General features: G+C 71.3%; 110 protein-coding genes (1 of these 110 running past the window's edge). 92 read left to right on the top strand and 18 right to left on the bottom strand.

Annotated features, from left to right (window positions below; all coding sequences use genetic code 11):
* A protein-coding gene (locus tag B7K22_RS11570) for an adenine phosphoribosyltransferase (protein ID WP_159448859.1) crosses the window boundary here: on the bottom strand, positions 1–266 show its 5' portion. It extends 241 nt beyond the left edge of the window; 266 of the gene's 507 nt are visible here — the first part of the coding sequence; the start codon lies at positions 264–266; the stop codon falls past the left edge of the window.
* Between the two features lie 68 nt (positions 267–334).
* Here B7K22_RS11570 and ndk point away from each other — a divergent pair, with 68 nt between their 5' ends.
* The 3 genes from ndk to smc all read left to right on the top strand — a co-directional run bounded on the left by ndk (position 335) and on the right by smc (position 4,992).
* Positions 335–757, top strand: coding sequence for a nucleoside-diphosphate kinase (gene ndk / locus B7K22_RS11565; RefSeq protein ID WP_084040425.1), 423 nt, complete (start codon positions 335–337; stop codon positions 755–757).
* Entirely contained in the window at positions 754–1,365 is a 612-nt protein-coding gene (locus B7K22_RS11560; protein ID WP_084040424.1) for a YqhA family protein, read from the top strand. Before ndk ends, B7K22_RS11560 begins: the two co-directional genes overlap by 4 nt.
* A 66-nt stretch (positions 1,366–1,431) precedes the next feature.
* A complete protein-coding gene (gene smc, locus B7K22_RS11555; RefSeq protein ID WP_084040423.1) occupies positions 1,432–4,992 on the top strand; it encodes a chromosome segregation protein SMC in 3,561 nt (1,186 codons plus the stop codon).
* A 19-nt stretch (positions 4,993–5,011) separates the two neighbouring features.
* Here the strand turns inward: smc and B7K22_RS11550 are convergent, their stop codons facing one another.
* A complete protein-coding gene (locus B7K22_RS11550; RefSeq protein ID WP_144276412.1) occupies positions 5,012–6,280 on the bottom strand; it encodes a hypothetical protein in 1,269 nt (422 codons plus the stop codon).
* Positions 6,281–6,429: 149 nt separating this feature from the next.
* Here B7K22_RS11550 and B7K22_RS11985 point away from each other — a divergent pair, with 149 nt between their 5' ends.
* The 13 genes from B7K22_RS11985 to B7K22_RS11485 all read left to right on the top strand — a co-directional run bounded on the left by B7K22_RS11985 (position 6,430) and on the right by B7K22_RS11485 (position 19,305).
* Positions 6,430–6,798, top strand: coding sequence for a hypothetical protein (locus B7K22_RS11985; RefSeq protein ID WP_144276411.1), 369 nt, complete (start codon positions 6,430–6,432; stop codon positions 6,796–6,798).
* 216 nt (positions 6,799–7,014) lie between these two features.
* Entirely contained in the window at positions 7,015–8,118 is a 1,104-nt protein-coding gene (ftsY, locus tag B7K22_RS11540) for a signal recognition particle-docking protein FtsY (protein WP_084040420.1), read from the top strand.
* 163 nt (positions 8,119–8,281) lie between these two features.
* Positions 8,282–9,529: an ammonium transporter gene (locus B7K22_RS11535; protein WP_084040419.1), complete on the top strand. Its 1,248-nt coding sequence runs from the start codon at positions 8,282–8,284 to the stop codon at positions 9,527–9,529.
* Between the two features lie 2 nt (positions 9,530–9,531).
* On the top strand, positions 9,532–9,870 hold the full coding sequence (locus B7K22_RS11530) for a P-II family nitrogen regulator (RefSeq protein WP_084040418.1): 339 nt from the start codon (positions 9,532–9,534) through the stop codon (positions 9,868–9,870).
* A 79-nt stretch (positions 9,871–9,949) separates the two neighbouring features.
* Positions 9,950–11,659 (top strand): HD domain-containing protein, encoded by a 1,710-nt coding sequence (locus tag B7K22_RS11525; protein WP_371327677.1) that lies wholly within the window; start codon positions 9,950–9,952, stop codon positions 11,657–11,659.
* A 216-nt stretch (positions 11,660–11,875) separates the two neighbouring features.
* Positions 11,876–13,480, top strand: a complete 1,605-nt coding sequence (gene ffh, locus B7K22_RS11520) for a signal recognition particle protein (protein ID WP_084040416.1) — start codon at positions 11,876–11,878, stop codon at positions 13,478–13,480.
* Positions 13,481–13,622: 142 nt separating this feature from the next.
* Entirely contained in the window at positions 13,623–14,723 is a 1,101-nt protein-coding gene (locus B7K22_RS11515) for an amidohydrolase family protein (protein ID WP_144276410.1), read from the top strand.
* Between the two features lie 120 nt (positions 14,724–14,843).
* Complete coding sequence (locus tag B7K22_RS11510) at positions 14,844–16,205, top strand: ferredoxin reductase family protein (RefSeq protein ID WP_159448858.1); 1,362 nt, start codon at positions 14,844–14,846, stop codon at positions 16,203–16,205.
* Positions 16,206–16,209: 4 nt separating this feature from the next.
* Positions 16,210–16,797 carry an FMN-binding protein gene (locus B7K22_RS11505; protein ID WP_144276409.1) on the top strand — a complete coding sequence of 196 codons (588 nt, stop codon included), beginning with the start codon at positions 16,210–16,212 and terminating at the stop codon, positions 16,795–16,797.
* A 24-nt stretch (positions 16,798–16,821) separates the two neighbouring features.
* Entirely contained in the window at positions 16,822–17,625 is an 804-nt protein-coding gene (locus B7K22_RS11500) for an FAD:protein FMN transferase (RefSeq protein WP_084040413.1), read from the top strand.
* Positions 17,626–17,727: 102 nt separating this feature from the next.
* Positions 17,728–18,351 (top strand): hypothetical protein, encoded by a 624-nt coding sequence (locus B7K22_RS11495; RefSeq protein WP_144276408.1) that lies wholly within the window; start codon positions 17,728–17,730, stop codon positions 18,349–18,351.
* A 184-nt stretch (positions 18,352–18,535) separates the two neighbouring features.
* Positions 18,536–19,072, top strand: a complete 537-nt coding sequence (gene rpsP / locus B7K22_RS11490) for a 30S ribosomal protein S16 (RefSeq protein WP_084040411.1) — start codon at positions 18,536–18,538, stop codon at positions 19,070–19,072.
* 2 nt (positions 19,073–19,074) lie between these two features.
* Positions 19,075–19,305: a KH domain-containing protein gene (locus B7K22_RS11485; protein ID WP_084040410.1), complete on the top strand. Its 231-nt coding sequence runs from the start codon at positions 19,075–19,077 to the stop codon at positions 19,303–19,305.
* Positions 19,306–19,440: 135 nt separating this feature from the next.
* Here B7K22_RS11485 and B7K22_RS11480 read toward each other — a convergent pair whose 3' ends face one another.
* Positions 19,441–19,863 (bottom strand): hypothetical protein, encoded by a 423-nt coding sequence (locus tag B7K22_RS11480; protein WP_084040409.1) that lies wholly within the window; start codon positions 19,861–19,863, stop codon positions 19,441–19,443.
* Between the two features lie 84 nt (positions 19,864–19,947).
* On the opposite strand from B7K22_RS11480, the gene rimM reads away from it, so the two are divergent.
* The 15 genes from rimM to B7K22_RS11405 all read left to right on the top strand — a co-directional run bounded on the left by rimM (position 19,948) and on the right by B7K22_RS11405 (position 33,458).
* A complete protein-coding gene (gene rimM, locus B7K22_RS11475; RefSeq protein WP_084040408.1) occupies positions 19,948–20,478 on the top strand; it encodes a ribosome maturation factor RimM in 531 nt (176 codons plus the stop codon).
* Positions 20,478–21,185: a tRNA (guanosine(37)-N1)-methyltransferase TrmD gene (gene trmD / locus B7K22_RS11470; protein WP_084040407.1), complete on the top strand. Its 708-nt coding sequence runs from the start codon at positions 20,478–20,480 to the stop codon at positions 21,183–21,185. Before rimM ends, trmD begins: the two co-directional genes overlap by 1 nt.
* A 323-nt stretch (positions 21,186–21,508) precedes the next feature.
* Entirely contained in the window at positions 21,509–21,856 is a 348-nt protein-coding gene (gene rplS / locus B7K22_RS11465; protein WP_084040518.1) for a 50S ribosomal protein L19, read from the top strand.
* A 91-nt stretch (positions 21,857–21,947) separates the two neighbouring features.
* Positions 21,948–22,574, top strand: a complete 627-nt coding sequence (lepB, locus tag B7K22_RS11460; protein ID WP_234983476.1) for a signal peptidase I — start codon at positions 21,948–21,950, stop codon at positions 22,572–22,574.
* A gap of 3 nt (positions 22,575–22,577) precedes the next feature.
* On the top strand, positions 22,578–23,258 hold the full coding sequence (locus B7K22_RS11455) for a ribonuclease HII (protein WP_084040406.1): 681 nt from the start codon (positions 22,578–22,580) through the stop codon (positions 23,256–23,258).
* A gap of 53 nt (positions 23,259–23,311) precedes the next feature.
* Positions 23,312–23,638, top strand: coding sequence for a DUF2469 domain-containing protein (locus B7K22_RS11450; RefSeq protein ID WP_084040405.1), 327 nt, complete (start codon positions 23,312–23,314; stop codon positions 23,636–23,638).
* A gap of 100 nt (positions 23,639–23,738) precedes the next feature.
* Positions 23,739–24,377, top strand: a complete 639-nt coding sequence (locus tag B7K22_RS11445; RefSeq protein WP_159448857.1) for a TetR/AcrR family transcriptional regulator — start codon at positions 23,739–23,741, stop codon at positions 24,375–24,377.
* A gap of 35 nt (positions 24,378–24,412) precedes the next feature.
* Complete coding sequence (locus B7K22_RS11440) at positions 24,413–26,074, top strand: MDR family MFS transporter (RefSeq protein WP_084040403.1); 1,662 nt, start codon at positions 24,413–24,415, stop codon at positions 26,072–26,074.
* A gap of 121 nt (positions 26,075–26,195) precedes the next feature.
* Entirely contained in the window at positions 26,196–26,810 is a 615-nt protein-coding gene (locus B7K22_RS11435) for a helix-turn-helix transcriptional regulator (protein ID WP_084040402.1), read from the top strand.
* Positions 26,807–28,222, top strand: a complete 1,416-nt coding sequence (locus B7K22_RS11430) for an MFS transporter (RefSeq protein WP_234983475.1) — start codon at positions 26,807–26,809, stop codon at positions 28,220–28,222. Before B7K22_RS11435 ends, B7K22_RS11430 begins: the two co-directional genes overlap by 4 nt.
* Before the next feature lie 158 nt (positions 28,223–28,380).
* Entirely contained in the window at positions 28,381–28,737 is a 357-nt protein-coding gene (locus B7K22_RS11425; RefSeq protein ID WP_084040401.1) for a YraN family protein, read from the top strand.
* Entirely contained in the window at positions 28,734–30,251 is a 1,518-nt protein-coding gene (locus B7K22_RS11420) for a YifB family Mg chelatase-like AAA ATPase (protein WP_084040400.1), read from the top strand. The genes B7K22_RS11425 and B7K22_RS11420 overlap by 4 nt, the downstream gene beginning before the upstream one ends.
* Entirely contained in the window at positions 30,248–31,495 is a 1,248-nt protein-coding gene (locus B7K22_RS11415) for a DNA-processing protein DprA (RefSeq protein WP_144276407.1), read from the top strand. Before B7K22_RS11420 ends, B7K22_RS11415 begins: the two co-directional genes overlap by 4 nt.
* A 65-nt stretch (positions 31,496–31,560) precedes the next feature.
* The gene (locus B7K22_RS11410; RefSeq protein ID WP_159448856.1) at positions 31,561–32,613 is read left to right on the top strand and encodes a tyrosine recombinase XerC; all 1,053 of its coding nucleotides are present in this window, start codon (positions 31,561–31,563) and stop codon (positions 32,611–32,613) included.
* Positions 32,614–32,624: 11 nt separating this feature from the next.
* A complete protein-coding gene (locus B7K22_RS11405) occupies positions 32,625–33,458 on the top strand; it encodes a FliA/WhiG family RNA polymerase sigma factor (protein ID WP_084040398.1) in 834 nt (277 codons plus the stop codon).
* On the opposite strand, the gene B7K22_RS11400 is transcribed toward B7K22_RS11405, so the two are convergent.
* Complete coding sequence (locus tag B7K22_RS11400) at positions 33,451–33,915, bottom strand: M23 family metallopeptidase (RefSeq protein ID WP_234983474.1); 465 nt, start codon at positions 33,913–33,915, stop codon at positions 33,451–33,453. The two genes, B7K22_RS11405 and B7K22_RS11400, sit on opposite strands and share 8 nt — an antisense overlap.
* A 579-nt stretch (positions 33,916–34,494) precedes the next feature.
* Between B7K22_RS11400 and rpsB the strand changes: the two genes are divergently transcribed.
* The 16 genes from rpsB to B7K22_RS11320 all read left to right on the top strand — a co-directional run bounded on the left by rpsB (position 34,495) and on the right by B7K22_RS11320 (position 52,327).
* Complete coding sequence (gene rpsB, locus B7K22_RS11395) at positions 34,495–35,643, top strand: 30S ribosomal protein S2 (protein ID WP_084040396.1); 1,149 nt, start codon at positions 34,495–34,497, stop codon at positions 35,641–35,643.
* An 8-nt stretch (positions 35,644–35,651) separates the two neighbouring features.
* Positions 35,652–36,491: a translation elongation factor Ts gene (gene tsf / locus B7K22_RS11390; RefSeq protein WP_084040395.1), complete on the top strand. Its 840-nt coding sequence runs from the start codon at positions 35,652–35,654 to the stop codon at positions 36,489–36,491.
* Between the two features lie 57 nt (positions 36,492–36,548).
* A complete protein-coding gene (gene pyrH / locus B7K22_RS11385) occupies positions 36,549–37,298 on the top strand; it encodes a UMP kinase (protein ID WP_084040394.1) in 750 nt (249 codons plus the stop codon).
* 33 nt (positions 37,299–37,331) lie between these two features.
* Positions 37,332–37,889 carry a ribosome recycling factor gene (gene frr, locus B7K22_RS11380; RefSeq protein ID WP_084040392.1) on the top strand — a complete coding sequence of 186 codons (558 nt, stop codon included), beginning with the start codon at positions 37,332–37,334 and terminating at the stop codon, positions 37,887–37,889.
* A 24-nt stretch (positions 37,890–37,913) separates the two neighbouring features.
* Complete coding sequence (locus B7K22_RS11375; RefSeq protein WP_084040390.1) at positions 37,914–39,278, top strand: phosphatidate cytidylyltransferase; 1,365 nt, start codon at positions 37,914–37,916, stop codon at positions 39,276–39,278.
* Positions 39,275–40,384, top strand: coding sequence for a 23S rRNA (adenine(2503)-C(2))-methyltransferase RlmN (gene rlmN, locus B7K22_RS11370; RefSeq protein ID WP_084040388.1), 1,110 nt, complete (start codon positions 39,275–39,277; stop codon positions 40,382–40,384). The genes B7K22_RS11375 and rlmN overlap by 4 nt, the downstream gene beginning before the upstream one ends.
* Complete coding sequence (locus B7K22_RS11365; RefSeq protein WP_084040386.1) at positions 40,384–40,938, top strand: hypothetical protein; 555 nt, start codon at positions 40,384–40,386, stop codon at positions 40,936–40,938. The genes rlmN and B7K22_RS11365 overlap by 1 nt, the downstream gene beginning before the upstream one ends.
* Positions 40,935–42,086: a 1-deoxy-D-xylulose-5-phosphate reductoisomerase gene (dxr, locus tag B7K22_RS11360; protein ID WP_084040384.1), complete on the top strand. Its 1,152-nt coding sequence runs from the start codon at positions 40,935–40,937 to the stop codon at positions 42,084–42,086. Before B7K22_RS11365 ends, dxr begins: the two co-directional genes overlap by 4 nt.
* Before the next feature lie 25 nt (positions 42,087–42,111).
* A complete protein-coding gene (locus tag B7K22_RS11355) occupies positions 42,112–43,422 on the top strand; it encodes an RIP metalloprotease (RefSeq protein ID WP_084040382.1) in 1,311 nt (436 codons plus the stop codon).
* A 48-nt stretch (positions 43,423–43,470) separates the two neighbouring features.
* Complete coding sequence (ispG, locus tag B7K22_RS11350; RefSeq protein WP_200807435.1) at positions 43,471–44,625, top strand: flavodoxin-dependent (E)-4-hydroxy-3-methylbut-2-enyl-diphosphate synthase; 1,155 nt, start codon at positions 43,471–43,473, stop codon at positions 44,623–44,625.
* Complete coding sequence (locus tag B7K22_RS11345) at positions 44,622–45,545, top strand: GNAT family N-acetyltransferase (protein ID WP_084040379.1); 924 nt, start codon at positions 44,622–44,624, stop codon at positions 45,543–45,545. Before ispG ends, B7K22_RS11345 begins: the two co-directional genes overlap by 4 nt.
* Before the next feature lie 171 nt (positions 45,546–45,716).
* A complete protein-coding gene (locus tag B7K22_RS11340; RefSeq protein ID WP_084040377.1) occupies positions 45,717–47,663 on the top strand; it encodes an S-layer homology domain-containing protein in 1,947 nt (648 codons plus the stop codon).
* 159 nt (positions 47,664–47,822) lie between these two features.
* Complete coding sequence (locus B7K22_RS11335; RefSeq protein ID WP_084040516.1) at positions 47,823–49,613, top strand: proline--tRNA ligase; 1,791 nt, start codon at positions 47,823–47,825, stop codon at positions 49,611–49,613.
* 83 nt (positions 49,614–49,696) lie between these two features.
* Positions 49,697–50,839, top strand: a complete 1,143-nt coding sequence (locus tag B7K22_RS11330) for a sensor histidine kinase (RefSeq protein ID WP_084040375.1) — start codon at positions 49,697–49,699, stop codon at positions 50,837–50,839.
* Positions 50,836–51,522: a response regulator transcription factor gene (locus B7K22_RS11325; protein WP_084040373.1), complete on the top strand. Its 687-nt coding sequence runs from the start codon at positions 50,836–50,838 to the stop codon at positions 51,520–51,522. Before B7K22_RS11330 ends, B7K22_RS11325 begins: the two co-directional genes overlap by 4 nt.
* A 118-nt stretch (positions 51,523–51,640) precedes the next feature.
* The gene (locus B7K22_RS11320; protein ID WP_084040371.1) at positions 51,641–52,327 is read left to right on the top strand and encodes a hypothetical protein; all 687 of its coding nucleotides are present in this window, start codon (positions 51,641–51,643) and stop codon (positions 52,325–52,327) included.
* Between the two features lie 120 nt (positions 52,328–52,447).
* Here B7K22_RS11320 and B7K22_RS11315 read toward each other — a convergent pair whose 3' ends face one another.
* A complete protein-coding gene (locus B7K22_RS11315) occupies positions 52,448–53,443 on the bottom strand; it encodes a hypothetical protein (protein ID WP_144276406.1) in 996 nt (331 codons plus the stop codon).
* 122 nt (positions 53,444–53,565) lie between these two features.
* Here B7K22_RS11315 and rimP point away from each other — a divergent pair, with 122 nt between their 5' ends.
* The 20 genes from rimP to B7K22_RS11215 all read left to right on the top strand — a co-directional run bounded on the left by rimP (position 53,566) and on the right by B7K22_RS11215 (position 74,842).
* A complete protein-coding gene (rimP, locus tag B7K22_RS11310; RefSeq protein ID WP_084040368.1) occupies positions 53,566–54,039 on the top strand; it encodes a ribosome maturation factor RimP in 474 nt (157 codons plus the stop codon).
* The gene (nusA, locus tag B7K22_RS11305) at positions 54,039–55,055 is read left to right on the top strand and encodes a transcription termination factor NusA (RefSeq protein ID WP_084040366.1); all 1,017 of its coding nucleotides are present in this window, start codon (positions 54,039–54,041) and stop codon (positions 55,053–55,055) included. Before rimP ends, nusA begins: the two co-directional genes overlap by 1 nt.
* Positions 55,056–55,079: 24 nt before the next feature.
* Positions 55,080–55,403, top strand: a complete 324-nt coding sequence (locus tag B7K22_RS11300; protein ID WP_084040364.1) for a YlxR family protein — start codon at positions 55,080–55,082, stop codon at positions 55,401–55,403.
* 92 nt (positions 55,404–55,495) lie between these two features.
* Positions 55,496–58,141, top strand: a complete 2,646-nt coding sequence (infB, locus tag B7K22_RS11295) for a translation initiation factor IF-2 (RefSeq protein ID WP_084040362.1) — start codon at positions 55,496–55,498, stop codon at positions 58,139–58,141.
* The gene (gene rbfA, locus B7K22_RS11290) at positions 58,141–58,605 is read left to right on the top strand and encodes a 30S ribosome-binding factor RbfA (protein ID WP_084040361.1); all 465 of its coding nucleotides are present in this window, start codon (positions 58,141–58,143) and stop codon (positions 58,603–58,605) included. Before infB ends, rbfA begins: the two co-directional genes overlap by 1 nt.
* Positions 58,589–59,536 carry a tRNA pseudouridine(55) synthase TruB gene (gene truB, locus B7K22_RS11285; protein WP_084040359.1) on the top strand — a complete coding sequence of 316 codons (948 nt, stop codon included), beginning with the start codon at positions 58,589–58,591 and terminating at the stop codon, positions 59,534–59,536. The genes rbfA and truB overlap by 17 nt, the downstream gene beginning before the upstream one ends.
* An 8-nt stretch (positions 59,537–59,544) precedes the next feature.
* Positions 59,545–60,519, top strand: coding sequence for a bifunctional riboflavin kinase/FAD synthetase (locus B7K22_RS11280; protein ID WP_084040515.1), 975 nt, complete (start codon positions 59,545–59,547; stop codon positions 60,517–60,519).
* A 39-nt stretch (positions 60,520–60,558) separates the two neighbouring features.
* Complete coding sequence (locus B7K22_RS11275; RefSeq protein ID WP_084040357.1) at positions 60,559–61,332, top strand: amino acid ABC transporter ATP-binding protein; 774 nt, start codon at positions 60,559–60,561, stop codon at positions 61,330–61,332.
* A 48-nt stretch (positions 61,333–61,380) separates the two neighbouring features.
* Positions 61,381–62,244 (top strand): glutamate ABC transporter substrate-binding protein, encoded by an 864-nt coding sequence (locus B7K22_RS11270; protein ID WP_084040355.1) that lies wholly within the window; start codon positions 61,381–61,383, stop codon positions 62,242–62,244.
* Between the two features lie 67 nt (positions 62,245–62,311).
* The gene (locus B7K22_RS11265) at positions 62,312–62,965 is read left to right on the top strand and encodes an amino acid ABC transporter permease (protein WP_084040354.1); all 654 of its coding nucleotides are present in this window, start codon (positions 62,312–62,314) and stop codon (positions 62,963–62,965) included.
* A complete protein-coding gene (locus tag B7K22_RS11260; RefSeq protein ID WP_084040352.1) occupies positions 62,962–63,888 on the top strand; it encodes an amino acid ABC transporter permease in 927 nt (308 codons plus the stop codon). Before B7K22_RS11265 ends, B7K22_RS11260 begins: the two co-directional genes overlap by 4 nt.
* A gap of 189 nt (positions 63,889–64,077) precedes the next feature.
* Positions 64,078–65,193: an alcohol dehydrogenase catalytic domain-containing protein gene (locus B7K22_RS11255; protein ID WP_084040350.1), complete on the top strand. Its 1,116-nt coding sequence runs from the start codon at positions 64,078–64,080 to the stop codon at positions 65,191–65,193.
* Positions 65,194–65,342: 149 nt separating this feature from the next.
* A complete protein-coding gene (rpsO, locus tag B7K22_RS11250) occupies positions 65,343–65,612 on the top strand; it encodes a 30S ribosomal protein S15 (protein ID WP_084040348.1) in 270 nt (89 codons plus the stop codon).
* A 313-nt stretch (positions 65,613–65,925) separates the two neighbouring features.
* On the top strand, positions 65,926–68,139 hold the full coding sequence (locus B7K22_RS11245) for a polyribonucleotide nucleotidyltransferase (protein ID WP_084040346.1): 2,214 nt from the start codon (positions 65,926–65,928) through the stop codon (positions 68,137–68,139).
* Positions 68,140–68,418: 279 nt separating this feature from the next.
* Complete coding sequence (locus B7K22_RS11240; protein ID WP_084040344.1) at positions 68,419–68,805, top strand: SMR family transporter; 387 nt, start codon at positions 68,419–68,421, stop codon at positions 68,803–68,805.
* A 127-nt stretch (positions 68,806–68,932) separates the two neighbouring features.
* Complete coding sequence (locus B7K22_RS11235) at positions 68,933–70,384, top strand: UbiA family prenyltransferase (RefSeq protein WP_084040342.1); 1,452 nt, start codon at positions 68,933–68,935, stop codon at positions 70,382–70,384.
* A 174-nt stretch (positions 70,385–70,558) separates the two neighbouring features.
* The gene (locus B7K22_RS11230; RefSeq protein WP_144276405.1) at positions 70,559–72,079 is read left to right on the top strand and encodes a hypothetical protein; all 1,521 of its coding nucleotides are present in this window, start codon (positions 70,559–70,561) and stop codon (positions 72,077–72,079) included.
* A gap of 21 nt (positions 72,080–72,100) precedes the next feature.
* Positions 72,101–73,420 carry a pitrilysin family protein gene (locus B7K22_RS11225; protein WP_084040339.1) on the top strand — a complete coding sequence of 440 codons (1,320 nt, stop codon included), beginning with the start codon at positions 72,101–72,103 and terminating at the stop codon, positions 73,418–73,420.
* A gap of 204 nt (positions 73,421–73,624) precedes the next feature.
* A complete protein-coding gene (gene dapB / locus B7K22_RS11220) occupies positions 73,625–74,368 on the top strand; it encodes a 4-hydroxy-tetrahydrodipicolinate reductase (RefSeq protein ID WP_084040514.1) in 744 nt (247 codons plus the stop codon).
* The gene (locus tag B7K22_RS11215; RefSeq protein WP_084040337.1) at positions 74,369–74,842 is read left to right on the top strand and encodes a hypothetical protein; all 474 of its coding nucleotides are present in this window, start codon (positions 74,369–74,371) and stop codon (positions 74,840–74,842) included.
* A gap of 2 nt (positions 74,843–74,844) precedes the next feature.
* On the opposite strand, the gene B7K22_RS11210 is transcribed toward B7K22_RS11215, so the two are convergent.
* A complete protein-coding gene (locus tag B7K22_RS11210) occupies positions 74,845–75,339 on the bottom strand; it encodes a GNAT family N-acetyltransferase (RefSeq protein ID WP_084040335.1) in 495 nt (164 codons plus the stop codon).
* 44 nt (positions 75,340–75,383) lie between these two features.
* Between B7K22_RS11210 and B7K22_RS11205 the strand changes: the two genes are divergently transcribed.
* Positions 75,384–76,151: a ZIP family metal transporter gene (locus tag B7K22_RS11205; RefSeq protein ID WP_084040333.1), complete on the top strand. Its 768-nt coding sequence runs from the start codon at positions 75,384–75,386 to the stop codon at positions 76,149–76,151.
* A gap of 18 nt (positions 76,152–76,169) precedes the next feature.
* Here the strand turns inward: B7K22_RS11205 and B7K22_RS11200 are convergent, their stop codons facing one another.
* The 6 genes from B7K22_RS11200 to B7K22_RS11175 all read right to left on the bottom strand — a co-directional run bounded on the left by B7K22_RS11200 (position 76,170) and on the right by B7K22_RS11175 (position 80,092).
* A complete protein-coding gene (locus B7K22_RS11200) occupies positions 76,170–76,493 on the bottom strand; it encodes an AzlD domain-containing protein (RefSeq protein ID WP_084040331.1) in 324 nt (107 codons plus the stop codon).
* Positions 76,490–77,179, bottom strand: a complete 690-nt coding sequence (locus B7K22_RS11195) for an AzlC family ABC transporter permease (RefSeq protein ID WP_084040329.1) — start codon at positions 77,177–77,179, stop codon at positions 76,490–76,492. Before B7K22_RS11195 ends, B7K22_RS11200 begins: the two co-directional genes overlap by 4 nt.
* A 205-nt stretch (positions 77,180–77,384) precedes the next feature.
* Positions 77,385–77,954, bottom strand: a complete 570-nt coding sequence (locus B7K22_RS11190) for a GNAT family N-acetyltransferase (protein ID WP_084040327.1) — start codon at positions 77,952–77,954, stop codon at positions 77,385–77,387.
* Complete coding sequence (locus tag B7K22_RS11185) at positions 77,951–78,622, bottom strand: GNAT family N-acetyltransferase (protein ID WP_159448855.1); 672 nt, start codon at positions 78,620–78,622, stop codon at positions 77,951–77,953. Before B7K22_RS11185 ends, B7K22_RS11190 begins: the two co-directional genes overlap by 4 nt.
* A 155-nt stretch (positions 78,623–78,777) precedes the next feature.
* Positions 78,778–79,284 carry a dihydrofolate reductase gene (locus B7K22_RS11180; protein ID WP_084040324.1) on the bottom strand — a complete coding sequence of 169 codons (507 nt, stop codon included), beginning with the start codon at positions 79,282–79,284 and terminating at the stop codon, positions 78,778–78,780.
* Positions 79,285–79,288: 4 nt separating this feature from the next.
* The gene (locus B7K22_RS11175; protein ID WP_084040513.1) at positions 79,289–80,092 is read right to left on the bottom strand and encodes a thymidylate synthase; all 804 of its coding nucleotides are present in this window, start codon (positions 80,090–80,092) and stop codon (positions 79,289–79,291) included.
* 137 nt (positions 80,093–80,229) lie between these two features.
* Between B7K22_RS11175 and B7K22_RS11170 the strand changes: the two genes are divergently transcribed.
* The 7 genes from B7K22_RS11170 to B7K22_RS11140 all read left to right on the top strand — a co-directional run bounded on the left by B7K22_RS11170 (position 80,230) and on the right by B7K22_RS11140 (position 89,508).
* Positions 80,230–80,781: a hypothetical protein gene (locus B7K22_RS11170; RefSeq protein WP_084040322.1), complete on the top strand. Its 552-nt coding sequence runs from the start codon at positions 80,230–80,232 to the stop codon at positions 80,779–80,781.
* Positions 80,782–80,820: 39 nt separating this feature from the next.
* On the top strand, positions 80,821–81,159 hold the full coding sequence (locus B7K22_RS11165) for a cupin domain-containing protein (protein WP_084040320.1): 339 nt from the start codon (positions 80,821–80,823) through the stop codon (positions 81,157–81,159).
* 174 nt (positions 81,160–81,333) lie between these two features.
* Positions 81,334–82,227 (top strand): 4-hydroxy-tetrahydrodipicolinate synthase, encoded by an 894-nt coding sequence (gene dapA, locus B7K22_RS11160; protein WP_371327676.1) that lies wholly within the window; start codon positions 81,334–81,336, stop codon positions 82,225–82,227.
* 103 nt (positions 82,228–82,330) lie between these two features.
* Positions 82,331–83,917, top strand: a complete 1,587-nt coding sequence (locus B7K22_RS11155) for a ribonuclease J (protein ID WP_234983485.1) — start codon at positions 82,331–82,333, stop codon at positions 83,915–83,917.
* Between the two features lie 29 nt (positions 83,918–83,946).
* Positions 83,947–84,516, top strand: a complete 570-nt coding sequence (locus tag B7K22_RS11150) for a hypothetical protein (protein WP_084040316.1) — start codon at positions 83,947–83,949, stop codon at positions 84,514–84,516.
* A gap of 100 nt (positions 84,517–84,616) precedes the next feature.
* Positions 84,617–87,253, top strand: coding sequence for a DNA translocase FtsK 4TM domain-containing protein (locus B7K22_RS11145; RefSeq protein WP_371327675.1), 2,637 nt, complete (start codon positions 84,617–84,619; stop codon positions 87,251–87,253).
* Positions 87,238–89,508: a bifunctional diguanylate cyclase/phosphodiesterase gene (locus tag B7K22_RS11140; protein ID WP_084040312.1), complete on the top strand. Its 2,271-nt coding sequence runs from the start codon at positions 87,238–87,240 to the stop codon at positions 89,506–89,508. Before B7K22_RS11145 ends, B7K22_RS11140 begins: the two co-directional genes overlap by 16 nt.
* Positions 89,509–89,536: 28 nt before the next feature.
* Here B7K22_RS11140 and B7K22_RS11135 read toward each other — a convergent pair whose 3' ends face one another.
* On the bottom strand, positions 89,537–90,898 hold the full coding sequence (locus tag B7K22_RS11135) for a CapA family protein (RefSeq protein WP_084040511.1): 1,362 nt from the start codon (positions 90,896–90,898) through the stop codon (positions 89,537–89,539).
* 48 nt (positions 90,899–90,946) lie between these two features.
* On the opposite strand from B7K22_RS11135, the gene pgsA reads away from it, so the two are divergent.
* From pgsA to B7K22_RS11080, 11 genes are all read left to right on the top strand, one after another.
* On the top strand, positions 90,947–91,537 hold the full coding sequence (gene pgsA, locus B7K22_RS11130) for a CDP-diacylglycerol--glycerol-3-phosphate 3-phosphatidyltransferase (protein ID WP_234983473.1): 591 nt from the start codon (positions 90,947–90,949) through the stop codon (positions 91,535–91,537).
* Positions 91,524–92,039, top strand: coding sequence for a CinA family protein (locus B7K22_RS11125; protein ID WP_084040309.1), 516 nt, complete (start codon positions 91,524–91,526; stop codon positions 92,037–92,039). Before pgsA ends, B7K22_RS11125 begins: the two co-directional genes overlap by 14 nt.
* Positions 92,040–92,130: 91 nt before the next feature.
* Positions 92,131–92,442 (top strand): helix-turn-helix domain-containing protein, encoded by a 312-nt coding sequence (locus tag B7K22_RS11120; protein WP_084040307.1) that lies wholly within the window; start codon positions 92,131–92,133, stop codon positions 92,440–92,442.
* A 16-nt stretch (positions 92,443–92,458) separates the two neighbouring features.
* Entirely contained in the window at positions 92,459–92,692 is a 234-nt protein-coding gene (locus B7K22_RS11115; RefSeq protein WP_084040305.1) for a DUF3046 domain-containing protein, read from the top strand.
* A 234-nt stretch (positions 92,693–92,926) separates the two neighbouring features.
* Positions 92,927–94,015, top strand: coding sequence for a recombinase RecA (gene recA, locus B7K22_RS11110; RefSeq protein WP_084040510.1), 1,089 nt, complete (start codon positions 92,927–92,929; stop codon positions 94,013–94,015).
* 17 nt (positions 94,016–94,032) lie between these two features.
* A complete protein-coding gene (locus B7K22_RS11105; protein ID WP_084040303.1) occupies positions 94,033–94,551 on the top strand; it encodes a regulatory protein RecX in 519 nt (172 codons plus the stop codon).
* 30 nt (positions 94,552–94,581) lie between these two features.
* Positions 94,582–96,042, top strand: coding sequence for a ribonuclease Y (gene rny, locus B7K22_RS11100; RefSeq protein ID WP_084040301.1), 1,461 nt, complete (start codon positions 94,582–94,584; stop codon positions 96,040–96,042).
* A gap of 2 nt (positions 96,043–96,044) precedes the next feature.
* Positions 96,045–97,586 (top strand): tRNA (N6-isopentenyl adenosine(37)-C2)-methylthiotransferase MiaB, encoded by a 1,542-nt coding sequence (gene miaB / locus B7K22_RS11095; RefSeq protein WP_084040299.1) that lies wholly within the window; start codon positions 96,045–96,047, stop codon positions 97,584–97,586.
* A 123-nt stretch (positions 97,587–97,709) separates the two neighbouring features.
* On the top strand, positions 97,710–98,630 hold the full coding sequence (gene miaA, locus B7K22_RS11090; RefSeq protein WP_200807433.1) for a tRNA (adenosine(37)-N6)-dimethylallyltransferase MiaA: 921 nt from the start codon (positions 97,710–97,712) through the stop codon (positions 98,628–98,630).
* 101 nt (positions 98,631–98,731) lie between these two features.
* Positions 98,732–99,625: a diaminopimelate epimerase gene (dapF, locus tag B7K22_RS11085; protein WP_084040297.1), complete on the top strand. Its 894-nt coding sequence runs from the start codon at positions 98,732–98,734 to the stop codon at positions 99,623–99,625.
* Between the two features lie 2 nt (positions 99,626–99,627).
* Positions 99,628–100,212, top strand: a complete 585-nt coding sequence (locus B7K22_RS11080; RefSeq protein ID WP_234983472.1) for a YdeI family protein — start codon at positions 99,628–99,630, stop codon at positions 100,210–100,212.
* A gap of 131 nt (positions 100,213–100,343) precedes the next feature.
* Here B7K22_RS11080 and B7K22_RS11075 read toward each other — a convergent pair whose 3' ends face one another.
* The gene (locus B7K22_RS11075; protein WP_234983471.1) at positions 100,344–100,952 is read right to left on the bottom strand and encodes a class I SAM-dependent methyltransferase; all 609 of its coding nucleotides are present in this window, start codon (positions 100,950–100,952) and stop codon (positions 100,344–100,346) included.
* A 58-nt stretch (positions 100,953–101,010) separates the two neighbouring features.
* Here B7K22_RS11075 and hflX point away from each other — a divergent pair, with 58 nt between their 5' ends.
* The 3 genes from hflX to B7K22_RS11060 are packed head-to-tail and all read left to right on the top strand — an operon-like array spanning position 101,011 to position 104,836.
* Positions 101,011–102,513 (top strand): GTPase HflX, encoded by a 1,503-nt coding sequence (gene hflX / locus B7K22_RS11070; RefSeq protein WP_084040295.1) that lies wholly within the window; start codon positions 101,011–101,013, stop codon positions 102,511–102,513.
* On the top strand, positions 102,510–104,600 hold the full coding sequence (locus B7K22_RS11065) for an ATP-dependent DNA helicase (RefSeq protein ID WP_234983470.1): 2,091 nt from the start codon (positions 102,510–102,512) through the stop codon (positions 104,598–104,600). The genes hflX and B7K22_RS11065 overlap by 4 nt, the downstream gene beginning before the upstream one ends.
* A 17-nt stretch (positions 104,601–104,617) precedes the next feature.
* Positions 104,618–104,836, top strand: a complete 219-nt coding sequence (locus tag B7K22_RS11060; protein ID WP_084040294.1) for a hypothetical protein — start codon at positions 104,618–104,620, stop codon at positions 104,834–104,836.
* Between the two features lie 18 nt (positions 104,837–104,854).
* Here the strand turns inward: B7K22_RS11060 and lexA are convergent, their stop codons facing one another.
* A complete protein-coding gene (lexA, locus tag B7K22_RS11055) occupies positions 104,855–105,577 on the bottom strand; it encodes a transcriptional repressor LexA (protein WP_084040293.1) in 723 nt (240 codons plus the stop codon).
* A gap of 205 nt (positions 105,578–105,782) precedes the next feature.
* Here lexA and B7K22_RS11050 point away from each other — a divergent pair, with 205 nt between their 5' ends.
* Together B7K22_RS11050 and nrdR are read left to right on the top strand one after the other, a co-directional pair.
* On the top strand, positions 105,783–106,253 hold the full coding sequence (locus tag B7K22_RS11050; RefSeq protein WP_159448854.1) for a LysM peptidoglycan-binding domain-containing protein: 471 nt from the start codon (positions 105,783–105,785) through the stop codon (positions 106,251–106,253).
* 312 nt (positions 106,254–106,565) lie between these two features.
* Positions 106,566–107,024, top strand: coding sequence for a transcriptional regulator NrdR (nrdR, locus tag B7K22_RS11045; protein WP_084040291.1), 459 nt, complete (start codon positions 106,566–106,568; stop codon positions 107,022–107,024).
* A 264-nt stretch (positions 107,025–107,288) separates the two neighbouring features.
* On the opposite strand, the gene B7K22_RS11040 is transcribed toward nrdR, so the two are convergent.
* The 3 genes from B7K22_RS11040 to B7K22_RS11030 form a co-directional block, all read right to left on the bottom strand.
* The gene (locus B7K22_RS11040) at positions 107,289–109,232 is read right to left on the bottom strand and encodes a DEAD/DEAH box helicase (RefSeq protein ID WP_255372185.1); all 1,944 of its coding nucleotides are present in this window, start codon (positions 109,230–109,232) and stop codon (positions 107,289–107,291) included.
* 113 nt (positions 109,233–109,345) lie between these two features.
* Positions 109,346–110,542, bottom strand: coding sequence for a phosphoglycerate dehydrogenase (serA, locus tag B7K22_RS11035; protein ID WP_371327674.1), 1,197 nt, complete (start codon positions 110,540–110,542; stop codon positions 109,346–109,348).
* Between the two features lie 131 nt (positions 110,543–110,673).
* A complete protein-coding gene (locus B7K22_RS11030) occupies positions 110,674–112,887 on the bottom strand; it encodes a PhoH family protein (RefSeq protein ID WP_084040288.1) in 2,214 nt (737 codons plus the stop codon).
* A 189-nt stretch (positions 112,888–113,076) separates the two neighbouring features.
* Between B7K22_RS11030 and B7K22_RS11025 the strand changes: the two genes are divergently transcribed.
* Positions 113,077–114,000: a proteasome assembly chaperone family protein gene (locus tag B7K22_RS11025; protein ID WP_084040287.1), complete on the top strand. Its 924-nt coding sequence runs from the start codon at positions 113,077–113,079 to the stop codon at positions 113,998–114,000.
* The last annotated feature ends 84 nt before the right edge of the window (positions 114,001–114,084 follow it).

The raw sequence follows: 114,084 nt of genomic DNA, 5'->3' as shown, positions 1-114,084 counted from the left end.
GCCGAGGACTCGAGCAGCTCGCCTGGCATCTTGCCCTTCTTGCGCACCATCGACATGCCCACGTCGAGACGCTGAGCGACCACGGGCGCGAAGATGAAGCCGCGCGCGTCCACGCCCACCACCAGGTCGACGGGGCGCGCCGGCATGAGCGCGGCGCACGCCGTGGCGAACCTCGCAGGGTCGGCGAGGATGGGGCTGATGTCGTAGAAGAGGATCCCGGGCACGGGAAAGTCCGGGTAGGTGTCGAAGTCGGCGAGCGTGATCACGGCGACCATTCTCCCATCGGCTCGTCATCCGGCCCGCGCATCGGCCTCTCCCCATTAGGCTGTGCGCCATGACGGAACGCACCCTCATCCTCGTCAAGCCCGACGGCGTCCAGCGTGGACTGTCGGGGGAGATCCTGCGCCGCGTGGAGGCCAAGGGCTACACGCTCGTGGCCGTCGAGCTGCGCACCGCGACCCCGGAGCTGCTCGAGCAGCACTACGCCGAGCACGTGGGCAAGCCCTTCTACGAGCCGCTCGTCGAGTTCATGCTCTCCGGCCCCACGCTCGCCGTGGTCGCCGAGGGCGAGCGCGTGATCGAGGGCTTCCGCTCCCTCGCCGGCGCCACCGACCCCACCACGGCCGCGCCGGGCACCATTCGCGGCGACCTGGGACGCCAGTGGCCCACGAAGGTGCTGCAGAACCTCGTGCACGGCTCCGACTCCGAGGAGTCCGCCGCCCGCGAGATCGCCATCTGGTTCCCGGGGCTCGCGTGAGCAGGTTCGAGGACGGGCTCGAAAGGAGCCTGTTCGCGAGCCGGTGGCTGCTCGCGCCGCTGTACGTGGGGCTGCTCGCCGGCCTCGTGATGGTCGGTGTGAAGTTCTTCGCCCATCTGGCCTACGTGATCGAGGACTTCACGCTGGACAAGTCCGCTGACGCGGTCACGGTGGAGATCCTGACGCTGATCGACATCGCCCTGCTGGGCAACCTCATCCTCATCGTGATCTTCGCCGGCTACGAGAACTTCGTGTCCAAGATCAAGGTCGCCGAGGGCTCCGAGGACCGCCCGTCCTGGATGGGCACCGTCGACTTCTCCGGACTGAAGATGAAGTTGATCGGGTCACTGGTCGCGATCTCCGTGATCCTGCTGCTCAAGGACTTCGTCGCCGCGGCAGAGCCGGGTAAGACCATGGACTACGAGGCCGTCGCGTGGCGGATCGGCCTGCACTTCACGTTCGTCATCTCGGGCGTTCTGTTCGCGGTCATGGACTACTGGGGCGCCAAGCGTCTGGCGCTGCTCACCGAGACCAAGCTCAAGGCCAAGGGCCTCAACCCGGAGACCATCACCGAGGACGCGCCGGTGTCCGCCTCTGACAACACGTAGCGCCGATGCGCGGGCTGGCAGGGGAGCCTCGCTCACCTTTCGCCGCGCAGCCCCTAGGCTGAGCGCGTGCATCTCAAGACGCTGACGCTGCGCGGCTTCAAGTCGTTCGCCTCGGCGACCACGCTCGAGTTCGAGCCGGGCGTCACCTGCGTCGTGGGGCCCAATGGCTCCGGCAAGTCCAACGTCGTGGACGCGCTCGCGTGGGTGATGGGCGAGCAGGGCGCCAAGACGCTGCGCGGCGGCAAGATGGACGACGTCATCTTCGCGGGCACCTCGGGCCGCGCGCCGCTGGGCCGCGCCGAGGTGTCGCTGACCATCGACAACACCGACGGCGCCCTGCCCATCGACTACACCGAGGTGACGATCACCCGCACCCTGTTCAGGTCGGGCGGGTCGGAGTACGCGATCAACGGCTCGAACTGCCGCCTGCTCGACATCCAGGAGTTGCTGAGCGACTCCGGGCTGGGCCGCGAGATGCATGTGATCGTCGGCCAGGGCCAGCTCGACGCCGTCCTGCGCGCGACGCCGGAGGATCGCCGCCATTTCATCGAGGAGGCCGCGGGCATCCTCAAGCACCGCCGCCGCAAGGACAAGGCGCTGCGCAAGCTCGACGCGATGCAGGGCAACCTCACGCGCGTCCAGGACCTCACCGCCGAGATCCGCCGCCAGCTGGGCCCGCTCGGCAAGCAGGCCGAGGTGGCGCGCGCCGCCCAGCGCATCCAGATCGACCTGCGCGACGCCCGTGCGCGTCTGCTCGCCGACGATCTGGCCCAGCTGCAGGCGCAGCTCGCCCAGGAGCAGGCGGACGAGACGGCGCTCAACCAGCGCAAGGCGGAGGTGGAGAAGGCGCTCGCCGAAGCCCGTGCGCGCCTCGCCGACCTCGAGCGCGCATCGGCCGAGGCCACCCCGGCCCTCACCAAGGCCAACGACACGTACTACCGGCTGAGCGCGATCAGGGAGCGGCTGCGCAACCTCTCCGGGCTGGCCGAGGAGCGGCTGCGGATGCTCGGCGGCGTCGCCGACGAGGCGCCGCCCACCGATCTGGTGGACCTCGACGAGCAGCTCGAGCGGGCGCGCGACGCCAAGGCCGAGCTCGACGCGGAGGTCGCGCAGGCGGCCACGGCGCTCGAGTCCGCCGAGGAGGCCAGGCGCGAGGCGGAGGAGGTCGCCCAGGAGTCGGAGAGGCACCTCGCGAATCTGCTGCGCTCGGTGGCAGACCGCCGGGAGGGCGTCGCGCGGCTGGCGGGCGACGTTGCCGCGAGGCGCTCGCGCGTCGAGGCCGCCGAGGCGGAGATCGGTCGCCTGCGCGAGGCCTTGGCCGACGCGGAGAGGCGCGCGCACGAGGCGACGGCCGAGTTCCGGCACCTCGAGACGCAGGTCGCGACGGTCGAGGAGGGCGAGGAGGACCTCGACGACGCCCATGAGGCCGCGACCGAGGAGTGGGACGAGGCGAAGGCCGCGCTCGAGACCCTGAAGGCCGCCCTCAACGACGCCATGCGCGAACGGGACACGTGGGCCGCCAAGGTCGAGGCGCTGGACATGTCGCTCGCCCGCAAGGACGGCGCCGGCGCGCTGCTCGCCGCCGGCTCGAGGAACGTCAGAGGCACGGTCGCCGCGCTCATCGAGGTCAGCGCTGACGCGGAGGACGCGATCGCGGCCGCGCTCGGAGCGCTCGCCGACGCGCTCGCGGTCGACTCGGTCGAGGATGCGGTCGACGCGATCCGCTGGCTGCGAGACGAGGACGCCGGCCGGGCGCGGTTCGTCGTGGCCGACCCAGGGGCGAGCGTCGTCAACCCGTCCCTCGACCTTCCTGCAGGAGCGGCCTGGGCCTCTGACCTCGTGTCCGGTCCCGCCGGCATCGTCGACACGGTCCGTGCCTCGCTGTCTGGCGTCGCCGTGGTCGACGACCTCGCCGCGGCGCGCGCGCTGGTGAACGCGCACCGCGAAGTCGTGGCCGTGACCCGCCGCGGCGACCTGCTCAGCGGGCAGAGCGCGTCAGGTGGCGCGGGCGACGCGCCCAGCGTGCTTCACATGCAGGCCGCGCACGACGAGGCCAAGGCCAAGCGCGATGCGGCGACCGCCGCCGTCGAGTCCACGACGTTCGAGATCCGCGCCGCCGAGGAGCGCGCCGCCGCCGCGCGCACGCGATTCGAGACCACGCTCGAGCGGCTCAACGAGTCGGACGCGCGCATGTCCGCCGTGGCGGAGCAGCTAGGGCACCTCGGCGCCTCGGCCCGGGCCGCGAAGGCCGACGGCGAGCGCATCGAGACGCAGATCGCGGCCGCGCAGGAGCGCATGGCCGAGCAGTCGGACGAGCTCGCGAGCCTCGCCGAGCGGCTCGCGGCGGCGCAGGCCGAGCCCGAGCAGACCGAGTCGGACACGAAGGACGCCCAGGCCCGCCGCGACGATGACGAGGCCGAGGCGCGGGCCTCTCGCGCCCGCGAGACGGAGGCGCGGCTCGCGCTGCGCACCGCGGAGGAGCGGGCACGGGCGCTGGCCGCCCGCGCCGAGTCCCTCGAGCGGGCGGTGGTCGCCGAGCGCGACGCTCGCGCGCGCGCCGAGGAGGCCGCGAGGCGTCGCGAGCGCCAGGCCCAGGCCGCGCGCGAGGTCATCGCCGGCGCGGCGGATGCGCTCGCCGCGATCGACGTCTCCGTCGCCAAGGCCGACGATGCCCGCGCCGCAGCAGAGGAGGCGCGATCCGAGCGCACCTCCGAGCTGTCCGGAGTGCGCCAGGAGGTCGAGCAGCACGCTGACGAGCAGCGCCGCCTCACCGACGACGCACACCGGGACGAGGTGGCGCGCGCGCAGCAGCAGGTGCGCCTCGAGCAGCTCGAGCAGCGCACTGTCGACGAGCTGTCGATGGACCCGGCGCAGCTGGTCGACGAGTACGGTCCGCACCTGCCCGTCCCGCTCACGGCCGAGGAGCCCGACCCCGAGACGGGCGAGCAGCCCACCGAGCCGTACGCGCGCGAGCGCCAGGAGAAGCGCCTGCGCACCGCCGAGCGCGAGATGCGCCAGCTGGGCCAGGTCAACCCGCTCGCGCTCGAGGAGTTCGCCGCTCTCGAGGAGCGCCACACCTTCCTGCAGACCCAGCTGACCGACATCAAGAGGTCGCGTGAGGACCTGCTCGAGATCGTGCGCGAGATCGACGAGCGGGTCGAGAAGATCTTCGTCGAGGCCTTCGAGGACACCAAGCGTGAGTTCGACCGCATCTTCCCGCGGCTGTTCCCCGGCGGCGAGGGCAAGCTCGTGCTCACGGATCCGAGCAACATGCTCGAGACGGGCATCGAGGTCGAGGCGCGCCCCGCTGGCAAGAAGGTCAAGCGGCTGTCGCTGCTGAGCGGCGGCGAGCGCTCGCTCACGGCGGTCGCCCTCCTGGTCGCGATCTTCAAGGCCCGCCCGAGCCCCTTCTACGTCATGGACGAGGTCGAGGCCGCGCTCGACGACGCGAACCTGGGTCGCCTGCTCGAGATCTTCACGGAGCTCCAGGAGGACAGCCAGCTCATCGTCATCACGCACCAGAAGCGGACCATGGAGATCGCCGATGCGCTCTACGGGGTGACGATGCGCGGCGACGGCGTGACGACGGTCATCAGCCAGCGCCTCAAGGAGGAGGGCGCGGCCTGAGGTCGTGCTCGCCCGCCTGTCAGGGTGCGCTGACGCGCACGTCGTAGTCGGCCCCTCCATCTCCGTAGTAGGTGGTGACGGCGACCAGCCATGTGCCCGCAGGGAGCACCCTGTCGATGCGGGGGTCGACGTTCACGAGGGAGTCCACCTGCGGGTTCTCGTCGGCCCAGGCCAGCCGGTACGGCGACCCGTCCTGCTCGAAGCCGATCACCTCGAGCACGAGGTCCTGATCGGTGAGCGTGGCCGCCTCGATCGCGAGCCGCCCTGACCCCGGAGCCGTCAGGCACAGGTACGGCACGGGACCCTCCGCCGTCACCGCCTCGCCGGGCGCGATGGCCGGCGCGTCCTCGCAGTCCGCGGCGCTGACCTGCGCATGCAGCGTGGAGACCTCTCCCTGGCGGAACAGGTCGCCATCGGTGTCGACGTAGAGCTCGAAGGCGCCGGTGGGCTGATCGAGGAACCAGGCCGTGATCTCGATGACGTACGTGCCGGGTTCGAGGTCGACGGACACCTCGGGATCGGTGCCGAAGGCGTCGTCGCCGCTCGCGACCAACACCGGTGCGTCGCCGTCGCGGTAGACGCCGAGCTGGAGGTCCGCTCCCTCCTCGGCACCGGAGCGTCCGCTGTCGACGCCGATGGTCGCGAGCACCGGCTCATCGACCGTGAGGCACGCGTAGCGCGCGGCCGGCTCAGCGTCCTCCGCGTCGTCGGCCTCGAAGGCGACCGGCGCGTCGTCGGCCACCTCCGGGATCTGCGAGCCGCACTGGTCGGCGCCCGGGATGGCGCCGGGGTCGGTCGCGGCAACCCCCGGCCCGCCCGCGTCTCCCGGCGCGAAGGTCGCGGTGTAGACGAGGAAGGCATCGCTTTCCTCCGCGGGGCCGTCGACCTCGACCACGTACGCACCAGGGTCGAGCGTGAGGGTGACGGCAGGGTCCCACTCGGGTTCGCTGCGGGCGCTCGCAAGCTCCGTGGCCTCGGCGTCGAGCACCATGAGCGAGATCTCGAGGTCGGGCTCGAGGGCGGCGGCGCCCACGGTCACCCGCATGCGCTGCGCCAGCTCGAAGCACGTGCGCGCCTCCGGCTGCACCACCTGGGTGTCGAGTTGGATAGACTGAGCGTCGGTGCCGGCGCAGGCGCCATCCGCCACGGGCGTGACGGTCGGACTCGCCGCGACATCCCCCTCGAAGGGGCGCGCGACGAGCCACACGAGCGCCACCGCAGCCGCTGCGGCGACCGCCCCCACGGCCCACCAGACTCCCCGTCCCGGGCCGCGCCGCGCGTTGTCCATGGTGGGAGGGTAGCCGCTGATCGCGGCCCCTCGGCTGAGGCTGGCGCAGGTCGGTGTCGAGGGTCCGTGCTCGCGGCTGTCTGAGTTGAATCTGAGTCCGGCAGCGGGTCAGACTCTGTCCGTATTGTCTCGTTCTTGGGAGGAGCCCCGTGTTCTCGTCCGTGTCCGGCATCCTGGTCGTCACCGTCGTGCTCGCCGTCGTGGTCATGGGCGTCGCGGCGCTCGCGGAGGGGCGCGGCAGGCACCTCGCGCGCCTGGTCCTCGGCGTCCGCCCCCGCACCAACGCGGAGGAGATCCTCGCTCCCGTTCCGCGCGCCGAGTCCGACTGGGCGCTGGTCGAGGCGGTGGCCTCAGTGCCCGACCGTCCCGCGCCCGGAACGCGCGCGGGGGTCTGGGCGGCGGACGCGACGGTCCACGCCATCGACGCCGCGAACGAGCGCGCCGCCGCGTTGCGCGCCCAGCGCGAGGACGCCGCGAGCGCGCCACGCACGGGAGAGCTGGGTCTCATCACCCGCTAGCGCCACCCGCCCCACTGGTCGTCGCGGCTCGCCCCAGCCCGAGCGCTCCCTCGCACGTCGCTCCGCCGCGATGCGGCCGGTCGAGCGCCACGCGCCGCCCCGACCGTGCGGCGGGTGTCAGGCGCGACGCTGCACGCAGCGGCGCGACCCGACCCGTCGCGCGTCGGGGGCCGCACTGCGCGCAGCCATGCCGCCCCACCTGACAGACTGGATGACATGGACGTCTCCTGGATCCCCGGCTCAGCCGACCTCGTCGTCGTCATCGTCGCCGCCATCGCCGTCGTCGGCGGTGCGGGCGCCGCTCTCGCCGCCCGGCGTCGCGGCCCGTCCGCGCGCGTCGACGAGCCAGCCCGCGCATCGGCCCCCACGACCGAGCCGGCGACGGCGCCCGAGACGACGACAGCCCCCGAGGCGCCCGAGTCGCGGCTGTCGCGCCTGCGGGGCCGGCTGGGCGGGGGCCTCGGTGCGAGCCTGCTCGCCCTGCTGTCCAAGGGCACGCTGAGCGACGACGACTGGGACGAGCTCGAGGAGACGCTGCTGCTCGCCGACGTGGGCGCGTCCGCGACGGACGACATCCTCGCGGCCCTCAAGGCGCGCCTGCGCGCGAACCCCGATGCCGATCCCCGTGCCGTGCTGCGCGAGGTGCTGATCGAGATCGTCGACCCCTCGCTGGATCGCGCGCTCGCGCTCGGCCCCGCCGGGCAGGCCGCACATGAGCCGATCATCGTGGTGGGCGTCAACGGCGTGGGCAAGACCACGACCGTCGGCAAGATCGCCCGCGTCCTCGTGGCCGAGGACCGCTCGGTCGTGCTCGCCGCCGCCGACACGTTCCGCGCGGCCGCCGCCGACCAGCTCGAGACCTGGGGCGCGCGCGTGGGCGTGCCCGTGGTGCGCTCCGAGCGCGAGGGCGCGGATCCCGCCTCGGTCGCCTTCGAGGCTGCCGACCGCGCGCGCGAGGGCGGTGCTGACGTGCTGCTCGTCGACACGGCCGGCCGCCTGCAGAACAAGGCCGGCCTCATGGACGAGCTGGGCAAGATCGTGCGGGTCGTGTCCAAGGTGACGCCGCCTGTCGAGGTGCTGCTCGTGCTCGACGCGACGACCGGGCAGAACGGCCTGACGCAGGCGCGGGTGTTCGCCGAGGTCGCGAACGTGACCGGCATCGTCCTCACCAAGATGGACGGCACCGCCAAGGGCGGCATCGTGGTCGCCGTGCAGCGCGAGCTGGGCGTGCCGGTCAAGCTGATCGGGCTCGGGGAGGGCGCCGATGACCTCGCGCCGTTCGACGCCGAGCAGTTCGTCGACGGGCTGCTGGGCTCCTGACGTGAGCGAGCGCGCCGTCGATGCGCCTCGCAACACACCTTTTACTCGGGCGCGCTCCTTGTAACCGTCCCGAAACACGGGGGCATCTCAGGGGCAACATACCTGCGGGAGGGTGACTGGTGACTCGCCGAGGGGGCGAGGGAACCAATCAAGGAGAAGCAGAATGGATAGCCCAAACGTTGCGTGGCTCCTGACCTCTGCCTCGCTCGTGCTCCTGATGACGCCTGGACTGGCGTTCTTCTACGGTGGCATGGCGCGTCGCAAGTCGGTCCTCAACATGATGATGATGTCCTTCAGCGCCATCGGCGTCGTTGGAGTGCTCTGGGTCCTGATCGGATTCTCAGTCTCCGCGGGCGACACCGTGGGCGGCTGGTTCGGCAGCCCGCTGGCGGACTTCGGCATGTCGTCGGTGTTCCAGGCCGGCGTCGATGAGAACCCCGATGACGCGGCGACGCTGATCCTGGCCGCGTTCGGCGCGACCTTCGCGATCATCACCGTCGCGCTGATCTCGGGCGCCGTCGCCGACCGCATGAAGTTCAGCGCGTGGCTCGTGTTCGCCGGCCTGTGGGCCGTGATCGTGTACTCGCCCGTCTCGCACTGGGTGTGGGGCGGCGGCCTCCTGTCCAGCGACTACCTGTTCGCTGACATGACGGCACCGCAGGACATCGCCGGTGGAACCGTGGTGCACATCAACGCCGGTGTCGCCGCGCTGGTGCTCGCGCTGCTGATCGGCAAGCGCAAGGGCTTCGGCAAGGAGCCCATGCGTCCGCACAACCTCACCCTCGTGATGATCGGCGCCGCGCTCCTGTGGTTCGGCTGGTTCGGATTCAACGCCGGTTCGTGGTGGGAGGCGGACAACTTCGCCGCCCAGATCTGGCTCAACACCCTCGTCGCTCCCGCGGCCGCCATGCTCAGCTGGCTGCTGGTCGAGAAGATCCGCGACGGCAAGGCCACCTCGCTCGGCGCCGCCTCCGGTGTTGTCGCCGGTCTGGTCGCGATCACCCCGGCTGGCCTGTCGGTCTCGCCGCTCGGCGCGGTCGCGCTCGGCCTCGTCGCCGGTGTGGTCTCCGCTCTCGCGGTGGGCCTCAAGTACAAGTTCGGCTACGACGACTCGCTCGACGTCGTCGGCGTCCACCTGGTCGCCGGCCTGTGGGGCACCATCGCTGTGGGCCTGTTCGCCACCGACACCAACGCCTTCGGGGACGCTGGCCTGTTCTACGGCGGCGGCGGCAGCCTGCTGGTCTCGCAGATCATCGCTGCTGTCGTCGTGATGGCGTACTCCGCGATTGCTACGCTGATCATCGGTCTGGCGATCAAGTACACGATCGGACTGCGGGTGTCCGAAGAGGACGAGGTCAGCGGCATCGACCTCGCATCGCACGGTGAGACTGCCTACGAGGAGGCGATCTAGTCATGAAGCTGGTCACTGCCATCATTCAGCCCCACCGCGTGGACGAGGTCCGTGCAGCGCTCGAGGCCGCAGGCGTCAAGGGCGTCACGGTCTCCGAGGCCGCCGGGTACGGCCGCCAGAAGGGCCACACCGAGGTCTACCGCGGTGCGGAGTACACCGTGGACCTGGTGCCCAAGACCCGTCTCGAGATCCTCGTCGACGACGCGGACGCCGCGACCGTGACCGAGGCGATCGTCTCCGCCGCGCAGACCGGCAAGATCGGCGACGGCAAGGTCTGGACGGTCCCCGTGGACGACGTCGCTCGGGTTCGCACGGGCGAGCACGGCGCCGACGCGCTGTAAGGGACACCGCACATCAATGGAGGGCCCGACGGGCACTGCCCCTGACGGCCCCCGCGCTGAGGTCCCGCATCCCCCCGGGGTGCGGGACCTCAAGCGCGAGCGGGCGGAGCTGGCGGCCCGACTCACCGCCGACGATGTGCCGGGTGCGCAGCGGCGCAAGCAGATCTCCGACCTCATGCTCGACCGGCTGCGCGAGCACTGGCGGGCGTCCGATCCTCTCGCGGAAGGCGTCGCGCTCGGCGCCGTCGGGTCGCTGGGGCGTGGCGACGCCGGTCCCGCCTCCGACCTCGACCTGGTGCTGATCCACGACGGCCGCACCCACACGACCCAGCAGGTCGCGGACCTCGCGCAGCGGCTGTGGTATCCGATATGGGACGCAGGCCTCGAGCTGGACTACTCGATGCGCTCCATCTCGGAGTGCCGCCAGGTCGCCTCGAAGGACCTCGCCGCCGCTGCTGGCCTGCTCGACCTGCATCCCGTGGCGGGCGACGCGCAGCTCATCCAGCAGGCGCGCGCCGCGATCTATCACGACTGGCGCGGCGCGGCCCGCAAGCGGCTGCCGGAGCTGCTCGCCGCGTCCCGCGCCCGCGCCGAGCGCCATGGCGAGCTCGCCTACCTCATCGAGCCCAACCTCAAGGAGGCCAGGGGAGGGCTGCGCGACCACATGAGCCTGTCCGCCCTCTCGGCGACCTGGCTGACCGACCGACCGCACGGCGCCGTCGACGCGGCGGGCGATCATCTCAAGGACGTGCGCGACGCGCTGCACCTGGTGGCGGGACGCTCCACCAACGTCCTGGGCCGGCACGTCGCCGACGAGGTCGCGCACGTGCTCGGCTTCGACGAGGCGGATGACCTGCTCGCCTCGCTCGCGGAGGCGGGACGCACCGTCGCATACGCGCTCGCCACCACCGAGCGCGGCGCGCGCCGGTCGCTCGAGCGCGCCGGCATCGGCTCGCGCGCGTGGAAGGCCAGGCGCCTGCGCGCGGCACCCCGGCACATCGACGTCGCTGACGGCCTCATCGACGTGGACGGCGAGCTCGCGCTCGCGAGCGACGCCGACCCCGACGGCGACGCGCTGCTGCCGCTGCGGGCGGCCGCCACCGCGGCGAGCACCGGGCTGACGTTCACGCCCGAGCTGCTGCTCGCGATGCAGCGCGCGCCCGAGCTGCCCGATCCGTGGCCCGCCGCCGCGCTCGCTCACCTGCGCGAGCTGCTGCGGGGCAGCCAGCACCTGGTCTACGTGTGGGAGGCCGTCGACCTGCACGGCATGGCCGTGCGGTGGGTTCCCGAGTGGGAGGGGGTGCGCAACCGGCCCCAGCGCAGCCCCGTGCATCGGTTCACCGTGGACCGGCACATGCTGGAGGCCGTGGTGCTCGCCGGCAAGCTGCGCCGCCACGTGCCCGACGGCGACCTGCTGCTCATGACCGCGTGGCTGCACGACATCGGCAAGCGCCCTGGAGCGACGGACCACTCGATCGACGGTGCGGCCCTGATCCCGCGCATCGGCGCGCGCCTGGGACTGGCGGAGCAGGCCGTCGCGGACGTGACGCTGCTCGTGCGCGAGCACCTGACGCTCGCCGCGCTCGCCACCAAGGAGGACCCCTCCGACCCGGCGACCGTCGCGCGCCTGATCGAAGCGGTCGACGGACGGCGCGACCTGCTCGAGACGCTGCGAGCACTCACCGAGGCGGACGCCCGCGCCGCCGGCCCCAAGGCATGGACCACGTGGAGGGCGAGCCTCATCGACACCCTCATGGCGAATGCCCTGCCAGAGCTCCCGCCTCGCTGAGCACTGGACCCGGCCAGCGCATCGGCGCTCGCCACCCGTCCGCCCCAGGTGAGCGAATGGGGCCCAACTCGTGCACTCAAGCGCTGAGACGAGCGAGTTGGGCCCAACTCGCGCACTCTGCGAGACGCGGGTGAACTGAGGCGGATGGGGAGCGCGCGAGAGCCGCCCGAGGACCGCCGGTAGGCTAGAGGCCAAGCTTCACCCGAAGGGACACCTGTGTTCGCCAACCTCTCCGACCGCCTGACAGCCACGTTCAAGGGCCTGCGCGGCAAGGGCCGCCTGAGCGAGGCGGACATCGACGGCACCATCCGCGAGATCCGCCGCGCCCTGCTCGACGCCGACGTCGCCGTGCCCGTCGTCAAGACCTTCACCGGCAACATCCGCGAGCGCGCTCTCGGCGCCGAGGTCTCCGGCGCCCTCAACCCCGGCCAGCAGGTCGTCAAGATCGTCAACGAGGAGCTCGTGTCGATCCTCGGCGGCGAGGCGCGCCAGCTGCGCCACGCGAAGACCGGCCCCACCGTCATCATGCTCGCCGGTCTTCAGGGAGCGGGCAAGACCACCCTGGCAGGCAAGCTCGCGCACCACCTCAAGGGCCAGGGCCACACCCCGCTGCTGGTCGCAGCCGACCTCCAGCGCCCGAACGCCGTGAACCAGCTGCAGGTGGTCGGCGAGCGCGCAGGCGTGCCCGTGTTCGCGCCGGAGCCGGGCATCACCCGCGACGGCGAGCGGGTCAAGGGCAACCCGGTCAAGGTGGCCAAGAAGGGCGTCAAGGAGGCCGAGCAGCGCCAGCACTCCGTGGTGATCGTCGACACCGCCGGCCGTCTGGGCGTCGACCAGGAGCTGATGAGGCAGGCCGCGGACATCCGCAAGGCCGTGGAGCCCGACGAGATCCTGTTCGTCATCGACGCGATGATCGGCCAGGACGCGGTCGCCACCGCGCAGGCCTTCCAGCAGGGCGTCGACGTCACGGGCGTGGTGCTCACCAAGCTCGACGGCGACACCCGCGGCGGCGCCGCCCTTTCCGTGCGCGAGGTCACGGGCCGGCCCATCCTGTTCGCGTCCACGGGCGAGAAGCTCGACGACTTCGAGGTGTTCCACCCGGATCGCATGGCCAGCCGCATCCTCGACATGGGCGACATCCTCACCCTCATCGAGAAGGCCGAGAAGTCCTTCGACCAGGCCGAGGCCGCCCGCATGGCGGACAAGGTCTCCAAGGGCGAGGACTTCACCCTCGCGGACTTCCTGGTCCAGATGCAGCAGCTCAAGAACATGGGCTCCATGAAGAAGATGCTCGGCATGCTGCCCGGCATGGGCCAGATGCGTGAGCAGATCGAGAACTTCGACGAGCGCGAGCTGACCCGCATCGAGGCCATCGTCCAGTCGATGACCCCGTCCGAGCGCGACAACCCCAAGATCCTCAACGGCTCGCGCCGCTCGCGCATCGCTGCCGGCTCGGGCACGCAGGTGTCCGACGTCAACTCGCTGGTCAAGCGGTTCGAGGACGCGCAGAAGATGATGCGCGCGATGTCCAAGGGAGGCGGCATGCCGCAGCTGCCCGGCCAGGGCGGCGGCGCCCCGGGAGCGTGGGGCGGCATGCCTGGCGGCAAGAAGTCCAAGGGCAAGCAGGCGCCTCAGCGCAAGGTCAAGGGCAAGTCGGGCAACCCCGCCAAGCGCGCCCAGCAGGAGGCGGCCGCGAGGAACCGCGCCGCGACCGGCCCCCAGGCGCCCGCTGGCAGCGCCTTCGGGCTGGGACAGCAGCAGCAGGAGGACTTCGATCCTTCGCAGCTGCAGCAGGACCTGGGCAAGTACCTGGGGCGCTAGTGCGCAGGGGGGCTGAGGTCGCCGCGCCGATGCGCGTGCTGGGCTCGGGTCACATCGCGCCCGTGCGCGCCGCGCCGGGCGAGGCGCCGATCCGCCGGACGGGCTCCCGGCCCCACGCGCCGCGGCGAGGGTGGGACGAGCGATGAGCGACCCCGCTGGCGTGCTCCACCTGACCGGCCCCGTGCTGGTGGACGATGCGCGGGTCGAGCCCGAGGGCTGGGTGGTGGGCGGCCGCATCACCTTCGAGCGGCCCCGGCACAGCGGCGAGGTCACGGAGGTCGCCGGCATCGTCGTGCCGGGCCTGGTCGACGTCCACTGCCATGTGGGAATCGACTCGGGCGGCGCGACGGAGTCGGACATCGCGGTCAAGCAGGCGGAGATCGACCGCGATGCGGGCACGCTGCTCATCCGGGACGCCGGCTCGGCGCTCGACACGTCGTTCGTGCACGACCGTGGCGACCTCCCGCGACTCATCCGCGCGGCTCGGTTCATCGCGAGGCCGCGCCGCTACCTGCGGCACTTCGCCCGCGAGATCGAGCCGGACCAGCTCACCTCGGTCGCCGTCGAGGAGGCCCGCAAGGGTGACGGCTGGATCAAGCTCATCGCCGACTGGATCGACCGGGACCTCGGCGACCTCGCGCCGCTGTGGACCCCCTCGCAGCTGACGGACGCACTCGCCGCCGTCCACCGCACAGGCGCTCGCGCGACGGCCCACACGTTCGCCGAGGAGGCGGTGCAGCCCCTGCTCGACGCCGGCATCGACTGCATCGAGCATGGCACCGGCATGACGGAGGCGCACATGCGCGTCGCCGCCGAGCGCGGCATCCCCGTCGTCCCCACGCTGCTGCAGGTCGACAACTTCGTCGCGCACGCGGCCGCGGCGGAGGCGAAGTTCCCCGCCTACGCTGCTCGCATGCGCGCCATGCATGAGCGCCGATACGACCAGGTGCGCGCCTTCCACGAGGCTGGCGTCCCGCTGCTGGTCGGCACCGATGCCGGCGGGACGCTCGGTCACGGGCTGCTGCCGGTCGAGGCTGCCGAGATGGTGCGCGCCGGCGTGCCTCCGGCGGAGGTCGTGGCCGCCGCGTCGTGGCGGGCGCGGGCGTTTCTGGGAGCGGACACGCTGACCGAGGGAGCGAGAGCTGACCTGGTGGCCTACGACGCCGACCCGCGTGAGGACATCGCCGCGCTGGCGCACCCGGCGCACGTGGTGCTGCGTGGTCGGCGCGTCGCAGGCTCCTGAGAGCATTCAGGGAGAATGTCGCGGAGCAGTGACAGGCGGCGTGAGCTCGCGCGATACTGGCAGGGCACCTGAGCGATGCCGACCCCCATCCTCGACCCGCTCCCACGCGAACGGAGTACTGTGACCACCGCCCCGACGCCTGCGGCCGCGCGTGCGCGCGCCGCCGCTCGGAGGAGCTGGTGGGCGGACGGGCTTGAGGCCGCGATGTGGCTCGCGGCGGTCGCCGGAGTCGCGCTCATGATCGCCTCCGGCGGGCTGCAGGCCGCGAGCGCGACGGACGGCGTGTACGCCGTCGGGCGCGCGCTCGGCATCGTCGCCGCCGTGCTGATGATGACGCAGGTGCTGCTCGCCTCGCGCGCGCCGTGGGTCGAGCGGGCGATCGGCCACGACCGGGCCATCGCCCAGCACACGCGGGTCGGCAAGGTCGCGATCATCCTCATGCTGCTCCATGCCGTCCTGCTGACGACCGCCTCGGGCACCTACGACGGCCGCGACCCCGTGAGCCAGTTCCTGGCTTGGCCCCAGTACGGGTGGTTCATGCTGGTCGCACAGATCGCGCTCGGAACCTTTCTCATCGTGCTGATCACGTCGCTCACTGCCGTGCGGCTGCGGTGGCCGTACGAGCGTTGGCACGCCGTGCATCTGCTGGTCTACGTGGGCGTCGCGTTCGCGGTGCCGCATCAGTTCCTCGAAGGCTCGACGTTCCGCACCGGCGGACTGTCGTGGTGGTTCTGGGCCGCGCTGTGGACGCTGTCGATCGGCTCGTTCGTGGTCTACCGGCTGATCCGACCGCTGGTGCTTCTGGCGCGCCACGACCTCCGCGTGGCGGCCGTCGCCACGCTTCCCGACGGGTCGACGTCCGTCACCCTCGAGGGTCGCGACCTCGCGCGTCTGCGTGCGAGCGCGGGCCAGTTCTTCCTGTGGCGCTTCCTCTCGCCAGGGCTGCGCACCCAGAGCCACCCGTACTCGCTGTCGGCCGCGCCCGGCGACACGCTGCGCATCACGGTCAAGCCGTCGGGAACCGGGTCATCCGCGGTCCGCTCGCTCGCGCCAGGAACGCGCGTGCTCATCGAGGGCCCGCTCGGCGTCTTCACCCACGGCTCGCGCACCGCGGACCACCTCGTGCTCATCTGCGCCGGGATCGGCGTCACGCCCGTGCGGTCCATGCTTGAGGGCGCGGCTCCCGGTGACCGGATCACGGTGATCATGCGCGCCCGGACGCGCGACGAGGCGCCGCTGCTCGACGAGGTCGAGGCGCTCGCGGCCGAGCGCGGCGCGGACCTCCACGTGCTGGTCGGCCATCGCGGCGAGACCTGGGGCACCCGCGAGACGCCCGCGCTCATCAAGGACTTCGTGGACGACCCGCGCGGAGCGGACGTGTACATCTGCGGGCCGCGCGCCTGGGCAGCGGCCGTGGAGGCCGATGCGCTGGCGGCCGGCGTGCCGCGGGACAGCGTGCATCGGGAGGAGTTCGGGTGGTGACGGCATGAGGACATCGCGCGCCCTGATGGTGACCGGCGCCTCGGCGGCGCTGCTGACGGCTGGCGTGATCGCGGCTCCCGACCCCCTCGCGGACGCGGTCGCCGCGCCCGGCGGCGACCCCGCTGGCTCGCCGGCCGACGACGACTGCGAGCGCGAGATCGACCCGAGCTCGAACTCCGGCCGCGGCAACACCGAGGACCCCATCGAGGAACGCGAGCGCGACGACGACCCCTCGGGCGACGACTGCGACCAGGGGCCCGCTGCCGGCGGCCAGGACTCCGCGGCGGGAGGCGATCAGGGGGCGGCGCCGGCGGGGGCGACCACAGTGGACGGCCCCGTGGTCACCAACGTCCGCGGCGACTATCAGGCGCGCCTGATCATCGTGGACGGCGCGGTGGTGGACGTCGAGTTCCCGGTGGCGGGCACCTCGGCCGCGGAGTCGCGCCGCGTCAACGAGATGGCGCTGCCGGTGCTCGAGGAGCGCATCCTGGAGGCGCAGTCAGGCGACGTCGAGTACGTCTCGGGCGCGAGCTACACCTCCCCGGCGATCACGGAGTCCGCGCAGGCCGCGTTCGCCGAGGCCGGCCTGTGACACGGGCATGATCGAGCGCACGAGATGAGCGAGACCGCCGCGGTGCGTCGCGCCATCACCGCGATGGCGATGGACTTCACCCTCGAGGCGTGGGGAGCCGAGCAGGACGCCGTCGACGCGGTCGTCGAGCACGCGTCCTCCGACCTGCGCTGGGCGGATGAGGTCTTCTCGACCTGGCGCGAGGACTCGTGGATCTCTCGCCTGGGACGTGGCGAGGCAAGCATCGCCGATGCGCCGCCCGCGGTCGCCGAGGTGCTCGACCTGTGCGAGCGCTTCCGCGAGGAGACGGGCGGCGCGTTCGACGCGAGGACTCCCCACGGACGTCTGGATCCCACCGGGATCGTCAAGACCTGGGCGATGGAGCGGGCGCGCTGGCGGCTGGAACTGATGGGAGCCTCCGGCTGGCTGTGGGGCTGCGGCGGAGACGTCACGGTCGCCGGCCGTGGCCCGGCTGACGGTCGCTGGCGGGTGGGCATCGCTGACCCACGCGCGCGTGCGGGAGCCGCCGCGGCGCCCGTGCGGCGCATCGAGCTGGGCGGCGCGGCGACCGGCCGCCGCGGTGTCACGGCCGTCGCCACGAGCGGCGAGTCCCACCGGCCCGGCCACGTCTGGGACCCCCGGACGGGCGCATCGGCGCGCCACTATGCCCAGGTGAGCGTCGCAGGCACGGAGCTCATTGCATGCGATGCGTGGGCGACGGCGATCCTCGCGGGGGGACAGCGCACGCTGCGCCGGGCGGATGCGGCCGGGCTCGCGGCGCTGGCGCTCAGGGTGGTCGACGGCACGGTGCGCGCGACGGCGACCTCGGCGTGGGCCGATCGCGCGTGAGCGGCACGCAGCGGGACGAAGCGGACAAAGTCACACGCGACTCCCAGGGGCGTCGCGAGGTGCGCTACTGTGGCGCGAAATGGCCCAGCTGAGGGGACATCGATGGCACCGATGTGGTTTCCCCGGCGAGCAGTGGCGCTCGTCGGCGCAGTGACGATGGCAGGGTGCGCTGCCTCCGCGGACTCCGGGGCGCGCGCCGATGCGTCCGCCTCACCCGAGCAGGCTCTCGCTGCAGCGTCCTCGGCGGCGTCCTCGGTGGCGCCCTCGGCCGAGCCGACGATCATCGACGTCGAGCACCTCGTGGACGTCGACGAGCCCGGCCCCGACGGCGCGCTGGGCGCCGGGTGCGACGTCCCGGAGGACGGGGTCCTGTCCGACGGCTCCTGGTACGGGTTCGTGGTCAAGTACGCCGTGAGCTCGGTGACGCTCGACATCGCGTGCGCCTACGGACCCGGCACGGACCAGTTCCAGGCCTTCGCCGCGGCCGGGGACGGCGCGGAGTACGTGGTCGTGAACGACGTCGTCGACGAGCACTCGGTGCGGCTCACGAGCGACACCGAGGTGATGCTCGACGAGGACGGGTGGGAGCCGCTCGTGCCGAACGAGGCCCGTCACGCCCTCGACCCCCAGCTCGCCGGCGAGCAGGTCGCCGTGTGGGTGTGCGTCGAGGACGGCGAGGTCGCGAGGGTGGTCCAGGCCGCGCGACTGGAGACGCTGGAGGGCTGACGGCGGGCCGCCGCCGCTGCTCGCCCCCGCGGCGCTTTGCCCGCACCGCCGAGTGTCTGGCACAATGGGTCGCTGGCTGAAGCGGCCCTCTACCCGCGTCGGCTATTCGTCTTGCCAGTGACCGCCGCCCGATGTCCCCGGACGGCGCGACCCGGCTCACACCGAATACACAAGGAGTACAGCCATGGCTGTGAAGATTCGTCTCAAGCGCTTCGGCAAGAAGAAGGCGCCGTTCTACCGCGTGGTCGTCATCGACGGCCGCGCCAAGCGTGATGGTCGCGCGATCGAGGAGATCGGCAAGTACCACCCGCTGTCCAACCCTTCGCTCATCGAGATCGACTCGGAGCGTGCGCAGTACTGGCTCAGCGTGGGCGCCCAGCCTTCCGAGCAGGTGCAGAAGCTGCTGACGCTCACGGGCGACTGGGGCACCTTCAAGGGTGAGAAGGGTGCCACGAGCACCGTCGAGGTCCCCGCGGGCAAGCTGGCCGCCGAGGACCAGATCAAGGCCACCGCGGACGCCGCCGAGAAGCTCAAGGCGGAGAAGGCGGCCGAGGCCGAGAAGGCAAAGAAGGAGGCCCAGGAGGCGTCCGAGTCGCCCGCCGAGGAGGCTGCCGACGCCGTCGCCGAGGCCGCTCCTGGCGAGGATGCGGCTGCCGCCGCGCCCGCGTCAGACGAGCCCACCGGCCCGGCCGAGCCGGAGCCCGCTCCCGAGGACAAGTAACGATGGTCGTCGACGCGCTGGAGTTCCTGGTCAAGAGCATCGTCCGCAACCCGGACGATGTGACCGTCACGGAGCGTTCCGGGCGTCGTGGCATCACCCTCAACGTGGTGGTGCACCCGGATGACCTGCCGCGCGTGATCGGCCGCCGCGGCCGCACCGCCACGGCGATCCGCACGGTGATCGACGCCATCTCGCGCGATGACGTGCGGGTCAACATCGTCGACGTGGCCTAGGCCGCACGTCACAGCGCAGCGCCCCGTGCCATCTGGCACGGGGCGCTGTCGCGTGTCGGGGCCCCGGTGCCCGGCGGAGCGCGGGAGCGTCGCGCTGGGCGCCGATGCGCGCGCTCGGCCGGCGCGCTGGCCGCCTCAGCGCTGGTGGAAGAACGCGCTCGCGCGCGACGTGGTCAGCATGATGATGATCAGCGCCGCCCATGCGATCGAGATCGCGCCCTGGATCCACGGGTAGCCGTCGATCGCCAGCAGTGCGAACACGTCGAGCCCGATGCGGATCACCATGAGCGTGATGACCAGGAACCGCGCGAAGCGCGACCCGCGGAACAGCCCGATGCCCACGAGCAGCGTGATCGCGCCCACGACGAGCGCGCTCCAGCCGAAGATCTGCGCGTCGTCGGCGGTGAGGTCCACCTCACCGAGCACCTCCGCGTCGCCCGATGCCCACAGGAGGAGACCTCCGAGCACCATCGTCGCGACGGCGTTGAGAAGGGTGAGCACCCCCACGAAGGCGACCCCCGCGGGCATGTTCCCGACGCCCTGCTTCTCAACCATCATGGCTCCCTCCATCGCCGCTGGTAGACCGTAGCCCCACCGTACTGCGCTGCTTCGTCGTGCGCGCGCTGGCCGTACCCTGGACGCATGAAGCTGACTGTCGCGCGCATCGGTCGCGCCCACGGGCTGAAGGGCGAGGTGACCGTCGAGGTCCGCACCGACATCCCCGAGGACCGCCTGCTTCCTGGCGAGGAGTACGAGACCGAACCCGCATCGGCCGGCCCGCTCACCATCGCCGGAGTGCGCACCCAGGCTGGTCGCTGGTACCTGCGGTTCGACCAGATCGCGAGCCGAGAGGCCGCCGAGGCGGCGCGCGGCGTGGAGCTCGTGATCGATGGCGACGAGTCCGACGAGGAGGACGCCTGGTACGTTCACGAGCTCGTGGGCCTGGCCGCGGTGCGGTCGTCCGGGGAGGCGATCGGCGAGGTGATCGACCTGCTGTCCATGCCCGCCCAGGACATCCTCGTGGTGAAGGAGCCGAATGGCCACCGCGCCATGATCCCGTTCGTCGAGGACTTCGTGGTCGAGGTGGACGTCGAGGCCGGCACGGTCGTCGTCGAGCCGCCGTACGGGCTGCTGTCGGGCGAGGAGCCCGAGGCGACGGGCGAGACCCGCTGATGCGCATCGACGTCGTCACGATCTTCCCCGAGTTCTTCCAGGTCCTCGACGTGTCGCTGCTGGGCAAGGCGCGCGCCCGCGAGCTCGTGGCCGCCCACGTGCACGACCTGCGGGACTGGACCAGCGACGTGCATGGCACGGTCGATGATGCGCCGTTCGGCGGCGGCGCCGGCATGGTCATGAAGCCCGACGTGTGGGGCCGCGCCCTCGACGAGGTGATGCTGCCGGGCGCGCATCTCGTGATCCCGAGCCCGGCGGGCGTGCCGTTCACGCAGGCGATGGCGGCGTCGCTGGCGGGCGAGGAGCAGCTCGTGTTCGCGTGCGGCCGCTATGAGGGCATCGACGCACGGGTGGCGGAGCACTACGCGGACGCCGGCTTCCGCGTCAGCGAGGTGTCGCTCGGCGACTACGTCCTCAACGGGGGAGAGGTGGCGGCGTACGCGATGATCGAGGCCGTCACGCGCCTGATCCCCGGGTTCATGGGCAACGCCCAGTCGATCGTCGAGGAGTCGCACTCCGACGGCCTGCTCGAGTACCCGTCGTACACCCGCCCGTCCTCGTGGCGCGGTCTGGAGGTGCCCGACGTGCTGCTGAGCGGCCACCACGGCCGCGTCCAGGAGTGGCGGAGGGAGCAGCAGCTGGAGCGCACCCGCGAGCGGCGCCCCGATCTCCTCACCGGGCGCGAGGGCACGGACCAGGGCGACTGACCGCGTGGCGCCTCCGGGACCGCGGGCGTCGCGCACGTGGATGCCCGCGCCCCTGTGCTCCCGAGCGAATCTGCGGGCGATCCCGGACACCGCGCCCGCCCCTGGGCGCACCACCCCGCGATGATGAGCCGCGAAGATGAGCCGCGAAGATGAGCGACTGGCGCGGGAACGCGCGCCCGGCTGTGGCATAATTGCTCCTCGGTGCGCGCGGCGCTCACGCCTGCCACAGGGGGCTCGAGCACAGTCCGCAGCGCATCGTCACCACCGAATGCCGTGAGGCAGATATCGTGCAGGACCTGTGGCGTGCGCGAGGAGAAAGAGTCATGCAGAAGCTTGACCACATCACTGCGGGCCAGATCCGCGATGACGTCCCCGACTTCCGGGCCGGCGACACCGTCAAGGTGCACGTCAAGGTCATCGAGGGCAACCGCTCCCGCATCCAGGTGTTCCAGGGCGTCGTGCTCGGCCGTCAGGGCCAGGGCATCGGCGAGACCTTCACCGTCCGCAAGATCTCGTTCGGCGTGGGCGTCGAGCGCACCTACCCGGTGCACGCTCCCACGATCGACCACATCGAGCTGGTCAGCCGCGGCGACGTCCGTCGCGCGAAGCTGTACTACCTCCGCGAGCGCCGCGGCAAGGCCGCGCGCATCCGCGAGAAGCGCGAGAGCTGAGATCAGCGACACCTCGCAGGCACCGGCGGATGGCTCCAGGCCGTCCGCCGGTGCTCGTGTCTGGGGCTACACCAAGGAGCTGCTGATCATCGTGGTCAGCGCCCTCGCGCTGTCGCTGATCATCAAGACCTTCTTCTTCCAGTCGTTCTGGATCCCGTCGGGCTCGATGGAGCCCACGCTGCAGCTCAACGACCGCATCCTCGTCACCAAGTGGCGCCCGGGCCCGCTCGACCTGCGGCGAGGGGACATCGTGGTCTTCAAGGATCCCGGCGGCTGGCTCGGCCCGGTCGACACCTCGGAGGACACCCCGCTCGAGACGGCCGGCAAGACCGTCCTGACCTTCACCGGCCTGCTGCCGGAGGATGCGGGCACGCACCTGGTCAAGCGCGTGGTCGGCCTGCCGGGTGAGACCGTGGTGTGCTGTGACGCGAACGGCCAGATCACCGTCGACGGCGACGCGCTCGACGAGGTCTACCTGCCCGACGGCATCGACCCGTCGCTCACCGCCTTCGAGACCACCGTCCCCGACGACTACGTGTGGGTCATGGGCGACAACCGTCCGCACAGCGCGGACTCGCGCGCCCACATGGGCAACCCTGGCGGAGGCTCGGTCCCGATCGACTCGGTCGTCGGCACTGCCTTCGCGACCGTGTGGCCGCTCGACCACTTCCACGGGATCGGCAACCCCTACGAGAGCCCGGACGCGGTCGAGGACTGACCCGTGCCCGTGTCGCTGATCCACGAGACGGCCCTGTGGGACTCAGGCGCGCGCGTGGTCGCGGGCATCGACGAGGTCGGCAGGGGAGCCCTCGCCGGTCCGGTCACGGTCGGCGTCTGCGCCGTCGCCCGGTGCGACGCATGGCCCGATGGCCTCGCGGACTCCAAGGAGCTCACCGCTGTCAACCGCGTGCGGATGGCCGATGCGCTGGCGGGCTTCGGGCTCGCGCGTGCGGTCGCGCACGCATCGCCCGGGGAGATCGACGAGCTCGGCATCATCGGCGCGCTGAGGCTCGCGGGGACGCGCGCGCTGGAGCGGATCGCCGCCGAGGGCCTGGCCGTCGACGCGGTGCTCCTCGACGGCAAGCACGACTGGCTCACGCCGCCCCCGGCGACGATCTTCGAGGACCCGGCCCCCGCATCGGCGCTCCCCGATGTCCCCGTGACCATGGTGGTCAAGGGCGACTCCTTGTGCGCCTCCATCGCTGCGGGCTCGGTGCTCGCGAAGGTGGAGCGCGATGCGCTCATGTCCGCCGCCCACGAGCGCCATCCCGCCTACGGCTGGGCCGGCAACAAGGGGTACGGCGCTGCCGCCCACCTGGCTGCGCTGCGCACGCTGGGCGCGACGGACGAGCACCGCCGGTCGTGGTCCCTGCCGCTTCACGAGGTCGCCGGCGACGCCTGACGCGGCGGCGCGCCGATTCGCCGCCGCGGCCCATCAGTGGCCATGATGGTGCGGTGAGCAGTGAGGACCTGGAGAACTACGAGACCGACGCTGAGCTGGCGCTGTACCGCGAGTACCGCGACGTGGTGGGCCTGTTCCAGTACGTGGTCGAGACCGAGCGACGCTTCTACCTGTGCAACAAGGTCGACCTGCAGGTGAAGGCCTCGGGTGGCGACGTGTACTTCGAGGTCACGATGGCCGATGCGTGGGTGTGGGACGTGTATCGGTCGGCCAGGCTCGTCAAGCACGTGAGGGTGGTGACGTTCAAGGACGTCAACATCGAGGAGCTGTCGCAGGACGACGACGCGATGCCCGACATCCGCCAGCTGCGGGCGCGCTGACGGCCTCGCCGCGCTTCTCGGACGCGTGACGCGCGGACCCCGATGGCCGCCGGGATCGCGTGACTTGACTCTCGTTGCAGAGTCTGCAACATTACAGAGTGTGCAACAAGGTGAGTCTCTCCGTGACCGCAAGCGTCGGCTCGCGCGTAACGCCACGCAGAAGGCGGCAATCGAGCTGAGCCTCGAGCACGGCGTCGACGCAGTGACCGTCGACATGATCTGCGATCGCGTCGGGATCTCGCCGCGCACCTTCTACAACTACTTCCCGGCCCGCGAGCACGCGCTGCTGGGCGACCCCAAGCCGCAGCCGACGCAGGAGGCCATCGACGCGTTCCTCGCGGCCCAGGGCGTCTCCGACGTCGAGGCGTGCGCGACGCTGGTGGCGGAGACCTGGCTCGCTGCCGAGCCTGACCGCGAGCTGTTCCGCATGCGGCGCAGGCTCCTCGACACCCATCCCGACCTCGCCGCGATCGACTGGGGCCGCCGGCTCGAGGCCAGAGCCCACTACGCGTCGATCGTGCGTGAGCGACTCGCGCTGCGCGAACCCGACCGTGAGGCGGCTGAGCTCGCGACGGATGCGCAGCTGGTCGTCAGCCTTGCCGTCGGCATGCTCCAGGTGTTCGCCCATCAGTGGGCGCAGTCCGAGCCCGAGCAGCCGATGGGCGTGCTCGTGCGCGAGCTCTTCCCCCGCGTCCGCCGCCTCACCCAGGCCACGGACGCCCCCACCCCCGCCGTCTGACCGACGACGGTCCTGTCCCTTTGGAGGGCACCACCATGTCCCGCACCGCCACGACCTCGCCTGTGCCAGCGAGCGCATCGGCCGCTCCCCAGCCCCAGCAGCGCTCGGTCATCCCTGTGTTCATCGGCCTCATGACCGCGATGCTGCTCGCGTCGCTCAGCCAGATGATCTTCGCCACCGCCCTGCCGACCATCGTGGGCGAGCTCGACGGCGTGGACCTCATGCTGTGGGTGACGACCGCCTACATCCTCGCGTCGACGGTGATGATGCCCATCTACGGCAAGCTCGGCGATCTCATCGGGCGCAAGGGCCTGTTCATCTCCGCGATCGTGATCTTCATGGCGGGGTCGGTCCTCGGCGGCCTCGCGGAGTCCATGCCCGTGCTGATCGCTGCCCGCGCCATCCAGGGCCTGGGCGGTGGCGGGCTCATCATCCTGGCGCAGGCGATCATCGCTGACCTCGTCTCGGCCCGCGAGCGCGGCAAGTACATGGGGCTCATGGGCGCGGCCTTCGCGGTCTCGTCCGTCGCTGGACCCCTGCTCGGCGGGTGGTTCACCGAGGGACCCGGATGGCGCTGGGGACTGTGGATCAACATCCCGCTGGGCATCGCGGCGATCGTCGTCGCCGCCCTGTTCCTCCACCCGTCGCCGCGACGCGGTCAGCGCCCGCGCATCGACACCGCTGGCATGGTGCTGCTCACCATCGCCACCACCGCCGTGGTGCTCGTGACCTCGTTCGGGGGGCACACGTACGCCTGGGGCTCGGCGCAGATCATCGGCCTCATCGCGATCGCCGCCATCGCCGCCGTCGCGTTCGTGCTCGTGGAGCGCCGGGCCCCCGAGCCCGTGATGCCGCTCGCGCTGTTCCGCTCGCGAACCTTCAACCTCACCACCGCCGCGGGCATGCTCACGGGCGTCGGCATGTTCGGCGTCATCGCCTACATGCCCACCTACCTGCAGATGGTCGCGAACGTCGATGCGACCGAGGCGGGGCTCCTGACGGCGCCGATGATGCTCGTGATGCTCATCACCTCGACCATCACGGGCTTCATCGTGTCGCGCTCGGGCCGCTACAAGTGGTACCCGGTCGCGGGCGCGGTGATCGTCGCCGGCGCGCTGTTCCTGCTGTCGACGCTGCAGTTCGACACCCCGGTCGGGGTGACGTGCGGCTACCTGGTGCTGATGGGCCTGGGGCTCGGCCTCTCGATGCAGATCCTGGTGCTCGCCGTGCAGAACGCCTTCCCCCTCCGCATGGTGGGCACGGCGACCGCGTCGAACAACTACTTCCGCCAGGTGGGCGCGTCGCTCGGCACCGCCGTCGTCGGCTCGCTGTTCACGTCGCGGCTTCTCGAGCTGCTGGGCGAGCGCCTGCCCGCGCAGGCTCTCGATGGATCCGGGGGCACCCATTCGCTCACGCCTGCCACCGTCGCATCCCTGCCTGCCCAGATCCACGACATCGTGGTCGCCTCGTACAACGACGCCCTCACCCCGGTGTTCGCGCTGATGGTGCCGCTGTCCGCGCTCGGAGCGATCCTGCTGCTGCTCGTGAAGGAGAAGCCGCTGCGCACCACGGTCGGACGGGACGCGGTCCAGGAGGCGGTCGAGATCGACGGCGCGACGCGCGACTACCTGGAGCCCGGGGAGGGCGACCGAGCGGCGCGCGTGCCGGCCCGCGCAGGAGCCGGCACGGCAGGCTAGCGCCGCGCGCCTGCGCGGGACCTGCGCGAGCGGGGCCGCCTCCGAGGCGGGTCGCCTGTGCGACGCAAGGGTTGCAAAGAAACTCTTGCAAAGAATCCTTTGCAAGAGTACGGTCGGTCGCATGGAACGACGGGACCGGCGCATCGACGCCACGGCGCTGAAGGCGCTCGCGCATCCGCTCAGGGTGGACCTCCTCGACCAGCTCGTCATGGGAGGCTCGGCCACCGCGAGCGTGCTGGCCGAACGCCTGGGGGAGTCATCGGGCGCCACGAGCTACCACCTGCGCCAGCTCGCGCGCCACGGCCTTGTCGAGGAGGACACCGGCCGCGGCACCGCTCGTGAGCGCTGGTGGCGCGTGGTCCCAGGCGGACTCACGCTGGCCGCCGAGGACGTGCGCGACGACGCCGTCGCTCATGACGCGGCGCTGCACGTCGCTCGCCAGATGGCCGACCTCCGGGCACGGCACATCGACGCCTTCCTGCGCCGTGGCGAGACCGAGCTCGGCGACGACTGGGTCGATTCGTCACGCATGATGTCCGCGCGGCTGCGCCTCACGCGCGACGAGCTGCTCGAGATCGGCGACCGCATCGAACAGGTGATCCAGGACGTCATCGTCCCCACGCGAGACCGGGAGGAGCCAGCTGGCGCGCGCACCGTGGCGCTCCATTTCAACATGTTCCCGGTGGTCGGCGTGGACGGCCCGGCGGACGCCGGCCACGACGGGAACCGCTCATGAGCGCGGCACGTGCGCGCACGGGAGAAGGCTTCGGGCGCCTGTGGTCCGCCGCGCTCGGCTCCAACCTCGCGGACGGCGTCGCGCGCATCGCCATCCCGCTCACGGCCGTCACCCTCACGCGCGATCCCATCGCCATCTCGATCCTCACGGCGCTCGCCTACGTCCCCTGGCTGCTCTTCGGCATCCCCGCCGGCATGGTGGTCGACCGCATCGATCGCCGCTACGCCATGGCCGCCGCCAACGCGATGCGGGTGACGTCGGCGGCAGGCGTCGCGCTCGCGATCGCCACCGACCACATCAGCGTTCTCGTGCTGGCGATCGCGACGCTCGTGTTCGGCATGGGCGAGACGCTGTTCGACAATGCCACCAATGCGGTGCTGCCGGCGCTGGTGCCCCGCTCGCGGCTCGACCGCGCCAATGGGCGCATCCAGGCGGCCCAGGTGGGCGTCGACATGTTCATCGCCACCCCGATCTCCGGCGTGCTGTTCGCGGCCGCCGTCGTGCTGCCGATGGTGGTGGGCGGACTGGGCTATCTCATCGCCGGCGCGCTCGCGCTGTCGCTGCCCGTCGCGGCCGCACGCGCGAGAGATCGGGACACTGGCGAGCGTCCGGCCCCCGTGCCGCTCAGCGTCGCGATGCGCTTCCTGTGGAACCACCGCTACCTGCGATCGATGGTGATCGTGACGTCTCTCGTGGGCTCGTGCCTGGCGCTCGCGCAGGCCATCACAGTGCTGCTGTTCGTCGACAGGTTCGGCGTGACGCCGCAGCTGGTGGGGGTGGTGACGGCGGGCATCGGGCTGGGGGGCCTGGCGGGGGCGCTCACGGCTGGCCGGCTGGTCGCATCCCTCGGACGCGGGCGCGTGCTTCTCGGGGCGTCCGCACTGGGCGGCGCCGGCCTGGTGGGCGTAGGCGTCGCGCCCAACGCATGGCTCGCCGTGGCCGCCTATGCGGTGGGCTCGTACGGCGTCGCATGCTGGAACGTCCCGTGGGGCTCGCTGCGTCAGGCGATCGTCCCCGGCAAGCTGCTGGGTCGCGTGATCGGAGCCGCGCGCACGGTGTCGTGGGGAATGTTTCCCCTCGCGTCAGTCGCCGGGGGAGCGCTCGCACGCGTCGACCTGCAGGTGCCGTACCTGGTCGGAGGCGCCGGCGCGCTGCTCGTGACGGTCGTCGCCGCGCGCCTGCTGCTGTCCGCCGATGCGCACATGCCCGCCGATGAGGACGAGGAGGCGGCCGGTGGCGCAGTCGCGAGCGGAGTGGCGTCCATCGCGCCTGGCCCCGACGCAAACGGTGCGCCCGTCCCCGGCGGCGCTCCCACTGCCGGCGGCGCTCGCGCTGCTGGCGGCGCTCCCGATGCAGGCGCCGCCCAGGGCGCGCTCGTGTCGGCGCCCGCTCGACGCGCCAGGCGTCCCTGACGGCGGTGCCGCGGCTCGGTCGAGCAGCGCGCCTGCACCGCTCGTCGCCCTCCTGGCATCGTCCCCAGGCAGGGCTGATGCGCCCGTCTCCCCAGCATCGGCCCTCACCGCTTGAGTGAGTCAGGAGTCGCCGCGACCGTGGTCCGCGGAGGTGGCACGTGGACGCGAGACGTCAGGTGGGGCGGCACGGCGAGGACGTCGTGGCACGGCGGCTCGCGGAGCTCGGCTGGGAGGTGCTCGATCGCAACTGGCGGTGCGCGCGAGGGGAGCTCGACATCGTCGCGCGAGACGGCGGCTGCGCCGTGGCGGTCGAGGTCAAGACCCGTCGCACGGGTGCGTGCGGGAGCGGCCTCGAGGCCGTCACCCCAGCGAAGGTCGCGCGTCTGCGCCGGCTGCTGGCCGCGTGGCTCGACACGCGCGACGAGCGCTTCGAGGAGGTGCGGATCGACGCCGTCGCGGTGACGCTGCCGCGCGCTGGCGCCGCGCAGCTCGACCACGTGCGGGGCATCGGATGATCGGCCGGACCAGTGCCGTGGTGCTGGCCGGGCTCACGGGCCACCTGGTCGATGTCGAGGCGCACATCGGGTCGAGCCTGCCGGGTTTCACGATCGTCGGGCTCCCCGATACCTCGTTGTCCGAGGCGCGTGACCGCGTCCGTGCCGCTATTGCGAGCTCGGGCCTCGACTGGCCGCAGCGCCGCGTCACGGTGAATCTGTCTCCGGCATCGCTGCCCAAGAGCGGTGCGAGCACCGATCTCGCCATCGCCATCGCCGTGCTGGCGGCCTCCTCCTCCGTCGACGCCCATCAGGCAGGCCGAGCCGCGCACCTGGGTGAGCTCGGGCTCGACGGCCGCGTGCGGCCGGTGGCGGGGGTGCTGCCTGCCGTGTCCGCCGCGGTCGCGCGAGGCATCGATCGCGTCGCCGTCCCTGCGGCGAATGCCGAGGAGGCTCGCCTGGTTCCGGGCGTCCAGGTGGTGCCGGTCGCAACGCTCGCCGAGCTCGCGCGCGCATACGGGGCGATGCACGCCGTCGCGACCTCGACGACGCCCGTCGCGCTGCCGGTGCGACCCCTCGCCCTCGTCGAGGACGTCGACCTCTCCGAGGTCCAGGGCCAGGAGGAGGCGCGGTGGGCGCTGGAGGTCGCTGCCGCGGGCGGACATCACCTGCTGATGTCGGGCCCACCCGGCGCTGGCAAGACCATGCTCGCGCGCCGGCTCACGACAATACTGCCGGACCTCGCGGACGAGGACGCGGTGACGGCGACGGGCATCCATTCGCTCGCGGGCACGCTCGACCCGAGCGAGGGGCTCTTGCGCACGCCTCCCTTCGAGGCGCCGCATCACAGCGCCTCGGCCGCGGCGATCGTCGGGGGCGGGTCCGGGCTCGCTCGCCCAGGTGCGATCTCCCGCGCTCACGCCGGTGTGCTGTTCCTCGACGAGGCCCCCGAGTTCCCGGCGCGCGTGCTGCAGACCCTGCGCCAGCCCCTCGAGCACGGCGAGATCGTGCTGCACCGAGCCCAGGGAGCCACGCGTTACCCTGCTCGCTTCCAGCTGGTGCTCGCGGCGAACCCGTGCCCGTGCGGCCAGTACTTCGGCACCGGCGAGCGATGCGACTGCTCGTCGATCGCGCGCCGCCGGTACTTCGGCCGGCTGTCCGGTCCGCTGCTGGACCGCGTCGATCTGCAGGTCACGGTGAACCCGGTGCGTGGAGCGAGCGCCGAGCCCGCGGAGGCGTCCGCCACGGTCGCTGCCCGAGTGGCGAGCGCCCGCGCGCGGGCGGCGGCCCGTCTCGCCGGCACGCCGTGGAGACTCAACTCGCAGGTCTCGGGCGCGTGGCTGCGCCGGCATACCCACCGCGACGCGGCCCAGCTGGTGTGGCAGGCAATCGAGCAGGGTGTCATCACGGCGCGCGGCGCCGACCGCGCCATGCGAGTCGCGTGGACGCTCGCCGACCTCGAAAGCGCGGCCGCGCCGACGGCGGACCACGTCGCTCAGGCGATGACGCTGCGGTCCAGGGGAGGGGCGCCGTGACTGACGACCTGACCTCGCGGATCGCGCGCGCGAGCGCGAGCGACGCCGACGCCTGCGTCGCATGGAGCGCCGTCGCCGAGCCCGCCGACCAGGCCGCGGGCTGGCTCGTCGCGCAGCTCGGCCCGGCAGAGGCCCTTCGGTGGGTGGCGATCGCGCGCGCGAACCCCGTGCGCGCATCGATGGAGCTCGCCCCGTACGGCGCGGGCGCTGACGTGGATCACGTCGTGCGCGCGAGCGAACGGTGGGCACTGCGGTGCTCCGATCTGGACGTCAAGGAGCTGCGGGAGCGCGCGAGCCGGTGCGGTGCGCGGATCGTGGTGCGAGGCTCGGGCGAGTGGCCGGGAGCGGTGGGCGACCTCGGATGGACGGCACCCTTCGCGCTGTGGGCGCGCGGCGAGGGGGACCTGCGTGCGCTCGGTGAGGGGATCGCCGTCGTCGGAGCGCGATCGTCCACGGCATACGGAGACCATGTGGCCGCGACGATGGCGGGCGACCTCGTCCGCGCGGGTCGGACGGTCGTCTCCGGGGGCGCGTACGGCATCGATGCCGCGGCGCACCGGGGGGCGCTCGGGGCGGGGGGCGCCACCGTGGCGGTGATGGCGGGCGGGGTGGACCGGCCCTATCCCGCCGGGAACGTGGACATGCTGACTCGCGTCATGCGCGACGGCGTGCTGGTGAGCGAGGTCCCGCCGGGGTGGGCCCCTCACCGATCGCGTTTCCTCACCCGCAACCGGCTGATCGCGTGCGCGGCCGCGACCGTGGTCGTCGAGGCTGCCCACCGCTCGGGAGCCCTCAGCACCGCGACGCACGCGCAGCGGCTGGTGCGGCCGGTCGCCGCGGTTCCCGGACCCGTCACCAGCGCGGGCTCGGCGGGCGCCAACCGCCTCATTCGCGATGGCGAGGCCGTGCTCGTCACTGGGTGCGCGGAGCTTCTCGAACTGGTCAGCCCGCTGGATCCGAGCATGGGGGCGACGCCCGTTGGAGTGGCGGGTGTCGACTTCGCGGCGCCCGAAGATCGCGCGGTCTACGACGCGCTCGGCACGCGCCGCGCCATCGAGGTGGACGTCGCTCGCACGGCCGGCCTGACGCATGCCCAGGTGAGGGCGTCGCTGGGCCGCATGGAGGCGGGCGGGCTCATCGAGCGGGACGTCGGCGGCTGGCGCCGGCGACGTCAGGGTGCCGCCGCGAGTGGTGCTCGCGCCTCGAAATCGGACAAAACAGGGCAAAGCGGGGGTGAAACGTGAGATTGAAGTGACCAATGTGACAGAAGGGGTTGATTTGACAGGTGTGACGGTGCCACAGTGTCAGCATGTCTACGAGGGGCGACGCAGGCCAGGGTGACCTGGTCGCGAGGTTCGAGGGCTACCTGCGCCACGAGCGCGGGCTGTCCGAGAACACCGTGCGCGCCTACTCCGGAGACCTCACGCACCTGGCGGCCCACGTCATGCGGGGCGGCGCGTCCCAGCCCGTCGGCGCGAGCGACGCTGCCGATCAGCGTGGCGCGGCAACCGCGTCCGAGCCGGACGGTGCGGACGACGCTCGCGCTCGGCACGGTGCGGCAGCCGCGTCGACGGTGGATGCTGGGCGGGCTGCGCGGGTGCTGCGCGACGTGACTCTCGCGGATCTGCGCTCATGGCTCGCGACGATGGCCGCCGCTGGGCTGTCGCGACCCACGATGGCGAGGCGGGGCGCGGCCGTGCGCACCTTCTACGCCTGGGCTCACGATGCCGGCCACCTCGACGCGAACCCCGCCTTGCGCCTCGCGTCCGCGCGCCCAGCGTCGACGCTCCCTTCCGTCCTGACGGCCGCCGAGGTCGTGACGCTGCTGACCGCAGCGCAGACCCGCTGCGACGACGGCGACCCCCTTCACGTGCGTGACTGGGCGATGGCGGAGCTGCTGTACGCGACGGGCATGCGCGTGGGCGAGCTCGTGGGCATCGACCTGCGCGACGTCGACCTCGACGAGCGCCTGGTGCGCGTGGTCGGCAAGGGTGACAAGGAGCGCACGGTGCCGTTCGGCGTGCCCGCCGCTCAGGCCCTGCGCGAGTGGCTTGGGGTCCGCCACCTGCTGGTGAGCGAAACGACCGGCGCGGCCCTCTTCCTCGGCTCTCGGGGAGCGAGGGTCGGTCAGCGCCAGGTGCGCGAGAGCGTCCACGAGCTGTGCAGGCTCGCCCAGGTCCCCGAGGTCGCGCCCCACGCCCTGCGGCACAGCGCCGCCACGCACCTGCTCACCGGCGGCTCCGACCTGCGCTCGGTCCAGGAGGTCCTGGGCCACGCGAGCCTGAACACCACGCAGCGGTACACCCACGTCTCAGCAGAACGCCTCCGGGCCACCTACCAGCTCGCGCACCCGCGCGCCTAGGGAGAGAAGACATGTCGAGTCTCAACGCCGCGCCATCGGCGGCACCTGACGGAGGAGCGGTTCAGGGTGTCGCGCCCCGTGCCGAGTCTGCGAGGCTCGAGGCCTGGTGGAAGCAGCTCGGCGACGAAGGGGAGGCGCGCCAGCTCGCTCGCGAGGCGCTCATCACCCACTACGCGCCCCTCGTGACCCACGTGGCGACCCGCATGATCGGGCGCCTGCCCGACACCGTGGAGCTCGCCGACCTCGTGTCGTACGGCATGTTCGGCCTGATCGATGCGGTCGAGAAGTTCGAGCCTGCACGCGGGTTCAAGTTCGAGACCTACGCGAGCCAGCGCGTCCGAGGAGCCATCATCGACGAGCTCAGGGCAGCCGACTGGGTGCCGCGGTCCGTCCGCACGAAGGCCCGCGTTCTCGAGCACGCGCAGCGCAGCCTCGAGCAGACGCTGCTGCGCCGAGTGGACGACGACGACGTCGCCTCGCACCTGGGGTGGGAGACCGCAGACGTGCGCACCGTGCGCGCCCAGGTCGCGCTGTCCCACATCGCCGCCCTCGACGGGATGGTCGCGGCAGGGCAGACGCACGCGATCGACGGAGCGCTCGACAACGCGGCTCCGGAGGCGTCCGTCTCGGTGGAGGCTCAAGAGACCTCCGCGCTGCTCGCCACCGCGATCCAAGGCGTGCGGGAGCGGGAGCAGGAGGTGCTGCGCCTGTACTACTTCGAAAACCTCACGCTCGCGCAGATCGGGGAGATCCTCGGCGTCACCGAGTCGCGCGTGTCCCAGATCCATTCGGGAGCCGTGAAGAAGCTGCGCGTGCTGCTGGTGCGCACGGGCGCGTTCAGCTGACGAAGGCGCCGCGATCGGCTGGCAGCAGCCGCACGGGGCCGAAGCCCTCGACCAGATCGAGCGGGTCCAGGTACCGTCCGTCCTGCCGCACGCCCCAGTGAACGCAGGCCGTCTCGCAGTGGGCGGAGCCCGGTGCGACGGTGCCGACGGGCTCGCCGGCCGCCACGCGTGACCCGACCTCGACCAGGGCGTCGACGGGCTCGAAGCTCGACAGCCTCCCATCGTCGTGCGTGATCGTGAGGACGGCGCGGTCCACCACGACACCGGCGAAGCTGACGACGCCGCGTGCGGGCGCGACGACGGTGTCACCCGCCGCCGCGTGGAGGTCGATGCCGCGATGCCCTGGCAGCCAGTCGCGCACGGGGATCCGTGCGAGCGCGACGGCTCGAAACGGAGAGACGGGCGCCGTGTACGGCGCGAGATCGAGGGGGTGAGCCGCCGCCAGGTGCGCTGGCACGTCAACGACGTGCCCAGGGGGCCACTGCGGAGAGGGGAGCGCGGGCGGCGTCCCGGGGGCCGGTGAGACGCCGGCGAGCACGAGGAGCGCGACGGCGCCGATGGCGGGCGTCAGGGCCCGCCGAGCGGCGTCGCTCCGTCGTCTCCCGCGTCGCCGGGGCGAGCCCCTGGGCTCGCTCGGCAAGCGTAGGGTCAGGCTGAGAAGGCGGAAGGGCGAGCCTGTGCGCATGGCTCGATCTCACACGCGGCGGAGGCGCTGAGCGAGCCGGCCACGCCGGCGCCGTGGACCGCCGCACCTCGGGCATGGCCTGGGGACGCTTGAGGTCGCGCGCGGGCGCCGCCGTCGGGTATCATCGTCCGTGCATCCGGCATGCCCGGATGACATCGCGTGCCATTCGCGTCACCCACCGCTCACGCGGCAGGGAACGCGCCGGGAAGGCGTGGTCCGAGCCAAGGCTCGGTGCTGACCCGCGTTGGTGCCAGGGATGCGGCCCGCGGTGGGCCGGATCGACAACTCAAACCGCGGGACCAACCCGCCCAAGCACCATGCACGCGCGAGCGCGTGCGGAACAGGACAGCCATGGCCGTCGTGACCATGCGCCAGCTGCTCGACTCCGGTGTCCACTTCGGACACCAGACCAGCCGCTGGAACCCCAAGATGAAGCGCTTCATCTTCACCGAGCGCAATGGCATCTACATCATCGACCTGCAGCAGTCGCTGTCGAAGATCGACGCCGCCTACGAGTTCGTGCGCGACACCGTCGCCCACGGCGGCACGGTGCTCTTCGTTGGCACCAAGCGCCAGGCCCAGGAGCAGATCGCCGAGCAGGCCGCTCGCGTGGGCATGCCCTACGTCAACGAGCGCTGGCTGGGCGGCATGCTCACCAACTTCCAGACCGTGAGCAAGCGTGTCGCGCGCCTCAAGGAGCTCGAGGAGATCGACTTCGACGACGTCGCCGGCTCGGGCCGCACCAAGAAGGAGCTGCTGGGCCTTCGCCGCGAGAAGGACAAGCTCGACAAGACCCTCGGCGGCATCCGCGACATGGCTAAGACCCCCTCGGTGGTGTGGATCGTCGACACCAACAAGGAGCACCTCGCCGTGGATGAGGCCCGCAAGCTGGGCATCCCCGTCGTCGGCATCCTGGACTCCAACTGCGACCCCGACGAGGTCGCCTACGGCATCCCCGGCAACGACGACGCGATCCGCGCCGTCGGCCTGCTCACCCGCGTGATCGCCGATGCGGTCGCCGAGGGCGTGCGGATCCGCCACACACCCAAGGGAGACGAGGCGGACGCCGAGGGCACCGAGGAGCCGCTCGCCGAGTGGGAGCAGGAGCTGCTCGACGGCGCCAAGGCCGAGGAGGCCCCCGCGGCCGACGCGAAGGCCGACGAGAATGCAGAGGAGCCCATCGCCAAGACCGCCGCCCCGATCATGGACGAGGCCGAGACGGCCGAGGTCCTCGCGGAGCAGGACGGCGACGACACGACCGCTCAGGTGACCAAGCCTGCCGAGAAGAAGGCCGCCGAGGGCGCCGAGGAGGGCGCCGGCGAGAAGAAGGCGTCGACCGCTGCGGACAAGGCCGCCAAGAACCCGAAGACCGAGGCTGCGGCGAGCACGGACGCGGACACGAAGCCCGCCGACGAGAACGTCCCGGACACCAAGAAGAAGGCGCCCGCCAAGAAGCCCGCCGCCAAGAAGCCCGCCGCGGCCAAGGCTGACGAGAAGTAAGGACAGACATGGCGAACTACACCGTTGCCGACATCCAGGCACTGCGTGAGCGCACCGGCGCTGGCATGCTCGACGTCAAGAAGGCTCTCGACGAGGCGGAGGGCGACCTGGACAAGGCCGTCGACATCCTGCGCGTCAAGGGACTGAAGGGCGTGACCAAGCGCGAGGGCCGCTCGGCCTCCGAGGGCCTGGTCGCCGCCTCGATCCAGGACGCCGACGGCGGCCAGGTGGGCACCCTGATCGAGCTCAACTCCGAGACCGACTTCGTGGCCAAGAACTCCACGTTCGTCGCCCTCGCGGACAAGGTGCTCGCGGCGGTCGTCGCGGCGGGCGCCGACTCCGCCGAGTCGGCTCTTGCGGCTCCGCTGGACGGCAAGACCGTCCAGGAGGTCATCGACGCCGAGGCCGGCATCCTGGGCGAGAAGGTGGTCCTGCGCCGCGTCGCCCGCGTTGCCGCGCCCGTCGTGACCGAGTACCTGCACCGCACCAACAAGGACCTCCCCGCGCAGGTGGGCGTCCTCGTGGGCACGGACGCCAAGGCCGGGGACGTGGCTCGTGACATCGCGATGCACATCGCCGCCTACTCGCCCTCGTACCTCGTGCGCGAGGACGTCCCCGAGGACGTCGTCGCCAACGAGCGTCGCGTGGCGGAGGAGACCGCGAAGGGCGAGGGCAAGCCCGAGGGCGCGCTGCCGAAGATCGTCGAGGGTCGCCTGAACGGGTTCTTCAAGGAGAACACCCTGGTCGACCAGGCATTCGCGAAGGACCCGAAGACCACCGTCGGCAAGGTCGTCGAGGCGACCGGCGGCTCCCTCGAGGCCTTCGCCCGGTTCCGCGTGGGAGCGTAGGCTTCCAGCCAGGAGATCATCAGTCACAGCACGCGCCGCAACCCCAGGAGGCACCCGATGTCCGAGTCCACCACCGTGAACCCTGACACCGGGACCTCCGAGGGGGTGCGGCGCGTTCTGCTGAAGCTGTCGGGCGAGATGTTCGGCGGCGGCTCCGTCGGCCTCGACGCCGACGTGATCAACCGCATCGCCCGGGAGATCGCCGCCGCGGTCGCGGAGGGCGTGCAGGTCTGCATCGTCGTCGGCGGCGGCAACTTCTTCCGCGGTGCGGAGCTGTCCCAGCGCGGCATGGAACGCGCCCGAGCGGACTACATGGGCATGCTGGGCACCGTCATGAACGCCCTCGCCCTCCAGGACTTCCTCGAGCAGGCGGGCGTCGCCACACGCGTGCAGACGGCCATCACCATGGGCCAGGTCGCGGAGCCCTACATCCCGTTGCGTGCCGTCCGGCACCTCGAGAAGGGCCGCGTGGTGATCTTCGCCGCGGGCGCTGGCATGCCCTACTTCTCGACGGACACCGTGAGCCTCCAGCGCGCCCTCGAGGTGGGATGTACGCAGGTGCTGATGGGCAAGAATGGTGTGGACGGGGTGTACACGGCGGATCCGCGCAAGGATCCGCACGCGACGCTCCTTGAGCACGTGACCTACGCCGACGCCCTGCGCGACGATCTCAACGTCATGGACGCCGCCGCATTCTCGTTGGCGAAGGACAACGCGATGCCCATGCGCGTGTTCGGGCTCGAAGAGCATGGCAACGTGACCAGGGCCCTGGTCGGTGAGACAATCGGCACGCTGGTCACCGCCTGAGGGCGCCGGCGCGACGACGTTAAAGGAGCACAGGTGATTGACGAGATCCTCCTCGAGGCAGAGGAGCACATGGACAACGCGGTCGAGGTCGCCAAGGGCAACTTCGCCGGCATCCGCAGCGGGCAGGCCTCCGCCGCGATGTTCGCCAACATCTCCGTGGACTACTACGGTGCCCCCACGCCCCTGCAGCAGCTCGCGGCGATCACGGTCCCGGAGGCGCGCATGGTCCTGATCTCCCCCTACGACGCGTCCGCGAAGAAGGAGATCGAGTCCGCGCTCCGCGCGTCGGACCTGGGAGTCAACCCCTCGGACGACGGCAACGTGCTGCGCATCGTCATGCCGCAGCTGACGGAGGAGCGCCGCCGCGACTACGTCAAGCTCGCCAAGACGAAGGCCGAGGAGGCTCGAGTCACCATCCGCAACATGCGTCGCAAGGGCATGGATCAGATCGACGCAGCGGTGAAGGACGGCGAGGTGGGCGAGGACGAGGGCAGCCGCGCCGAGAAGGAGCTCGACTCCCTCACCAAGAAGCACGTCGACGCCGTCGACGCGCTCCTCGCACACAAGGAGGGCGAGCTGCTCGAGGTCTGACCTCGGGCCGCTCGCGGCCGCCTTATGAGCATCTTCCGTCGCCGCTCCGGCTCCTCGCCTGAGCCCGAGTCCGCGACGCCTGCGCCCACGCCTCCGCAGGCGCGCGCCGACGGAGCGCGGCCGGCGTGGCTGCCGACCAGCACCGCGTCGCCCGCAGGGGTCGACGGCGATCGCGCCATGGACATCCAGCCGGCGCCGTACTACGCGCCCGGCATGCCGTCCCTGCACCCGAGTGACCCCGAGCCGCCGCGGCCCGCCGGGGACGTCCGCGCCGCACCCGGGGCACCTGGGCGCCCCCAGCCTGCCGCCGCGGCAGCGCCAGCCGCGCCCGCATCGGCGCCGAGCGTGCCTGCGTCGCATCCGGCCGACCCCCACCCTGCCGTGCGCCTGCACGAGCCCGCGGCCGAGACCTGGGCCGCGATCCACAGCGAAGCCGCCCAGGCCGCCCAGCGCGATGCCACGCGGCTCGCGACGGGCGCTGACGCGGAGGACGTCGCCGACGCGGTCGACGACGTCCGGGTGGACCCGGCGACCGTCGTCGCCGTCGAGGAGCCGCTGCCGCAGATCGCTCCGGTGTCGCGCTCGGGGCGCAACATGTCTCTCGCGAGCGCCGTGGGCGTCGCTCTGCTGGTCCTCGTGATGGCGGCGGCGTGGTGGCATCCGCTCGCGTTCGTCGCGCTCGCCGGTCTCGCGTGCGTGGTCGCCGTCGTCGAGTGGCGCGGCGCGCTGGCCAAGCACGGGCGGCGCGTGCCGCTGGTCCCGGTGACCCTCGTCACCGCCGGGCTGCTGGTCGCGACGTGGTTCGGAGGGCCGGAAGGCCTCGTCGTCGCGCTCATGGTGGGACTGGCGGGGACCGTGGCATGGCGCGTGGTGGACGAGCGCATCGAGAACACCCTCGCGGATTCGCTGGCGGCGATGCTGACGATCCTGTGGATCCCGTTCCTCGCGTCGTTCCTCGTGCTTCTCGAGCTGGCCGACGACGGCTGGCAGAGGGTCGTCGTGGTGATCCTCGCCGTGGTCGGCTCTGACACGGGCGGGCTGTTCGCGGGGATGCTCGCAGGCAAGCATCCGATGGCGCCGCGCGTGAGCCCCAAGAAGACCTGGGAGGGCTTCGCGGGTGGGCTGCTGCTCGGCACGGCCGCCGCGTCCGTGGCCGCATACGTGTTCTTCGACGGCGACTGGTGGGTGGGTGCGCTCGTGGGTCTCGCGAGCGCGCTCGCGGGCGTCCTGGGGGACCTCGCGGAGTCCGCGATCAAGAGGGACATCCGCGTCAAGGACATGAGCTCGTTCCTGCCGGGTCACGGGGGGATCATGGATCGTGTCGACTCGTTGTTGATGGCCGCGCCCGTGGCCTACGTGGTGTTCGGGCTTCTGTTGGGAGTGTCATGACTGATCGTCCGTTGCTGCAGATGGCGGCGCCGCGGCGAGGCAAGCCGCCGCGCCACTTCGCGGACCTCACCCACGACGAGCGCGTCGAGACCATGCGCGAGCTGGGGCTGCCGGCGTTCAGGGCCAAGCAGCTCGCGACGCACTACTACGCGCACCTCACGGTGGACCCCGCCGACATGACGGACCTCCCGGCGGGCGCGCGCGACGAGCTGGCGAATCAGATGTTCCCCACGCTCATGACGCCCGTCACGTCGCTCGTCGCCGATGGCGGAGCGACCCGCAAGACGCTGTGGAACCTCCACGACGGGGTGAAGGTCGAGTCCGTGCTCATGAAGTACCCGGAGCGCGCGACGCTGTGCGTCACGAGCCAGGCGGGCTGCGGCATGGCGTGCCCGTTCTGCGCGACGGGCCAGATGGGCCTCACCCGCAACCTGTCGGCCGCGGAGATCATCGAGCAGGTGCGCCTCGCCGCGCGCGCGTCGCGCGACGGCGACCTGGGCGAGAACGTGCGCCTGTCGAACGTCGTGTTCATGGGCATGGGGGAGCCGCTCGCCAACTACAAGGCAGTCATGCAGACGGTGCGCGCGCTGGTGGCGCCCGAGCCTCATGGCTTCGGCCTGTCCGCCCGTCACGTGACCGTCTCCACCGTGGGACTGGTGCCGGCGATCGACAAGCTGTGCAAGGAGGGCATCCCGGTGACCCTCGCGCTCAGCCTGCACGCGCCCGACGACGAGCTGCGCAACGAGCTGGTGCCCATCAACACCCGCTGGACGGTCGACGAGGCCCTCGACGCCGCTCGCCGCTACTTCGACGCCACCGGCCGCCGCGTGAGCATCGAGTACGCGCTCATCCGCGACATGAACGACCATGCGCACCGGGCGGACCTGCTGGGGCGCAAGCTCAAGGACCGCGGCGATGGCTGGGTCCATGTGAACCCCATCCCGCTCAACCCCACGCCCGGTTCGAAGTGGACGGCGTCCGACCCGCGCGTGGAGGAAGAGTTCGTCCACACCCTGCGCGCTCACGGGATTCCGACGACGATCCGCGATACTCGAGGCAGTGACATCGACGGCGCGTGCGGACAGCTCGCGATCAAGGAGGCGTGATGGCTGACCTGTTCCCCCGCGCGGGATCCACCAAGCTGGGCTATAGCACTGCGGACGTGGATGCCTACTTCGGCAAGGCCCGCCACCTGTACGAGCAGACCCAGGGGGCCGAGGAGCTCGAGCAGTTCGACGTGCGGCGCGCGAGCTTTGGCCTCAAGCGCGGCGGCTACGCCACCGGCGCGGTCGACTCCGCGCTGGACCGGCTGGAGGTCGCCTTCTCCTCGCGCATCAAGGACCGGTATGTCGCCGAGCGCGGGCAGGACGCGTGGATGCAGCATCTCGCCGAGCGCGCCCAGACTCTCTACCCGCGCCTGCGGCGTCCGGCAGGGGAGCGGTTCGCCAAGCCGGCAGGGCTGAGCTCGGGATACTCCGCGGCCGAGGTCGACGCTCTCCTCGACCGTCTGACCGCGTTCTTCGACCAGGGGACGCCTCTCACCCCTGATGAGGTGCGATCGGCGACGTTCCGACGCCGCGCGTCGTGGAACGCCTACGACGAGCGCGTGGTCGACGCGTACCTGTCCCGCGCGCTCGACATCCTGCTCGGGGCGGCGTGAGCCAGGAGCCCCGCTCCGTAGCGCTGCTGGGGTCCACCGGGTCGATCGGCACCCAGGCGCTCGACGTGATCGCCCGCAACCCGGGCCGCTTCGAGGTGACGGCGCTCGCCGCGGGCGGCTCCGACCCCGAGGCCGTGATCGCGCAGGCGCGCGCCACCGGCGCGCGCCTGGTCGCCGTGGCGAGGGACGATGCGGTGGCTGGCGTCGCACGCGAGCTTCCGGGCGTCGAGGTCCTGGGTGGGGCCGATGCGGTCGTCGCCGCCGCGGCCAGCGGCGCGGACGTGGTCCTCAACGGCATCACGGGTTCGGTGGGGCTACGCCCGACGCTCGCCGCGCTCGAGTCCGGCAGCACCCTCGCGCTCGCGAACAAGGAGTCGCTGGTCGCGGGCGGCGCGCTCGTCAAGGCAGCGGTGCGCAGGGACGGGCAGATCGTGCCGGTCGACTCGGAGCACTCCGCGCTCGCGCAGGCGCTGCGCGGCGGGTCGGCGGAGGAGGTGCGCAGGCTGGTCGTGACGGCGTCGGGCGGCGCGTTCCGCGGCCGCTCGCGCGGGGAGCTCGGTGACGTGACCGCGGCCGATGCGCTGCGCCATCCGACGTGGGACATGGGCCCGGTGGTGACCATCAACTCCGCGTCGATGATGAACAAGGCGCTCGAGGTGATCGAGGCGCACCTGCTGTTCGACATCCCCATGGATCGCATCGAGGTGGTGGTCCACGCGCAGTCGGTGATCCACTCCATGGTCGAGTTCATCGACGGCTCGACCCTGGCCCAGGCGAGCCCGCCCGACATGCGGCTGCCCATCGCTCTCGGCCTGTCATGGCCGGAGAGGGTCGCCGACGTCGCGCCGGCGTGCGATTGGACCCGAGCCGCCACGTGGACGTTCGAGCCGCTCGACGAGGATGCCTTCCCCGCGATCCGCGTCGCGCGGGAGGCGGTCGCCGCATCGGCGCTGCACCCTGCCGTGCTCAACGCGGCCAACGAGGAGTGCGTCGCCGCCTTCGTGGACGGGCGTCTGCCCTTCCTCGGGATCGTGGACACGGTCAGGAGCGTTGTGGAGGAGTACGCGGCCCCGGCGCAGCTCTCGCTCGAGGCCGTGGACGAGGCAGAGCGGTGGGCGCGGGAGCGCGCGGCCGCTCTCATCGGCTGAGGAATCGGATACGTAGGGTAGGCACATGGCGACATTGCTGGGGATCGTGGTGCTCGTGATCGGGCTGCTGGTCTCGATCGCGCTGCACGAGCTGGGGCACATGATCCCCGCCAAGCGGTTCGGCGTCCGGGTGAGCGAGTACTTCGTGGGCTTCGGCCCGCGCGTGTGGTCACGCGTCAAGGGCGAGACCGAGTACGGGCTCAAGGCCATTCCGCTGGGCGGCTACGTGCGGATGGTCGGCATGATCCCCCCGGAGGAGCGGGTCAGGCCGGTGCGCGTGCGTGGCTGGGCCGGCAGGCTCATCGCCGATGCGCGCGAGGCGGCCGTGGAGGAGATCCAGCCCGGGGAGGACGCGCGCGCCTTCTATCACCTGGCGTGGTGGAAGAAGGTCATCGTGATGATGGGCGGCCCGCTCGTCAACCTGGTGCTCGCCATCGTGATCTTCACGGCCGTGCTGTCGACCGTGGGGTCGCCCGTCCCGTCGCTGACCGTGGGCGCCGTGGTGCCGTGCGTGCCAGCCGCGGGAGCCGCGGCGTGCACGGACGCCGACCCCGCCTCGCCAGCCGCGCAGGCGGGTCTGCAGGAGGGGGACACCATCGTGGCCGTGGACGGCACGTCGGTCGAGGACTGGGACGAGGCGACGGCGATCATCGCCGCCGCGCCTGGCGAGACCATGCCACTCGAGGTAGTGCGCGGGGGCGAGCCGATCACCCTGTCGATCACGCCCATCGCGCGCGAGCGGGTGGTGTACGACGAGTCGGGTGAGCCGGTGCTGGACGCCGCCGGCGAGCCCGTCCTCGAGACCGTGGGCTACCTGGGCGTGTCGCCCGAGTTCGTCGCGGAGCCTCAACCCCTCACCGCGGGCGCGGTGCAGACGTGGGACTACCTCGTCGCCACCACCGAGGTGGTGCTGACCCTTCCCGCACATCTGTGGGACGTGACCCAGGCCGCGCTCGGCATGGAGGAGCGCCGTGCGGACTCGATCATGGGCGTCGTGGGCGTGGGGCGCGTCGCAGGTGACATCTCGTCGGCGCAGGTGGAGGGCTACGGCCCCACCGAGCGCGTGGGCGACATGCTCATGCTCCTGGGCGGGCTCAACCTCGCGCTGTTCGTCTTCAACATGATCCCGCTCGTCCCGCTGGACGGCGGGCACGTCGCATCGGCGCTGTGGCAGGGGATCAAGAACGGGTGGGCGCGGCTGCGCCGCCTGCCGGCGCCCGCGCCCGTCGACGTCGCCCGCATGATGCCGCTCGCCTACGGCGTGTTCGGAATTCTGCTGGTGATGGGCGTCGTTCTGATCTATGCCGACATCGTCGCGCCGGTCGAGCTCATCTGAGCACCCGTGAGCGACGGAATCACTGGTGCGTGAGGAGATAATGAAGCTGTGACTGCCATCGGACTCGGAATGCCTGCCATGCCTGCCCCCGTGCTGGCGCCCCGCCGCAAGACCCGCAAGATCAAGGTCGGTGACGTGTACGTCGGGGGAGACGCGCCGGTGTCGGTGCAGTCGATGACCACCACCAAGACCACGGACATCAATGCCACGCTGCAGCAGATCGCGGAGCTCACGGCCTCCGGCTGCGACATCGTGCGCGTCGCGTGCCCCACGCAGGACGATGCCGACGCGTTGCCCATCATCGCGAAGAAGTCGCAGATCCCGGTGATCGCTGACATCCACTTCCAGCCCAAGTACGTGTTCGCGGCCATCGAGGCCGGCTGCGCTGCGGTGCGCGTCAACCCCGGCAACATCAAGAAGTTCGACGACCAGGTCAAGGAGATCGCTCAGGCGGCCAAGGACCACGGCACGTCGATCCGCATCGGCGTCAACGCGGGTTCGCTCGACAAGCGCCTGCTCGAGAAGTACGGCAAGCCCACCCCCGAGGCGCTCGTCGAGTCCGCAGTGTGGGAGGCGAGCCTGTTCGAGGAGCACGGCTTCCACGACTTCAAGATCTCGGTCAAGCACAACGACCCCGTCGTCATGGTGGAGGCCTACAAGCAGCTCTCCGAGCGCGGCGACTGGCCGCTGCACCTGGGCGTGACCGAGGCCGGTCCGGCGTTCCAGGGCACCATCAAGTCCGCGACCGCGTTCGGCGCGCTGCTGAGCCAGGGCATCGGCGACACCATTCGCGTGTCGCTCTCGGCGCCCCCCGTCGAGGAGGTCAAGGTCGGCATCCAGATCCTGCAGGCGCTCAACCTCCGCGAGCGCAAGCTCGAGATCGTGTCCTGCCCGTCGTGCGGTCGCGCCCAGGTGGACGTCTACGAGCTCGCGGAGAAGGTCACCGCGGGCCTGGAGGGCATGGAGGTGCCGCTGCGCGTCGCCGTCATGGGCTGCGTCGTGAACGGTCCAGGTGAGGCTCGCGAGGCGGATCTAGGCGTAGCCTCCGGCAACGGCAAGGGGCAGATCTTCGTCAAGGGCGAGGTCATCAAGACCGTCCCCGAGTCGCAGATCGTCGAGACGCTGATCGAAGAGGCGATGCGGATCGCCGAGACCATGGAGCCCGAGGAGGGTGCGTCCCCGCAGGTGGTCGCCACGTCATGACCGACTCGCTGCTCCGGCGCGCACAGCACTCGCTGGCGCCGGCGCAGCGCCGTGATCTCGCGGGCCTGCGCGAGCTGTGCGCGGCGGATCCGGTCTCGCATGTGGTGCCGGCCATGCACCTCGACGCCGCGATCGCCTCGGGCGTGGTCCCCGGCGGGTTGTGGCTGGTGCGGCGCCGTGCCGGCTGGGGCCGCGAGACCGCGGGCCTCATCTGGGCAGGCGCCAACCTGTGCGCCGTGCTCCCGAGCGCGGGGGATCCCGACGCCGACGAGGACACCCGCGCTGACGTCGCCGCCGCGCTCGTGGGTCGCCTGTCGCGCCCGGCGGCGATGGTCGGGGTGGCGGAGCTCACGCTCGACCTCTGGGGGCGGGTCGAGCCGTGGTGGGGACCCGCTCGCGAGCTCAGGCCGCGGCAGGCCTCCATGGTGATCGACCGCGCGGCGCGCACGGTGGCGCCGCTCGCGGTGGCCGACCTCGAGCTTGAGGCCGTGCGCCTCGCGCGGGAGGGCGACTACGATGCGCTGCTGCCCGCGTGCGTGCACATGTTCATCGGGGAGGTGGGCTACGACCCCCTGCGCCACGGGCGTGCCGCGTATGAGCAGCGTCTCCACTCGCTGGTGCGCGCGGGCCGCGCCTATGTCCAGTTCGGGGTCGCCCAGGGGCGCCGCCAGGTGGTCTTCAAGGCGGAGGTGGGCGCGCTGGGCGGGGGCGTCGCGCAGCTGCAGGGTGTGTGGGTGCACCCCGAGCTGCGCGGCCGCGGGCTCGCCCGCTCGGGCCTCGCGGCGGTCATCGAGGGCGTGCGTGCCAGCCACGCGCCCACGGTGTCGCTCTACGTGAACGACTTCAACGCCGCCGCCCTGGCCGCGTATCACGCGGTCGGGTTCCGCCGCGTGGGTGAGTTTGCCACCGTGATGTTCTGAACCCCCTGGAAAACGGACATTCGAGCCGTAGCGCCCCCGGTGCGGGTGATCTTCGCCACATCGACGGCCGAATCGTCTTGCGCTCGTTCTCAGCATCGATAACGTTAGCGCGCTGACACCAGTCGGCACCGCAACGAAGCGACAGCGGTGCCACGAGAAATAGGGGACCATATGACCACCGACCCGCGCGCGCATCGCGTGCTCGACAGCCGCCGAGGCACGACCCTCGCGGCGCTCACCGCCTTCGGCGTCGCCGCCATGGGCCTGACCGCCGTGGCGGCACCAGCCAGCGCTGCCGACGAGGCCCCGGCACCTGCCACCTGCACCGATGTCGACACGGTCCACCTGACCGACCGCAACACGGTGAGCGGCCACCACCAGTGGACGCTCTCCGACGGTTCGTCGCGCGCGTTCACGCCGGACGGGCTCAGCATCGACTCCACCGGCAAGGTGGGTCACATGAACTACGCCATCGAGCAGTTCAAGGTGGCCGACGCCGGCGAGCCGACCTTCGCGTACCAGCGCACGTCCGGTGACTATGACATCAGCCTCAATCTCGCGTACTCGGAGGACAGCGCGGGAACCTGGGCCGGCACGCTCGTCTACGAGCCCGGCGTCTATGGCGCGGGCGAGTGGTGGAGCACCAAGGACAACAAGAACGGCAATTGGCGCCTGTTCACCCTCGAGGAGTTCGCGGAGGAGTTCCCTGACGCGCTCGTCCTGGGCGTGGGCTTTTCGCTCGGCTCCACGGCCGAGGGCAGCGGCACCGTCGAGTCCGTGACCGCCGGGTGCACGGAGTACCGCTACGTCGACGCTGACTCGGTTCCGCTGGGCGCGGAACTGCCGAGCACGACCATCGGCTTCGAGGACGCCGCGGATGCCGCCACCTCCGACGGCGGTCTGTCCGGCGTGACCATCGCCGGCGCCGACGCGAGCATGTCGGCTGCCGCTGGCTGCTTCTTCGCCCAGGCGCCGGTCGTGCAGTACAACACGAGCGTCTTCACCAGGTACGGCGGCTACTCCGCGGTCTTCCCCGAGGGCGGCTACACCGCATCGGCCGACTTCTACCTCGACGCCGACGCGTCGGCCGGACAGTTCGAGTGGTCGCACGCGGCCAACGGCTCCGACGGCGTGCACCAGCGCGACTTCGTGTTCCACGTCGGCGCGGATGGCGCAGGCACGTGGACCATCGGTGCCTCGAACAACTCGGCGAACTCAGCGCCGTACATGTCCGGCTACGGCGACAGCCCGGCGACCGTGACCGAGTCGGGCTGGTACACGTTCCAGCACCGCCTCTACCGCCAGGATGGCCTGCTCCACGTCGACATGAGCGTGCTCGACGCGGACGGCGCGACCGTCGCGACCTGGACCCTCGGAGGTCAGCAGGACGACGTGGTGCCGGACGCTGTGGGCGGCAACCGCTACGGCTGGCTCGTGAACAACTCGTACGAGGGCCTGCCCATCGACAACGTCCTGCTCAACGCGGAGCGCCCCACCACCACCTGCTCGCCGTTCCCCGACGTCTCCTCGGTCGAGGGCGCCGACCACTACAGCGAGCACTGGACCTCCATCGCTTGGGCGCGGCACACCGGCCTGGCGAACGGCTTCAAGGACGGCACCTACCGTCCTGAGGCGAACACCACGCGCGACGCGGTCGCTGCGTTCCTGTACCGGTGGGCGGGCGAGCCCGCGCTCGAGGACGAGGACGCCACCCCGTTCGTCGACGTCTCCTCGGATGTGGACTCCGACCACTACAGCGAGCACTGGAAGGCCATCTACTGGATGGCCGAGGAGGGCTTCGCCACGGGCTGGACCGACGGCGACGGGGCGGAGTTCCGACCGGAGTCGACCGTGACGCGCGATGCGGTCGCGGCATTCCTCTTCCGCCTGAACGACGAGCCCACCTACGTGCTCGACGGGGAGGGCTTCCTCGACGTGAGCGACGTCGCAGGCTCGGACACCTGGTCGGAGCACGCCGACGCGATCGAGTGGCTGGGTCAGGCGGGCCTGTCGAAGGGCTACGCCGTCGACGGCGGAGCCGAGTACCGCCCGACCGCCGACATCACGCGAGACGCCATCGCGGTGTTCCTGCACGGCGTGTCGACCAAGCTGAGCTGAGGCTCGGTCGCGCAACGACGGCGCCGGTCCCCTCGCGAGGGGCCGGCGCCGTCGTCGTTCCCCGCCCGGGAATTCGGTCGCCTCCCGATGCCGGGCGCGGGCTCGGCGAGGGCGGCGAGGGCGGGCGCGTGGGACCTATACGCTGAAGCCATGCTCCGCATGTCCACCCTGTTTCTCCGCACCCTTCGCGAGGATCCCGCCGACGCCGAGGTCGCCTCCCACAAGCTGCTGGTGCGTGCCGGCTACATCCGGCGCGCCGCGCCCGGCATCTACTCGTGGATGCCGCTGGGCCTGAGGGTCCTCGCCAAGGTCGAGGCGGTGATCCGGGAGGAGATGGTGACGGCGGGCAGCCAGGAGGTGCACTTCCCCGCGCTGCTGGGCAAGGAGCCCTACGAGGCCTCGGGGCGATGGGACGAGTACGGACCCAACCTCTTCCGCCTCCAGGACCGCAAGGGCGCGGACATGCTGCTCGCTCCGACGCACGAGGAGATGTTCACGCTGCTCGTGAAGGATCTCTACAGCAGCTACAAGGACCTTCCGCTGTCGCTGTTCCAGATCCAGACCAAGTACCGCGACGAGGCGCGCCCGCGCGCCGGGCTGCTGCGCGGCCGCGAGTTCATCATGAAGGACGCCTACACGTTCGACGTCGACGACGCCGGACTCGAGGAGGCGTACCAGCGCCAGCGCGCGGCCTACGTGCGCATCTTCGACAGGCTGGGGCTCGAGTACGTCATCGTCGACGCGATGTCTGGAGCGATGGGCGGCTCTAAGTCGGAGGAGTTCCTGGCGCCCACGGCGATCGGCGAGGACACCTTCGTGCGGTCGCCCGGCGGCTACGCGGCCAACGTCGAGGCCGTGACCACGCCGGTGCCCGACGAGATTCCGTATGACGATGCGCCCGTCGCGCACGTGGAGGACACCCCCGACACGCCGACCATCGAGACGCTCGTCGCCGCCGCCAACGCGAACCACCCGCGCGCCGACCGTGAGTGGACCGCTGCGGACACGCTCAAGAACGTGGTCATGGTCGCCGTCGACCCGTCGGGTGCGCGAGCAGTGTTCGTCGTGGGCGTGCCCGGCGACCGCGAGGTCGACCTGATGCGCCTGGAGGCGGCGCTCGCCCCGGCGACGGTGGAGCCCGCCACCGACGACGACCTGAGGTCTCGCCCCGAGCTGGTGAAAGGCTACATCGGCCCCGGCGTGCTCGGCCCGCAGGCGCGCGACGAGGGCGTCGAGTACCTGTCCGAGGGCGACACCGCGATCCCGTACCTGCTCGATCCGCGCGTCGTCTCCGGCACGCGGTGGATCACCGGCGCCAACGAGCACGGCAAGCACGTGTTCGACCTCGTGGCCGGCCGCGACTTCGCGGGCGACGGGGTGATCGAGGCCGCAGCCGTGCGAGCGGGCGACCCGGCTCCCGACGGCTCCGGTCCGCTCGAGCTCGCGCGCGGCGTCGAGATCGGCCACATCTTCCAGCTCGGCCGCAAGTACGCCGAGGCGCTCGACCTCAAGGTGCTCGACGTCAACGGCAAGCAGCAGGTCGTGACGATGGGTTCGTACGGCATCGGCGTGACGCGCGTGATGGCGCTGCTGGCCGAACTCAACAACGACGAGCTGGGGCTGAGATGGCCAGCGCACGTCGCGCCGTACCACGTGCACGTGGTCGCGACCGGCAAGGACCAGGACGTCTTCGACGCTGCGGAGTCGCTCGCGGCGGGGCTCGAGGAGTCCGGCGTCGAGGTGCTGTACGACGATCGCCCCAAGGTCTCTCCCGGTGTGAAGTTCAAGGATGCCGAGCTGCTCGGGGCGCCGTTCACCCTGGTCGCGGGCCGCGGGCTCGCCGGGGGCGAGGTCGAGCTCAAGGACCGCCGCGCCGGCACGAGCGAGGCACTGCCCGTGGCCGATGCGGTGGCTGAGGTCGCGCGGCGCGTCCGCTCCGCTCTCGCCTGACGTGCGGGAGCGCGCTCGTCGCGCGCTCTCGCGGGGGCGGCGCATCTTCCGCCCGCCCGTGTCGAGGGCATAGATTTCCCCACGTGAGCGCACCCGCGCGGCGCGTTCGCCGCAGCCTTCGGCCCCCGACGATCGACATCGCCATCGCCGCGGTGTTCATCGCGCTCACGGTTGCTGAGGCGCTGTCGGCGAGCGACGATCGGGAGGGCTGGCGGCTGGGCGTCGCGCTCATCGGGGTCGCGGCGCTCGCGTGGCGGCGCAAGGCGCCGCTCGCGGCGGCCGCGGTGCTGGTGCTCGCGGACCTCGCCTCCAATCCCGAGGGCCGCTTCTCGACCATCCTCGCGCTCGTCGTCGCGTCCTACTCGGTGGGCTTCGAGGCGCCTGCGCCTCGCCGCTACTGGGGTCTCGCGCTGATGGTCGTCCCGTTCACGACGGTCGCGGTGACGCGCAGCGCATTCGAGTTCTCCGACCTCGCGGCCTCGGTGGTGTTCCTTGCCGGTCCCTGGCTCGTCGGCGTCGGCACCGCGGCTCGCGCCGAGCGCTCCGCTGAGGCGATCGCGCTCGCCGACCGGCTCGAGCGGGAGCAGGCCGCACGGGAGGCCGATGCGGTGGCGGAGGAGCGCGCCCGCATCGCGCGCGAGCTGCACGACGTCGTGGCGCACTCGCTCACGGTGGTGACGATCCAGCTGCAGGCCGTGCGCCGCAGGCTCGGCGAGGACCACGTGGCCGAGGCGCGAGACCTGTCCGCCGCCGAGTCCGTGACGCGAGAGGCGATGGGAGAGATGCGCAGGCTCCTCGGGGTGCTGCGCGGCGGCGGCGACGCCGAGCTCGAGCCGCAGCCTGGAACCGCGGAGCTCGCGCGACTCGTCGAGCGCGCGAGCTCGGCCGCCACCCCCGTCGTGCTCGCGATCGAAGGCGAGCCCCGTCCGCTGTCGCCGGGGATGGACCTCGCGGTCTACCGGGTGGCGCAGGAGGCCATCACCAACGCCGTCAGGCACGCCGACGCACGTCGCATCGCGGTGACGCTGCGGTGGACCGCACGAGAGCTGGTGGTGACGGTGAGCGACGACGGTCGCGGCCTGCCGGGTGAGGGCGCGGATGGCGGGCACGGCCTGGTGGGGATGCGTGAGAGGGCCGCGCTCTACGGCGGCAGCGTCGCCCTGCGGTCCGAGCGTGGCCGCGGGCTCGCCGTCACGGCGTCCTTCCCCTTGGACGGTCGCTCATGAGCGCCGGCGAGATCAGGATCGTGATCGCGGACGACCAGGCAATGGTGCGCGCGGGCTTCCGCTCGCTCCTCGCGGCCGAGCCGGACATCGACGTGGTGGGTGAGGCCGGCGACGGCGAGTCTGCCACGGCGGCAGTGCGTCGCGAGCGGCCCGACGTGGTGCTCATGGACATCCGCATGCCCGTCCTCGACGGCATCGAGGCGACGCGCAGGCTCGTGTCGAGCGGCAGCTCCACTCGCGTGCTCGTGCTGACGACGTTCGATCTCGACGAGTACGTGTTCGCGGCCCTGCGGGCGGGCGCCTCCGGGTTCATGCTGAAGGACGCGCCGGCGGAGGAGCTCGCCGCTGCGATCCGCGTGGTGGCGGCTGGCGAGGCACTGCTCGCGCCGCGCATCACGGCGCGCGTCATCGATGCCTTCGTGACCCGCTCGGCAGTGCAGCGTCCGACCCCGGGCCGCGAGCTCGACCTGCTCACCGCGCGCGAGCGGGAGGTGCTCCACCTGCTCGCGCGCGGCGCCTCCAACGCTGGCATCGCCGAGCGCCTCTACGTCTCGGAGGCGACGGTAAAGACTCACGTCTCCAACCTGCTCGCCAAGCTGGGCCTGACGGATCGCGTGCAGGCCGTCATCTACGCATATGAGCACGGGCTCGTGACCCCGGGCGAGGAGGACGCTCCACCCTGAGACGGAGAGCGAGTTCCGTCCACCGGGTGAGATGAAGTTCGCGCCCACGGCCGATCCGCCGGAGCTCCCGAGCCGCCATCGTGGTGTGGTCCGCTCCTCCAGAAAGGGTTCCACACTCATGTCCACCACGATTCCCGCATCGGCTGGCCACCAGCTCGACGCGCTCACACCACCGCCGGCGGTGCGCGTGCGCCGCTGGGCGCTCATCGCGATGCCCGTGCTCGCTGGGGTGCTCAGCACCGTCGCGACGCTCGCCGACCCCGCCGCAGGCGCCAACGGCGCCGCCATGCACGAGGCCTACACCGACGGCATGCAGGCCCTCCAGATCAAGTCGTTCAGCTTCCACTGGGCGTACGCGTTCTGGGTCGCTCCCGCCGTGCTCCTCGCCTCTTCGGTCATCGGCCGCGGACGCGCCATCGCGAACGTCGCGGCCGTCCTCGGCTTCTTCGCCCTCGCCACGATGCCAGGGATGCTGATGGTCGACTGGATTCAGTCGGCGATCGGCCAGCACTACGGTCCCGAGGCGATCGAGACCGTGTTCGCCACGGTCGAGGAGCAGGCGTGGGCATTCCCGCTCCTGCAGGTCCCTGCCATGCTCGGTCTCTTCCTGGCGCTGCCGGTCGCGATGGTCGCGCTGTGGCGCGCCGGACGTGCACGGTGGTGGGCTCCGGCAGCGGCGCTGCTCGCGTTCGTCGCGTTCATGGTGTCCGCGGCCACGTGGCCGGGGACCGTCATCGCGACGATCCTCCTCACGGTCGTCGCCGTGGCGCTGGAGCGGGCCACGCGACCGGGCATCGGCTCCTAGCCGACGCCCCGCGCCGCCCGCCGGGTCCACCGGCGGGCGGCGTCGTCCGCCCCTCGCGCCCGCGTGTCGCACGGAAAGTGGTGCGCAGCTCAGGGGAGGGAGGGCCGATGCGCTCGCCGGCTATCCGCCCGGGGTCGCCGAGGTTCCGGCAAGACCGGGAAGAGCGGGGATGACCCGCGCGCCATCCCAGCCGTCGCCGAACGCGGCTGCCTGGGCGTAGGCGTCGAAGGCGGCGCACCACAGCCACGGCTTGTCCGCGGGCGCGTTGACCGCCGCGAGCGCCGCATACCAGTCGGCCAGCGCCACCTCCATCGCGACGGCTGCGGTCAGCCGCGCCGGGGCATCGCCGCTGGCATCGGCTGGCGCCACGTAGACCGCCTCGCGCCGGTCCTCGACGCCGGACGCATCGATGATCGCGCTCGCACGCGCGGCCTGGAGGTCCCGGCGCGCGAGCCACTGATCGCGCTCCGTGCCCTCCGAGCGCGCCGCGAGCACCTCGTAGGTGTACCGGGCCTGGTCATGGGCGAGTGCGAGGTCGGCGAGCGTCTCCGGCGGGATCGCGGTGGCCTCATCGGGCAGCACCGTCGGCTCGGGAACGGCTGTCGATGACAGCAGCCGCTGCTCGACCACCGGGGCGGCGGCGTCTGCCACCGCGTTGTCGACCCACACCGCGAACCACGACGTGAGCGCGAGCGACAGCCCCGACGCTCCGCTCAGGGCCTCCAGATCGGGGTCGGTCATGTCCAGCGCCGCGGCGAGGTGGGCGTCGCGCGCCTCGGTGACGGCGGACTCGAGGTCGGCCTCCGGCCCTGGCGACGCCGACGGCGAAGGCGACGCGCTGGGGTACGCGACATAGAGGCCTCCGAACGCGTCGAGCCTCTCAGGGGCGCGCGCGCTCTCGAGACCCTGGAGCACCGCGGCCTGCGCGGACGCCTCCGGGCCCACGGCCTCCGCGGCATCGATGATGGCCTGCTCGAGCTCGGCGGCGGCGTCGCGCTGCTGGGTGACAGCGTCAGGAGAGGGCCAGTCGGGTGGTGGCGTCTCCGCGCGCCACGAGCAGGCTGCGAGCGCCAGCGCCGCGACCGCCGCGACGGCCCAGCTCGAGCGCACCCTCATGGCGGCCATCATCCCACGGCGCCTGGCCGCGGCAGCACCTCCACCGCGCCCATGCCGCAGGTACACTGTCCTGCGACCGAATTTCAGGAACGGATGCGCCCCGCGCGCAGGAGGCTGGGCCCATGGACCTCACGACCAGGATCGCCGAGCTTGCCGCACCCGGCGCCGAGCAGGCGGGACTCGTCCTCGATGGGGTGACCGTCTCGCCTGCTGGCAAGCGCACCAAGGTCACGGTGACGGTCGACCTTCCCGAGACCGAGACCGGCAGCGCGGACCTGGACCGGATCGCCGCGGCCTCGCGCGCCATCGGCGCCGCTCTCGACGAGGCGAACGTGCCGTCGACCCCCTACGTGCTCGAGATCGGCACTCCCGGCACCGACCGTCCTCTCACGGAGCGCCGCCACTTCCTGCGCGCCCGCACCCGCAAGGTGGCCCTCGCGCTCGTCGACGGCACGGAGACGGTGGCGCGCCTCGCGGATGTCGAGGGCGACACGCTCGTGCTCGACGCCCCGCACGGAATCGAGCGGATCGACATCGCGGACGTGGCCGAGGGGCGCATCGAGGTCGAGCTCAAGCGACTGGACGAGGAGGCCTGATGGACATCGACATGTACGCGCTCAAGAGCCTCGAGAAGGAGCGCGAGATTCGACTCGACGTCCTGGTCGACGCGATCGAGCAGGCCCTCGTGTCCGCGTATCACAAGACTCCCGGCGCGTTCCGCCATGCTCGAGCCCATGTGGATCGTGACACGGGCAAGGTGACCATCTACGCGCGGGAGGACCCCGAGCCCGAGTCAGAGGCGTCGATCGAGGATCTGCCCGAGTTCGACGACACCCCCGAGAACTTCGGCCGCATCGCGACGGCCACCGCTCGCCAGGTCATCGTGCAGCGCCTGCGCCAGGTGGGCGACGACGCCGTGCTGGGCTCCTATGCAGGCAAGGAGGGCCAGCTCGTCTCGGGAGTCATCCAGCAGAGCGCCGATCCGCGCAACGTGCACGTGGACATCGGCGAGACGGAGGCGCTGCTCCCGCCGCACGAGCAGGTGCCCACGGAGACCTACGAGCACGGCCAGCGTCTGCGGGGCTACGTGCTCGACGTCTCGCGCGGCCAGAAGGGGCCCTCCATCACGCTGTCTCGCACGCATCCTGGCCTGGTGCGCAAGCTCTTCGAGCTCGAGGTGCCCGAGATCGCGGACGGCACGGTCGAGATCATGAGCCTCGCGCGCGAGGCGGGCCACCGGACCAAGATGGCGGTGCGAGCCACGCAGCCCGGCGTGAACGCGAAGGGAGCGTGCATCGGGCCCATGGGATCGCGCGTGCGAGCCGTGATGAGCGAGCTGCGGGGAGAGAAGATCGACATCGTCGACTGGGACGAGGACCCCGCGACGTTCGTCGGCAACGCCCTGTCCCCGTCGCGAGTGGTGTCCGTCACCGTGGTGGACGAGGAGGCCCGCGCCGCCCGCGTGGTCGTGCCCGACTTCCACCTGTCCCTCGCGATCGGCAAGGAGGGCCAGAACGCCCGCCTGGCCGCGCGACTCACGGGGTGGAGGATCGACATCCGGTCGGACGAGGCGCCCGACACTCCGGGGCGCGCTGACGCCGCCCGTTCCTAGTCCGCGCGGCGAGACGCTAGACTGATGAAGCCGAGTTCGCCTTCCGGTGACATCGACGCGCGTCCGCACCAGCCGGTGCGCACCTGCGTGGGATGCCGCAGCAAGGCGCCTCGGTCGGCTCTGGTGCGTCTCGCGCTCGAGGGCGGCCGCGTGGTCGTCGACGAACGAGGAACGCTTCCGGGACGGGGTGCGTGGCTGCATCCCGAGTCCGATTGTCTCGCGCAGGCACTGCGTCGTCACAGCATCGGGAGGGCATTGCGCTCTCCCGGCGCGGATGCGACCGGTGTGGCCCTTCCAGGAAGCGCGAGTCCCGGAGCCGCCCTGCCCACCATCGAAGTCAAGGGATGAAAGCCCATGAGCGACCGATGAGTACCTCACGATGAGTACCCACTCGTAACGATGGTTCGACCCTGCCTCGGTCGGACCGAGACAGGAGAATTGTGGCAAAGCCCCGCGTTCATGAGATCGCGAAAGAGCTCGGAGTCTCGAGCAAGGATCTGATCACCAAGCTCAACGAGCTTGGCGAGTACGTCAAGGGAGCGTCCTCCGCTCTCGAGGCGCCCGTCGTGCGCAAGGCCCGCGAGGCCTTCCCCGCGAACACTGGCGCGTCCGACGCCCCCAAGGGCGCGGACGCACCCCAGGCGCCCGCCAAGCCCGCCGCCAAGCCGGGCCCCAAGCCAGGCCCCAAGCAGGCTGCACCTGGTGCGGAGGCGGAGCCCGCCAGCCCGGCCCCGGCGCCCCAGGCGACCCCGGAGGCCGCCAAGCCTGCCGCCCCAGCACCGGGCGCATCGGCCGGCGCCACGCCAGCCGACATGCCCAAGCCGCGGCCCCGTCCGGGCGGCAACAACCCGTTCTCGGACCGCGCCGCCGGACCTCGTCCGCGCCCCCGGCCGGGCGGCAACAACCCCTTCCAGACCAATCGTCCGGGCCCGCGTCCCGGCGGCGCAGGCGGCCCTGGTGGCCCCGGTCGCGGCCCCCGCCCGACCCCCGGCCAGATGCCCAACCGGACGCCGGGCGGCCCCGGCGCACCCGCGGGGCGCGGCGGCCCCGGCGGCCGTCCCGGTGGTCGTGGCCCCGGCGGTCCTGGCGGTCCCGGTGGATTCGGCGGTCCCGGTGGCCGTCCCGCACCCGGAGGCCGCGGTCGCGGCGGCGGCACGGCCGGCGCGTTCGGTCGCCAGGGCGGCAAGCCCGCGCGCTCGCGCAAGTCGAAGCGCGCCAAGCGGGCCGAGTACGAGCAGCAGCAGGCACCCGCCATCGGCGGCGTCAACATTCCCCGCGGTGACGGCGAGACGCTGATCCGGCTGCGCCGCGGCGCGACGCTGACGGACTTCGCCGAGCGCATCGACGTCAATCCCGCCTCGCTGGTCACGGTGCTGTTCCACCTGGGCGAGATGGCCACGGCCACGCAGTCGCTGGACGAGGACACGTTCGAGACCCTGGGCGCCGAGCTGGGCTACAAGATCCAGATCGTGTCGCCCGAGGAGGAGGACCGCGAGCTGCTGGAGGACTTCGGGCTCGACCTGGAGGCCGAGCTCGAGGCCGAGACCGACGAGGACCTCGAGGACCGCCCGCCGGTCGTCACCGTCATGGGTCACGTCGACCACGGAAAGACGCGCCTGCTCGACTCGATCCGCAAGGCTGACGTCATCTCGGGCGAGGCCGGCGGCATCACCCAGCACATCGGCGCCTACCAGGTGCACCACGAGCACGACGGCGTCACCCGCGCCATCACCTTCATCGACACCCCCGGTCACGAGGCGTTCACCGCCATGCGTGCCCGCGGTGCGCAGGTGACGGACATCGCGATCCTCGTGGTCGCGGCCGACGACGGCGTGATGCCCCAGACCATTGAGGCGCTCAACCACGCCCAGGCGGCGAACGTGCCGATCGTGGTCGCGGTCAACAAGGTGGACAAGGAGGGGGCCAACCCCGACAAGATCCGCCAGCAGCTCACCGAGTACAACCTGGTCGACGAGGAGTGGGGCGGCGACACGATGTTCGTCAACGTCTCCGCGCTCAAGAACCAGGGCATCGACGACTTGCTCGAGGCGGTGCTGCTGACCGCTGACGCCGGCCTGGAGCTGCGCGCGAACCCCAACAAGGATGCGCGTGGTGTGGCCGTCGAGGCGCACCTCGACAAGGGCCGCGGCGCCGTCGCGACGGTGCTGGTCAACTCGGGAACGCTGCGGGTGGGCGACTCGATCGTCGCCGGCACGGCCTACGGCCGCGTGCGTGCGATGTTCGACGAGCACGACCAGCCCGTCGACGAGGCCACTCCCGCCCGTCCCGTCCTGGTCATCGGCCTCACGTCGGTGCCCGGCGCCGGCGACACCTTCCTGGTGGCAGAGGACGATCGCACCGCCCGCCAGATCGCGGAGAAGCGCGAGGCCGCCGAGCGTGCCGCTCAGCTCGCCAAGCGCCGCAAGCGCATCAGCCTCGAGGACTTCACGAAGGCCATCGAGGAGGGCAAGGTCGACACCCTCAACCTCATCATCAAGGGTGACGTGTCCGGTGCCGTCGAGGCGCTCGAGGACGCGCTGCTCCAGATCGACGTGGGCGACGAGGTCGACCTGCGCATCATCCACCGCGGCGTGGGTGCGGTGACGCAGAACGACGTGAATCTCGCGACGGTCGACAACGCGATCATCCTGGGCTTCAACGTCCGCCCCGCGGAGCGCGTCCAGGACCTCGCGGACCGCGAAGGCGTGGACATGCGCTTCTACTCGGTCATCTACCGGGCGATCGAGGACGTCGAGGCGTCGCTCAAGGGCATGCTCAAGCCGGAGTTCGAGGAGCGTCAGGTGGGCGCCGCGGAGATCCAGGAGATCTTCCGCAGCTCCAAGTTCGGCAACATCGCCGGCTGCCTGGTCCGCTCGGGCACCATCACCCGCAACGCCAAGGCGAAGGTCGTCCGCGAGGGCGTCGTCATCGGCGAGCCGACCATCGACACGCTGCGTCGCTTCAAGGACGACGTCACCGAGGTCAAGGACGGCTACGAGTGCGGCATCGGCCTGGGCAAGTTCAACGACATCCAGGTCGGTGACATCATCGAGACGTTCGAGATGGTCGAGATTCCGAGGTCCTGATGGCTGACTCTGCACGCGCCCTGAAGCTCGCGGGCACCATCAAGAAGCTGGTGGCCCGCGCGCTCGAGACGGAGATCAAGGACCCGCGCCTGGGGTTCGTCACGGTGACCGACGTTCGCGTCACCGGCGACCTGCAGCAGGCGTCCGTGTTCTACACCGTGTACGGCGGGGAGGAGGAGCGCGCGGCCACGGCCGCCGCCCTCGCCTCGGCCAAGGGGCGCCTGCGCTCGCTGGTGGGGGGTGAGCTGGGCATCCGGCTCACCCCCACCCTCGAGTTCCACCTCGACGCGGTTCCCGAGACCGCGGCGAGCCTGGACAAGGCGCTCCACGAGGCGCAGCAGCGTGACGCTGAGCTCGCGAAGCTGAGGGAGAACGCGCAGTACGCGGGAGAGGCGGACCCGTACCGCCGTCCGGACGAGCCCGCCGAGTCCGACGACGCGGACGCCGATGGGTCGGAGCGCTAAGGACGAGCCCGCCCCCGGGCTGGTCCTCGTCGACAAGCCCGCGGGCTGGACCTCGCACGACGTGGTCGGCCGCATGCGCCGGCTGGCCGGCACGCGCAAGGTCGGACACGCGGGCACGCTCGACCCGATGGCCACCGGCCTGCTCGTGATCGGCATCGGGCGCGCGACCAAGCTGCTCACCTACGTGGTGGGCCACGACAAGGTGTACGAGGCGACCATCCGGCTGGGCCAGAGCACGGTCACGGACGACGCCGAGGGCGACGTGACGGCGACGGCCGACGCCACTGCCGTCACGTCACCGCAGATCGCCGATGCGATCGCCGGGCTGACCGGCGACATCCAGCAGGTGCCGAGCGCCGTCAGCGCCATCAAGATCGACGGCCAGCGCGCCTACAAGCGGGTGCGCGAGGGCGAGGACGTCGAGCTGCCAGCGCGGCCCGTGACGGTGCACGCGTTCTCGGTGCTGGGTGCCCGCCGCGAGGGCTCCTTCATCGATCTCGATGTCCGCGTCGACGTGTCCTCCGGGACCTACGTGCGCGCCCTCGCGCGCGACCTGGGCGCAGCACTGCAGGTCGACGGCGTGAGCGTCGGGGGGCATCTCACGTCGCTGCGGCGCACCTCGGTGGGCGACCTCGAGATCAAGGACGCGCACACGCTCGACGAGCTCGGCGCGCTGGTGGAGGCCGGGGGAGAGGTGCCGCGGCTGTCGCTGGGCGCCGCGGCGGCCGACATCCTGCCCGTCCACGCGCTCTCCGAGGCCGATGCGCTCGCGCTCGGATACGGTCAGCACCTGGTCGCCGACGCTGACCTCGCGTACGACGGACCGCTCGCGGCGCTCGACGCGGCCGGCGAGCTCGTGGCCATCGTTCGCCCCGAGAACGGCCGCTTGAGGCCCGAGGTCGTCTTTCGGCCCGCGAACGCTCAGGCATGATGGGCGCCATGCAGATCTGGCACAGCCTCGACGAGGTGCCGGGCGACCTCGGACCCACCGCCGTCACGCTCGGCAACTTCGACGGCGTCCATCGCGGTCACCAGGCAGTGCTCGAGCAGATGGTGTCCGACGCGCGCGCGCGCGGGCACGCGGCCGTCGCGATGACCTTCGAGCCCCACCCCAAGCTCGTGCACGACCCGGAGCACCCGCCCGTTCTGATCATGGGCATCGAGGACAAGCTCGAGGGGCTGGCCCAGACCGGCCTCGACGGGACGATCGTCGTGCCCTACTCGCTCGAGTTCGCGGACCAGACCCCCGAGGAGTTCGTGCAGTCCTGGCTCGTGGACGGACTGAACGCCGCATGCATCGTGGTCGGCAAGGACACCAAGTTCGGACGCGGCAACGCCGGCGACGTCGACACGCTCCGAGCGCTCGGCGAGGCCTACGGTTTCGAGGTGGACGTCATCGACGACGCATGCGCCGTGTCGGAGTCCGGGCGGCGGTGGTCCTCGACCTGGGTCAGGGAGCTGCTCGAGAACGGCAAGCTCGTCGAGGCCGCCGAGGTGCTCGGCAGGCCGCACCGGCTCCGGGGAGTCGTGGTGGACGGCGACAAGCTCGGCAGGGAGATCGGGTTCCCGACAGCCAACCTGGAGGTCTCCGCCGGCATGATCCCGCGCCACGGCGTGTACGCAGGATGGCTGACGGTGCTCGCGGCCGGCCACGGAGCGAACGCGACAGGCCCCGAGGTGGGACGCCTGCCCGCCGCCATCAGCATCGGCATCAACTACACCGTGGGCTCGGAGGGACTGCGCGTCGAGGGGTTCGCCATCGACCGCACCGGCCTCGACCTCTACGGCGCCGAGGTCGCCTTCGATCTGGTCGAGTGGCGCCGGCCGATGCTGGACTTCGGCTCCCTGGATGCGCTGATCGAGGCGCTCGCCGAGGATGTCGCATGGAGCCGCGCCGTGTTACATCTCGATTAAGCCGGGCGAATTCCCGGTGAAGGCGGCTATGGTCAAGGGATGGACGAAAGCCCTGGAAGCGCCGGAGTGGCGGACAGCACGCACCTGGTCGTTCTCGAAGCGGTGAACAAGCACTTCGGCGATCTGCATGTCCTCAAGGACATCGACCTGACGGTCGCCAAGGGCGAGGTCGTGATCGTGATCGGTCCCTCGGGCTCGGGCAAGTCCACGCTGTGCCGGGCCATCAACCGCCTCGAGACCATCGACTCCGGCACGATCAAGATCGATGGCGTCACCCTGCCTGACGAGGGCAAGCCGCTCGCGCGCCTGCGTGCGGACGTGGGCATGGTCTTCCAGTCCTTCAACCTGTTCGCGCACAAGACCATCCTCGAGAACGTGACGCTCGGGCCCATCAAGGTCAAGGGCACGCCCAAGGCGCAGGCCCGCGAGGAGGCGATGGCCCTGCTCGAGCGCGTCGGAGTCGCGAACCAGGCCGACAAGTATCCGGCACAGCTGTCCGGGGGCCAGCAGCAGCGCGTCGCCATCGCCCGGTCTCTCGCGATGAAGCCCAAGGTGATGCTCTTCGACGAGCCCACGTCGGCCCTGGATCCCGAGATGATCAACGAGGTCCTCGACGTGATGACGGACCTGGCCAAGGAGGGCATGACGATGATCGTCGTGACACACGAGATGGGCTTCGCGCGCAAGGCCGCGAATCGCGTGGTGTTCATGGCCGACGGCGCCATTCAGGAGGAGGCGACGCCCGAGGAGTTCTTCACGAACCCCCAGTCGGAGCGGGCCAAGGACTTCCTGTCCAAGATCTTGACGCACTAGTGCGTGAGGGCCCCGGGCGATCCTCGGGGCGGGAGAAGAGGAGAGACAATGCTGAAGAAGACCAGGATGGCCGCGCTGGGCGCGGCGGCCGCGATCGTGCTGGCGGCGTGCTCGTCCGGCGACGGCGAGACCGAGGACGTCGAGGCGGGGGACTTCCCCGAAGGCTCGACCATGGCCGAGCTCGCCGAGGCCGGCTCGATCACGATCGGCACCAAGTTCGACCAGCCGCTGTTCGGTCTGCTCGCGCCCAGCGGAGACCCGGAGGGCTTCGATGTGGAGATCGGCACGATCATCGCCGGCGAGCTCGGCATCTCCGAGGACAACATCGAGTGGGTCGAGACCGTGTCCGCCAACCGCGAGCAGTTCATCGAGGACGGCACCGTCGACATCGTCGTGGCGACGTACACGATCAACGATGAGCGCAAGGAGCGCATCAGCTTCGCGGGCCCGTACTACAACGCCGGCCAGGCGCTGATGGTGCTCGCGGACAACGAGGACATCACCTCGCCCGACGACCTCGCCGGCAAGAACGTGTGCTCCGTCGAGGGGTCGACGCCCGCGCAGAACATCGCGGACAACTACCCGGAGGCGGAGCTCTCGCTGTTCGCGGCGTACACGGACTGCCTCGAGCCCCTGCGCAACGGGCAGGTCGACGTGGTGACGACCGACAACGTGATCCTCGCTGGCTACGTCGCGGAGGACGACGCCTTCAAGGTCGCAGGCGAGCCCTTCACCGAGGAGCCGTACGGCATCGGCCTCGAGCGCGAGGACACCGAGTTCCGCAACTGGATCAACGACGTGCTCGAGGAGATCTTCGAGGACGGTCGCTGGCTCGAGGCGTGGAACGAGACCGCCGGCACCGTGCTGCCCGAGCCGGAGGCCCCCACCGTCGATCGGTACGAGGTCAGCTGACCGTCGTCCTGTGCGTGGCCCCTCGGCCTGAGGGGCCACGCACAGTCATCACCTGTCAGGAGAGCGCGTGCAGACGTTCATCGCCGAGTTCGGCTTCATCTGGGGAGCCTTCCTCGCGACCCTGTCGCTGACGGCGCTGTCGGGCGCGCTCGCGCTGCTGGGAGGGATCGTCCTCGCCGCCTTTCGGGTGTCGCCCATCGGCCCGCTGCGCACCTTCGCCACCGTGTACGTCGAGATCGTCCGCAACACGCCGCTCACCCTGATGTTCTTCTTCTGGGTGTTCGTGGCGCCTGCCTTCGGGTTCGTCTTCCCGCAGCTCGGCTTCTGGCCGGCCATCGTGTCGCTCAGCATCTACACGAGCGCCTTCGTGTGCGAGGCGATGCGCTCGGGCATCAACTCGGTGGGGATCGGGCAGGCCGAGGCGGCCAGGTCCATCGGGTTCACCTTCGGGCAGACCCTGTCGCAGGTGGTGCTGCCGCAGGCGTGGAGGTCGGCGATCCCGCCGCTCATCTCGGTGCTCATCGCGCTCACGAAGAACACCTCTGTTGCGGCGGGGTTCGCCTTCACTGAGCTCACGGCATCGTCGCAGCGCCTCATCAATGCGAATCCGGTCGACGGCATGTGGATCTTCTTCGGCATCGGCCTCATGTACCTGGTCATCACCATCCCGCTGGGAGTGCTCGCTGGCAGCATCGAGAAGAAGGTGGCGTTCGCGCGATGAAGTCTGAAGCCTCCGTCCTCTACGACGCGCCCGGCCCCAAGGCGATCCGACGCGACCGCGTGTACAACGTGGTCTTCTCGCTCGCGTTCCTCGTACTGTTCGGCTACCTCGCGTACCGGATGTACCGCAACGGCATCTTCGACGAGCGCTGGCTCATCTTCATCGACCCGCCCAAGGGCCAGGACGCCGTCGACGTCTGGCTGTCGCTGTGGCGCGGTCTCCTCGCGACGCTCACCGCCGCAGCGATCGCCGCGCCCATCGCGCTGCTGTTCGGCGGGCTCGTCGCGGTGCTGCGCCGAGGCGCGCGCCGGCGCCTGCTCAGCGGATCGGCGGCGGTCACGACCGAGCTCGCGCGCGGCCTGCCCGTGCTGCTGCTGATGTTCCTCGCCAAGCTCGTGTTCGGCTGGTCGCCGTTGTGGTCCGTGGTCTTCGGGCTGGTGGTCTACAACGCCGCCGTCGTCGCCGAGATCCTGCGCGCCGGCCTCGCGGCGCTGCCGAAGGGCCAGCGCGAGGCGGGGCTCAGCGTGGGCCTCTCATCCATGCGGACGACCGTGCTCATCGAGATGCCGCAGGCGGTCCGCATCATGCTGCCCGCCCTGGTGAGCCAGATCGTGGTGCTGCTCAAGGACACCTCGCTGGGCTACATCGTCGGCTACCAGGAGCTGCTGCGGGTGGTGAAGCTCAACCGTGACTACTTCGGCGACTACTACACGGTGCCGCTGTTCATCGCCGGGGCGCTGGTGTACATCCTGATCAACCTGTCGATCTCGCGCCTCGCGATCTGGCTCGAGGGCCGCATGCGCCGGTCGAAGCACACCGTGAGGAACGGCGACGACTCGGCCGCCATGCACGAGGGCGGTGCCGAGGCCAGCCGCCTGGCCGCGAACACCGGCCGGGCCGCCGAGGGCAGGCTCGGACCCTAGGGGCGGACGTCGCCGACAGGACGCCGGGGACACCACGGTGGGCGTAGGCCTGCCGGATCCCCGCACGCCGCACCTCGGACGCTGCCGGTGCGAGCGCGGCGGTGAACGCCGCCTGAACAGTGCGTGAACCTTCCGGCGAAGGCGCGCGCAGTCCTTGTCACAGGGGACGTCACCGGAGACATTCGCTCCATGGCCGAAGCGACACACCGACCCGCGACCGCGACGGTTCCGATCGCGCCGGCTCCTGAGGTGCCGCTCGACGCGTCAGTGGCCCTCTGGCGGGGCGGAGGCGACCTCGAGGTCGCGGCGGCGGCCATACCGGAGGTGGGACCGGGCGAGGTGCTCGTCGAGATGGCCTGCGCCACCGTGTGCGGCTGCGTTCGGCGAGTGATGGAGGAGCGACGCTTCGGCGGAGCTCCCACCATCCTCGGGCATGAAGGCGTGGGCGCGGTGGTGGCGACCGGCGGGCCCGTCCTCGACGTCGACGGCTACGCGATCGCCGTCGGCGACCGACTTGTGTGGCTCGCCCGCACGTCCTGCGGCGAGTGCCGCCGCTGTCGGGCGGGGGACACGGCCTCGTGTGCGGGCGCGCGGGAGGTCGGGTCGGAACCCGTCACGCAGGCGGCACCGCTGTCCGGTGCGTTCGCGACGCACGCGGTGCTCCCGAGCGGCGCTGCTCTCGCGCGCATCCCCTCCTGGGGCCCCGATGCGCTGCTGAGCCCTGCGGGTTGCGCCATCGCTCGTGCGGCAGCGGCGGTGGACCGGGTCGGTCCGGTCGCTGGACTGCGCGTCACGGTGGTGGGCGCCGGCCTGATCGGGCTTGCGGCGCTCGCCCTCGCGAGCGAGCAGGGCGCGGCGTCATGCGTCGCGGTCGAACCGCAGGCCTCGCGGCGCCTGCGGGCGCAGGAGTTCGGAGCCGACCTGGCCATCGACCCCGCCGCCCGGATGCCGGCGAGCGACGCCGTCATCGTCACGTGCGGCTCCGGATCCGCGCTCACGTCCGGGCTGGGCATGCTCGCGCGCGGAGGCTCGATGGTGCTGCTGGGTCCCCTGGACGGTGGGCAGTCGGCGCTCGACGGCGCGCGAATGGCGCGGGAGGGGCTGAGCGTGCGCGGAGTGGTGGGCCCCGAGCCGCGGCACCTCGCCCACGCCGTCGAGCTGCTCGTGTCGACCCATGCCGTGCGACCGTGGGCAGCCCTCATCGGGGCGCCCGTCCCGCTCGAGCGCACAGCCGCAGCCGTGCTGGCAGGCGACGCCACCGACCTGCGGGGAGCGATCGTCCCGGCGAGGCGCGTCGAGAGCTGAGCCGACGCATCGGCCGCGTGCAGGGTCCGTCGCGCGCGACCGCCCCCGTCCTGTACCATAGGACGTCGCCGTGAAACGGCCGCGGATCCCAGTGCCCCGGAGAACCAGCCCGGGTGCGCCGCGCAACGAGACAAGAAACAGGAGTGCGCATGCCTCTCGACGCAGCCACCAAGCAGTCCATCATGACCGAGTACGCCACGTCCGAGGGTGACACCGGTTCGCCCGAGGTGCAGGTCGCGCTCCTCAGCCAGCGCATCAAGGACCTCACCGAGCACCTCAAGAAGCACAAGCACGACCACCACTCGCGTCGTGGCCTGCTGCTGCTCGTCGGTCAGCGCCGCAACCTGCTGAACTACCTGCAGCGTGTCGACATCGAGCGTTACCGCTCGTTGATTGAGCGCCTGGGCCTGCGTCGCTGAGACGCGCCCGGTGCGCTCGGCCCGGCTGCTCCCTCCTCACGGAGGTCGAGCGGCCGGGTCTTTCGCTTGTCGGGCCCGTGCATCGTCGATCTCGGGTCCGTCCTGATAGCATAGATGCGGCCCGCCACCCCTGGCGGCGCCCAACTTCATACACCTGGCAGGCCAGCTGGACGCTGATCCTCGGTGGAGATGGGCAGAATTCCCGCGCGTGAGACGCGGACACGAATCTGAGCATGTCGACTGACGATCAGTGAGGCAACTAGCCCCTTGAGTTCGGCCGTGCCTGCTCCATAACGATTGGAGCGACTTCCTGATGGAAGGTCCCGAGATCCAGTACGCCGAGGCGACCATCGACAATGGCTCGTTCGGCACCCGCACCGTCCGCTTCGAAACCGGACGCCTCGCCAAGCAGGCCGCCGGCTCGACCGCCGCGTACCTCGACGGCGAGACCATGCTGCTGTCAGCCACCACGGCAGGCAAGCACCCCCGCGACGGCTTCGACTTCTTCCCCCTGACCGTGGACGTCGAGGAGCGCTCGTACGCCGCCGGCAAGATCCCCGGCTCGTTCTTCCGCCGCGAGGGCCGTCCCTCGACGGACGCGATCCTCACGTGCCGCCTCATCGACCGCCCGCTGCGCCCGTCCTTCGTCTCGGGCCTGCGCAACGAGGTCCAGGTCGTCATCGACGTCCTCGCGATCCACCCCGACGACGCGTACGACACGCTCGCCATCAACGCCGCGTCCATGTCGACGCAGCTGTCCGGCCTGCCCTTCTCCGGCCCCATCGGGGGCGTGCGCATCGCGCTCATCGACGGCCAGTGGGTGTGCTTCCCGCGCTACTCCGAGAAGGAGCGCGCGGTGTTCGACATGGTCGTGGCCGGCCGCATCGTCGGTGACGACGTCGCGATCATGATGGTCGAGGCCGAGGCCACCGACGACTCCTTCAACCTGATCTCCGAGGGCGCCCAGGCTCCCACCGAGGAGGTCGTGGCCGAGGGCCTCGAGGCCGCCAAGCCCTTCATCCGCGCCCTGTGCGAGGCCCAGCAGCAGCTGGCCGACAAGGCCGCCAAGGAGACGGTGGAGTTCCCGCGCTTCCTCGACTACCAGGACGACGTCTTCGCGGCCGTCGAGCCGCACGTGGCAGGCGACCTCACCGAGGCGCTGCAGATCGCGGACAAGCAGACCCGCGAGAACCGCCTCGACGAGATCAAGGCCGCCGCGCTCGAGCACTTCGCCACGCAGTTCGAGGGACGCGAGAAGGAGGTGTCCGCCGCGATCCGCTCGGTCACCAAGCAGACCATCCGCCAGCGCATCCTCAAGGACGGCGTCCGCATCGACGGTCGTGGGCTCGCGGACATCCGCCCGCTGTCGGCCGAGGTCGGCCCCATCCCGCGCGTGCACGGCTCCGCCATCTTCGAGCGCGGCGAGACCCAGATCATGGGCATCACCACGCTGAACATGCTCAAGATGGAGCAGCAGATCGACTCCTTCAACCCGGAGACGAAGAAGCGCTACATGCACCACTACAACTTCCCGCCGTTCAGCACCGGCGAGACCGGTCGCGTGGGCTCGCCCAAGCGCCGCGAGATCGGCCACGGCGCGCTCGCCGAGCGTGCCCTGGTGCCGGTGCTGCCGTCGCGTGAGGACTTCCCGTACGCGATCCGTCAGGTGTCCGAGGCGCTCGGCTCGAACGGCTCGACCTCGATGGGCTCGGTGTGCGCCTCGACGCTCGCCATGCTCAACGCGGGCGTGCCGCTCAAGGCCCCCGTCGCTGGCATCGCGATGGGCCTCGTCTCCGACACGGTCGACGGCGAGACCCGCTACGCGGCGCTGACGGACATCCTGGGCGCCGAGGACGCGTTCGGCGACATGGACTTCAAGGTCGCCGGCACGTCCGAGTTCGTCACCGCGATCCAGCTGGACACCAAGCTCGACGGCATCCCCGCATCGGTGCTCGCCGGCGCGCTGGGCCAGGCCAAGGACGCGCGCCTGCACATCCTGGGCGTCATGGAGCAGGCCATCTCCGAGCCCGACGAGATGAGCCCGCACGCACCCCGCATCATCACGGTGCGCGTGCCCGTGGACAAGATCGGCGAGGTCATCGGCCCCAAGGGCAAGATGATCAACCAGATCCAGGACGACACCGGTGCCGACATCTCGATCGAGGACGACGGCACGGTGTTCATTGGCGCCGTCGACGGCCCGTCGGCCGAGGCCGCGCGCGCGGCGATCAACGCGATCGCCAACCCGCACGTGCCCGAGGTGGGCGAGCGCTTCGTCGGCACCGTCGTCAAGACCGTCGCTTTCGGTGCGTTCATCTCGCTCAGCCCCGGCAAGGACGGCCTGCTGCACATCTCGCAGATCCGCAAGCTCGTGGGCGGCAAGCGCGTCGACAACGTCGAGGACGTCCTGTCGATCGGCCAGAAGATCCAGGTCGAGATCAACGAGGTCGACCCGCGCGGCAAGCTGTCGCTGGGCGTCGTCGAGGAGGGCTCGTCCGAGGACGCGTCCGAGGAGGCTGGCGAGTAGTCGCCTGGTTCCCACTCATCCCGAGGGCGGTCCTGGCGCGGTTCACGCGCCGGGGCCGCCCTTGGGCGTACCCGGCACGATTCAGCGCTGGGTCACCACGGGTCGTCGGCGCATCGGCCCGCGTGACGCCGCGCTGTGCAGGTCCCTGCGGGTCGTACGAGGATCGACCCGCAGCTTCCGGCGGCGGACGGACGGCCGATGCGCGGAGGACGAGCCCTCGCCACGCACCGGTCGGTAGACTGCCGCGCACGAGGGCGTCCTCGTGGGGGGAGCGGGCTGATGGGACTCGGCGCAGGCGTGTGGGCGACGCTGCTCGCGGGCGTCGCGCTCAATGCGGGCGCCCAACTGCTGCTCAAGGCGGGCACCACCGCGCTGGGGGAGACCCTGTTCCGGGCCGACGCCGTGCTGGGCAGCGTGGCGCGCATCGTCTTCCAACCGCTGATCCTCACCGGGCTGGTCTGCTATGTCGTCAGCTTCGGACTCTGGATCGCCGTGCTCTCGAAGGCGCCGTTCAGTGTCGCCTATCCGATGCTCTCGCTCGGCTTCGTCGCCAACGCGCTCGTCGCGGCGGCAGTGTTCGGGGAGCCCTTGACGGTCATGAAGGTGGCGGGGATCGGGCTCATCGTCGTGGGGGTGTTCGTCCTCTCGCGCGCGTCCGCCCCATGACCGTCCTCGAGCGCGCCCGCTCGCGACGCTGTGGCGAGCTCATGGCGGAGCACCTGTGGTCACCGGTGCCCGTGCCGTAGTGTGGCGCTTGCGTCAGAGCGGGGCGTTGAGGGAGGGGCGAGGCGCGATGTCCGACACTGGGGAGACGGCGACGTACCCGGAGGTGCGATGCCTCGCGGTGGACGTCGACGGCACGCTGATCTCCACAGATCTCCTGTGGGAGTCGGCTCTCCGGTACCTGCTGATGACTCCCAGCGCGACCATCGACATGGTCCGGTGGGTCTCGCGAGGCCGTGCGGTGCTCAAGACGGAGCTGGCGGCTCGAGTCGAGCTCGACGCGGCGACGCTGCCGTACTCCGCTCCCGTGATCGACTACGTGGCCGACGCGCGCGGCCGTGGAGCGCGCGTGATCCTTGCCACGGCGGCGGCTCGGCCCTATGCGGAGGACATCGCCCGTCACCTCGGAGGCTTCGAGGCGGTGCTCGCGTCCGATGGCGACTTCGGCAACCTTCGCTCCGAGCACAAGGCGGCGGCCATCGATCGCTACTTCGATGGCGAGCCGTGGGCCTACATCGGCGACTCCGCTCGGGACGAGCCGGTGTGGGAGCGTGCCGCTGAGGTGATCACCGTCGACGCTGCGCCGCGGGTCCTCACGGCGACCGGACGGCTCGGCAAGCCGACCGTTCGACTCCGCCGCGAGCACGCCCCGGCAACTCTCGGCGCCTGGTGGAGGCAGCTCAGAGTGCATCAGTGGGCCAAGAACGTCCTGGTGCTCGTCCCACTCCTCGCCGCGCACCTGTGGACCGACCTCGACGCCGTGGTCGCGGCGCTCGTCGCGTTCCTCGCCTTCGGCCTCGTGGCGTCGTCCGCCTACCTGTGGAACGACCTTCTCGACCTGCAGAGCGACCGCGCCCACGCCACGAAGCGCTTGCGGCCTCTCGCGGCAGGTCAGATCGCGATTCCGTGGGCCGTCGTCGCGACGGTCGCGATGACGGTGGCCGCCGTCGCGCTCGGCGCGCTCGTCGGCCGGGCGTTCCTCGGCACGCTGCTCGTCTATGCCGCCGTCACGACCTTCTACTCGCTCTATCTCAAACGCAAGATCATCGCGGACGTCGTCACCCTCGCCCTCCTGTACACGTGGCGCATCGTCGCCGGCAGCGCGGCGGTCATGGTGGCGCCATCGATCTGGATCCTCGCCTTCTCGACGTTCCTCTTTCTGTCGCTGGCTCTCATGAAGCGCTACAGCGACTTCAGGAACCACGGCGACCTCGCGTGGGGCCGCGGATACGACATCGGCGATGCTCAGGTGTTCCTGAGCACGGGCCCGGCCTCGGGCCTCATCGCCGCTCTCGTGCTGGTGCTCTACATGGATTCGCCACAGGTCGCACAGAGCTATTCGCTTCCGTATGCGCTGTGGGCGCTGGTGCCGCTGTTCGTGTACTGGCTGACGAGGGCCTGGCTGCTGGCCGCGCGCGGGCACATGAACGACGATCCCATCCTGTTCGCGCTTCGCGACCGCAACTCGCGCATCACGATCGTGCTGGCCATTGTGATCGTGCTCACGGCGGTGATCGCCTAGACAACGGCCGTGCCGTCGCTACACTGACGATCGTCACCACGCTGGGGGAATGGGGTCGGACGTGGTTCTCGTGACGGGTGCGCGTGTGGTGCCGCTCGGCGGCGTCGCTCACGCTGCAGCGCGAGGATCGGGGCGGGCCAGCCGCGACGTCGCATGGGCTCGACGGGCCGCGGCATGACGGGCGCGCGGCTGGCACGTCGCTTGCGGACGCTGGCGTGGGTCGCCTTGGGCACCGCGGCGCTGGCGGTCGCGTACGCTCCTGCGTGGAGCGCTCCGCTGTTCAGCGATGACCTGCAGCTCTCGCACGAGGCCTACCCCCAGTTCGATGGGTCGTACGCCACGGCCCTCACCGAGTCGTGGGTCACGGGGTGGCAGCCGAATCGCTTCAGCCCGGTGGGCCGCTTCTTCTCGTACACGTTCCACTTCGCGATGCACGACCTCGCGGTCCGATCGGGCCTCTCGATGGAGCTGTGGTACCGCGGGGCGGGACTGGCCATGCTCGTGGCCCTGTCCGCGGCGGCGGCACTCACGCTTGTGGCTGCGGCGCGGTTCGTGGCGCGCGCGAATGGGTGGCTGCGCTGCTCGCGCGCCTATGCGGCCGTGTCGATCGCGATAGCGGTGCTGATCCAGCTGCACCCGTGGTCGACCGACGGGCTTCTCTCCATCTTCGATGTCGGACTGGGTGCGGGGGTGCTGTCGCTGCTCGTCGTCGCAGCAGGGCTGTGGGCAGTGGGCTCGCAACGGCCGCTGTGGCTCGTCGCGAGCGTCGTCGGCGTCGTTGCCGTGTGCGGGGTGCTGTTCTACGAGACGATCGCGGCCGCCGTGGCGGCGACGGCGATCGCCTACGGATGGGCGTTCGTCAGCGAGCGTCGCGCGGCCCGCCCCGGTCGCCGTCCCCTCATGCTCGGCCTCGTAGGCGTCGTCATCCCTGCGCTCGTCTTCGTCGCGGGGCGCATCTATGTCTCCACTCTCGACCTCGCGGAGTACGCGGGCACCGACGTCGCCCTCCGCCCCGAGGGCGTCGCCGTGCTCGCGCGGCTGACAGGAGCGACCGTTCCTGGGTACGGACTCCGCGAGCTCATGGCCATGACGGGAGGACTGCGCGTCACGTCACTGGTCCTGGTGTGCGCCTTCGCGCTCATCATGATCGTGGCCGCGGCGCTGATCCTCGCACGCCGTCGCCGTGCGCTCACCGTGAACCGCCGCGCGTGGGTCATCGTCGCGATGCTGGGGACCCTCGTGCTGCTGACCTACGCGATGCACTCCTTCACCGAGAAGTACATCCGGGAGATCGTGTTCCCCGGCAGGGTGTACATCTCGTACGTCACCGGCGTCGCGGTGGTCGCGATCGTGCTCGCGGCACTGGCGCTCTCCGTCCGGCCGCGCGTCGCGGAGCGATGGGGCATGGTCGTGCTGCCGGCACTCGGCGCCTGGGTGGTCGTCCAGCAGGCGGCGAACTGGTCGGCGGTCGAGACCTTCGCATCGCAGTCGGAGGCGGTGAGCGCGCTGTCAGCCGCCGTCGTCGAGTGGAATCCGGACGAGGCGGCGCGGTGCGTCGTCATGGAGCGGTGGGTCGAGACGAGCGGTGAGGACCCGCGCCTCGTTCATCGGGTGGTCACGGGCGCGAATGACGCCTACACCCTGGACTTCGGCGAGCCGTTCTGCGATGAGGTGAGGCTGCCGGCCTCGCTCTGAGGGGCGCGTAGGCTCACCCGTATGCCTCACGCCCTTCCCCTCGTCTCCGCGTCCTCGCTGGGCGCCCACCTCACCGTCGAGCAGGACCAGGGCGCGGTGATCCAGCGCTCGGTGCTGCCGGGCGGCGTGCGCGTGCTGACGGAGCACATCCCCGGCATGCGGTCGGCCACCTTCGGCGCGTGGGTGGGTGTGGGCAGCCGCGACGAGACTCCCGAGCATGCCGGCTCCACCCACTTCCTCGAGCATCTGCTGTTCAAGGGCACGGCCCGTCGCAGCGCGCTCGACATCGCCGAGGCCTTCGACCGCGTGGGAGGCGAGTCCAACGCGCTGACCGGCAAGGAGTACACCTGCTACTACGCGCGCACCATCGACACCGACCTGCCGCTCGCGGTGGACGTGATCCTCGACATGGTGACGTCGGCGCGGCTCGACCAGGCGGACTTCGACATGGAGCGCGGGGTCATCCTCGAGGAGCTCGCGATGGCCGAGGACGACCCGGGCGACGTCGTTCACGAGCGCTTCACCGAGGCGGTGCTCGCCGGCCACCCGCTGGGCCGGCCCATCGGCGGCACGCCCGACATCATCCGCTCCGTGTCGCGAGATGCGGTGTGGGAGCACTACCAGCAGCACTACGGACCGGCCGGGCTCATCGTCACCGCGGCCGGCAACGTCCACCACGAGACGGTGTGCGAGCTCGTGGCCGATGCGCTGGTCGCCGGCGGCTGGAACCTCACGGGTGAGACCGCGCCCGTGGACCGGCGTGACACTTTCGCCGAGGTCGACGCGGCGATCACCCCTTCCGTGCGGATCACCCGCGATCTCGAGCAGTCGCACGTGATGCTCGGCTCGCGCGGGTTCCGCGCCACCGATGAGCGCCGCGCGACGCTCGGAGTCATGAACGCGATCCTCGGAGGCGGAATGTCGTCCCGGCTGTTCCAGGAGATCCGTGAGAGGCGTGGCCTCACGTACGCGGTCTACTCGTTCGGGGCGCCCAACGCAGAGACCGGCATCTGGGGCATGTACGCCGCGTGCAACCCGTCCAACGCCGACGAGGTCGAGCGGCTGCTCGCAGCCGAGCTCGAGCGGCTCTCCGAGGGCGTCAGCGCCGAGGAGCTCGCCAAGGCCAAGGGCCAGATCGCCGGCACCACGGTGCTGCGGCTCGAGGACTCCTACTCGCGCATGTCCAGGCTGGGGAAGGCCGAGCTGGTGTTCGGCGAGCTGTGGTCGATAGGCGAGTCGCTCGACCAGGTGCGCGCGGTGACGGCCGATGCGGTGGTGGGCCTGGCAGCCGAGCTCGCCTCGCGGGAGCGCGTCTCGGTGCGGGTGGGTCCCGGGGCGTGACAATGCGTGGCGCGCTGTGCGCGCTCTGTCGCAGCGCCATCGCAGGCCCTGTGCCGCGCGCCATGGAAAGCACAGAGTTCCGGCCTCGCGCCCGCCCCGGCACCGAGTGACCGCCAGCGCGCCCGACGGCCCGCGTGCCGGCATGTTCCTCCGGGTGAGGGAGCATGCGCGATGGCGACGCGCGTGGCCGTTAGGCTCGAGGCCATGATCAATGTCGCCGTGCTGGGCGCCTCGGGGCGCATGGGTTCCCACACCGTTCGAGCCGTCGAGGCCGCCGATGACCTCACGATGGTCGCGGCCCTGGACGCCGACGACGAGATCGCCGCGGCCGTCCACGCCAGGGCCGAGGTCGCCGTGGACTTCACGGTGCCGGACGTGACCGAGGCCAACGTCCACGCGCTCATCGACGCCGGCATCCACGCGGTGGTCGGCACCACGGGGTGGACGCAGGAGTCGCTCGCGCGCGTCGACGAGCACCTGCGCGAGCGCCCCGAACTGGGCGTGCTGGTCGCGCCCAACTTCGCGCTGGGTGCGGTGCTCGCGATGCGATTCGCCGCCGCGGCGGCGCCCTACTTCGAGTCTGCCGAGGTGGTCGAGCTCCACCATCCCGACAAGGTGGATGCGCCCTCAGGCACGGCGCTGCACACCGCGCGGGGCATCGCCGCGGCGCGCGCGCAGGCGGGAGCGCCCGCGATGCCGGACGCCACCACCCACGACCCCGACGGCGCCCGCGGAGCGAACGTCGACGGCGTCCACGTGCATGCCGTGCGGCTGCGCGGCATGGTCGCCCACGAGGAGATCATGTTCGGCAATCCCGGCGAGGCGTTCACGATCCGCACCGACAGCTTCGACCGCATCTCGTTCATGCCAGGAGTGCTGCTGGGCGTGCGCGAGGTCGCGGGCCACCCTGGCCTCACGGTGGGCCTCGACCGCTACATGTCGCTGTAGATGAAGCTGTTCCGCAACCCTGCTTTCCTGGCGGCCGTCGCGATGACGGTGATCGTCGCGCTGTACTTCGCGTTCGTCGCGGATTTCGCCTTCGCGTTCCTGGGCGCACCCGAGACCGCGGCGAAGCTGCTGGGAGGCGCGCTGCTGGTCCTCCCCGCAGTCGGGGTGTGGTGGCTCTTCCATGAGTGGCGGCTCGGCATCGACACGCAGCGGATGGCGACCCAGCTCGAACGCGAGGGCCGGCTGCCGATCGGCGGGGGAGAGACCACCCCGTCCGGCCGGCTCACCGACGAGGCCGCCGAGGCGGCGTTCGAGGTCGCGCGGCTGGGCGCCGAGCAGAACCCCGATGACTGGCGCGCGTGGTTCCACGTCGCCCATGCGTACGACGACAATCGCGACCGCTCGATGGCACGCAGGTCCATGCGCCACGCGGCCGAGCTGTTCCGCGCCGAGCGCAAGCGCGACCGCGGCTGACGTCAGTCGCCGAGCTCGGCGCGGTACATGACCTCGGTGAGCTCGCCGTCGGGACCCTCCATGCCGCGCCTGACGCCCCCCTCGCCCAGCCCGGCGCCGGTCAGGAAGGCCCGGCGCGCATCGTCGCCCTGCAGCGCCCATGCGCGAACGCTCGTCCCGCCCTGGATCCGTACCGTGTCGACGCACGCCGCCAGCAGGCGGGAGCCGTGACCGTGGCGGCGGTGCTCGGGCGCGACCTCGAGCGCGACGATCTCGCCTGCTGGGCCGAGCGCGGCGAAGCCGACCACGTGCGGCCCATCGGTGGCGACGAACACCCTGTGCTCGCGTGACGGCGGCGACTCCACGGCCGCCTGCCAGGTGGCGAGCACCTGGTCTCGAGGGATCTGCGCGACAGCCGCGGCCCCGACGAGGCCGTGCCAGGCGGCGAGCTGGATGGCGGCGATCGCCTCCTCGTCCCCTGGGACGGCGGGTCGGGCGGAGACGTCGGCGGTGGGCATGCCCACCAGCGTACGCGCCGTGGGCCGCGCGCTAGCCTGGGGTGATGGTCGTCGGCACTGCTGCGCTCGCCGCGCTCGTGGGCGTCGGAGCTCTCCTGATCGGAGCGGCGATCGCGTGGCGATGGGACGTGGCGCAGCGCGTGATCGCCGGCGTGATGGCGTTCGGTGCGGGCGTGCTGATCGCGACCCTCGCGCTCGAGCTCGTCGCGGAGGCGCACGAGGCGGGAGGCGTGTGGCCCGTCGCGCTCGGCTTCGCCGGGGGTGCCCTCCTCTACGTGGGCGGTGACGCGTGGGTCAAGCGCGTGGCGAAGCGGCGCCGCGACCCGTCGGATGAGCCGTCGGGCTCACGCAACGCGACCGCGCGGCGCGGCGGCGACGGCTCCGGCGGGGGAGCGCCCATCGCCGTGGGCGCGCTGCTGGACGGGATTCCCGAGGCGATCGTGATCGGCCTCGCGGCGGCGAGCGGCGGCTTCCCCGTCGCTATCGTCGCCGCGATCGGCCTGAGCAACGTCCCGGAGGGCCTGGCGGGCACCGTGCCGCTGCGGCGATCGGGTCGCGGCCCGGCCTTCGTGTTCGGGCTGTGGGGCGGCATCACGGCGCTCGCGGTCATCGCGGCTGTCGCCGCCGTGCTGTTCCTGCAGGGAGCCTCGGGAGCGACCGTCGCGGTGATCCAGTCCGTGGCCGCGGGGGCGCTGCTCGCAATGGTGTGCAACGCGATGATCCCCGAGGCGTTCGACGAGGATCACTGGGCCACGGGTCTGATCGCGACGGCGGGCTTCCTCGTGGCGTTCGCCCTGGGCGAGCTGCTCTAGGCGTACGTAGTCAGGGCGTCAGCCCCAGCCGAGCCAGCGCAGCGCCGCCGCCACGACAGCGGCGGCCAGCACCACGACGATGAAGGGCGCCCTCCGCCACAGCAGCACGGCTGCCACCGCGACGGCGGCGACCCGGGCGTCCACGACCACGGACGAGCCCGCCGTGAAGGCCTGCACGGCGAACAGCGCGCTCAGCAGGGCCACGGTGACGAAGGCCGCGATGCGGTGCACGCGAGGGTTCTCGAGCCACGCCTCGGGCACGGTGTGGCCCGCGAGCTTGGTCAGCCACGCGAGCAGTCCGGCGGCGACGATCGCTGCCCACAGGAGGGCGTAGGCGCTCACTCGGGAACCTCCGCTCGGCTCCGTGGCGCGCGCCAGCCCGCGGCGATGGCGACGAGGGCGGCGGCCAGGATCGGCAGTCCCGCGGGCAGCACGGGCGTGAGCAGCAAAGCGAGGACAGCCGATGCGCCCGCCACCGCCTGCGCGGCCCGCGAGGCGAGGCGCGGCCACAGCAGTCCCAGGAACGCGGCTGCCGCGGCAGCATCGAGTCCCCACTGCGCGGGATCGCCGATGCGCGAGCCGAGCACAGCACCCACGACGGTGACCGCGTTCCACAGCGCGAACACGCCCACGCCGGTCCACCAGAACCCGGCGCGCCTGGCCGGAACGTCGTCGGCCGGCTGGGCGAGGGCGACCGCGGTCGACTCGTCGATGGTCACCTGGCTCGCCCAGGCGAGCCGGAGGCCGCGCATGGGCCTCAGGACGGGCGCGAGGCCCACGCCGTAGAACCCGTTGCGCAGTCCCAGAACGGTGCTGGTCGCCACGGCGGCGCCGGGCGAGCCGCCCGCGGCGATCACTCCGACGAACGCGAACTGCGAGCCGCCCGAGAACACCAGCAGACTCAGCGCCATCGTCTGCCACACGTCGAGGCCGGCCGCCACCGACAAGGCGCCAAAGCTGATCGCGTACGCACCCGTCGCGAGCGACACCGACACCGCCTGCTGGCGGACGGGGGACAGGCGCTGCATGCGCTCATCCTGGCACGCGGCGCGGGGGCCGCTGCCGGGCGAGGTGGCTCCTGCCTGGCTGGCGCCGGCCTCGTCAGGCGAGCATGGACCGAAGTCGCAGATGAACTGTCGCGGTCGCGTGCTGCCAAACGGGGAGTCGCCGCTCGACGCGCAGATCATCTGCGACTTCCGTACGCGGGAGGGCGGACGGGGGCGGGGCACCGCTTCAGCGCGCGAGCCAGCCCCCGTCGGCGACCCACACGTTCATGAGCGGTGGCTCTCCGGCATCGTCGAGGTAGGACTGCTGCGTCGACTCGAACGCGTAGCCGGCGCGGCGCGCGACGGCGTTGGAAGCGTCGTTCGCCTCGTCGGCCCAGATCTCGAGCCGCGGGAGTCCCAGCGTCGCGAGCCCCACATGAGTGAGCACACGCGCGGCCTCGGTCGCATAGCCGCAGCCCGTGTGGGTGACGCCGAGCCAGTAGCCCACCTCGATGCACCCCGCGCTCGCGCCGGGCACGAGCGCCGCACTGCCCAGCAGCATCCCGTCGCCAGCATAGGTGATCGCGTAGTGAGCCTCGGAGCCGGCGCGCAGCTGCTCGCCCAGGGCGCCGAGGTCTCTCCGTCGCTGGTCCATCGGATGCGGCTCGTCGGCAGCCCACGGCTGCCACGGCAGGAGGTGGTCGATCGAGGACATGACGAGCGCATCGAAGGCCTCCGCGTCCGCAGCCTCGAACGCCCGCAGCACCAGCCGCCGGGTCTCGATGCGGGTCGGAACGCCCGCGAGCGATGGCGTCATGCGGGCCAGGCGATCTGCGACCCCGCGGCATCGAAGGCCAGCGGGCGCGGCCACGACGCGAGCGGCTCACGCGACAGCGTCTCTCGCGAAGCCCGCCACGTGACGGCCGGCACCATGGCACCATCGTCCGCGCATTCGCGGCTCGCGGCCACCGGTGCGCCGGCATCGAACAGCGGCGCACGGGCGCGCTCCTCACGCACGAAGCCCAGACGCGAGGGGATCGCGCCCGACCGCACATTCGTCTGGGCGTGAGCGATGTCGACCAGGTCGGCGCCCGCCAGCTCAAGCCCCACCCGTGTGAGCGCGGCCACGGCCTCCGTGACGAGGCCGCGTCCCTCGTGGCCCGCATCGATCCAGTAGCCGATCTCGAGTCGGTCAGGGTCGGTGCGCACGTGGAAGCCGGTGCCACCGACGAGTTCGGCCTCGCCGCCTTGCAGGAAGATGCCCATCGTGAAGTCGGTATCCGCGTCCCACTTGCCGTTCACGTCCGCGATCCATGCGCGCCGCTGTTCCACTGTCTGCGGCTCGAACGCGATCCACTCCATGTACCGGCGCAGGTGGTCCATGTTGCGGGGCACCACGGCGGCGAGCGCCTCGGCGTCCGTGGCGACGTACGGGCGCAGCACCAGTCGCTCGGTCTCGATGCGCTGCGGCACGGCGTAGGGCATGCGGTCATCCTGCCAGCCACAGGCGCTAGAGTGACGCACTATGAGCGACGACAGACGGCAGCGCCGCACGCGCCTGGTGGCAGGAGTGACGATCGCCGCGCTGATCCTCACCGCCACAGGCGGGTTCCTCATCAGCGCGATCTTCTAGCGGGCGGTCACCGCCTCGCGTAGGTCAGGAAGCGGTACCGCGTCCCGGTGCGCGAGGTCGCCCATTCTCCTTCTTCAGTGGGCTCCCACGCCGCACCGTCGATCGCGGGTGCGAAGGTGTCGCCATCGACCTCGAGGTCGATCTCGGTGACCTCGAGGAGGTCCAGGCGCTCCATCGCCTCGGCGTAGACGCGTCCGCCGCCGATGACCCACGCATCGCGCCCCTCGGCGAGCCGTGCCGCGGCGACGAGGGCTTCGTCGAGCGACCCGACCACCGCATCGGCCCCGTCGATCGCACCGCCCGTGGTGATCACGACGTTCACCCGGCCAGGGAGGGGCCGAAACCGCGCCGGGAAGGACTCCCAGGTGCGCCGGCCCATGATGACGGGAGCCCCGGTCGTGAGCTCCTTGAAGTGCGCCAGGTCCTCGGGCAGGTGCCACGGCATGTCGCCGGCCGAGCCGATGACCGGACGCCCAAAGCCGTCGCGCGCCTGCGCCCAGATCGCCTTGAGCATGGGATCAGACCGCGACGGGCGCCTTGATGCCCGGGTGGTGCTGGTAGTTCTCGATCACCACGTCCTCGATGTCGTAGTCGAACAGCGAGTCCTTGGCGGGCAGCGTGAGCATGGGATACGGGTAGGGGTCGCGCGACAGCTGCAGCTCGACCTGTTCGAGGTGATTGGAGTAGATGTGGCAGTCGCCGCCGGTCCACACGAAGTCGCCCACCTCGAGGTCGGTCTGGGCGGCGATCATGTGGGTGAGCAGCGCGTACGAGGCGATGTTGAACGGCACGCCAAGGAACAGGTCCGCGCTGCGCTGGTACAGCTGGCAGCTGAGCCGACCGTCCGCGACGTAGAACTGGAACAGCGCATGGCAGGGCGGCAGCGCCATCTCGTCGACGAGCGCAGGGTTCCACGCGCTCACGATGTGCCGGCGAGAGTCCGGCTTGGTCCGTATCGACTCGATCACGGCCGCGATCTGGTCCACGTGGCCGCCGCCGGGTGCGGGCCACGAGCGCCACTGGTAGCCGTACACCGGCCCCAGGTCGCCGTCGGCGTTCGCCCACTCGTCCCAGATGGAGATCCCGCGCTCCTGCAACCACCGCACATTGGTGTCGCCTCGCAGGAACCACAGCAGCTCGCCCACCACGGAGCGCACATGGACCCGCTTGGTGGTGATGAGCGGGAAGCCCCGCGACAGGTCGAAGCGCAGCTGGCGGCCGAACACGGACAGCGTGCCCGTCCCGGTGCGGTCGTCCTTGCGCGTGCCCTTCGCGAGCACGTCGCGCAGCAGGTCCTCGTACGGCGTGGGGATCGCGGCCATGGCGACAGCGTACGCCCGGGCGCTGACAGCGGGCCGCAGCGCCGATGCGCGTGGGGCGGGGACGTCGCGCGTGTGACCGGTCGGATGCGCCACACTAGGGGCATTCCACCGAGGGCAGGCGACAGGGAGAGAGCGCAATGAGCGAGACCAAGGGCGGCACGTCGGGCGACATCACGGTGACGAAGGAGTCGACGCGGACGGGGCTGAAGGTCACGGCCATCGTCACCGTCATCGCGCTAGCGCTCGGACTGTTCGGCGGCTGGGCGATCGCAGCCGCGAGCAACGACTCCGCCGAGGGCGACCTGTGGGTCATCCCAGCCAACGGCGCGACCGTCACCTCGGACACCATCACGCTGCTCGATCCAGCGTCCGTCGTCGTGGGCGTGACTCTCGAGGGCGACAGGGGCGCCACAGAGGCACCCATCTCCAAGGTCGTCCAGCAGTGGGACGATGTCTTCGGCGACACCACGCCGCGCGCCATCGTCGTCGGCACCGATGCGGGTGGCAGCCACTCCTTCATCGTCGAGCTGTCGAAGCCTTCGGCCTCGGCCGACGAGCTCACCTTCCCTGCGGTGGGCGTGGGCGGCGAGGCGATCCCCGGGTTCGAGGCCTCGCGGGCGACGCTCGTCATCGACGGCTCAGGCGAGCTCGAGGCCGCCGACGTCGAGGCGCTGATCGCGGCGGGCTGATCCTGCTCGCTCGGCCGTTGCGCGTTGCATGATGGTGGGATGGAGATCGTCGGCCTCGAGGCGCTCATCGACCAGCAGCTCGCGCTCGCGTACGACGAGCACAGCGGGCGCCACTCGATCACGCTCGTGGGGGACCACGAGCACGACCTGCGCCAGACGCTCATCGCGGTCGCGGGAGGCAATCGCCTCCACGAGCACGATGCGCCCGCCGAGGCCACGCTCCAGGTGCTGCGGGGCGAGGTGACCCTCACGGTGGGGGAGCGCGAGCTCGCGATGAGCGCGGGAGACTTTCTCGAGATCCCGCAGGCGAGGCACGGCCTCGAAGCGGTGACCGACTGCGCGATGCTTCTCACGGTGGCGACCCGCGGCGAACGGTGACGGGCGACGCCCACCCAGCAAGTGCATCGGCCCTCCCCGCGGTCGGTTCCGGTGCGTCAACCGCTCTACGTGCGCGAGTTGGGCCCAACTCGCTCGTTTAAGGGCCGCGATGAGCGAGATTCGACCACCACGAGCGCGCGGGAGCGATGGGCCTGGTCGCGATAGGTTATGCCCATGACGACCTCGCCCCCGTTCGGCACCGTGCTGACCGCCATGGTGACCCCGATGCACGCCGACGGCGAGCTCGACCTCGAGGCCTGCGCGCAGCTCGCGAAGCACCTGGTGGCGCACGGATCGGACGGACTCGTGCTGTCGGGCACGACCGGCGAGGCGCCCACCACCCACGCTCCCGAGAAGGTCGCCCTGATCCAGGCCGTCCGCGAGGCGGTGGGGCCGGACGTGACCCTCATCACCGGCGCCGGCTCGAACGACACCGCCCACGCGATCCGCATGGCGGAGCAGGGTGCCGAGGCCGGCGTCGACGGCATCCTCGCGCTGGTGCCGTACTACTCGAAGCCGTCCCAGAAGGGCATCGTCGCCCACCTCACGGCCATCGCGGCGGCGTCGGACCTTCCCGTGATGCTCTACGACATCCCCGGACGCACCGGCATCGCCCTCACCGATGACTCGTACGATGCGCTCGCGGCGGTCGAGACCATCGTCGCGAACAAGGACGCGACGGGCGCGGTCGAGCCCGCGAAGGACCGCATCGCGCGGACCGGTCTCGCCTGGTACTCGGGCGACGACCCCCTCACCCTCGACTTCCTGCGCGCCGGTGCCGTGGGAGTGGTCTCCGTGACCGCCCACGTCGCCGGCGAGCGCATCGCGGCGATGATCGCCGCACACGGCGCGGGCGACACCGCCCGCGCCGAGGCGCTGCACGACGAGCTGATGCCCGTCCACGACGCCATCTTCAACGGCCCCGGGGCCGCGAACGCCAAGGCGGCCATGCAGCTGCTCGGCGTCATCCCGGGGCGCCACTCTCGCCTGCCGCTGCTGCCGCTGGACGACGAGGAGCTCGCCGCTCTCGCCGCCGCGCTGCGAGCCGGCGGCGTTCCCGTTCCCTAGGAGACACGTGAACTTCCATCCCGAGCTGACCGAACCGAAGCCGCTGCTGCCCGGCACCCTGCGCATCGTCCCGCTGGGAGGCCTGGGCGAGGTGGGCCGCAACATGGCCGTCTTCGAGATCGACGGCCGCCTGCTCGTCGTCGACTGCGGCGTGCTGTTCCCCGAGGACCACCAGCCCGGCGTCGACCTGATCCTGCCGGACTTCGGCTACATCGAGGACCGTGTGGACGACATCGAGGCGATCGTGCTCACGCACGGCCACGAGGACCACATCGGCGCCGTTCCCTACCTGCTGCGCATGCGCCAGGACATCCCGCTCATCGGCTCCCAGCTGACGCTGGCCTTCATCGAGGCCAAGCTCAAGGAGCACCGGATGAAGCCCATCACCCTCGCCGTGAAGGAGGGGCAGCAGGAGCAGCTGGGGAAGTTCGGCCTCGAGTTCGTCGCCGTCAACCACTCGATCCCGGATGCGCTCGCGGTGTTCATCACGACCGACGCCGGCACCGTGCTGCACACGGGCGACTTCAAGATGGACCAGCTGCCGCTCGACGGCCGCATCACGGACCTGCGAGCGTTCGCGAAACTGGGCGAACGTGGCGTGGACCTGTTCATGACGGACTCGACCAACGCCGAGGCGCCCGGCTTCACCGCATCCGAGGTCGAGATCACGCCCGTGCTCGACCAGATGTTCTCGCAGGCGACCGGCCGCCTGGTGGTCGCCTCCTTCTCGAGCCACGTGCACCGCGTCCAGCAGGTCATCAACGCCGCGCACGCGCACGGCCGTCGCGTCGCTTTCGTGGGCCGCTCGATGGTGCGCAACATGAACATCGCTGCCGAGATGGGCTACCTCGACGTGCCGGCGAACATCCTCGTCGACGCCAAGAAGGCGGACGACATGCCGCCCGAGAAGGTCGTCTACATGTGCACCGGCTCGCAGGGCGAGCCCATGGCGGCGCTGTCCCGCATCGCGTCCCTCGACCACAAGCTCAGGGTCGGTCCCGGCGACATGGTGATCCTCGCCTCGTCCCTGATCCCGGGCAACGAGAACGCGGTCTTCCGCGTCATCAACGGGCTCATGCGCCTGGGCGCGACCGTTGTCCACCAGGGAAGCGCGCGCGTGCACGTCTCCGGGCACGCGAGCGCGGGCGAGCTGCTCTACTGCTACAACATCGTCAAGCCGCGCAACGTGATGCCGGTCCACGGCGAGGTTCGCCACCTGCTCGCCAACGGCAAGCTCGCGATGAAGACCGGCGTGCCGGAGAAGAACGTGATGTTCGCGGAGAACGGCGTCGTGGTGGACCTCAAGGACGGCCGCGCGCGCGTGGTGGGCGCCGTGGAGACGCACAACGTCTACGTCGACGGCTCCTCCGTGGGCGAGATCACCGACACCGAGCTCAAGGACCGCCGGATCCTGTCGGAGGAGGGCTTCGTCTCCGTGTTCGCGGTCATCGACTCCGCGAACGGCAAGGTGGTGTCCGGACCTGAGGTGCATGCGCGAGGACTGGCCGAGGACGACAGCGTCTTCGACGCGATCCTGCCGCAGATCAAGAACGCCCTGGAGGACGCCGCCCGCACCGGCTCGACCGACCAGCACCAGCTGCAGCAGGTGATGCGCCGGGTCCTCGGGCGCTACGTGGGCACCAAGCTGCGCCGCCGGCCCATGATCATCCCGATCGTCATCGAGTCGTAGGCTTCCGCTCGGGAGACACGGGAGGGCCGATGCGCGTGCTGGGGGCGGCGGGAGTGCTCGCGGGCGTGCTCGCGCTGACGGCGTGCGCACCGCAGACCGAGGTCGATGCCGCGGAGCTCTCGCTCGACGGTACGCGCGTGGCGGTCACCTTCGACTCGTGCAACGAGGCCGAGCCGGTACAGGTAGAGGAGAGCGAGGACGAGGTGAGGGTGACGCCGTCGGGCAGCGGCGGCCTGGTCGAGCTCGCGGGCGATGACTGCCAGGACTACGTCGTGGTGCAACTGGCGGATCCGCTGGGGGACCGGGCCCTGGTCAATGGCGCAACGGGCGCCGCGGTGGAGGTTGCGCCCGCGCCGCCCGAGAGCACGCTCGACTGGCCGTACGACCGGGATCGAGTGTCCGTCGTGGAGTACGAGGCCGCGCTCGATGACATGGTCGCGTGCCTCGAAGACGAGGACCCCCTCATCGACGCCTGGGTCACGCAGGAGCTCAACTGGCTGGGGTGGGACTTCGCGAAGGAGCCCGACGAGAACGGCACCGTGGAGGCGCCCGCGATCGCCGTGTGCGAGGAGCAGGTGCTGACGCCGCTGCGCGGCTGATCGTCGACGTCCATCGTCGTCTCCGGCGGCCACGTCGATAGCGCCGATGCGCGGGGTGGCAACCACGCATCTCGCCGATGCGCGGGTAGCGTCCGGTGACATGGCTCCGTCACGTTCCACGAGCACGCGCCCGAAGTCCCCGGCGTCACGTCCCAAGGCGCCCGAGAAGAAGCCCGCGCCGGCGATCCTGCGTGGAGTCGCGGCGATGGGCCGCGGCACGGCGGGCGCGGTGGGCGGCGGCGTGCGTCGGATCGGCCACGGCGCCAAGGAGGTGAGCCCCGACGTGCGCCGCGATGGGCTCGCCATCACGCTCGTCATCGCCGCGATCCTCATCGCCGCGCGCGAGTGGTGGGGCCTCGACTCGTGGGCCGGCACTGCCATCCACTGGGTGGTCGCCGGCACGTTCGGCGTCCTCGCGGTCGCGATGCCGATTGCGCTTCTGGCGTTCGCGATCAGGCTCTTCCGTGCCCCGGGCGAGGAGGAGGCCAACCACCGCATCACCCTGGGCGCGCTCATCCTGGTGCTCACCATCGACGGACTGATCCAGATCAACGCGGGCCTGCCGAGCCCCAACGTGGAGGGACTCGAGGCAGTCCAGGACGCGGGCGGCATCCTGGGCTACCTGGTCGGCACGCCGCTCGCGTGGGCGCTCACGGCTCCGCTCGCGGTCGTGGTGCTGGTCCTGCTCGCGCTGCTGGGCGTGCTCATCATCATCGGCAAGCCCATTCGCGAGGTGGTCGCCCACGTGCGCGCCTTCGTGGGACGGCTGCGCGGCCGCGACGAGCAGGCCGAGGACTACCTGGACCTGCCCGAGCACCGGACTCTTGACCGTGTCCCCGTCAAGGAGCCCAAGCACCGCCGCCGCCTGCTGAGCCGGAGCAAGGCCGAGCCGAGCCAGGACGACTCCCTCGACGCCTACGAGGCGGACGAGGCCTTCGCCAACGCCGCGAGCGTCGACCACTCGGAGTTCGACGAGATCATCAACCCCGGTTCGGCGTCCGCTGCGAGCGCAGCGACACCCGCGTACGGGACCGGCATGGCGGGGACAGAGGTGCTGTCCACCCGCCCGCTGTCGCCCTACGACCCCGCAGGCGAGGATGTCGACACCGCGGGGTACGACGTCCTGGCTGAACCGGCAAGGGAGCGTGCCGCGCCCCCGACCACGAGCATCGTCCCTGCGGGAGAGCAGGGAGAGCTCGAGAACTCCAGTCCGTACGTGCTGCCCGACATGGAGGTGCTCGCGAAGGGCGCCCCGCACAAGACGCGTTCCGCCGCGAACGACCGCGTCGTGGAGGCGCTCAGCGCGGTCCTCGAGGACTTTGGCGTCGACGCCCAGGTGACGGGCTTCACGCGCGGGCCGACGGTCACGCGCTACGAGGTGGAGCTGGGCCAGGGCGTCAAGGTCGAGCGCATCACCAACCTGTCCAAGAACATCGCCTACGCGGTGGCGAGCCCGGACGTGCGCATCCTGTCGCCCATTCCCGGCAAGAAGGCGATCGGCATCGAGATCCCCAACGTGGACCGCGAGACCGTGTCGCTGGGCGACGTGCTGCGCTCGCCGGCGGCCACCAAGAACGACCACCCCATGGCGATCGGCATCGGCAAGGACGTCGAGGGCGGCTTCGTGCTCGCCAACCTCGCGAAGATGCCGCACCTGCTGGTCGCCGGTGCGACGGGTGCCGGAAAGTCATCATTCGTGAACTCGATGATCACGTCGATCCTCATGCGCGCCACGCCCAACGAGGTGCGCATGGTGCTCGTGGACCCCAAGCGCGTCGAGCTCACCATCTACGAGGGCATCCCGCACCTCATCACGCCCATCATCACCGACCCCAAGAAGGCCGCGCAGGCCCTCGAATGGGTGGTGAAGGAGATGGACATGAGGTACGACGACCTCGCGCTGTTCGGCTTCAAGCACATCGACGACTTCAACAAGGCGGTGCGAGCGGGCAAGGTCAAGCCGCTTCCCGGCTCCGAGCGCACGATCACCACCTACCCGTACCTGCTGGTGATCGTCGACGAGCTCGCGGACCTGATGATGGTCGCCCCGCGCGACGTCGACGAGTCGATCCAGCGCATCACGCAGCTCGCGCGCGCCGCCGGCATCCACCTGGTGCTCGCCACGCAGCGCCCGTCCGTCGACATCATCACCGGCACCATCAAGGCGAACGTGCCGAGCCGCCTGGCATTCGCGACGAGCTCGCTGGCCGATTCGCGCGTGGTGCTCGACATGCCAGGCGCGGAGAAGCTCATCGGCCAGGGCGACGCCCTGTTCATGCCGATGGGGGAGTCCAAGCCGATGCGCGTGCAGGGATCGTGGGTGTCCGAGTCCGAGATCCATGCGGCTGTCGATCACGTCAAGAACCAGGCGAACCCCGTCTACCGCGAGGACGTCACGGTGGCGCAGGGTGGTGCGGCGGCGGTGGCCGAGGACATCGGCGACGACCTCGATGACCTCATCGCCGCGGCGGAGCTCGTCATCACGACCCAGCTGGGCTCGACCTCGATGCTCCAGCGCAAGCTCAAGATGGGCTTCGCCAAGGCTGGCAGGCTCATGGACCTGCTCGAGACGCGCGAGATCGTGGGCCCCTCCCAGGGCTCGAAGGCTCGTGAGGTATTGGTCACTCCTGATGAATTGGCATCGACGCTCGCTATTCTGCGAGGGGAGTCTCCCGCTAGCGTGGAGGCTTCGGCAGTCGATGACGATGCTGAGGGAGAGCCATGGGGTCAGTCGTAGCGCAGCTCGAGCAGCCAGCCGTGGCGATCACGGTGCTGGTGCTCGCGCTGGGTCTCGCCGCGCTGACCTTCTTCTCCTTCTGGCGCTCGTACCGTGCGCGCCAGACACGCGACGCGATGCTCGCGCGCGAGCGCCAGCTGCGCGGGCAGTTCGAGGCGGTGCTCTCCTCCGCTCGCGACGGCGTGCTGATCATCACCCAGACCGACGAGATCGCGTTGATGTCCGATGTCGCGGCGAGCATCCTCGACGTGAACCGCGCGGACGCCGTCGGACTGCCCATCGCGCGCCTCAACCTGCGGGCCGTCGACGACCAGCTGCGCCCCATCCTGCTGCGCGAGGCGTTCGGGGTGGGGCGCTCGGACGACCAGCCTCGCATCGTGGGAGTGCCTGGTCGCCGCGGCGACGACGACGTGCGCTGGATCCAGATCCGCTCGAAGGTCGCGCCCGACAGCCTCGACGACCGCCCCGTGACGGTCGTGACGATGATGGACACCTCGGGCCTGCGCGAGGCCGCCGAGGCGCTCAATCGATCCGACGCCCAGTTCCGCAAGGCGATGGAGAACGCCCCGGTCGGCATGGCGCTGGTCGACCTCGAGTGGCGCCTGATGGAGGTCAACCGCGCCTTCGCGGAGATGATGGGCTCCACTGTCGCCGCGCTGCGCGGGACGCCGTTCTCCGCGCTCAGCCACCCCCAGGACCTGCATGCGGAGCGCGACCAGCTGCAGCGCCTGTACGACGGCCATTCGAGCCGGTTCAGCGTCGAGAAGCGCTACGTGCGCGCCGACGGCAACGTGGTGTGGGCCGTGCTCGACGTGGGTCTGGTGCGCTACGCCGGCGGGGCGCCCGACCACTACGTGGTGCAGGTGCGGGACTCGACGGACGATCGCATGCACTCGGAGCTCATGGCCCACCGCGCGATGCACGACCCGCTCACGGGGCTGGCCAACCGCACGCTCCTGCAGGACGTGCTCCAGACGGTGCTCGAGCAGCCCGACGCGGAGACGCGGGTGGGTGTCATCGCCGTCGACCTCGATGGGTTCAAGGGCCTCAACGACCGGTTCGGCCACGCGATGGGGGACAACGCCCTCGTGCATGTCGCCGGCGTGCTGCGCACCGCCGCGGCAGGACGCGGCACGGTGTCGCGCATCGGCGGCGACGAGTTCGTCATCGTGGTCCAGGATCCCGACTGCTCGAAGGCGCTGTTCGACATCGCCGGAGCGATCCACCATGGCCTCAAGCGTCCCGTGCAGGTTAAGCGACACCAGATCACGCTCCACGCCTCGGTGGGCATCGCGATGGCCGACGAGGAGACCATCTCGGGCGGCGCGCCCAGCCTGCTGAGCGCCGCGGACGCCGCGATGTACCGCGCCAAGTCGACGGGCAAGTCGCGCACCGTCGTCTACGAGCCGTCGATGCGCACCACCACGGATGCGCAGTCCGCCCTCGCCTCCGACCTGGTCGCCGCCATCGAGGCCCGCCAGCTGGTCCTGCACTATCAGCCCATCCTCGAGCTCGCGACGCGCACCATCGTCGGCTACGAGGCGCTGGTGCGCTGGCAGCACCCGACCAGAGGCCTGCTGCTGCCGTCCGCGTTCCTGCCGCTCATCCACGACAAGAACCTGTCCGTGGCGCTCGGCACGGCGCTCGTGGACCAGGCCGCGGAGTTCCTCGCGCACGGCCCGTCGACCACCACGTGGGTGTCTCTCAACGTGAGCGCGGATCAGCTGGGCGACTCGGAGTTCGCGGACCGCGTGCTGAGCGCGATCGGCCGCTACCACCTGAGTCCGCAGCGCCTGGTGGTCGAGCTCACCGAGGCCTCGCTGGTCGCGCCCAACACGCGGATCCGTCACGAGCTCACCGAGCTGCGCAACGCCGGCGTGCCGATCCTCCTCGACGACTTCGGCACCGGCGTGTCGCCACTGAGCTACCTGCGCGATCTGCCCGTCTCCGGTGTGAAGCTCGACATGTCGTTCGTGGCAGGCATCCCCGAGGATCCCGCCGGCGCGCGGGTGTCGCGAGCGCTCGGCGCCCTCGCGAGGGAGCTCGGGCTCGCGACGATCGCCGAAGGCATCGAGACGGAGGCGCAGGCGGAGTTCCTCGCGAACTGCGGGTGGCGCTACGGTCAAGGATGGCTGTTCGGCGTGGCGCAGCCGCCCACCGCGGTCGGGGACTCGCACCCGCAGTTCACCACGAGCCTCATCGAGCCGCGACCGCAGGAGATCGATGCGGCGTACGCGGACGAGCGGCTCGGCTGAGCGCGCATCGGCGCTCGACCAGCCGAGCCTACGTCCCCTCCGGCGTGCCCTCCTCGCGCCACCGCAGCCGCGCGTCCACGCTGGCCGCGAGCGCCGCAGCCGGGGTGGTCCGCTCGCGCGCCTCGTCGCCCACGGCCGCGGACACTCGAGCGAGTCGCGCCTGCGCCTCGCTCGCTGAGATCGACGCCGTGCCCGTGTCCTCGATGTCCCGCAGCACGTGCATGGTGTGCGAGTCGAGCCGGTCGACGGTGATCGCCGTCCATTCGACGGACACGTCCACGTCGCCGTCCGGAGCGACCGTGATCGTGGAGGTCGTGATGTAGCCCGAGTTGGTGTCGGCGACGCAGCACTGCGTGTCCTGGTTCGACAGGTAGTTGCCGTGTCCGAAGGCTGTCCACATGCCGTCGCCGCCGGGGCCGCCGGGCAGCAGCTCGATGGGCTGGGGGACGTGCGCGTGGTGACCGAGGTAGAGATCCACCAGGCCGGACTCGGCGATCTGGCTCGCGATCGAGCGCTGAACCTCGCCCGGTGCGACGCGGTACTCCACGCAGCAGTGGACGGACGCGACCACCACGTCGGCGCCGTCGTCCCGCGCCCGCTGCGCAGCCTCGAGGATGGGCTCGACGTTCGCGTCATCAGCATTGAAGGTGTCCACCGCCCATGGCTTGCCCTCTGGCTTGGGCAGGCCGTTGAGGCCGTAGGTGAACGAGATGCTGGCGACGTCCACGACGCGCCCCTCAGAGCGCACGGAGTACAGCTGGGTCGCCAGGAACTCCTGCTCGGTGCGCGCGGTGCCCGAATGGCCCATGCCCGCGGCGTCGAACGCGTCGAGCGTCGTCTCGAGGCCGGCGAAGCCTCGGTCGACAGAGTGGTTCGAGGCGACCGAGCAGCCGGTCCATCCCTCGGCATCCAGGGCCGGGATCAGCTCCGCTGGCGCCCCGAACACGGGGTAGCCGGACGGCTGCGTTCCCTCGGGCGCGACAGGCACCTCGATGTGGCACAGCGACAGGTCGGCGCCGCCCACGTATGGTCGCACGTTCTCCATGAGCGGCCCGAAGTCGTACTCGCCGCCACCTGCCCTCTCAGCGCTGCGCAGCACGGGGCCGTGGGTGAGGATGTCGCCCCCCGCGACCAGGGTGAAGGCGACGTCGGGTTCGGGCTCGGGGGAGGGGCTGGGCTCGGCCTCGGGGCTGGGCAGAGCCGATGCGCTGGCGGAGGGGGAGACGAGGGGCTCGCCTGAGGCGGTGGGAGCCGCGGCGGAGGTGTCAGGGGGCGTGGTCGCGCCGAGCGCGGCCCAGCCGACGGCCGCCAGCAGCATGCCGGCCGCTGCGGCCACGGCGATCGCCGCTCCTCGAGGCGGGTGCGAGCGGGCGTGGACGGGTGACGGCATGGCGCCCATTATCGCGGAGGCTGCGCACGTCACCGTTAGGGTGTGCGTGTGAGCGCCGCCGTCCCCAACCTCCTCACCGCAGCGCGTCTGGTCGCCGTGCCGATCGTGATGTGGCTGTTGATCGCGGACGCGGGCGCCGACGGTCCGCTGCGATGGTGGGCGCTGGTGCTGTTCGCGCTTGCCGCCGCGACCGACTACCTCGACGGCGCGCTCGCTCGCCGGTGGGGCGTGGTCTCCGTGTTCGGCAAGCTCGCGGATCCCATCGCCGACAAGGCGCTGATCCTGGGCGCGCTCGGCTGCCTCGCGTACGTCGACTCCCTGCCGTGGTGGCCGCTGATCGTGCTGGTCGTGCGCGAGGTCGGCGTCACGCTCGGCCGTCTCGCCGTGGCGGCGGACACGGTGATCGCCGCGTCGACGGGCGGCAAGGTCAAGACCGTCCTCCAGCTCGCCGCGCTGACGCTGCTCATGTGGCCTGCCGGCCCGGCGTGGTTCGCCACGGTCGGATGGTGGATCCTCATCGCCGCCGTGGCCGTCGCGGTTGTCACGGGCGTCGACTACGCGCGGCGCATCGCGGCCGCGGCTCGGTCCACGCGGCCGACGAGACCAGTTTCCCAGAAGGACGCGGATGCCGGCGCCTGACGACGCCGTGACCGCGGTGGAGGTGGTCGACGCCGCGGTGGCGGCGGGCGTCACGGTGGCGACCGCAGAGTCGCTGACCGGAGGCGCTCTGTGCGGCGCGCTCGTCGACGTGCCCGGGGCCTCGGCCACGGTGCTCGGGGGCGTGGTCGCCTACCAGGCTCAGGTCAAGGTCGCGGTGCTGGGCGTCGCTGCGGAGGTGATGAGGGACCGCGGCGTCGTGTCGGAGGAGACGGCGATCGCGATGGCGCGCGGCGTGTGCGACGTGACAGGCGCTGAGCTGGGCGTGTCGACCACCGGGGCCGCGGGTCCCGATGCGCATGACGGCGCGGCGGCTGGCACGGTCTGCATCGCGGTGTGGGTCGACGGCGCCGCTCGCTCCAGGACGCTGGTGCTCCCCGGTGACCGCGCCGTGGTGCGCGCCGGCGCGGTGACCGCTGCGCTGGCGCTCGTGGCCGAGGCACTGGACGAGCGCATCGGCCGTTCTGCCGAGAGCCAAACGTGACCTGGCCGTCGTGGACTGAGGGAACACCCCTGGGGTACCCTGCGTTAGACGTGACGTGAAAGACATGAGCGCCACCACTGGGAGGATCCGCATGCCCGTTCTGCGCAACGAGATCGGCGACGTCCTGAGGGACGCGCGCCTGACCCAGGGCAGGACGCTGCGCGACATCTCCTCGGGGGCCCGCGTGTCCCTCGGCTATCTATCCGAGGTGGAGCGCGGCCAGAAGGAGGCCTCCTCCGAGCTGCTGGCATCCATATGCGAGGCGTTGGACGTCCCCATGTCCGCTATCCTGCGCGAGGTCTCCGGACGCTTCGAGACGGCCGAGTCGCTCGACTCCGTGGGCGTCATGCCGACCATTCCGGACACGGTCCCCGAGCTGCTCGGCGAGGTCCGCGCTCGCTGATGCTGGCCGTGCACTAGTGCGCCACAGTCAGTTCTGGGCCCTGCTCGACGACGTGTTCGGCGAGGCGTATGCCGGCACCCTCGCGCGCGAGCTCGCGCTCGACGCCCTCGACTCGCGCACGTGCCGGGACGCCCTCGACGACGGCGTCCCGCCCCGCGACGTCTGGCACGCGCTCTGCGACCAGATGGACATCCCGATGGAGCGTCGCGACGGCGGCCGCCGGGAACGAGCGGTGCCCCCTCCTCGCTGAGTCCTCTCGCCGTGCGCTGGCTCTGTGGGTGGCGGCCCGCGACCGCGCGCGACACGCCCGGCGCCAGCGCTTCCTTTCGAACATGCGTTCGATTACCCTGGTCACAGGACGGCTCCCGCGCCGGCCCTCCACAGCCGGAAGGGCACCACGGGGAGCCGATGTCAGAGGCGCGTCATAGCGTGGATGACATCACGACAGGTCGCGGCAGGAACGCCGCCGATGATGGGAGACGACATGGCACAGGCGGCAGACCGTTCGAAGGCGCTCGACGCGGCGCTAGGACAGATCGACAGGCAGTTCGGCAAGGGATCGGCGATGCGGCTGGGCGAGCAGCAGCGCGTCGCGGTCGAGGCGATCCCCACGGGTTCGGTGGCGCTCGACATCGCGCTCGGCATCGGTGGGCTCCCGCGCGGCCGCGTGGTCGAGATCTATGGACCCGAGTCCTCCGGAAAGACCACCGTCGCGCTTCACGCCGTCGCCAACGCCCAGCGCGCGGGCGGCACGGCCGCCTTCATCGATGCGGAGCACGCGCTCGACCCCGAGTACGCGAAGAAGCTCGGCGTCGACACCGACAACCTCATCGTCTCTCAGCCCGACACCGGCGAGCAGGCCCTCGAGATCGCGGACATCCTGGTGCGGTCGGGCGGCGTCGACATCCTCGTGATCGACTCGGTGGCGGCGCTCGTGCCGAAGGCCGAGATCGAGGGCGAGATGGGGGACAGCCACGTGGGTCTCCAGGCCCGACTGATGTCGCAGGCGCTGCGCAAGATCACCGGCGCGCTCAACACGACCGGCACCACCGCGATCTTCATCAACCAGCTGCGCGAGAAGATCGGCGTGTTCTTCGGCTCTCCCGAGACCACCACGGGCGGCAAGGCGCTCAAGTTCTACTCGTCGGTGCGGCTCGACGTGCGTCGCATCGAGACCCTCAAGGAGGGCACGGAGCCGGTGGGCAACCGCACCCGCGTCAAGGTCGTCAAGAACAAGATGGCCCCGCCCTTCAAGCAGGCCGAGTTCGACATCCTCTACGGCCAGGGGATCTCGAAGGAGGGCGGCATCATCGACCTGGGCGTCGAGCACGGCTTCGTCAAGAAGTCCGGCGCCTGGTACACCTACGAGGGCGACCAGCTGGGCCAGGGCAAGGAGAACGCCCGCAACTTCCTCAAGGACAACCCCGAGCTCGCCGTCGAGATCGAGAAGAAGATCAAGACCAAGCTTGGCATCGGAGTTGCTCCGGGCGAGGCTGACCAGTCGCCCGCGCTCGCGCCGGAGGACGACGTCCAGGCGCAGGCGAAGGTCGCCAAGGAGCGCGCGACCTTCTGACGTCGCCCGCCTCACCCATGTCCCAGCGCGCTCGGCAGCGATCCGCACCCACGACACCAGCGGACCCTGCCGAGCGCGCACGGGAGATCGCCCTGCGGCTGCTCACGCACTCGGCGCGCTCCACCGCGCAACTGCGCGAGGGGCTGCTCAAGCGCGAGGTCGAACCGGGAATCGCGGATCAGATCGTCGCGCGCTATGTGGAGGTCGGCCTGCTGGACGATGGCGCCCTCGCCGCCTCGATCGCACGCGCGCGTCACTCCGAGCGTGGCGCGTCTCGCCGGGCGATCCACCAGGAGCTGCGACGCAAGGGCTTCGGCACCGACCACATCGACGCCGCGCTGGACCAGATCAGCGGCGACGACGAGCACGAGGCGGCACGCTCGCTCGCCCTCAAGCGTTGGAGATCATTGCAGGCCCATGACGAGCAGACGCGCGTGCGGCGTGTGGTCGCGATGCTCGGGCGCAAGGGCTATTCGCCCGAGATCGCCTTCGGGGTTGTGAAGGAGCTGCAACGTGCCGATAGAGCAGGCGACTAGCATGCCCTGAGACAGAAGGAGGGGAGCCGCGTGCCTCAGCTGATCGCCACCGTGGTGACCCTCATCCTGCTGCTCGTGTCCACGCTCGTGGTGCACTTCGCGCGACGCGAGGCGGCGGAGATCCGCCGCTCCACCTCAGCGGAGACGCAGGAGATGCGCGAGGAGGCGCGCGAGCTGCGCTCCGAGGCGCAGCGCCGGGAGGAGCGCGTCGCGCAGCGCGAGAAGGACCTCGCCGCGAGCCAGAGCGCGACCCAGAAGTTCCAGCGGACCCTCGATGAGCGGGCGTCCGTGATCGCGCGCGACGAGCGCCGCCTCGCGGATCAGCGTGCAGGCCTGGAGAGGCGAGAGCAGGAGGCGCTGGCAGCCGTGGCCGGCCTCACCGCGAAGGAGGCCCGCGAGCGCCTCATCGCGGACCAGGTCAAGGCAGCGAAGGACGCTGCGCTCGTCGAGGTGCGGCGCGTCGAGCGTGCGACCCGGGAGGACGCGCAGCGCCGCGCCAGGGAGGTGCTCGTGCAGGCGATGCAGCGCCAGACAGGCGAGGCCGCCAGCGAGACGGCGACCACCTGGATCGACCTGCCCAGCGAGGAGATGAAGGGTCGCATCATCGGCCGCGAGGGACGCAACATCCGGGCCTTCGAGGCGCTGACGGGCGTGAACGTGATGGTCGAGGAGGGCGTCAACGCGGTCCAGCTGTCCTCCTTCGACGTCGAGCGGCGCGAGATCGCCGAGGTCACCCTTCGCGACCTGGTCGAGGACGGGCGCATCCAGCCCCAGCGCGTGGAGGCGGCCTATGCCCGTGCGGTCGCCGACGTCGACCAGCGCCACCTGGATGCGGGCCTCGACGCGATCGAGAGCGCCGGCGTGCGCGGCATCCCCCAGGAGGTCGCTGCCACTCTGGGCCGGCTGCGCCTGCGCACCTCGTACGGTCAGAACGTCCTGAGCCACCTGGTCGAGTCCGCCCGGATCGCGGGCGACATCGCTCTCGAGCTCGGCGCGGACGCTGAGCTCGCGCGGCGCGGCGCGTTCCTGCACGACATCGGCAAGGCCTTCACGCATGAGCGCGAGGGGACCCACGCCGCGATCGGGGCCGCCTACGCCAAGGAGCACGGCGAGAGCGAGCACGTCGTCAACGCCATCGCGGCCCACCACGACGAGGTGCCGCAGGAGACGCTCGAGGCGGTCATCGTGCAGGTCGCGGACGCGGTGTCGGCCTCGCGCCCGGGAGCACGTCGCGAGGACGCCGACGGCTACGTCGAGCGCATGGAGAGCCTCGAGCACCTCGTGGCCGAGCATGAAGGCGTGGTGAAGGTGGTCGCGATGGCAGCCGGCCGCGAGGTGCGCGTGGTCGTCGAGCCCGACGTCGTGGACGACGCGGGCACGCGCGACCTGGCGCGTACAATTGCTGAGCACATCAGCAAGGACTTCAGCTTCGCTGGAGAGATCAAGGTGACCGTGATCCGCGAGCTTCGCGCGGACGCCGTCGCAGGGTAGGCATGACTGACACCGCACTCGCACCCACGTACCTGGTCAGGACGCTCGGGTGCCAGATGAACGTCCACGACTCCGAGCACATGGCCGGACTGCTCGAGGGCGCCGGCTACACCGCTGCGCCCGCGGGCGAGGACGTGGCGGACGTGGTCGTCATCAACACGTGCGCGGTGCGCGAGAACGCCGCGACTCGCCTGTACGGCAACCTCGGCCAGCTCGCGTCCGTCAAGGCGCGTCGGCCCGGCATGCAGATCGCCGTCGGAGGCTGCCTCGCGCAGAAGGACCGCGGCGAGATCGTCGAGAAGGCGCCGTGGGTGGACGTGGTCTTCGGCACCCACAACCTCGACGTGCTGCCCGTCCTGCTCGAGCGCGCCCGCCACAACGCTCAGGCCCAGGTCGAGATCGAGGAGTCCCTGCAGGTCTTCCCGTCGACGCTGCCCAGCAGGCGGGACGCGATCGCGTCAGCGTGGGTGTCCATCTCCGTGGGCTGCAACAACACGTGCACCTTCTGCATCGTGCCGAGCCTGCGAGGCAAGGAGCGCGACCGTCGGCCGGGCGAGATCCTCGCCGAGATCGAGGCGCTCGTCTCCCAGGGCGTGATCGAGGTGACGCTGCTGGGGCAGAACGTCAACTCCTACGGCATCGAGTTCGGCGATCGCGGCGCCTTCGCGAAGCTGCTGCGAGCCTGCGGCGAGATCGACGGGCTCGAGCGCGTGCGCTTCACCTCGCCCCACCCGGCGGCGTTCACCGATGACGTCATCGACGCCATGGCGACCACCCCCACCGTCATGCCGAGCCTGCACATGCCGCTCCAGTCCGGCTCGGACGCCGTGCTGCGCGCCATGCGCCGGTCCTACCGCTCGGCCAAGTATCTCGGGATCCTCGAGCGCGTGCGCGCGGCCATGCCCCACGCGTCGATCACCACGGACATCATCGTCGGGTTCCCCGGCGAGACCGAGCAGGACTTCGAGGACACGCTGCGCGTGGTGGAGGCGTCCCGATTCTCGAGCGCCTTCACCTTCCAGTACTCCCCGCGGCCAGGCACGCCGTCCTTCGAGCTGCCCGAGATCCCGGCCGACGTCATGAAGGAGCGCTACGGCCGCCTCCAGGAGCTGCAGGAGCGCATCTCACTCGAGGAGAACCGCGCGATCGTCGGCCGCACGGTCGAGCTGTTGGTCCTCGACTCCGATGGCAAGGCCTCGGGCGGGCGCAAGGACGCCGCCCGCTCGCGACTGTCCGGGCGCGCGCCCGACAACCGGCTCGTGCACTTCACCGTGCCCGACGGCGCCCCGGCGCCGCGGCCAGGCGACCTGGTCACCGTCGACGTGACGCATGGCGCCCCCTTCCACCTCATCGCCGACAGCGGCGTCGCGGGCGGCACGTACGCCGTGCGGCGCACGCGCGCCGGCGATGCCTGGGATGCGGTGAGGTCCGGCGAGCACGACCACGGCTCCGGAGGCTGCGGATCGACCTGCGGCACCGCCTCGCCTGCCGCAGGCGGGCCGGTGGGCCTGGGCATCCCGACCCTGCGCGCCGCCGGCGCCTGAGCCGCGCATGGCCGAGCAGCCGGCACGCGCATCGGCGCCGTCCCCAGCAGCGCAGCTGAGGCTCTTGCTGGGCACCGTGCTGCTGCGCGGCGCTCCTGGACCCTCCGCGCGGGGGGAAGTTCTGTGACGCCGCTCGCCGCGATCGCGCTGGTAGGCGCGACCGCCGCAGGGAAGTCGGCGCTGTCACTGGAGCTCGCCGAGCGGCTCGGAGGCGAGGTCGTCAACGCAGACTCGATGCAGTTCTACCGCGGCATGGACATCGGCACGGCGAAGCTGACGGTCGCGCAGCGGCGGGGGATCGCCCACCACCAGCTCGACACGCTCGATGTCACGGAGGACGCGTCCGTAGCGCGATTCCAGCGCGAGGCGCGCGCGGACATCGACGCGATTCACGAGCGCGGCGGGCGCGCGATCGTGGTCGGCGGCTCGGGGCTCTACGTGCGTGCGCTGCTCGATCGCTTCGCGTTCCCGCCCACCGACCCCGCCGTGCGTGCTCGTCTCGAGGCACGCGCTCAGGAGCAGGGGCCGGGGATGCTGCACCGCGAGCTCGCCGCCGCCGACCCCGCCGCCGCGGCCCGCATCCCTGCACAGAACGCCAAGCGGATCGTGCGCGCTCTCGAGGTGATCGAGCTCACGGGACAGCCCTTCTCGAGCACGCTTCCCACGCTCGAGTACGAGATTCCCGCGGTTCAGGTGGGGCTCGCGATCTCCTACGAGGAGCTCGACCCGCGCATCGAGGCTCGCGTCGATCAGATGTGGGAGCTCGGGCTGGTCGACGAGGTGCGCGCGCTCGAGGCGCGTGGGCTGCGCGATGGCGTGACCGCCCGGCGCGCCGTGGGCTACGCCGAGACGCTGCGACACCTCGACGGCGAGCTCGATGAGGCCTCGACCCGGGCGCTCATCCAGCAGTCCACGCGCCGGCTCGCGCGCAAGCAGGCCAAGTGGTTCCGCCCCGACAGCCGGGTCCGCTGGATCGATGCGCCGCGCGACCTCGCGGACCTGGACCGCGCGGCGACCGACGCCATCGCCGCCGCGACCGCTTGAGCCCGTTGCAACGGCGGCGCCGTGACGAAGGGTGGACGCTGCGGCCGGCGAGCCGTCACGCCGAGCATCTCGCTGTCGGGCCTCGCGGGTAGCCTGGTCGCATGGCTCACCTGCGCTTCACCAAGGGACACGGCACGGAGAACGACTTCGTGCTGCTGCTCGACGAGCGCGGGGAGATCGACCTCACGCCCGAGCTCGTCCGGTTCCTGTGCGACCGGCGAGCGGGAATCGGCGCGGATGGCGTGATCCGTGCCGTGCGCGCAGGCTCGCTGCCGGCCGGCGCCGGGCTGAGCGACAGCACCTGGTTCATGGACTATTGGAACGCGGATGGATCGACGTCCGAGATGTGCGGCAACGGCGCGCGCGTCTTCGCCGCATTCCTCGAGCGTGAGACAGGGGCGGACCTCTCCGGCGGGCTCACCATCGGCACCCGCGGCGGGACGCGCACGCTGACCTCGCTGGGCGCCGGCGTGTTCGCCGTCGGGATGGGCGAGTTCCGCATCGCCGATGCGCCTGGTGGCTTCGACGTCGAGGTGGAGGCGGTGGGGCTCACCCCCGCACGCCCCGGACTGTCGGTGGACCTCGGCAACCCCCACCACGTCGTGGCGCTCGCTTCCGTGGCGGAGCTCGAGGCTCTCGACCTGACGCGTGCGCCTCGCGTGAGCCCCGCGCCGCCTGCCGGCTCGAACGTCGAGTTCGTGGTCACGCGCGGCGGCGAGGTGCGCGAGGGGATCGAGCGCGGGCGCGTCAGGATGCGCGTGCACGAGCGCGGCTCGGGAGAGACGCGCTCGTGCGGTACGGGCGCGTGCGCCGTGGCGCTGGCCGTGCGCTCCTGGGCGGGCGAGGGCTCACCCGACGTCTGGGACGTCGAGGTGCCGGGTGGCATGGTGACGGTGCGCGTCATCGGCACTCGCACCGTCCTCGAGGGGCCAGCCGTGCTGGTCGCGGAGGGCGAGGTCGACGTGTCCTTGGTGGCCGCCGCGGTCGCCGCCTGACCGTGCACCCCATCGACGCGGCGCCTGACGGACGCGAGCGCATCCATCCGGAGAGCGCCGCGGAGTGGAGGGCGTGGCTCGCCGAGCATCATCGCCGCACCCAGGGGACCTGGGTGGTGCGCTGGCTGGCCGCGAGCGGGCGCGAGTCCCTGACCTACGAGCAGCTGGTCCGTGAGCTGCTGTGCTTCGGCTGGATCGACTCGACGGCCGGCGCGATCGATGCCGACAGGTCGATGCTGTGGTGCGCACCGCGCAAGAAGGGCTCGATGTGGTCGCGCGTGAACAAGAACCGGGTGGCCGAGCTCGAGAGCGCCGGGCTCATCGAGGCGCAGGGCATCGCGGTCATCGAGCGTGCGAAGGCCGACGGCTCGTGGACGCTGCTCGACGACGTCGAGGACCTGACCGTCCCAGAGGACCTCGCGGCGGCTCTCGCGGCACGGCCCGGCGCGCGAGAGCACTTCGACGCGTTCCCGCCCTCGGCGCGCAAGTACGCGCTCACCCAGCTCGTGCTCGCGAAGCGACCCCAGACGCGCGCGAAGCGCGTCACCGCGATCGCCGACGCCGCAGCCAAGGGCGAGCGGCTCTAGCAGCGTTCCCCGCGCATCGGCCCTGCCGGCATCCTGGTGGTCGATTCCAGTGCATCAAGGCCCGTAGATGCGCGAGTTGGGCCCAACTCGCGCGTGTCGGGGCGGGTGGTCGCAGGGCATCGCGGCTTCGGTCAGCCCGCGGTGCGAATGAGCCGCAGCACCCGGAAGCCCTTGGCGCTCGCGACCTTGGTGACCTCACCCCAGCCCTGATCGGCGATCCATCGCGCGAGGGAGTCCGCGCCGAGATTGCGCTGCACGACGAGCCATGCCTCGCCGCCCGGCGCGAGGCGCGGCAGCCACGTCGCCAAGAGCGTGTGCAGCGCCTCCTTGCCGATGCGGATGGGCGGGTTGGACCAGATGGCATCGAACTGCAGGTTCGCGGGGACATCGTCGGGCTCGAGCGCGGCCACCTGACCTGCGACCCCCAGGCGCTCCGCGTTCCGCGCCGTGAGGTCGAGCGAGCGGCGATTGACGTCGACGGCGGTGACCCGCGCATCGGCCGTCCGCAGGGCCGCGGTGAGGGCGAGCGGTCCCCAGCCGCACCCCAGGTCGAGCACCTCGCCCGAGGGAGCGGGAGGAAGGTGGCGCAGCAGCACCTGCGTGCCCAGATCGACGTGGCCCGGGGAGAAGATGCCTGCGGCGGTCTCGACCTCGACGTCGCGCCCGGCGAGGGACACCGTGATGAGGCGGCGCTCGTCGGCCGAGGCCGGCTGCGCGCTGAAGTAGTGGTCCTCGCTCACCCGAGCGAGCGTACCGCTGGTGGTGTGTGGCGGCGGCCGATGCGACAATGGGACGAGCATGAGCGAATCCCTTCCGTACGACGACAGTCATGACGACGACCAGGCACCCTCTCGCGCCGATGCGGTGATCGAGCGGGTGCTGTCGCGCGCCGGCACGGCGCTCGCCGAGGGCGGCACGTCCCGCACGGACTACGACGGCGACCAGTGGGACCGCGAGGAGCGCGCGGCGCTGCGCCGCATCGACAACCTGTCGACCGAGCTCGAGGACATCACCGAGGTCGAGTACCGCCAGCTGCGCCTCGAGAAGGTGGTGCTGGTGGGCCAGTGGTCGCACGGCACCGCGAAGGACGCGGAGGTCTCCCTGCGCGAGCTCGCCGCGCTCGCCGAGACCGCAGGCTCCCAGGTGCTCGACGGCGTGCTGCAGCGCCGTCCGCACCCGGATCCCGCCACGTACATCGGCAAGGGCAAGGCGCAGGAGGTCAAGGAGATCGTCGCGGCGGTGGGCGCTGACACCGTGGTCGTCAACGACGACCTCGCGCCCAGCCAGCGCCGCGCACTCGAGGACGTCGTCAAGGTCAAGGTCATCGACCGGACGGCGCTGATCCTCGACATCTTCGCCCAGCACGCGAAGTCCAAGGAGGGCAAGGCCCAGGTGGAGCTCGCGCAGCTCGAGTACCTCCTGCCGCGCCTGCGCGGCTGGGGTGACTCGATGTCGCGCCAGGCGGGTGGCCAGGTGGGCGGAGCCGCCGCCGGCATGGGCTCCCGCGGCCCCGGTGAGACCAAGATCGAGCTCGACCGCCGCCGCATTCACACGCGCATGGCTCAACTGCGCCGCCAGATCAAGGCGATGGCGCCCGCGCGCGAGGTGCGCCGCGCGAACCGGCAGGCGATTCCCAACGTCGCGATCGTGGGCTACACGAACGCTGGCAAGTCCTCGCTGCTCAACCGCGTCACCGGCGCTGGCGTGCTCGTGGAGAACGCGCTGTTCGCGACGCTTGACCCGACCGTGCGCCGCTCGCAGACTCCCGATGGCCGCGCGTTCACTGTGTCCGACACGGTCGGGTTCGTCCGCGACCTGCCGCACCAGCTGGTCGCGGCCTTCGCGTCGACGCTCGAGGAGGTCGCGCACGCGGACCTGATGCTGCACGTGGTCGACGCTTCGCACCCCGATCCGGAGAGCCAGATCAGCGCGGTCAGGACGGTGCTGTCCGATGTCCCGGGCGCCGAGGTGGTGCGTGAGGTCATCGTGCTCAACAAGGCCGACATCGCCGAGCCCGAGACGCTGATGCGGCTGCGTGCGCGTCCGGAGATGACCATCGAGGTCTCGGCGCTCACGGGCCAGGGCATCCCCGAGCTCATGGACCTCATCGGGCGCGAGCTGCCTCGTCCGGAGGTGCGCGTCGACGTGCTGGTCCCGTACACGCGCGGCGACCTCATCAGCGAGGCGCATGTGCACGGGGAGATCCTGGAGGAGTCCCACGAGCCCGAGGGAACCCGGCTGGTCGCCATGGTCGACGACGCGCTCGCGGCCAGGCTCCATGCGGCCGCCCTCGCGGCGTGACCTCTCCCCAGACGTCACGCCGCGGCGAAGCCGCGCCCGAGGTGACGGTGGAGGAGGAGACGGCCGGCGCATCGGCTCCACGCACCGCGGGCGATGCGGGTGCCGGGGGCGATGTCGACGCGGCGCAGACGGAGGCGGCGCGGCTGCTGGGCGTCGCGGTGGGCGCGCTGGGCGGCGCCGAGCGCGAGGGCCAGACCGCCATGGCCAAGGCCGTTGAGCGGTCCCTGTCGCACGGGGAGCATGCGCTGATTCAGGCGGGCACGGGCACGGGAAAGTCGCTCGCCTACCTGGTGCCAGCCGTCGCGCATGCCGCGCGCGCGGGGGAGCGGGTGGTGGTCTCCACGGCGACCCTCGCGCTGCAGCGCCAGGTCTTCACCAAGGACCTGCCGATGGTCCTCGATGCGCTCGAGCCGGAGCTGGGGTCACGCCCCGAGGTCGCGCTGTTCAAGGGCCGCGGGAACTACCTGTGCAAGCACAAGATGGCCGGCGGCTACGGCGAGCCGGACGACGACATGCTGCCCATCGCGGCAGGTCCCACGAGCGAGCTGGGACGCGAGGTGGCGCGGCTGCACGCATGGGCGGAGGAGACGGACACCGGCGACCGCGACGACCTCGTGCCAGGCGTCTCGCACCGCGCTTGGGCGCAGGTGTCGGTCACCGGCCGCGAGTGCCTGGAGTCCAAGTGCCCGATGCTGCAGGAGTGCTTCTCGCAGCAGGTCCGCGACCACGCGGCGCGGTCGAGCATCGTGGTGACCAACCATGCCGTCCTGGGCGTGCAGGCGGCGAGCCACGACATGCTCGGAGAGCATCACGCGCTCATCGTCGACGAGGCGCATGAGCTCGTCTCACGCATCACCTCGTCCGCGACGCACGAGCTGACGGTGGGAGCGATCGACCGCGCCGGGCGCTCCGCGCGACGGGCGGGCGTCGCCTCGGACGACCTGGACCGCGCCGCTCGCGCCGTGGATGCTGCGCTGGGGGAATGCGAGCCCGGCAGGTTGCGGCTCGGTCTGCCCGAGGAGCTCGCAGAGGCGGTGGACCTCGTTCGCGGAGCCGCGCGCGCTCTCATGTCCGAGCTCGCGAAGGTGACCAAGGCCCAAGGTGACAGCGGGTCGCCCGGCGACAGCGCATCGGCCACCGTCAAGGTCGCCACCGCCGCGATGACCGAGGTCTTCGACGTCTGCGAGGAGCTGCTCGGCGAGCACGGCCGGTACGTGATCTGGCTGTCGCCGCCCGACGGGGACTACGAGTCGCGACAAGCCGTGCGCATCGTCGCCGCGCCGCTCGACGTCGCCGGGCTGATCCGCGATAAGCTCGTGGACGAGCGTGCGGCGGTGTTCACGTCTGCGACGCTCGCGCTCGGCGGCAACTTCGACGCGATGGCGCGGCACCTGGGGCTCGACGACCCGATCTCGATGGACGCCGGCAGCCCCTTCGACTACGGCAGGCAGGGCATCCTCTATGTCGCCTCCCACCTGCCGCGCCCGGGGGCGGGCGGCATCTCGGAGGAGGCGCTCGACGAGCTCGCGGAGCTGATCCAGGCAGCGGGCGGGCGCACGCTCGGGCTGTTCTCGTCCCACCGCGCGGGCCAGGCGGCCGCTGAGGCCATGCGCGCGAGGCTCGACGTGCCCGTGCTGTACCAGCTCGACGATCAGCTGCCCACGCTGGTGCAGCAGTTCCGCGAGGATCCGCGCACGTGCCTGTTCGGGTCGACGTCGCTGTGGCAGGGCATCGACGTGCCGGGCGCCACGGCCTCTCTGGTCGTGATCGACAGGATTCCCTTCCCGCGGCCCGACGAGCCGATCTCGCAGGCGCGCACCGAGGCGGTGGCGCAGTCCGGCGGGAACGGCTTCATGGCGGTGTCCGCCACGCATGCAGCGCTGCTCATGGCGCAGGGTTCCGGACGCCTGATCCGCACGCACGAGGACCGCGGCGTGGTCGCCGTGCTCGACTCGCGGCTGGCGACGGCGCGGTACGGGGGCTTCCTCGCGCGGTCCATGCCGCCGCTGTGGGGCACCAAGGACCGCGACCAGGCCATGGCGGCGCTGCGCCGCCTCGATGCGGCGGCCAGGGAGCGCGGCGAGTAGGCCCTAGGCTGAGGGCCATGACCGACAGCACCGAGTTCGAGCAGGGCAAGCAGGCTGAGCGGGAGCGGTTCGCGGAGTACCTCGAGCACTTCGAGAAGCGCGGACGCGGGCTCGCCGAGAGTGCCGAGACCGAGGAGTCCCGCGTCTACCAGACCACCGTCGCGAACTCGATGCAGGCGATGCGCCGCGCCATCACGGGCGGCTTCCACTGGCAGGAAGGCTGGCGGGAGAGCTAGCCGCAGCCCGCGGGGACGTCAGATCCGGCGCAGCACGGACACGACCTTGCCCATGATCGCGGCGTGGGTGCCGTCGATGGGGGTGTAGGCCGGATTGTGCGGCATGAGCCATACCTGGCCGTCGCGGTTGCGGAAGGTCTTGACGGTCGCCTCGTCGTCGAGGAGCGCCGCGACGATGTCGCCGTTCTCCGCCGTCTGCTGCCGGCGCACCACGACCCAGTCGCCGTCGCAGATCGCGGCGTCGATCATGGAGTCACCGGTGACGTTCAGCATGAACAGCTCGCCCTCGCCTGTGAGCTGCTTGGGCAGCGCCATGATGTCCTCGACAGCCTGGTCGGCGAGCACGGGGCCACCGGCCGCGATGCGGCCCACCAGCGGCACCATCGCGACGTCGTCGCGCTCGGCGTAGGAGGGCAGCGCCGATGCGGAGGCTGGCTCAGGTGCGGAGGTCACGTGGGCCTCGGTGGTCTCGCCCGGCAGCACGACCTCGATCGCCCGGGGGCGGTGCGGGTCGCGCCGGAGGTAGCCCTTCGCCTCAAGCGCGGACAGCTGGTGCTTGACCGAGGACGTCGATGTCAGGCCCACCGACTCGCCGATCTCGCGCATCGAGGGCGGGTACCCGCGCGACTCCACCGAGTCGCGGATGGTCTCGAGGATGCGTCGCTGACGGTCGGTCAGGCGATCGGCGGGCGTGCCCGGGAACTCGTGGATGGTGGCGCCGGACTCGGTGCGCTCGTCCATGTCTCCTCCTGATGCGGGTGGTCCCGCGTCCCTGTCTCGTCCTCGACGAACGATGTCAGACCTCGGTGATGAGGTGTCCTTCATGACGGTAGGGCACCCGAGAGCCGAAATCAAACATATGTTCGAGCGAGTCTTGCGAGTGTCGGCCGGCGATGCTAGAACTAGAACAAGTGTTCGACGAACAGATGTTCGAACGGAGGACGACATGACCGCCTACGCGATGACCACCCCGCTCAGCCAGGCCACCCCGCTCAGCCAGGCCACGCCACTGCGCCCGCGCGTGCAGCGCCGCAGGGCTCTTCCAGTTGCTCTCCCCGGTGCTCTCCCCGGCGCACGCCCTGTCCGCTCGCAGCAGGCGCGGCGCGGCGCGGGCGTCCGCATCACCGCGATTCAGACCCCTGCCGCGCGAGCGCGTCGGCGCGGCATCGTCGTGGCACTGCTCCTCGCGGTCGCTGCGATCGTGGGCCCGCAGGCGTTCGCCAACGAGGGTGGCGAGCCGGTCGTGCTCGACACCTACACGGTGTCGCCGGGGGACACGCTGTGGTCGATCGCCGCGGACCTCGCACCGGCGGGCGTCGACGTGCGGGACGTCGTGGCGGACATCCAGACGCTCAACGCCATGCAGGCATCGGGCCTCCAGGCCGGCCAGCAGCTCCTCCTGCCCGAGGTCGGCTGACCTCCGCGCCAACCCTCCCGCGGGCAGCTCCCGCGCCCGAGCCTCCTGCGAGGGCGTGAGTGTCGTTTCCGGCGGCGCCGCGCGTCCTGCGAGGAAACCGAGCATCAGTGCTGCGTGCGGCCGCTCCCGCGCTCGCCACGCGCCACAACCGTGCGCTCCACCGCCGGCCCGCCCCCTCATGCGCCAGTGGTGGCTCACCGTCAGCTTCGCCGCGGTCGCGTGCGCAGTCGGTGGGTCGCCGTCGGCGATCCACCGCCGAGAGGCGCGCGGGGCGCGGCCTTGGCGAGGCATCCACCGTGGCAGAGTAGTGCCATGCACTGCCCCTTCTGCCGCAACCCCGACTCGCGGGTGGTCGACTCGAGGACGGCCGATGATGGCCTCTCGATCCGCCGGCGCCGCGAGTGTCCGAACTGTGGCAAGCGGTTCACGACGGTCGAGAACGCGAGCCTGTCAGTCGTCAAGCGCAACGGCGTGGTCGAGTCCTTCAGCCGCGACAAGGTGATGTCAGGGGTGCGGAAGGCCTGCCAGGGTCGGCCGGTGAGCGACGACGACCTCGCGCTGCTCGCCCACAAGGTGGAGGAGGCGATCCGAGCATCGGGGCAGGCCGAGATCGACGCCACCGACATCGGTCTGGCGATCCTGCCTCCGCTCCGCGAGCTCGACGAGATCGCCTACCTGCGCTTCGCGAGCGTCTACCAGGCGTTCGAGACGCTCGACGACTTCGAGTCCGCGATCGCGGGGCTGCGCGCCGAGGACGACGCCCAGGCCTAGCCGGTCGGCAAGGGCTGGTAGGCAGCGCTCGCGCGACGACGTCGTGGCGACCGGGTACCGCGGCGTGGCCGCGCGGTGCACAGGCGGGCGCCGGCGGTCGCCCACCATTTGGTGACGTGCGTCCCACGAACGCGACGGCGAGCGACCTCTGGCCCGCTCAGGCGAAGGTGGACGGAGTGTCCTCACAGGTTTCGCGGTCGGGCGGGAGGCGACACTGAGATCCTCATGCCGCGCTCGGGCGGAGGTGCGGAGGATGGGTCCGCGTCAGCGCTTCTTCTTGGGTCGGGGCTTGCCGCTGCGCCCGGAGGTCTTCTTGGGCTTCTTGCCCGCCTTGGCCAGTCCGGCGTCGCGAGACGTGGGCGAGGTGGATCGGCTGGAACCGCGCGGCGCGGGAGAGCCCGTGCGGTCCGCTCGACCACCGGTCCGGCCGTCCTCGTCGCGGTTGCTGACGCGCCCGTCACCCTGGCCTCCGGCGTCGCGGGCCTTGCGTGCTCGCGACGGTGCGTCGCTCCTGCGGGAGGCTCCGCGTAGGGACCGGTCGTCGTGCTGGTCGCCTCGAGCCCCACCCGACCGCTTGTTCCGCTTCGATGCCCTGGCATCGTCGTCGTTCCTGCGCTCGCGCTGGCCCGATCGCGGGGTGGCGCTGTCGTCTCGGCGCCCCGAGCGTGACCGACCGTCGGAGCCGCTCCACCCGTCGCCACGGGCGGGTCGGCGGCGACGCTCGCTGCCCGCCCGCTCGCGGTCGGCGAGGCTGCTCTCGCGCATCTCGATCTCGCGCTCGCGCCGGGCCAAGGCCTGCTCGCGCGCCTCGAGGTCCGCGCGTGCCTTGGCGCTCTCGTGCTGGGAGGAGGAGCCGGCGCCGTACTGCGCGCGGGCGTGAGCCGGCGGGCGGCCGCGTTCGTTCCGGGTGGGACGGTCGCGCCGCTCGCCCCGGTCGTGGCCGCGATTGCCGTCACGCGAAGCCCGAGTCCCACCAGTGCCGCGCCTCGCGCTGGAGCCGCGGGGCCCAACGGCGCCGCGAGAGCCACTTGACCCGCGAGACCCACCGGAACCGCCACCGGCGCGACCGCCACGATCCCTGCCGCCTGCGACCGCAGGCTCGCGCACCGGCACGCCGGACGGCACACGCGCACCGGTGAGCTCCTCGAGCATGCGCAGCGACTCGGCGTCCTCGCCGCGCACCTTGCGGAACACGGCGTCGACGCCGGAGTCCTCGATGAGCCGGTCGACCGCCCTGCGTTGATGAGGCAGGGACAGCGTGACGACCAGCCCGGACTCGCCGGCGCGGGCGGTGCGGCCCGCGCGGTGCGTGTAGTCCTTATGGTTGCTGGGCGGGTCCATCTGCAGCACCAGGTCGACGTGGTCGACGTGGATGCCGCGCGCCGCGACGTCTGTCGCGACCAGTACGGGGATCTGGCCGGCGCGAAAGCCCGTGATCGCGTTGTTGCGGTCCTGCTGGGTCTTGTCGCCGTGCAGCGCGACCGCCAGCACGCCGGCCCCCCGCATCTCGCCCGCGATGCGGTCGCATGCCAGCTTCGAGCGCACGAACACGATGGTGCGCCCGTCGCGGGCGACGATCCGCGTCGCGAGCTGGTACTTCGCATGCGGGGGAACGCTCAGCACCACGTGACGCAGTGCCGACTCGACGCCATCGCCCGAGGTCACGTCGTGCAGGACGGGGTCATCCATGTAGGCGGACACCAGGCGGTCGACATCCCCGTCGAGCGTCGCGGAGAAAAGCAGCCGCTGCCCTCCGGCCGGCACGCCGGCGAGGATCTCCTCGATCTCGTCCATGAAGCCCATGTCCGCCATGTGGTCGGCCTCGTCGAGCACCACCAGCTGGGTCTCGGACAGGTCGGCGTGACCGCGCCGCACCAGGTCCGCGAGGCGACCGGGCGTCGCGACGACCAGGTGGACGCCACGCTCGAGCGACCGCACCTGCTTCGACATCGACAGCCCGCCGGCGACCAGCCGCAGCGACACTCCCATGGCGTGCGCGTAGGGCTCGAGCGCGTCGTTGACCTGCATCGCGAGCTCGCGGGTGGGAACCAGCACGATCGCGCGCGGGCAGCCGGGCGTCGCCGCGCCGGTCGCCGCAAGCCGAGCGATCGCCGGAAGCCCGAACCCGAGCGTCTTGCCCGACCCCGTCCTGGCCTTGCCCAGCACATCCCTGCCGGCCAGCGCATCGGCGATCGTGGCGGACTGGATGGGGAACGCCGTCTCCAGTCCGGCGCCCTCGAGCGAGGAGACGAGCGCGTCGGGGAGGCCGAGCTCCCGGAAGGGGACGGCGGTGGGGCCGGAGTCAGCGACTATGACGGCACCTAGGACAGGACCCTGAGGCGAACCGTCCCGGGCATCGCGCCCAGCGCGGCGACCGCATCATCCGTGAGGCCCGCGGCCACGTCCGTGACCACGTATCCGAGCTCGCCGCGGGTACCGAGCAGCTGGCCCTCGATGTTGACCTCGTGCTCCGCGAAGACGCGGTTCACAGCGGCCAGCACGCCAGGGACGTTCTCGTGCAGGTGGGCGATGCGGTGCGATCCCTGCGGCTGGTCCAGCTGCAGGTTGGGCAGGTTCACGCTGAGCGAGGTCGAGCCCTTGAGGACGTAGTCGCGCAGGCGGGTGGCGACGAAGATGCCGATGTCGCGCTGCGCCTCCTCGGTCGAGCCGCCGATGTGGGGCGTGAGAATGACGTTGGGGATGTTCTGCAGAGGCGACACGAACGGGTCGCCCTTCTTCTTGGGCTCCTCGGGGAAAACGTCGATCGCGGCGCCGCCGATGGCGCCCGACTCGAGACCGTCCTTGAGCGCGTCCACGTCGACGATGAAGCCGCGCGACAGGTTCAGGAACAGAGCGCCGGGCTTCATCGCCTCGAACTGCGCGCGACCGAAGAATCCCTGGTTGCCCGAGCGCCCATCGACGTGCAGCGTCACGATGTCCGCCGCCTGGAGCAGCGACTCGAGGGTCGGCATGCGCGTCGCGTTGCCGAGCGCGAGCTTCTCCGCGTTGTCGTAGAAGATGACGTTCATGCCCAGCGCCTCGGCGACCACCGACAGCTGCGAGCCGATGTTGCCGTAGCCGACGATGCCGATGGTGCGTCCGCGGATCTCGTGCGCTCCCTCGGCGGACTTGTTCCACACGCCCTCGTGCATGAGGCGGTTGTGCACCTGCAGGCGTCGCGTCAGCGAGATCATCTCCGCGATCGCCATCTCGACTACCGAGCGGGTGTTCGAGAACGGCGCGTTGAACGCGGCGATGCCGCGACGGGCCGCGGACGCGAGGTCGATCTGATTGGTGCCGATCGAGAAGGCACCCACGCCGATCAGGGACGGCGATGCCTCCATGACGCGGTCCGTCAGCATGGTCTTGGACCGGATGCCGAGCAGCTCGACGCCCTCGAGGGCCTCGATCAGCTCGTCCTCGTCCATGGCGCCGCCGTGGTTCTCGACGGCGATGCCGGCGGCCTCGAGGATCTCGGTGGCCTGGGGAGCAAGGTTCTCTAGAAGAAGTGCGCGCACGGCGCATAGTCTCTCGCACTTCACGTGCTGCTACCAACTCTCGGGGCGGCTCGCGCCACGGCGTGGCCTGCGTGAGCGACGTGGCCTCGTGAGAGCCGATGCGCTGGCGGGGTCTCGTGCGGCGGAAGAGGTCAGGCCAGGCCGTCTGGCAGCGGGGCTGCGTGGATGATCTCGAGCCGGCGCGTGGGGCGGGTGAGGGCGACGTACAGGTCGCCAGCGCGTGCCGCGGCGATGGCGGCCGGCTCCACGACGATGGCCACGTCGAACTCGAGGCCCTTGGTCTCGCGCGCGGAGTGCACCTCCACCGCGGTGCCCTCGACCTCGGACGCGACGATCGCGGCGCGTGCAGTGTCGAGCATGCCGTCCGGCACGATCACCGCCACCAGGCCACCCTCGTCGTCGGCCATCGCGGCCGCGTGCCGCCGTGCCACCTGTGCTGCGGCTGCGACCAGCGCATCGGCGCCGTCCACGCGGGTCACCGCGACGGCGTCGTCCAGCTCCCGCGCCGCACGCAGCTCGCTGACGGGCAGCTGCGCCCCCGTCGCGAACGCCTGCGCAGCCTCGGCCACGGCGGCGGGGATGCGGTAGGAGATGGTGAGCTCGCGCTGCGTCCAGGTGTCGCCGAACACGGGGTCCATCGCCTCCGGCCACCAGCGGGTGCCGGCGGGGGAGGCCACCTGGGCGACGTCGCCCACGATGGTGAAGGAGCGCGTGGGGCAGCGCCGCAGCAGCATGCGCCAGGCCATCGGGGACAGCTCCTGCGCCTCGTCGACCACCACGTGGCCATACGTCCAGGTGCGGTCGCGGATGGCGCGCTCGGCGACGGACAGCCGCGCCTCGCCGCCGCGCATGCGGGCCGCGAGCGACTCCGCTGACACCATGCCGTCGCCGCCGAAGGTGTCGAGCACGTCCTGCGCGTAGGCGAGCTCCTCGTCGGTGGCCTCGATGGTGGACGCGCGCGGCGCATCGCCTGGCATGTCGCCCAGCAGCTCCGCGGCCTCGTCGAGCAGCGGGATGTCCGCCTCGGTGAACGGCGCGGACGCCGGCCGCAGCAGGAGGTCGCGCTCGCGGCGAGGCATCGCCGCGGCGGCGTGGTCCAGCAGATGGGCCTTGGAGAACAGGTCCCGCAGCAGTTGCGCAGGGCTCACGGGCAGCCAGCACAGGTTGAGCGCGATGCGGATGGTCTTGTTGTCGCGCACGTCGCGCTCGAGCTGCACGCGATCGTCGGCGTCGCCCAGGCCGTCGAGCTGCTCCATGAGCTGCGCCGTGAGACGGGAGATCATGTCCTTCGCGAAGACGGCCCTCGCCTGGTTGTGCGGCTTGCCATCACGGCGCGCGCGGGCCTGAGCATCCTTGATGTCCGCGCGGCGGATCACCACGGGCCTGCCGTCGACGCGGATCTCCTGGTCGCGACGCGGCGCTCGCTGGCGCTCGCGGACGGCGGCCTTGATCACCGCCGCCATCTCGGTGCGTCCCTTGATGGAGGCCACCGCATCGGACTCCTCACCTGTGACGCGCACGCCCTGGACCAGCCCGGCGAGCGTGGTCGACACCGCGCCGGTCTCGCCCAGGGACGGCAGCACGTGATCGATGTAGCGCAGGAAGTCGCGCGACGGGCCGATGAGCAGCACTCCGCGCCGCTCCAGCTGCTCGCGGTGGTGGTAGAGCAGGAACGCGGCGCGGTGCAGCGCCACCGCCGTCTTGCCGGTGCCGGGACCGCCCTGGACCACGAGCGCGCCCGTCATCGGCGCGCGGATCACATCGTCCTGCTCGGCCTGGATGGTCGCGACGATGTCGCCCATGCGGCCGGTGCGGCGCGCTCCGAGCGCGGCCAGCAGCGCGCCCTCGCCTGCCAGGCCCTCGTCGAGGCCGGCCTCGCGCAGTCGCTCGACGTCCAGCACGTCGTCCTCGACGGCGACCACCGTGCGTCCGCGAGTGGTGAGGTGGCGGCGGTTGACCACGCCACCGGGGTTCGCGGCCGTCGCCGAGTAGAAGTGCTGCGCCGCTGGCGCGCGCCAGTCCGTGAGCAGGGGAGCGTGATCAGCGTCCGACAGGCCGATGCGGCCCACGTAGAAGCGCTCGCCGTCGCTCATGTCGAGGCGACCGAAGCACAGCCGATCCTCGACCGCGTCGAGCTGCATGATGCGGTCTTCGTACAGCGTCGCGAACGCATCACGCTCGGAGCGGTTCTGCGGCGAGCCCGAGGGGCCTTCGCGGCGCACCTCGCCCAGGCGGCGCGCAGCCTCGTCTCGCAGCTCGTCCAGTCGCGAGTACAGCCCGTCGACGACGTGCTGCTCGGCATCCAGGCCACGGCGCTCGGCGGCCAGGGTGCGGTCGTCTTGCATACGTCTACCCTTCGGCGCCCCGGGGAGTCCTGTCCGAGGCAGTCCTCCATTATCCCCGTCTCCGCGCGCGATCGCTACCACCAGTGACGGACCCGACCCGCGCATCGGCTCGACGGGCATTTCGCGTAGAGCGTGACCGCCCCGCAACGGCTCAGCGGGCGGGGACCGCCGTGAGACGATGGCAGGACCATGGACACACCATTCGTGAGCTGGAACGCCGAAGGCGTGGAGGCGTGGGCCGCCGTCGCACCCCAGGAAGGCGCGGTGCTGATGCACTCGCTGCGCGGCTTCATCGACGCGGGGCGCGCGGGCCTGCTGGTCGCGCAGCACATTCTCGAGGAGAGCGACCCGGTGCGCGTCGCGAGCTTCGACATCGATCAGCTGCTCGACTACCGCTCGCGCCGGCCCGAGATGACGTTCTCGGTGAACGAGTGGACGGACTATGACGAGCCGCACCTGGATCTCGACCTGGTGAGCGACGCGGACGGCACGCCGTTCCTGCTGCTGCACGGGTTCGAGCCCGACATCCGCTGGGAGGGCTACATCCGCGCCGTCCGCGGCATCGTGGATCGGATGGGCATCGGGCTGACCCTCGGCACCCACGGCATCCCCATGGCGGCGCCCCACACTCGCCCGCTCACGGCGACCATCCACGGCACGGCGCAGGAGCTGCTGCCGGACGCGCCGAGCCTCTTCGGGACCGTCAGCGTGCCCGCGAGCGCGCAGAACCTCATGGAGTACCGGTTCGGTCAGTGGGGCCTGCCCGCGATCAACGTGGCGGTGCATGTGCCGCACTACCTCGCTCAGTCGCCGTACCCTCAGGCGGCGCAGAAGGCGATGGAGGCCATCGAGGACATCTCGGGTCTCGCGCTGTCGACCGATGCGCTCGACGACGAGGCCGCGCGGGCGCAGGAGGAGATCACCCGGCAGGCCGCGGAGAGCGACGAGGTCCAGGCGCTCGTGGCCCAGCTCGAGGAGCAGTACGACGCCTTCGTCGAGCAGCGCGAGTCCGGGATTCAGGTCGACGGACCGCTGCCGTCGGCCGAGGAGCTGGGCGCCGAATTCGAGCGATTCCTGCAGCAACAGCGCGGAGACTCTCCCCCTGGACCGTAATCCGTGCCACACTTGAGGTGGTTGCAGATACGTAGTGTGCATGAACCGGCCTGCATGGGCCCGGGACCAAAGCATTGCGGCGAC

The sequence above is a fragment of the Demequina sp. NBRC 110053 genome, from assembly GCF_002090095.1.
Taxonomy (GTDB): domain Bacteria; phylum Actinomycetota; class Actinomycetes; order Actinomycetales; family Demequinaceae; genus Demequina.
Note: the sequence above shows the minus strand (reverse complement) of the source record. Positions and strands in the feature narration are given on the sequence as shown.

Excerpts from the sequence above, each read along its gene's own strand:
- ndk (WP_084040425.1), top strand. The coding sequence starts at position 335 with ATGACGGAACGCACCCTCATCCTCGTCAAGCCCGACGGCGTCCAGCGT.
- B7K22_RS11550 (WP_144276412.1), bottom strand. The coding sequence starts at position 6,280 with ATGGACAACGCGCGGCGCGGCCCGGGACGGGGAGTCTGGTGGGCCGTG.
- ftsY (WP_084040420.1), top strand. The coding sequence starts at position 7,015 with ATGGACGTCTCCTGGATCCCCGGCTCAGCCGACCTCGTCGTCGTCATC.
- B7K22_RS11535 (WP_084040419.1), top strand. The coding sequence starts at position 8,282 with ATGGATAGCCCAAACGTTGCGTGGCTCCTGACCTCTGCCTCGCTCGTG.
- B7K22_RS11530 (WP_084040418.1), top strand. The coding sequence starts at position 9,532 with ATGAAGCTGGTCACTGCCATCATTCAGCCCCACCGCGTGGACGAGGTC.
- B7K22_RS11515 (WP_144276410.1), top strand. The coding sequence starts at position 13,623 with ATGAGCGACCCCGCTGGCGTGCTCCACCTGACCGGCCCCGTGCTGGTG.
- B7K22_RS11505 (WP_144276409.1), top strand. The coding sequence starts at position 16,210 with ATGAGGACATCGCGCGCCCTGATGGTGACCGGCGCCTCGGCGGCGCTG.
- B7K22_RS11500 (WP_084040413.1), top strand. The coding sequence starts at position 16,822 with ATGAGCGAGACCGCCGCGGTGCGTCGCGCCATCACCGCGATGGCGATG.
- B7K22_RS11495 (WP_144276408.1), top strand. The coding sequence starts at position 17,728 with ATGGCACCGATGTGGTTTCCCCGGCGAGCAGTGGCGCTCGTCGGCGCA.
- rpsP (WP_084040411.1), top strand. The coding sequence starts at position 18,536 with ATGGCTGTGAAGATTCGTCTCAAGCGCTTCGGCAAGAAGAAGGCGCCG.
- B7K22_RS11485 (WP_084040410.1), top strand. The coding sequence starts at position 19,075 with ATGGTCGTCGACGCGCTGGAGTTCCTGGTCAAGAGCATCGTCCGCAAC.
- B7K22_RS11480 (WP_084040409.1), bottom strand. The coding sequence starts at position 19,863 with ATGATGGTTGAGAAGCAGGGCGTCGGGAACATGCCCGCGGGGGTCGCC.
- rimM (WP_084040408.1), top strand. The coding sequence starts at position 19,948 with ATGAAGCTGACTGTCGCGCGCATCGGTCGCGCCCACGGGCTGAAGGGC.
- trmD (WP_084040407.1), top strand. The coding sequence starts at position 20,478 with ATGCGCATCGACGTCGTCACGATCTTCCCCGAGTTCTTCCAGGTCCTC.
- rplS (WP_084040518.1), top strand. The coding sequence starts at position 21,509 with ATGCAGAAGCTTGACCACATCACTGCGGGCCAGATCCGCGATGACGTC.
- B7K22_RS11440 (WP_084040403.1), top strand. The coding sequence starts at position 24,413 with ATGTCCCGCACCGCCACGACCTCGCCTGTGCCAGCGAGCGCATCGGCC.
- B7K22_RS11435 (WP_084040402.1), top strand. The coding sequence starts at position 26,196 with ATGGAACGACGGGACCGGCGCATCGACGCCACGGCGCTGAAGGCGCTC.
- B7K22_RS11430 (WP_234983475.1), top strand. The coding sequence starts at position 26,807 with ATGAGCGCGGCACGTGCGCGCACGGGAGAAGGCTTCGGGCGCCTGTGG.
- B7K22_RS11420 (WP_084040400.1), top strand. The coding sequence starts at position 28,734 with ATGATCGGCCGGACCAGTGCCGTGGTGCTGGCCGGGCTCACGGGCCAC.
- B7K22_RS11410 (WP_159448856.1), top strand. The coding sequence starts at position 31,561 with ATGTCTACGAGGGGCGACGCAGGCCAGGGTGACCTGGTCGCGAGGTTC.
- B7K22_RS11405 (WP_084040398.1), top strand. The coding sequence starts at position 32,625 with ATGTCGAGTCTCAACGCCGCGCCATCGGCGGCACCTGACGGAGGAGCG.
- rpsB (WP_084040396.1), top strand. The coding sequence starts at position 34,495 with ATGGCCGTCGTGACCATGCGCCAGCTGCTCGACTCCGGTGTCCACTTC.
- tsf (WP_084040395.1), top strand. The coding sequence starts at position 35,652 with ATGGCGAACTACACCGTTGCCGACATCCAGGCACTGCGTGAGCGCACC.
- pyrH (WP_084040394.1), top strand. The coding sequence starts at position 36,549 with ATGTCCGAGTCCACCACCGTGAACCCTGACACCGGGACCTCCGAGGGG.
- B7K22_RS11375 (WP_084040390.1), top strand. The coding sequence starts at position 37,914 with ATGAGCATCTTCCGTCGCCGCTCCGGCTCCTCGCCTGAGCCCGAGTCC.
- rlmN (WP_084040388.1), top strand. The coding sequence starts at position 39,275 with ATGACTGATCGTCCGTTGCTGCAGATGGCGGCGCCGCGGCGAGGCAAG.
- B7K22_RS11365 (WP_084040386.1), top strand. The coding sequence starts at position 40,384 with ATGGCTGACCTGTTCCCCCGCGCGGGATCCACCAAGCTGGGCTATAGC.
- B7K22_RS11355 (WP_084040382.1), top strand. The coding sequence starts at position 42,112 with ATGGCGACATTGCTGGGGATCGTGGTGCTCGTGATCGGGCTGCTGGTC.
- B7K22_RS11345 (WP_084040379.1), top strand. The coding sequence starts at position 44,622 with ATGACCGACTCGCTGCTCCGGCGCGCACAGCACTCGCTGGCGCCGGCG.
- B7K22_RS11340 (WP_084040377.1), top strand. The coding sequence starts at position 45,717 with ATGACCACCGACCCGCGCGCGCATCGCGTGCTCGACAGCCGCCGAGGC.
- B7K22_RS11335 (WP_084040516.1), top strand. The coding sequence starts at position 47,823 with ATGTCCACCCTGTTTCTCCGCACCCTTCGCGAGGATCCCGCCGACGCC.
- B7K22_RS11325 (WP_084040373.1), top strand. The coding sequence starts at position 50,836 with ATGAGCGCCGGCGAGATCAGGATCGTGATCGCGGACGACCAGGCAATG.
- B7K22_RS11320 (WP_084040371.1), top strand. The coding sequence starts at position 51,641 with ATGTCCACCACGATTCCCGCATCGGCTGGCCACCAGCTCGACGCGCTC.
- B7K22_RS11315 (WP_144276406.1), bottom strand. The coding sequence starts at position 53,443 with ATGAGGGTGCGCTCGAGCTGGGCCGTCGCGGCGGTCGCGGCGCTGGCG.
- rimP (WP_084040368.1), top strand. The coding sequence starts at position 53,566 with ATGGACCTCACGACCAGGATCGCCGAGCTTGCCGCACCCGGCGCCGAG.
- nusA (WP_084040366.1), top strand. The coding sequence starts at position 54,039 with ATGGACATCGACATGTACGCGCTCAAGAGCCTCGAGAAGGAGCGCGAG.
- B7K22_RS11300 (WP_084040364.1), top strand. The coding sequence starts at position 55,080 with ATGAAGCCGAGTTCGCCTTCCGGTGACATCGACGCGCGTCCGCACCAG.
- rbfA (WP_084040361.1), top strand. The coding sequence starts at position 58,141 with ATGGCTGACTCTGCACGCGCCCTGAAGCTCGCGGGCACCATCAAGAAG.
- truB (WP_084040359.1), top strand. The coding sequence starts at position 58,589 with ATGGGTCGGAGCGCTAAGGACGAGCCCGCCCCCGGGCTGGTCCTCGTC.
- B7K22_RS11280 (WP_084040515.1), top strand. The coding sequence starts at position 59,545 with ATGCAGATCTGGCACAGCCTCGACGAGGTGCCGGGCGACCTCGGACCC.
- B7K22_RS11275 (WP_084040357.1), top strand. The coding sequence starts at position 60,559 with ATGGACGAAAGCCCTGGAAGCGCCGGAGTGGCGGACAGCACGCACCTG.
- B7K22_RS11270 (WP_084040355.1), top strand. The coding sequence starts at position 61,381 with ATGCTGAAGAAGACCAGGATGGCCGCGCTGGGCGCGGCGGCCGCGATC.
- B7K22_RS11260 (WP_084040352.1), top strand. The coding sequence starts at position 62,962 with ATGAAGTCTGAAGCCTCCGTCCTCTACGACGCGCCCGGCCCCAAGGCG.
- B7K22_RS11255 (WP_084040350.1), top strand. The coding sequence starts at position 64,078 with ATGGCCGAAGCGACACACCGACCCGCGACCGCGACGGTTCCGATCGCG.
- rpsO (WP_084040348.1), top strand. The coding sequence starts at position 65,343 with ATGCCTCTCGACGCAGCCACCAAGCAGTCCATCATGACCGAGTACGCC.
- B7K22_RS11245 (WP_084040346.1), top strand. The coding sequence starts at position 65,926 with ATGGAAGGTCCCGAGATCCAGTACGCCGAGGCGACCATCGACAATGGC.
- B7K22_RS11240 (WP_084040344.1), top strand. The coding sequence starts at position 68,419 with ATGGGACTCGGCGCAGGCGTGTGGGCGACGCTGCTCGCGGGCGTCGCG.
- B7K22_RS11235 (WP_084040342.1), top strand. The coding sequence starts at position 68,933 with ATGTCCGACACTGGGGAGACGGCGACGTACCCGGAGGTGCGATGCCTC.
- B7K22_RS11230 (WP_144276405.1), top strand. The coding sequence starts at position 70,559 with ATGACGGGCGCGCGGCTGGCACGTCGCTTGCGGACGCTGGCGTGGGTC.
- B7K22_RS11225 (WP_084040339.1), top strand. The coding sequence starts at position 72,101 with ATGCCTCACGCCCTTCCCCTCGTCTCCGCGTCCTCGCTGGGCGCCCAC.
- dapB (WP_084040514.1), top strand. The coding sequence starts at position 73,625 with ATGATCAATGTCGCCGTGCTGGGCGCCTCGGGGCGCATGGGTTCCCAC.
- B7K22_RS11215 (WP_084040337.1), top strand. The coding sequence starts at position 74,369 with ATGAAGCTGTTCCGCAACCCTGCTTTCCTGGCGGCCGTCGCGATGACG.
- B7K22_RS11210 (WP_084040335.1), bottom strand. The coding sequence starts at position 75,339 with ATGCCCACCGCCGACGTCTCCGCCCGACCCGCCGTCCCAGGGGACGAG.
- B7K22_RS11205 (WP_084040333.1), top strand. The coding sequence starts at position 75,384 with ATGGTCGTCGGCACTGCTGCGCTCGCCGCGCTCGTGGGCGTCGGAGCT.
- B7K22_RS11195 (WP_084040329.1), bottom strand. The coding sequence starts at position 77,179 with ATGCAGCGCCTGTCCCCCGTCCGCCAGCAGGCGGTGTCGGTGTCGCTC.
- B7K22_RS11190 (WP_084040327.1), bottom strand. The coding sequence starts at position 77,954 with ATGACGCCATCGCTCGCGGGCGTTCCGACCCGCATCGAGACCCGGCGG.
- B7K22_RS11185 (WP_159448855.1), bottom strand. The coding sequence starts at position 78,622 with ATGCCCTACGCCGTGCCGCAGCGCATCGAGACCGAGCGACTGGTGCTG.
- B7K22_RS11180 (WP_084040324.1), bottom strand. The coding sequence starts at position 79,284 with ATGCTCAAGGCGATCTGGGCGCAGGCGCGCGACGGCTTTGGGCGTCCG.
- B7K22_RS11175 (WP_084040513.1), bottom strand. The coding sequence starts at position 80,092 with ATGGCCGCGATCCCCACGCCGTACGAGGACCTGCTGCGCGACGTGCTC.
- B7K22_RS11170 (WP_084040322.1), top strand. The coding sequence starts at position 80,230 with ATGAGCGAGACCAAGGGCGGCACGTCGGGCGACATCACGGTGACGAAG.
- B7K22_RS11165 (WP_084040320.1), top strand. The coding sequence starts at position 80,821 with ATGGAGATCGTCGGCCTCGAGGCGCTCATCGACCAGCAGCTCGCGCTC.
- dapA (WP_371327676.1), top strand. The coding sequence starts at position 81,334 with ATGACGACCTCGCCCCCGTTCGGCACCGTGCTGACCGCCATGGTGACC.
- B7K22_RS11155 (WP_234983485.1), top strand. The coding sequence starts at position 82,331 with ATGGCCGTCTTCGAGATCGACGGCCGCCTGCTCGTCGTCGACTGCGGC.
- B7K22_RS11150 (WP_084040316.1), top strand. The coding sequence starts at position 83,947 with ATGCGCGTGCTGGGGGCGGCGGGAGTGCTCGCGGGCGTGCTCGCGCTG.
- B7K22_RS11145 (WP_371327675.1), top strand. The coding sequence starts at position 84,617 with ATGGCTCCGTCACGTTCCACGAGCACGCGCCCGAAGTCCCCGGCGTCA.
- B7K22_RS11140 (WP_084040312.1), top strand. The coding sequence starts at position 87,238 with ATGGGGTCAGTCGTAGCGCAGCTCGAGCAGCCAGCCGTGGCGATCACG.
- B7K22_RS11135 (WP_084040511.1), bottom strand. The coding sequence starts at position 90,898 with ATGCCGTCACCCGTCCACGCCCGCTCGCACCCGCCTCGAGGAGCGGCG.
- B7K22_RS11125 (WP_084040309.1), top strand. The coding sequence starts at position 91,524 with ATGCCGGCGCCTGACGACGCCGTGACCGCGGTGGAGGTGGTCGACGCC.
- B7K22_RS11120 (WP_084040307.1), top strand. The coding sequence starts at position 92,131 with ATGCCCGTTCTGCGCAACGAGATCGGCGACGTCCTGAGGGACGCGCGC.
- recA (WP_084040510.1), top strand. The coding sequence starts at position 92,927 with ATGGCACAGGCGGCAGACCGTTCGAAGGCGCTCGACGCGGCGCTAGGA.
- B7K22_RS11105 (WP_084040303.1), top strand. The coding sequence starts at position 94,033 with ATGTCCCAGCGCGCTCGGCAGCGATCCGCACCCACGACACCAGCGGAC.
- miaB (WP_084040299.1), top strand. The coding sequence starts at position 96,045 with ATGACTGACACCGCACTCGCACCCACGTACCTGGTCAGGACGCTCGGG.
- dapF (WP_084040297.1), top strand. The coding sequence starts at position 98,732 with ATGGCTCACCTGCGCTTCACCAAGGGACACGGCACGGAGAACGACTTC.
- hflX (WP_084040295.1), top strand. The coding sequence starts at position 101,011 with ATGAGCGAATCCCTTCCGTACGACGACAGTCATGACGACGACCAGGCA.
- B7K22_RS11060 (WP_084040294.1), top strand. The coding sequence starts at position 104,618 with ATGACCGACAGCACCGAGTTCGAGCAGGGCAAGCAGGCTGAGCGGGAG.
- lexA (WP_084040293.1), bottom strand. The coding sequence starts at position 105,577 with ATGGACGAGCGCACCGAGTCCGGCGCCACCATCCACGAGTTCCCGGGC.
- B7K22_RS11050 (WP_159448854.1), top strand. The coding sequence starts at position 105,783 with ATGACCGCCTACGCGATGACCACCCCGCTCAGCCAGGCCACCCCGCTC.
- nrdR (WP_084040291.1), top strand. The coding sequence starts at position 106,566 with ATGCACTGCCCCTTCTGCCGCAACCCCGACTCGCGGGTGGTCGACTCG.
- B7K22_RS11030 (WP_084040288.1), bottom strand. The coding sequence starts at position 112,887 with ATGCAAGACGACCGCACCCTGGCCGCCGAGCGCCGTGGCCTGGATGCC.
- B7K22_RS11025 (WP_084040287.1), top strand. The coding sequence starts at position 113,077 with ATGGACACACCATTCGTGAGCTGGAACGCCGAAGGCGTGGAGGCGTGG.